General features: G+C 70.2%; 107 protein-coding genes and 1 tRNA gene (1 of these 108 running past the window's edge). 70 read left to right on the top strand and 38 right to left on the bottom strand.

Annotated features, from left to right (window positions below; genetic code table 11):
• From J2S55_RS12875 to J2S55_RS12855, 5 genes are all read left to right on the top strand, one after another.
• On the top strand, nt 1-407 hold the 3' portion of the coding sequence (locus J2S55_RS12875) for a MaoC family dehydratase N-terminal domain-containing protein (protein WP_306860142.1). It extends 40 nt beyond the left edge of the window; only the last 407 of its 447 coding nucleotides appear in the window; its start codon lies off the left edge, out of view; it ends in the stop codon at nt 405-407.
• Between the two features lies 1 nt (nt 408).
• Nucleotides 409-837 (top strand): MaoC family dehydratase, encoded by a 429-nt coding sequence (locus J2S55_RS12870; RefSeq protein WP_306860139.1) that lies wholly within the window; start codon nt 409-411, stop codon nt 835-837.
• A 238-nt stretch (nt 838-1,075) separates the two neighbouring features.
• The gene (locus J2S55_RS12865; protein ID WP_306860137.1) at nt 1,076-2,326 is read left to right on the top strand and encodes a glycosyltransferase family 2 protein; all 1,251 of its coding nucleotides are present in this window, start codon (nt 1,076-1,078) and stop codon (nt 2,324-2,326) included.
• Nucleotides 2,327-2,380: 54 nt separating this feature from the next.
• Nucleotides 2,381-3,418 carry a UDP-N-acetylmuramate dehydrogenase gene (locus J2S55_RS12860; RefSeq protein ID WP_306860135.1) on the top strand — a complete coding sequence of 346 codons (1,038 nt, stop codon included), beginning with the start codon at nt 2,381-2,383 and terminating at the stop codon, nt 3,416-3,418.
• 276 nt (nt 3,419-3,694) lie between these two features.
• Nucleotides 3,695-4,264 (top strand): TMEM165/GDT1 family protein, encoded by a 570-nt coding sequence (locus tag J2S55_RS12855; protein ID WP_306860133.1) that lies wholly within the window; start codon nt 3,695-3,697, stop codon nt 4,262-4,264.
• A gap of 390 nt (nt 4,265-4,654) precedes the next feature.
• Here J2S55_RS12855 and J2S55_RS12850 read toward each other — a convergent pair whose 3' ends face one another.
• Nucleotides 4,655-5,551 carry a LysR family transcriptional regulator gene (locus J2S55_RS12850; protein WP_306860131.1) on the bottom strand — a complete coding sequence of 299 codons (897 nt, stop codon included), beginning with the start codon at nt 5,549-5,551 and terminating at the stop codon, nt 4,655-4,657.
• A 107-nt stretch (nt 5,552-5,658) separates the two neighbouring features.
• Between J2S55_RS12850 and J2S55_RS12845 the strand changes: the two genes are divergently transcribed.
• Nucleotides 5,659-6,168, top strand: a complete 510-nt coding sequence (locus J2S55_RS12845; RefSeq protein ID WP_306860128.1) for a cupin domain-containing protein — start codon at nt 5,659-5,661, stop codon at nt 6,166-6,168.
• Nucleotides 6,169-6,206: 38 nt separating this feature from the next.
• Nucleotides 6,207-7,577, top strand: coding sequence for an MFS transporter (locus J2S55_RS12840; RefSeq protein WP_306860126.1), 1,371 nt, complete (start codon nt 6,207-6,209; stop codon nt 7,575-7,577).
• 137 nt (nt 7,578-7,714) lie between these two features.
• On the opposite strand, the gene J2S55_RS12835 is transcribed toward J2S55_RS12840, so the two are convergent.
• Nucleotides 7,715-7,951, bottom strand: a complete 237-nt coding sequence (locus tag J2S55_RS12835) for a glutaredoxin domain-containing protein (protein ID WP_306860125.1) — start codon at nt 7,949-7,951, stop codon at nt 7,715-7,717.
• A gap of 128 nt (nt 7,952-8,079) precedes the next feature.
• Here J2S55_RS12835 and J2S55_RS12830 point away from each other — a divergent pair, with 128 nt between their 5' ends.
• The 5 genes from J2S55_RS12830 (at nt 8,080) to J2S55_RS12810 (ending at nt 15,682) form a co-directional block, all read left to right on the top strand.
• On the top strand, nt 8,080-9,726 hold the full coding sequence (locus J2S55_RS12830) for an ABC transporter substrate-binding protein (protein ID WP_306860124.1): 1,647 nt from the start codon (nt 8,080-8,082) through the stop codon (nt 9,724-9,726).
• A gap of 104 nt (nt 9,727-9,830) precedes the next feature.
• Entirely contained in the window at nt 9,831-11,906 is a 2,076-nt protein-coding gene (locus J2S55_RS12825; protein ID WP_306860122.1) for a S9 family peptidase, read from the top strand.
• Nucleotides 11,906-12,868, top strand: a complete 963-nt coding sequence (locus tag J2S55_RS12820) for an ABC transporter permease (protein WP_306860120.1) — start codon at nt 11,906-11,908, stop codon at nt 12,866-12,868. The genes J2S55_RS12825 and J2S55_RS12820 overlap by 1 nt, the downstream gene beginning before the upstream one ends.
• Nucleotides 12,865-13,677, top strand: a complete 813-nt coding sequence (locus J2S55_RS12815; protein WP_306860119.1) for an ABC transporter permease — start codon at nt 12,865-12,867, stop codon at nt 13,675-13,677. Before J2S55_RS12820 ends, J2S55_RS12815 begins: the two co-directional genes overlap by 4 nt.
• A gap of 1 nt (nt 13,678) precedes the next feature.
• Nucleotides 13,679-15,682 carry an ABC transporter ATP-binding protein gene (locus J2S55_RS12810; RefSeq protein WP_306860117.1) on the top strand — a complete coding sequence of 668 codons (2,004 nt, stop codon included), beginning with the start codon at nt 13,679-13,681 and terminating at the stop codon, nt 15,680-15,682.
• A gap of 26 nt (nt 15,683-15,708) precedes the next feature.
• On the opposite strand, the gene J2S55_RS12805 is transcribed toward J2S55_RS12810, so the two are convergent.
• From J2S55_RS12805 to J2S55_RS12790, 4 genes are all read right to left on the bottom strand, one after another.
• Nucleotides 15,709-16,281, bottom strand: coding sequence for a YwqG family protein (locus J2S55_RS12805; protein WP_306860115.1), 573 nt, complete (start codon nt 16,279-16,281; stop codon nt 15,709-15,711).
• 194 nt (nt 16,282-16,475) lie between these two features.
• Nucleotides 16,476-17,075: a helix-turn-helix domain-containing protein gene (locus J2S55_RS12800; protein WP_306860113.1), complete on the bottom strand. Its 600-nt coding sequence runs from the start codon at nt 17,073-17,075 to the stop codon at nt 16,476-16,478.
• A 46-nt stretch (nt 17,076-17,121) separates the two neighbouring features.
• Nucleotides 17,122-19,995 (bottom strand): helix-turn-helix transcriptional regulator, encoded by a 2,874-nt coding sequence (locus J2S55_RS12795; RefSeq protein ID WP_306860111.1) that lies wholly within the window; start codon nt 19,993-19,995, stop codon nt 17,122-17,124.
• 108 nt (nt 19,996-20,103) lie between these two features.
• On the bottom strand, nt 20,104-20,265 hold the full coding sequence (locus J2S55_RS12790; RefSeq protein WP_306860108.1) for a hypothetical protein: 162 nt from the start codon (nt 20,263-20,265) through the stop codon (nt 20,104-20,106).
• A 512-nt stretch (nt 20,266-20,777) separates the two neighbouring features.
• On the opposite strand from J2S55_RS12790, the gene deoC reads away from it, so the two are divergent.
• The 3 genes from deoC to J2S55_RS12775 all read left to right on the top strand — a co-directional run bounded on the left by deoC (nt 20,778) and on the right by J2S55_RS12775 (nt 24,208).
• Nucleotides 20,778-21,716: a deoxyribose-phosphate aldolase gene (deoC, locus tag J2S55_RS12785; protein ID WP_306860106.1), complete on the top strand. Its 939-nt coding sequence runs from the start codon at nt 20,778-20,780 to the stop codon at nt 21,714-21,716.
• Between the two features lie 3 nt (nt 21,717-21,719).
• The gene (locus tag J2S55_RS12780) at nt 21,720-23,144 is read left to right on the top strand and encodes an aldehyde dehydrogenase family protein (RefSeq protein ID WP_306860104.1); all 1,425 of its coding nucleotides are present in this window, start codon (nt 21,720-21,722) and stop codon (nt 23,142-23,144) included.
• 182 nt (nt 23,145-23,326) lie between these two features.
• Complete coding sequence (locus tag J2S55_RS12775; RefSeq protein WP_306860102.1) at nt 23,327-24,208, top strand: aldehyde dehydrogenase family protein; 882 nt, start codon at nt 23,327-23,329, stop codon at nt 24,206-24,208.
• A 36-nt stretch (nt 24,209-24,244) separates the two neighbouring features.
• Here J2S55_RS12775 and J2S55_RS12770 read toward each other — a convergent pair whose 3' ends face one another.
• The 3 genes from J2S55_RS12770 to J2S55_RS12760 are packed head-to-tail and all read right to left on the bottom strand — an operon-like array spanning nt 24,245 to nt 26,780.
• Entirely contained in the window at nt 24,245-25,651 is a 1,407-nt protein-coding gene (locus J2S55_RS12770) for an amidase (RefSeq protein ID WP_306860100.1), read from the bottom strand.
• A gap of 47 nt (nt 25,652-25,698) precedes the next feature.
• Complete coding sequence (locus J2S55_RS12765) at nt 25,699-25,926, bottom strand: type II toxin-antitoxin system antitoxin (protein ID WP_306860097.1); 228 nt, start codon at nt 25,924-25,926, stop codon at nt 25,699-25,701.
• 2 nt (nt 25,927-25,928) lie between these two features.
• A complete protein-coding gene (locus J2S55_RS12760; protein WP_306860096.1) occupies nt 25,929-26,780 on the bottom strand; it encodes an SPFH domain-containing protein in 852 nt (283 codons plus the stop codon).
• A gap of 78 nt (nt 26,781-26,858) precedes the next feature.
• On the opposite strand from J2S55_RS12760, the gene J2S55_RS12755 reads away from it, so the two are divergent.
• Nucleotides 26,859-28,052, top strand: coding sequence for a threonine synthase (locus J2S55_RS12755; protein WP_306860094.1), 1,194 nt, complete (start codon nt 26,859-26,861; stop codon nt 28,050-28,052).
• A 129-nt stretch (nt 28,053-28,181) separates the two neighbouring features.
• On the opposite strand, the gene J2S55_RS12750 is transcribed toward J2S55_RS12755, so the two are convergent.
• On the bottom strand, nt 28,182-28,592 hold the full coding sequence (locus J2S55_RS12750) for an RNHCP domain-containing protein (RefSeq protein ID WP_306860092.1): 411 nt from the start codon (nt 28,590-28,592) through the stop codon (nt 28,182-28,184).
• A 30-nt stretch (nt 28,593-28,622) separates the two neighbouring features.
• Nucleotides 28,623-29,000, bottom strand: a complete 378-nt coding sequence (locus tag J2S55_RS12745) for an RNHCP domain-containing protein (protein WP_306860090.1) — start codon at nt 28,998-29,000, stop codon at nt 28,623-28,625.
• A 480-nt stretch (nt 29,001-29,480) separates the two neighbouring features.
• On the opposite strand from J2S55_RS12745, the gene J2S55_RS12740 reads away from it, so the two are divergent.
• Entirely contained in the window at nt 29,481-30,185 is a 705-nt protein-coding gene (locus J2S55_RS12740) for a hypothetical protein (protein WP_306860088.1), read from the top strand.
• A gap of 41 nt (nt 30,186-30,226) precedes the next feature.
• On the opposite strand, the gene hrpB is transcribed toward J2S55_RS12740, so the two are convergent.
• Together hrpB and J2S55_RS12730 are read right to left on the bottom strand one after the other, a co-directional pair.
• A complete protein-coding gene (gene hrpB / locus J2S55_RS12735) occupies nt 30,227-32,770 on the bottom strand; it encodes an ATP-dependent helicase HrpB (RefSeq protein WP_306860086.1) in 2,544 nt (847 codons plus the stop codon).
• 115 nt (nt 32,771-32,885) lie between these two features.
• The gene (locus tag J2S55_RS12730) at nt 32,886-33,716 is read right to left on the bottom strand and encodes an undecaprenyl-diphosphate phosphatase (RefSeq protein WP_306860084.1); all 831 of its coding nucleotides are present in this window, start codon (nt 33,714-33,716) and stop codon (nt 32,886-32,888) included.
• 209 nt (nt 33,717-33,925) lie between these two features.
• Between J2S55_RS12730 and J2S55_RS12725 the strand changes: the two genes are divergently transcribed.
• The gene (locus J2S55_RS12725; RefSeq protein WP_306860081.1) at nt 33,926-34,417 is read left to right on the top strand and encodes a SigE family RNA polymerase sigma factor; all 492 of its coding nucleotides are present in this window, start codon (nt 33,926-33,928) and stop codon (nt 34,415-34,417) included.
• On the top strand, nt 34,414-35,559 hold the full coding sequence (locus J2S55_RS12720; RefSeq protein WP_306860079.1) for a hypothetical protein: 1,146 nt from the start codon (nt 34,414-34,416) through the stop codon (nt 35,557-35,559). Before J2S55_RS12725 ends, J2S55_RS12720 begins: the two co-directional genes overlap by 4 nt.
• Nucleotides 35,560-35,742: 183 nt before the next feature.
• Here the strand turns inward: J2S55_RS12720 and J2S55_RS12715 are convergent, their stop codons facing one another.
• Both J2S55_RS12715 and J2S55_RS12710 read right to left on the bottom strand, forming a co-directional pair.
• On the bottom strand, nt 35,743-37,245 hold the full coding sequence (locus tag J2S55_RS12715; protein WP_306860077.1) for a M28 family peptidase: 1,503 nt from the start codon (nt 37,243-37,245) through the stop codon (nt 35,743-35,745).
• A 148-nt stretch (nt 37,246-37,393) separates the two neighbouring features.
• Complete coding sequence (locus J2S55_RS12710; protein ID WP_306860075.1) at nt 37,394-38,944, bottom strand: M28 family metallopeptidase; 1,551 nt, start codon at nt 38,942-38,944, stop codon at nt 37,394-37,396.
• A 228-nt stretch (nt 38,945-39,172) separates the two neighbouring features.
• Here J2S55_RS12710 and J2S55_RS12705 point away from each other — a divergent pair, with 228 nt between their 5' ends.
• Together J2S55_RS12705 and lipB are read left to right on the top strand one after the other, a co-directional pair.
• Nucleotides 39,173-39,364 carry a PspC domain-containing protein gene (locus J2S55_RS12705; RefSeq protein ID WP_306860073.1) on the top strand — a complete coding sequence of 64 codons (192 nt, stop codon included), beginning with the start codon at nt 39,173-39,175 and terminating at the stop codon, nt 39,362-39,364.
• 9 nt (nt 39,365-39,373) lie between these two features.
• The gene (gene lipB / locus J2S55_RS12700) at nt 39,374-40,012 is read left to right on the top strand and encodes a lipoyl(octanoyl) transferase LipB (RefSeq protein ID WP_306860071.1); all 639 of its coding nucleotides are present in this window, start codon (nt 39,374-39,376) and stop codon (nt 40,010-40,012) included.
• Between the two features lie 19 nt (nt 40,013-40,031).
• Here the strand turns inward: lipB and J2S55_RS12695 are convergent, their stop codons facing one another.
• Together J2S55_RS12695 and J2S55_RS12690 are read right to left on the bottom strand one after the other, a co-directional pair.
• The gene (locus tag J2S55_RS12695) at nt 40,032-41,597 is read right to left on the bottom strand and encodes an amino acid permease (protein ID WP_306860069.1); all 1,566 of its coding nucleotides are present in this window, start codon (nt 41,595-41,597) and stop codon (nt 40,032-40,034) included.
• Nucleotides 41,598-41,646: 49 nt separating this feature from the next.
• Nucleotides 41,647-42,585: a phosphotransferase family protein gene (locus J2S55_RS12690; RefSeq protein WP_306860068.1), complete on the bottom strand. Its 939-nt coding sequence runs from the start codon at nt 42,583-42,585 to the stop codon at nt 41,647-41,649.
• 75 nt (nt 42,586-42,660) lie between these two features.
• On the opposite strand from J2S55_RS12690, the gene J2S55_RS12685 reads away from it, so the two are divergent.
• The 4 genes from J2S55_RS12685 to J2S55_RS12670 all read left to right on the top strand — a co-directional run bounded on the left by J2S55_RS12685 (nt 42,661) and on the right by J2S55_RS12670 (nt 48,311).
• Nucleotides 42,661-45,294, top strand: coding sequence for a GcvT family protein (locus J2S55_RS12685; RefSeq protein WP_306860065.1), 2,634 nt, complete (start codon nt 42,661-42,663; stop codon nt 45,292-45,294).
• 314 nt (nt 45,295-45,608) lie between these two features.
• Nucleotides 45,609-46,142 carry a PH domain-containing protein gene (locus J2S55_RS12680; RefSeq protein ID WP_306860063.1) on the top strand — a complete coding sequence of 178 codons (534 nt, stop codon included), beginning with the start codon at nt 45,609-45,611 and terminating at the stop codon, nt 46,140-46,142.
• Entirely contained in the window at nt 46,139-47,650 is a 1,512-nt protein-coding gene (locus J2S55_RS12675; protein ID WP_306860061.1) for a PH domain-containing protein, read from the top strand. The genes J2S55_RS12680 and J2S55_RS12675 overlap by 4 nt, the downstream gene beginning before the upstream one ends.
• A 25-nt stretch (nt 47,651-47,675) precedes the next feature.
• Nucleotides 47,676-48,311, top strand: coding sequence for a GNAT family N-acetyltransferase (locus J2S55_RS12670; protein ID WP_306860059.1), 636 nt, complete (start codon nt 47,676-47,678; stop codon nt 48,309-48,311).
• Nucleotides 48,312-48,449: 138 nt separating this feature from the next.
• Here the strand turns inward: J2S55_RS12670 and J2S55_RS12665 are convergent, their stop codons facing one another.
• The 3 genes from J2S55_RS12665 to J2S55_RS12655 are packed head-to-tail and all read right to left on the bottom strand — an operon-like array spanning nt 48,450 to nt 50,439.
• Nucleotides 48,450-49,082, bottom strand: coding sequence for an HAD-IA family hydrolase (locus J2S55_RS12665; RefSeq protein WP_306860057.1), 633 nt, complete (start codon nt 49,080-49,082; stop codon nt 48,450-48,452).
• Nucleotides 49,015-49,683, bottom strand: coding sequence for a thymidylate synthase (locus tag J2S55_RS12660; RefSeq protein ID WP_306860055.1), 669 nt, complete (start codon nt 49,681-49,683; stop codon nt 49,015-49,017). Before J2S55_RS12660 ends, J2S55_RS12665 begins: the two co-directional genes overlap by 68 nt.
• 51 nt (nt 49,684-49,734) lie before the next feature.
• Complete coding sequence (locus tag J2S55_RS12655; RefSeq protein WP_306860053.1) at nt 49,735-50,439, bottom strand: hypothetical protein; 705 nt, start codon at nt 50,437-50,439, stop codon at nt 49,735-49,737.
• A 155-nt stretch (nt 50,440-50,594) separates the two neighbouring features.
• On the opposite strand from J2S55_RS12655, the gene J2S55_RS12650 reads away from it, so the two are divergent.
• The 4 genes from J2S55_RS12650 to J2S55_RS12635 all read left to right on the top strand — a co-directional run bounded on the left by J2S55_RS12650 (nt 50,595) and on the right by J2S55_RS12635 (nt 56,792).
• Nucleotides 50,595-54,371 (top strand): serine/threonine-protein kinase, encoded by a 3,777-nt coding sequence (locus J2S55_RS12650; protein WP_306860050.1) that lies wholly within the window; start codon nt 50,595-50,597, stop codon nt 54,369-54,371.
• Nucleotides 54,372-54,535: 164 nt separating this feature from the next.
• Nucleotides 54,536-54,889: a hypothetical protein gene (locus J2S55_RS12645; protein WP_306860047.1), complete on the top strand. Its 354-nt coding sequence runs from the start codon at nt 54,536-54,538 to the stop codon at nt 54,887-54,889.
• A 131-nt stretch (nt 54,890-55,020) separates the two neighbouring features.
• Entirely contained in the window at nt 55,021-55,842 is an 822-nt protein-coding gene (locus tag J2S55_RS12640; protein ID WP_306860045.1) for an MEDS domain-containing protein, read from the top strand.
• Entirely contained in the window at nt 55,839-56,792 is a 954-nt protein-coding gene (locus J2S55_RS12635; RefSeq protein ID WP_306860043.1) for an anti-sigma factor RsbA family regulatory protein, read from the top strand. The genes J2S55_RS12640 and J2S55_RS12635 overlap by 4 nt, the downstream gene beginning before the upstream one ends.
• A gap of 14 nt (nt 56,793-56,806) precedes the next feature.
• Here J2S55_RS12635 and J2S55_RS12630 read toward each other — a convergent pair whose 3' ends face one another.
• Nucleotides 56,807-57,172 (bottom strand): STAS domain-containing protein, encoded by a 366-nt coding sequence (locus J2S55_RS12630; protein WP_306860040.1) that lies wholly within the window; start codon nt 57,170-57,172, stop codon nt 56,807-56,809.
• Between the two features lie 264 nt (nt 57,173-57,436).
• Complete coding sequence (locus J2S55_RS12625; protein WP_306860038.1) at nt 57,437-61,042, bottom strand: galactose-binding domain-containing protein; 3,606 nt, start codon at nt 61,040-61,042, stop codon at nt 57,437-57,439.
• A 431-nt stretch (nt 61,043-61,473) separates the two neighbouring features.
• On the opposite strand from J2S55_RS12625, the gene J2S55_RS12620 reads away from it, so the two are divergent.
• The 3 genes from J2S55_RS12620 (at nt 61,474) to J2S55_RS12610 (ending at nt 63,906) form a co-directional block, all read left to right on the top strand.
• A complete protein-coding gene (locus tag J2S55_RS12620; RefSeq protein WP_306860036.1) occupies nt 61,474-61,710 on the top strand; it encodes a hypothetical protein in 237 nt (78 codons plus the stop codon).
• A gap of 7 nt (nt 61,711-61,717) precedes the next feature.
• Complete coding sequence (locus J2S55_RS12615) at nt 61,718-62,314, top strand: hypothetical protein (RefSeq protein WP_306860034.1); 597 nt, start codon at nt 61,718-61,720, stop codon at nt 62,312-62,314.
• A 398-nt stretch (nt 62,315-62,712) separates the two neighbouring features.
• Nucleotides 62,713-63,906: an FAD-dependent oxidoreductase gene (locus J2S55_RS12610; RefSeq protein ID WP_306860032.1), complete on the top strand. Its 1,194-nt coding sequence runs from the start codon at nt 62,713-62,715 to the stop codon at nt 63,904-63,906.
• A 139-nt stretch (nt 63,907-64,045) separates the two neighbouring features.
• Here J2S55_RS12610 and J2S55_RS12605 read toward each other — a convergent pair whose 3' ends face one another.
• Nucleotides 64,046-65,341 (bottom strand): MFS transporter, encoded by a 1,296-nt coding sequence (locus tag J2S55_RS12605; protein WP_306860030.1) that lies wholly within the window; start codon nt 65,339-65,341, stop codon nt 64,046-64,048.
• Nucleotides 65,342-65,440: 99 nt separating this feature from the next.
• Between J2S55_RS12605 and J2S55_RS12600 the strand changes: the two genes are divergently transcribed.
• From J2S55_RS12600 to J2S55_RS12590, 3 genes are all read left to right on the top strand, one after another.
• Nucleotides 65,441-66,412 (top strand): ArsR/SmtB family transcription factor, encoded by a 972-nt coding sequence (locus J2S55_RS12600; RefSeq protein ID WP_306860028.1) that lies wholly within the window; start codon nt 65,441-65,443, stop codon nt 66,410-66,412.
• A 94-nt stretch (nt 66,413-66,506) separates the two neighbouring features.
• Nucleotides 66,507-66,845, top strand: a complete 339-nt coding sequence (locus tag J2S55_RS12595) for a glyoxalase superfamily protein (RefSeq protein WP_306860026.1) — start codon at nt 66,507-66,509, stop codon at nt 66,843-66,845.
• Nucleotides 66,846-67,109: 264 nt separating this feature from the next.
• The gene (locus J2S55_RS12590; RefSeq protein WP_306860024.1) at nt 67,110-67,901 is read left to right on the top strand and encodes an alpha/beta fold hydrolase; all 792 of its coding nucleotides are present in this window, start codon (nt 67,110-67,112) and stop codon (nt 67,899-67,901) included.
• Nucleotides 67,902-68,186: 285 nt separating this feature from the next.
• On the opposite strand, the gene J2S55_RS12585 is transcribed toward J2S55_RS12590, so the two are convergent.
• Complete coding sequence (locus J2S55_RS12585) at nt 68,187-68,735, bottom strand: GNAT family N-acetyltransferase (protein WP_306860022.1); 549 nt, start codon at nt 68,733-68,735, stop codon at nt 68,187-68,189.
• Nucleotides 68,736-68,998: 263 nt separating this feature from the next.
• Here J2S55_RS12585 and J2S55_RS12580 point away from each other — a divergent pair, with 263 nt between their 5' ends.
• Together J2S55_RS12580 and J2S55_RS12575 are read left to right on the top strand one after the other, a co-directional pair.
• Nucleotides 68,999-69,685 (top strand): hypothetical protein, encoded by a 687-nt coding sequence (locus J2S55_RS12580; protein ID WP_306860020.1) that lies wholly within the window; start codon nt 68,999-69,001, stop codon nt 69,683-69,685.
• An 11-nt stretch (nt 69,686-69,696) separates the two neighbouring features.
• Nucleotides 69,697-70,026, top strand: a complete 330-nt coding sequence (locus J2S55_RS12575) for a hypothetical protein (RefSeq protein ID WP_306860018.1) — start codon at nt 69,697-69,699, stop codon at nt 70,024-70,026.
• A 477-nt stretch (nt 70,027-70,503) separates the two neighbouring features.
• Here the strand turns inward: J2S55_RS12575 and J2S55_RS12570 are convergent, their stop codons facing one another.
• Together J2S55_RS12570 and J2S55_RS12565 are read right to left on the bottom strand one after the other, a co-directional pair.
• The gene (locus tag J2S55_RS12570; RefSeq protein ID WP_306860016.1) at nt 70,504-71,367 is read right to left on the bottom strand and encodes a permease-like cell division protein FtsX; all 864 of its coding nucleotides are present in this window, start codon (nt 71,365-71,367) and stop codon (nt 70,504-70,506) included.
• A 903-nt stretch (nt 71,368-72,270) separates the two neighbouring features.
• Nucleotides 72,271-73,170, bottom strand: a complete 900-nt coding sequence (locus J2S55_RS12565; protein WP_306860014.1) for an Imm10 family immunity protein — start codon at nt 73,168-73,170, stop codon at nt 72,271-72,273.
• 307 nt (nt 73,171-73,477) lie between these two features.
• On the opposite strand from J2S55_RS12565, the gene J2S55_RS12560 reads away from it, so the two are divergent.
• Nucleotides 73,478-73,855, top strand: a complete 378-nt coding sequence (locus J2S55_RS12560; protein WP_306860012.1) for a hypothetical protein — start codon at nt 73,478-73,480, stop codon at nt 73,853-73,855.
• Nucleotides 73,856-74,478: 623 nt separating this feature from the next.
• Nucleotides 74,479-74,802 carry a hypothetical protein gene (locus tag J2S55_RS12555; protein ID WP_306860010.1) on the top strand — a complete coding sequence of 108 codons (324 nt, stop codon included), beginning with the start codon at nt 74,479-74,481 and terminating at the stop codon, nt 74,800-74,802.
• Nucleotides 74,803-74,986: 184 nt separating this feature from the next.
• Here J2S55_RS12555 and J2S55_RS12550 read toward each other — a convergent pair whose 3' ends face one another.
• Nucleotides 74,987-75,466, bottom strand: coding sequence for a GNAT family N-acetyltransferase (locus J2S55_RS12550; RefSeq protein ID WP_306860009.1), 480 nt, complete (start codon nt 75,464-75,466; stop codon nt 74,987-74,989).
• Between the two features lie 723 nt (nt 75,467-76,189).
• Between J2S55_RS12550 and J2S55_RS12540 the strand changes: the two genes are divergently transcribed.
• Nucleotides 76,190-76,489, top strand: a complete 300-nt coding sequence (locus J2S55_RS12540) for a helix-turn-helix domain-containing protein (protein WP_306860008.1) — start codon at nt 76,190-76,192, stop codon at nt 76,487-76,489.
• A 290-nt stretch (nt 76,490-76,779) separates the two neighbouring features.
• Here the strand turns inward: J2S55_RS12540 and J2S55_RS12535 are convergent, their stop codons facing one another.
• A complete protein-coding gene (locus J2S55_RS12535) occupies nt 76,780-77,226 on the bottom strand; it encodes a cytidine deaminase (RefSeq protein ID WP_306860007.1) in 447 nt (148 codons plus the stop codon).
• 523 nt (nt 77,227-77,749) lie between these two features.
• Here J2S55_RS12535 and J2S55_RS12530 point away from each other — a divergent pair.
• Both J2S55_RS12530 and J2S55_RS12525 read left to right on the top strand, forming a co-directional pair.
• Nucleotides 77,750-78,337, top strand: coding sequence for a 3'-5' exonuclease (locus tag J2S55_RS12530; protein ID WP_306860005.1), 588 nt, complete (start codon nt 77,750-77,752; stop codon nt 78,335-78,337).
• Between the two features lie 221 nt (nt 78,338-78,558).
• Nucleotides 78,559-78,696 (top strand): hypothetical protein, encoded by a 138-nt coding sequence (locus J2S55_RS12525; RefSeq protein WP_306860004.1) that lies wholly within the window; start codon nt 78,559-78,561, stop codon nt 78,694-78,696.
• A gap of 1,024 nt (nt 78,697-79,720) precedes the next feature.
• Here J2S55_RS12525 and J2S55_RS12520 read toward each other — a convergent pair.
• The gene (locus tag J2S55_RS12520; protein WP_306860003.1) at nt 79,721-80,500 is read right to left on the bottom strand and encodes a L,D-transpeptidase; all 780 of its coding nucleotides are present in this window, start codon (nt 80,498-80,500) and stop codon (nt 79,721-79,723) included.
• A gap of 218 nt (nt 80,501-80,718) precedes the next feature.
• Here J2S55_RS12520 and J2S55_RS12515 point away from each other — a divergent pair, with 218 nt between their 5' ends.
• Nucleotides 80,719-81,540, top strand: coding sequence for a hypothetical protein (locus J2S55_RS12515; protein ID WP_306860002.1), 822 nt, complete (start codon nt 80,719-80,721; stop codon nt 81,538-81,540).
• Between the two features lie 60 nt (nt 81,541-81,600).
• On the opposite strand, the gene J2S55_RS12510 is transcribed toward J2S55_RS12515, so the two are convergent.
• Nucleotides 81,601-82,023, bottom strand: a complete 423-nt coding sequence (locus J2S55_RS12510; protein WP_306860001.1) for a 2-oxo acid dehydrogenase subunit E2 — start codon at nt 82,021-82,023, stop codon at nt 81,601-81,603.
• 688 nt (nt 82,024-82,711) lie between these two features.
• Here J2S55_RS12510 and J2S55_RS12505 point away from each other — a divergent pair.
• Nucleotides 82,712-83,326 carry a hypothetical protein gene (locus tag J2S55_RS12505; protein ID WP_306860000.1) on the top strand — a complete coding sequence of 205 codons (615 nt, stop codon included), beginning with the start codon at nt 82,712-82,714 and terminating at the stop codon, nt 83,324-83,326.
• Between the two features lie 239 nt (nt 83,327-83,565).
• On the opposite strand, the gene J2S55_RS12500 is transcribed toward J2S55_RS12505, so the two are convergent.
• Together J2S55_RS12500 and J2S55_RS12495 are read right to left on the bottom strand one after the other, a co-directional pair.
• The gene (locus J2S55_RS12500) at nt 83,566-85,293 is read right to left on the bottom strand and encodes an AIPR family protein (protein WP_306859999.1); all 1,728 of its coding nucleotides are present in this window, start codon (nt 85,291-85,293) and stop codon (nt 83,566-83,568) included.
• 172 nt (nt 85,294-85,465) lie between these two features.
• Entirely contained in the window at nt 85,466-86,758 is a 1,293-nt protein-coding gene (locus J2S55_RS12495; RefSeq protein WP_306859998.1) for an NsdA family TPR-like regulatory protein, read from the bottom strand.
• Nucleotides 86,759-87,105: 347 nt separating this feature from the next.
• On the opposite strand from J2S55_RS12495, the gene J2S55_RS12490 reads away from it, so the two are divergent.
• Both J2S55_RS12490 and J2S55_RS12485 read left to right on the top strand, forming a co-directional pair.
• Nucleotides 87,106-87,396 carry a hypothetical protein gene (locus tag J2S55_RS12490; RefSeq protein ID WP_306859997.1) on the top strand — a complete coding sequence of 97 codons (291 nt, stop codon included), beginning with the start codon at nt 87,106-87,108 and terminating at the stop codon, nt 87,394-87,396.
• Between the two features lie 271 nt (nt 87,397-87,667).
• Nucleotides 87,668-88,399, top strand: coding sequence for a GntR family transcriptional regulator (locus tag J2S55_RS12485; protein ID WP_306859996.1), 732 nt, complete (start codon nt 87,668-87,670; stop codon nt 88,397-88,399).
• On the opposite strand, the gene J2S55_RS48285 is transcribed toward J2S55_RS12485, so the two are convergent.
• Nucleotides 88,286-88,888, bottom strand: coding sequence for a GNAT family N-acetyltransferase (locus J2S55_RS48285; protein ID WP_370879776.1), 603 nt, complete (start codon nt 88,886-88,888; stop codon nt 88,286-88,288). The genes J2S55_RS12485 and J2S55_RS48285 overlap by 114 nt on opposite strands.
• A 189-nt stretch (nt 88,889-89,077) precedes the next feature.
• On the opposite strand from J2S55_RS48285, the gene J2S55_RS12480 reads away from it, so the two are divergent.
• From J2S55_RS12480 to J2S55_RS12445, 9 genes are all read left to right on the top strand, one after another.
• Nucleotides 89,078-89,509: a plasmid replication, integration and excision activator gene (locus J2S55_RS12480; RefSeq protein WP_306859995.1), complete on the top strand. Its 432-nt coding sequence runs from the start codon at nt 89,078-89,080 to the stop codon at nt 89,507-89,509.
• A complete protein-coding gene (locus J2S55_RS12475; protein WP_306859994.1) occupies nt 89,509-89,781 on the top strand; it encodes a hypothetical protein in 273 nt (90 codons plus the stop codon). The genes J2S55_RS12480 and J2S55_RS12475 overlap by 1 nt, the downstream gene beginning before the upstream one ends.
• Nucleotides 89,778-90,092, top strand: coding sequence for a hypothetical protein (locus J2S55_RS12470; RefSeq protein WP_306859993.1), 315 nt, complete (start codon nt 89,778-89,780; stop codon nt 90,090-90,092). The genes J2S55_RS12475 and J2S55_RS12470 overlap by 4 nt, the downstream gene beginning before the upstream one ends.
• An 81-nt stretch (nt 90,093-90,173) precedes the next feature.
• Nucleotides 90,174-91,619 (top strand): FtsK/SpoIIIE domain-containing protein, encoded by a 1,446-nt coding sequence (locus tag J2S55_RS12465; protein ID WP_306859992.1) that lies wholly within the window; start codon nt 90,174-90,176, stop codon nt 91,617-91,619.
• Entirely contained in the window at nt 91,619-91,813 is a 195-nt protein-coding gene (locus J2S55_RS12460) for a hypothetical protein (protein WP_306859991.1), read from the top strand. Before J2S55_RS12465 ends, J2S55_RS12460 begins: the two co-directional genes overlap by 1 nt.
• On the top strand, nt 91,810-93,354 hold the full coding sequence (locus J2S55_RS12455; protein WP_370879641.1) for a replication initiator: 1,545 nt from the start codon (nt 91,810-91,812) through the stop codon (nt 93,352-93,354). Before J2S55_RS12460 ends, J2S55_RS12455 begins: the two co-directional genes overlap by 4 nt.
• Nucleotides 93,266-93,559 (top strand): hypothetical protein, encoded by a 294-nt coding sequence (locus J2S55_RS48280; RefSeq protein ID WP_370879775.1) that lies wholly within the window; start codon nt 93,266-93,268, stop codon nt 93,557-93,559. Before J2S55_RS12455 ends, J2S55_RS48280 begins: the two co-directional genes overlap by 89 nt.
• Complete coding sequence (locus tag J2S55_RS12450; protein WP_184755292.1) at nt 93,556-93,810, top strand: excisionase family DNA-binding protein; 255 nt, start codon at nt 93,556-93,558, stop codon at nt 93,808-93,810. Before J2S55_RS48280 ends, J2S55_RS12450 begins: the two co-directional genes overlap by 4 nt.
• A complete protein-coding gene (locus J2S55_RS12445) occupies nt 93,810-95,000 on the top strand; it encodes a tyrosine-type recombinase/integrase (RefSeq protein ID WP_306875308.1) in 1,191 nt (396 codons plus the stop codon). Before J2S55_RS12450 ends, J2S55_RS12445 begins: the two co-directional genes overlap by 1 nt.
• Before the next feature lie 80 nt (nt 95,001-95,080).
• Here J2S55_RS12445 and J2S55_RS12440 read toward each other — a convergent pair.
• Nucleotides 95,081-95,154 (bottom strand) — tRNA-Gly (locus tag J2S55_RS12440).
• A 109-nt stretch (nt 95,155-95,263) separates the two neighbouring features.
• Here J2S55_RS12440 and dcd point away from each other — a divergent pair.
• The 3 genes from dcd to J2S55_RS12425 all read left to right on the top strand — a co-directional run bounded on the left by dcd (nt 95,264) and on the right by J2S55_RS12425 (nt 97,959).
• Nucleotides 95,264-95,839, top strand: a complete 576-nt coding sequence (dcd, locus tag J2S55_RS12435; RefSeq protein WP_306859990.1) for a dCTP deaminase — start codon at nt 95,264-95,266, stop codon at nt 95,837-95,839.
• A 497-nt stretch (nt 95,840-96,336) separates the two neighbouring features.
• The gene (locus J2S55_RS12430; RefSeq protein WP_012887642.1) at nt 96,337-96,954 is read left to right on the top strand and encodes a DUF47 domain-containing protein; all 618 of its coding nucleotides are present in this window, start codon (nt 96,337-96,339) and stop codon (nt 96,952-96,954) included.
• Nucleotides 96,955-97,959: an inorganic phosphate transporter gene (locus J2S55_RS12425; protein ID WP_306859989.1), complete on the top strand. Its 1,005-nt coding sequence runs from the start codon at nt 96,955-96,957 to the stop codon at nt 97,957-97,959.
• A gap of 151 nt (nt 97,960-98,110) precedes the next feature.
• Here J2S55_RS12425 and mshD read toward each other — a convergent pair whose 3' ends face one another.
• On the bottom strand, nt 98,111-99,034 hold the full coding sequence (mshD, locus tag J2S55_RS12420) for a mycothiol synthase (RefSeq protein WP_306859988.1): 924 nt from the start codon (nt 99,032-99,034) through the stop codon (nt 98,111-98,113).
• Between the two features lie 131 nt (nt 99,035-99,165).
• On the opposite strand from mshD, the gene J2S55_RS12415 reads away from it, so the two are divergent.
• The gene (locus J2S55_RS12415) at nt 99,166-100,962 is read left to right on the top strand and encodes a bifunctional metallophosphatase/5'-nucleotidase (protein WP_306859987.1); all 1,797 of its coding nucleotides are present in this window, start codon (nt 99,166-99,168) and stop codon (nt 100,960-100,962) included.
• Between the two features lie 289 nt (nt 100,963-101,251).
• Here the strand turns inward: J2S55_RS12415 and J2S55_RS12410 are convergent, their stop codons facing one another.
• Complete coding sequence (locus J2S55_RS12410; RefSeq protein WP_306859986.1) at nt 101,252-101,965, bottom strand: response regulator transcription factor; 714 nt, start codon at nt 101,963-101,965, stop codon at nt 101,252-101,254.
• A gap of 205 nt (nt 101,966-102,170) precedes the next feature.
• Here J2S55_RS12410 and J2S55_RS12405 point away from each other — a divergent pair, with 205 nt between their 5' ends.
• The 9 genes from J2S55_RS12405 to J2S55_RS12370 all read left to right on the top strand — a co-directional run bounded on the left by J2S55_RS12405 (nt 102,171) and on the right by J2S55_RS12370 (nt 107,153).
• Nucleotides 102,171-102,422 (top strand): MoaD/ThiS family protein, encoded by a 252-nt coding sequence (locus tag J2S55_RS12405; RefSeq protein WP_306859985.1) that lies wholly within the window; start codon nt 102,171-102,173, stop codon nt 102,420-102,422.
• Between the two features lie 256 nt (nt 102,423-102,678).
• The gene (locus J2S55_RS12400; RefSeq protein ID WP_306859983.1) at nt 102,679-103,365 is read left to right on the top strand and encodes an LmeA family phospholipid-binding protein; all 687 of its coding nucleotides are present in this window, start codon (nt 102,679-102,681) and stop codon (nt 103,363-103,365) included.
• Nucleotides 103,366-103,413: 48 nt separating this feature from the next.
• Nucleotides 103,414-103,926, top strand: a complete 513-nt coding sequence (locus J2S55_RS12395) for a sigma-70 family RNA polymerase sigma factor (RefSeq protein ID WP_031166096.1) — start codon at nt 103,414-103,416, stop codon at nt 103,924-103,926.
• A 20-nt stretch (nt 103,927-103,946) separates the two neighbouring features.
• Nucleotides 103,947-104,723 carry an anti-sigma factor family protein gene (locus J2S55_RS12390; RefSeq protein ID WP_306859980.1) on the top strand — a complete coding sequence of 259 codons (777 nt, stop codon included), beginning with the start codon at nt 103,947-103,949 and terminating at the stop codon, nt 104,721-104,723.
• Nucleotides 104,724-104,844: 121 nt separating this feature from the next.
• Nucleotides 104,845-105,261, top strand: a complete 417-nt coding sequence (locus J2S55_RS12385) for a thioredoxin family protein (protein ID WP_370879640.1) — start codon at nt 104,845-104,847, stop codon at nt 105,259-105,261.
• Nucleotides 105,262-105,455: 194 nt separating this feature from the next.
• The gene (locus J2S55_RS48275) at nt 105,456-105,539 is read left to right on the top strand and encodes a putative leader peptide (RefSeq protein WP_362807785.1); all 84 of its coding nucleotides are present in this window, start codon (nt 105,456-105,458) and stop codon (nt 105,537-105,539) included.
• Nucleotides 105,540-105,602: 63 nt separating this feature from the next.
• Nucleotides 105,603-106,001: a DUF4395 domain-containing protein gene (locus J2S55_RS12380; protein WP_306859978.1), complete on the top strand. Its 399-nt coding sequence runs from the start codon at nt 105,603-105,605 to the stop codon at nt 105,999-106,001.
• Nucleotides 106,002-106,014: 13 nt separating this feature from the next.
• Nucleotides 106,015-106,854, top strand: coding sequence for a sulfurtransferase (locus tag J2S55_RS12375; RefSeq protein WP_306859976.1), 840 nt, complete (start codon nt 106,015-106,017; stop codon nt 106,852-106,854).
• A complete protein-coding gene (locus J2S55_RS12370) occupies nt 106,854-107,153 on the top strand; it encodes a DUF1416 domain-containing protein (RefSeq protein WP_306859973.1) in 300 nt (99 codons plus the stop codon). The genes J2S55_RS12375 and J2S55_RS12370 overlap by 1 nt, the downstream gene beginning before the upstream one ends.
• A gap of 168 nt (nt 107,154-107,321) precedes the next feature.
• Here the strand turns inward: J2S55_RS12370 and J2S55_RS12365 are convergent, their stop codons facing one another.
• Complete coding sequence (locus J2S55_RS12365; protein WP_306859971.1) at nt 107,322-108,326, bottom strand: DsbA family oxidoreductase; 1,005 nt, start codon at nt 108,324-108,326, stop codon at nt 107,322-107,324.
• A 60-nt stretch (nt 108,327-108,386) separates the two neighbouring features.
• Between J2S55_RS12365 and J2S55_RS12360 the strand changes: the two genes are divergently transcribed.
• Entirely contained in the window at nt 108,387-108,938 is a 552-nt protein-coding gene (locus J2S55_RS12360) for a TetR/AcrR family transcriptional regulator (protein WP_306859969.1), read from the top strand.
• A 157-nt stretch (nt 108,939-109,095) separates the two neighbouring features.
• Entirely contained in the window at nt 109,096-110,382 is a 1,287-nt protein-coding gene (locus J2S55_RS12355) for a hypothetical protein (protein ID WP_306859967.1), read from the top strand.
• Here the strand turns inward: J2S55_RS12355 and J2S55_RS12350 are convergent.
• Complete coding sequence (locus tag J2S55_RS12350) at nt 110,372-111,178, bottom strand: hypothetical protein (RefSeq protein ID WP_306859965.1); 807 nt, start codon at nt 111,176-111,178, stop codon at nt 110,372-110,374. The two genes, J2S55_RS12355 and J2S55_RS12350, sit on opposite strands and share 11 nt — an antisense overlap.
• Nucleotides 111,179-112,054: the final 876 nt, after the last annotated feature.

The following is a 112,054-nucleotide window of genomic DNA, read 5'->3' as shown; positions in this document are numbered from 1 at the left end:
CTTCCGCGCCCTACGAGGTCAGCCGCGTGAAGATCAAAGAGTTCGCGACGGCGATCGGCGACAACAACCCGGTCTACCGGGACAGGGAGGCCGCCCAGGCCGCCGGACACCCGGACGTGATCGCGCCGCCCACCTTCCCCATCGTGTTCAGCCTGAGCGGCGGGTCGGTCCTGGCGGACCCCGAGCTCGGCCTGAACTTCGCCATGGTCGTCCACGGCGAGCAGCGCTTCGAATACCAGCGGCCGATCCACGCCGGTGACGAGCTCGTCACCGTCTCCACGGTGACCGACATCCGCAGCGTCGGCCGCAACGAGCTCGTCACCGTCAGGAGCGATGTCACCACCGTCGACGGCGAGCCCGTGTGCACGGCCTACAACACCATCGTCGAGCGTGGAGGGGCGGCCTGAGATGGCAGCGACTGTCAAATACGACGAGGTCGAGACGGGCCAGCAGATCCCGCCCGTCGACTACCCGGTCCGCCGCGCCAACCTGGTGATGTACGCCGGCGCCTCCGGCGACTTCAACCCCATCCACTGGAACGAGCGCTTCGCCAAGACCGTCGGCCTGCCCGACGTCATCGCGCACGGCATGTTCACCATGGCCCAGGGCGGAAGGTTCGTCACCGACTGGGCCGGTGACCCGGGCGCGGTCGTCGACTACGGCGTGCGCTTCTCCTCCATGGTGGTCGTCCCGGACGACGAGCAGGGCGCGGTGATCACGGTGAGCGGCGTCATCGAGGAGAAGCTGGAGGACAAGCGCGTGGTGGTCGCGCTGACCGCCAGGTCCGGCGACTCCCGGGTGCTCTCCAAGGCCCGCGCGGTGGTCCAGCTCGGCTGACCGTCCTGGCCACGGAGGTCGAGTAGCCGTCGTGACCACGGAGGTCATCTACAGCCGGCCGTCCTGGCCGCAGGGGTGGAGTACAGTCGGCCGTCCTGATCGCGGAGGTCGAGTAGCCGTCGTGACCACGGAGGTCATCTACAGCCGGCCGTCCTGATCGCGGAGGTCGAGTACGGCTGGTCCGGCTCCCGGGCCGGGGGGGCTGATTCTTCCCCCGGTCCGTGGGTAGCGTCCGGAGATGAGCGAAGTACCACCTCACGTGACGGGGCTCGCCGAGCAGCGGGCCAGGGCGCGGGCCGGCGGCGACCACGCCGGGGCCGACGCGCTCCGCGACAAGATCGAAGCCGAGGGCTGGCTCGTCCGTGACACCGCGGACGGTTTCGAACTGGTCCCCCGACCCCCCTTCGAGGTGTGGCCGACGGTGAGCTCCGTCCCCGAGACGGGGGCGGGCGGCCGGCGGTCCGGACGGGCCGGTCCCGTCGGCTCCGAGCCCGCCGGCCGGGACAGCGCCTCCATGGACGCCGGCCGGGTCGCCGAGGCCGCGGCCCCGGAGGCCAGGCCCGAGCGGCTCGACGACCTGAACGCCGAGCGGGTCGCCGCGGCGGAGGCGGCTCCGGAGCAGAAGCCCGAGGGTTCCGAGCTCGTCGGCCGCGCCGACGAGCACCGGGGTCACCCCGAGTGGGACGACCATGAGGGCCACCCCGAGCGGATGGTCTCCTCCCAACTGCTGTGGGACGGGAGCCTGTCGGTGTCGCGCCTCGACGAGTCGATCACTCCCGCCGAGCACGCGGAGCCCGCCGCGCCGCCCACCGTGACCGTCGGCCTCCTGGTCGACGGCTGGCCCGATGACCTGCGCGAGTGCGTCCGTGCCCTGGTGGCCCGCACCGAGGCCAGGATCATCGGTCTCGACCTGGGCGACGTCGACGGCGCCGGCGCCGTCCTGCACGAGCTGGTCCAGGAGTTCCCCCGCCGGGTCGAGGCGTGGCACGTGGCCGAGGCCCCGCACTGGAGGGGAGGCACGGCCGGGTGGGGCGAGAGCCGTACCAAGCTGCTCAAGCTCGACACCTCCGACGTGCACGTCGTGATGGAGACCTCCACGATCCTGGACGGCGACGCGATCACTCCGCTGGTCCGGACGCTGACCGACGACGTGGCCGCGGCGGGCTGGAAGGGTGTGAACCCCGGGGCCGACGGTCACCACTGGCATGACGCGGAGCCCGGCGAGGTCCGCGGGCTGCTCGGCCACCTGTTCGCGGTCAGGCGCGACGCCGCGCTCGCGGCCGGCGGCTTCCCCGCGGGGGCCCGCTACTACCGCAACGCCGACCTGGAGTTCTCCCTCACGCTTCCCGGCACCCTCGTCGCCCTCGACAAGGACCTGCCGGTCCACCAGGAACGGCACCGCGGCTACCACGACGTCGACCCCGACTACCGCGACAGGGAGTCCCGCCGGACCTACGACCGCGTGCTGAGGCTGCTCCGCGACACCTAGCCGCTCCGTGCCCGTAGGCTGGTCGCGGATTTCGGCCGGGTGGTGGGGAAGCGCATGACTGAGCGGGTTGCAGGGGTACGGCTGGCGCCGTACACGACGTTGGGGCTGGGCGGACCGGCCAGGGCGTTCGTGGCGGCGGGGTCGGCGGAGGAGATCGTCGAGCTGGTGGCCGGGGCGGACCAGGCGGGTGAGCCGGTGCTCGTGCTCGGCGGCGGCAGCAACCTGGTCGTGTCGGACGAGGGGTTCGACGGGCTGGTCGTGCGTGTCGGGTCGCGGGGGATCGAGGTCGACGGGGACCGCTTCACCGTGCAGGCGGGAGAAGACTGGGACGGGCTGGTCGCCCGCGCGGTGGCGGAGGGGCGGTCGGGGATCGAGTGCCTGTCCGGCATCCCGGGGCTGGTCGGCTCCACGCCGATCCAGAATGTCGGGGCCTACGGGCAGGACGTCTCGCAGACGATCACCGGGGTGCGGGTTTACGACCGCAAGGACGGCGAGGTGCGCGACCTGACCGCCGGTGAGTGCGGGTTCGCCTACCGGCACAGCGTGTTCAAGGAGGAGCCCGGGCGGCACGTCGTCCTGGCGGTCACCTACGAGCTGGCCGGGGGAGAGCTGTCCGGCCCGGTCGCCTACAAGGAACTGGCCGGCAGGCTGGGCGTCGCCCTCGGTGAGCGGGTGCCGCCGGCGGAGGCCCGCGCGGCGGTGCTGGAGCTGCGCCGGGGCAAGGGGATGGTGCTCGACGCCGACGACCCCGACAGCCGGAGCGCGGGCTCCTTCTTCACCAACCCCGTCCTCACCGCCGCGGAGGCGGCCGAGCTGGAGCTGCGCGCCCCCGGACACCCCCGGTGGGACATGCCGGACGGCGCGGTCAAGGTCCCGGCGGCCTGGCTGATCGAGAACGCCGGGTTCCCCAAGGGCTACCGCCGCGGCCCGGCGCGCATCTCCACCAAGCACACCCTCGCCATGACGAATCCAGAGATGTCGGCGACGACCGCCGACCTCCTCGACCTGGCCCGCGAGGTCCGGGACGGGGTGCGGGAGAAGTTCGGCGTCACCCTCGTCAACGAGCCCGTGATGGTCGGCACCCACCTCTGACCCGGGCCGGGGAGCGGGAAGGGGCCGTTCCGGGGAATGCGCGGGCGGCCGCGCCTGTTAGGGTCAGATGGAAACACCCGAAGGGGAGTAGTCCCAATCGCGTGATCGACATACTGGCGCCCCGGGCGCCCGGTCGCGCGGGCCTGGCATCCAAGCTGATCCAGGCGGACGAGACCTTCGGCCTGGCAGGCATACACCGATGCTGCCGGGCCGAAGCGTGCCCGTCTCCCGGGTGCCCCCTTCCGGCCCGGCCGCGCGCGCGGAAGGGCAATCCCGTTGGAAGCGTTCTGGATCAGTCTCGCGGTGATCTTCGTCGCCGAGCTCGGCGACAAGAGTCAGCTCATGGCGATGACGTTCGCGACCCGGTTCAAGCCGTGGCCGGTCCTGGCCGGCATCACCCTGGCCACCGCGGTCGTCCACCTGGTCAGCGTCGGCCTGGGCCGGCTGGCTGGTGACCTGATCCCCACCACGGCCATCACGATCATCGCGGGCATCGCGTTCCTCGGCTTCGCCGTGTGGACCCTGCGCGGGGACGAGCTGACCGACGAGGAGTCGCAGAAGGCGCAGCGCACCACCCGGTCGGCGATCATCGCCGTGACCGTCGCCTTCTTCCTCGCCGAGCTCGGCGACAAGACCATGCTCGCCACCATCACGCTGGCCACCCAGCACGGCTGGTTCGGCACCTGGCTCGGCTCGACGGTCGGCATGGTCGCCGCCGACGCGCTGGCCATCGCGGTCGGCCGGATGCTCGGCAAGCACCTGCCCGAGAAGATCATCCGGTACGGCGCCGCCGCCGCCTTCGCGATCTTCGGAGTCGTCCTGCTGGTTGAGCCGCTGCTGGCCTGACGAGGATCCCCCGGCCTCCCCGCGCCGGGGCCCGATCGGCCCTGCCCGGCCGCACCGTGTGGACGCCCCGCGAGCAGGAGAAGGTCCTGCGCGCGGGAGCTCGGCCATCCGCCGCCAGGCGATCATGTAGGTTTCGGCGACGATGTCAGCCGCGTCCTCCGGAGAGGCGCATCGCCTCATGGCGTAGCCGAGAATCTGGTCGTAGGTATCTCGGCATACGTCCTCGAAGCGGACCCTGAACTCTTCATCCACGCGTCATCCTCATCAGTGCTCCCTGGATCGTTTCCTACATGTCCACGGGTGCCGCGAGGATTTCAGGTCCAGCTCAGCCGCGTCGGCGACGGGCGGAGCGCCGGATCCGGCGTGGTTCCCGACAGCCGGCCGGGCCGCTCACCCCGCGTGTCCACCGTCGGCCGGCGCGCCGGCTCCGAACGAGGTGAGCAGGTGCCGCAGGGCGGCGGTGAGCGGCCTGTCGCGGATGGCGAGCGAGGTGACGACGGCCGGTCCGGCCAGCGGCCGGAAGGTCACGTGGTGCGCGAGCGGCAGCCCCGAGACCTCGTAGAAGACCGTCCAGGAGGGCGGCCCCGTCCCGATCTCGGCCAGAGTCTCCTGCAGGCTGGTGAACGGCGGCCCCGGGGGCGGGTCGATCCCGGCCGCGCGGCAGGCACCGGTGATCAGATCGTGGAAGGGCGGGTTCCGCTCCCGGGGGGCCAGCCGCAGCGGCAGGTGCGCGAGCTGCTCCAGGCGGAGCAGGGGCTCGTCCGCCAGCGGATGGGCGGCGGGGAGGGCGACGTACAGCGGGTCGCTCCAGACGCGGATCAGCCGCAGGCCGGGGGCCGAGGTCAGGGCGCGCACGAGCGCGGCGTCCAGCCCGCCGGAGCGCACGGCGGCCAGCCGGTCGGCCAGCGGGGCGTTCCTGAGCCGGACCTGCAGGCCGGGGGCGATGGCGGCCAGCTCGGCCAGGGTGCGGTAGAGCCGGTCCCCCGGGCCGTGCACCGCGCCCAGCCGCAGGATGCCGTCGGCGCCCGCCACGATCTCGGCCGCGACCTGCCGGGTGCGGTCCGCCGCGGCGAGCACGGCCCTGGCCTCGGGCAGCAGGCGCTCCCCGGCGGAGGAGAGCTGGACGTGCCGGGTGGAGCGGTCGAAGAGCGGCAGCCCGAGCTCGCGCTCCAGCCTGCGGATCTGCTGGCTCACCGCGGACTGCACGATGTTCAGGCGCTCGGCGGCCCGGCTGAATCCTCCCTCCTCCGCGACGGCGAGGAAGTACTCCAGCTGCCGGAGCTCCACGGCTCCTCCATTCATCACGATCGGTGATTTCTGCAGGTGACAACTGCTTCTGGTCCGTGAGGTGTTCCCACGCTCGAATGGGAGGCACGCATCTGGAAGGAGTGGGCATGTCATCGAACGACGCGGACACGGGCCGTGCCGTGATCGTCCGCGCGGAGAGCGCCGAGGTGGTGGAGCTGGCGGCGGGCAGCGCGTTCCGGCTGCTGGTCGACGCCAGTGACACCGGGGGCGCGCTCGGCGTCAACCGGCTCACGTTGGGCGTCGGCGCCGACGGAGCCGCCCCGCACCACCACGCGCTGTCCTCGGAGGCGTTCTACGTGCTCGACGGGGTCATGGAGTTCCTCCTCGGCGACCGGCTGGTCACGGTGGCCGGGGGCGACCTCGTGGTGGTGCCGCCGGGGATGCCGCACGCGTTCGGCGCCGCCCCCGATTCGACCGCCGACGTGCTGGTGGTCATGACACCCGGTGTCGAGCGGTTCGGCTACTTCCGGCATCTGGGGCTCGTCGCCCGTGGGCAGGAGCCCCGTGACGGCCTGCCGGCAGTGCAGGCGCGCCACGACGTCCACCCCGTGAGCAGCGCGGCCTGGCAGGCCGCACGGACCCCCGTCACCCGATGAGAACGGACCCCCGTCACTCGATGAAAGAGACGCCGTCGATGTCTTCCACCTCCGCCGTCGGGCGGCCGCCCGCCGTGGCCGCCGGTCCGGCCGCGATCGGGCCGTTCTCGACCGCGGTACGGCTCGGCGCCCTGTTCGGCCCCGCGGTGTTCGGCGTCACCGCGGCGGGTGTCGCGCTGCCCAGTGTCGCGACCGCGCTGCGCGCCGGACCCGCCGCGGTGGTCTGGGTCCTCACCGCGCACGCCCTCGCGCTCGGCGTCGGCACCGCGGTCTTCGGGCGGCTGGCCGACTCCTGGGGGGTGCGGGCCGCGCTCACCGCGGGCTCGCTGCTCCTGGCGGCCGGCGCCGTCTGCTGTCTGGTCGCCCCGGACCTGGGCGTGCTGATCGCCGGGCGACTGGTGCTCGCCGCCGGGTCGGGGGCGATGACCTCCGGCACCTTGGCCCTGCTCGCCGCCACCGATCCGGCCGTCCGGGCCAGGGTGCTGGCCAACTACGGGGGCGTCATGGCGCTGTTCGCGGCCGGCGCCACGCTGGTCGGCGGGGTGGTGACGGCCTGGCTGTCCTGGCGGATCACCCTGGTGCTGCCCGCGCTGTCGCTCCTGGCCGTGCCGTTCTGCCTGGCCCTGGCCACCAGGCCGGGATCGCGCAGGCAGGTGGACGTGGCCGGCGCGGCCCTGCTCACCACCGCGGTCAGCTCACTGCTGCTGCTGATCCAGGCGCGGACGCTGAGCCTGCCGGGCGCGGTCGCGGCGGCGCTCACGGCCGTGCTGGTGCTGTCCTCGGCGGGCCTCGCATGGCGGGTCCGGCGCAGGCCGGACGGTTTCGTGCCGCGCCCGGTGGCCGGCGACTCCGGGTTCTGGACCGCGGCGGCCGTCGGCGTCGGCGTCTACGGCGGCCTGTTCGCCATGATGTACGCGGTGCCCCAGATCCTGGCCAGGTCCCACGGCTGGAGCGTGCTCGCGGTCGGCGCCGCGCTGCTGCCCGGCGCGGTGGTGGGCGCCGTGCTGTCCCGCGTGGCGGGCGGTCTCGGCGCCCGCGCCGGTCGGCGGCTGCTGGCCGGCGCCGCCGCCGTGACGGGCGCCATCGTGGCCGTGGCCGGGGTCGCGGACGGCGGGGCGTGGCCCCTGGTCGCCGGCGCCTCGCTCGCCCTGGCCTCCTTCGCCCTCACCCAGGTGGTGCTCACTGGGGAGATGTCGGCCAGGCTGCCGCTGCCGCTGCGCGGCGCGGGCATGGGGCTGCTCAACCTCGCCTTCTTCGTCGGGGGCGGTGTCGGCTCCGCCGTGGCCGGCGCGCTGGCTCCGTCGATGGGCCTGTCCCGCGTGCTCGTCGTGGTCGCGTGCTTCCCGCTGGCCGCCGCCGTGCTCGCGCTGACGCCGGTGCGCGCCCCGAAGGGCGAGCCGGAGCGCTGACCGGCCGCTCCCCGCGCCGGACGGACCTTCGCCGGCCGTATCCCGCGCCAGCCGCTCCCGGCAGCGGCCGTACCCTTGCCGGTCGGCGCCGGGGGACGCAGGCGCGGGATACGGCCGGCCGTACTCCCGCCGGCCGGTCAGGACAGGCGGCCCTGGATCTCCCGTACGCTGGGGTTGACCAGGGCCGAGCCGTCGGGCAGCACCACGGTCGGGATCAGCCAGGAGCCGCCGCCTAGTTCGGTGATGAGCTCGATCGCCCCCGGCGTCCGGTCGACGTCCACCTCGGTGAAGGGGATGTCCGCCCGGGTGAGCCCCTCCTTCAGCCGGTGGCAGTGACCGCACCAGGGGGCGCTGTAGACGGTGACGGAGGCCATGAATTCCCCATTCAACAGGTGGGTTTGACCGGAATGCTACCTAGCGAATACTCTCCTGTGCCAAGTGGATAGTAATGGTAGACGCAGCAGCTAGGTGACCTGGCTGGCCGCATGAAAGTGGGTCCCCCGTGGCCGATCTCCCCGACGTCGCCCTCACCCGGCGCTCCCTCCTGAGGTCCATCGCCATCGTCGGGGGCCTGGCGGCGGTCCCGGGCCTCGTGACGGCCTGCGGCTCGACCGGCCCGGCGGGTCAGGGGAGCCCGTCCGGAGGGGCGGCGGGCCCCCGCGACGTCCTGAGGGTCGCGCTGCCCTCCTCCATCAGCTCGCTGGACGCGAGCAAGGAGGCGGGCATCATGAACTACGTCGTCGCCCTCCTCTGTCAGGAGGCGCTCGTCGGGGTCGGTCAGGACGGCAGCCTCCAGCCGGCCCTCGCCGAGTCGTGGAGCCGTAAGGACCCGAAGACCTACGTCTACACGATCCGCGGTGGCGTGACCTTCGCGGACGGGACGCCGCTGGCCGCCGACGACGTCGTGGCCAGCCTCGACCTCCATGCCAAGAAGGGCTCCACCTCGGCCTTCGCCTACGCCTACGCCAACGTGGACAAGATCGAGGCCAGTGGGCCGGCCGAGGTCACGATCACGCTGAAGCAGCCCGACGCGTCCTTCGCCTGGACCCCGTCGCCGGGCACCCTGCTCGTGACGGGCCGGAAGTTCATCGAGGCCACCGGCCAGGACATCGGCACCCCCACCGGGAAGATCCTCGGGACCGGGCCGTACAAGGTGACCGAGTTCGCGCCCGACTCGCACGTGACGCTGGAGCGCAACGACGCCTGGTGGGGCGGCAAGGCGCCGTACCGCCAGATCAGGCTGGACTTCATCCCCGAGGAGTCCACCCGGCTGCTCGCCATGCGGGGCGGCTCGGTCGACGTCGCGCTGAACGTGCCCGCCGAGCAGATCGACCAGTGGAAGGCGGTGCCCGGCGTCGAGCTGAAGACGGCCAGCGACCGCTCCCTGGTCACGCTCGCCTTCAACACCGCCAAGAAGCCGTGGAACGACGTCCACGTCCGCCGGGCGGTCGCCCACGCGGTCGACCGGGAGGGCATCGTGCGCAGCGTCCTGCGCGGCCACGGCCAGGTCGCCGCCACCGTCCCCGACCCCGCCCAGTGGGGTGGCGTGCTCGGCGAGGCCGAGGTCAAGAGCCTGTACGAGAGCATCCCGCAGTACGGCTTCGACCTCGCCCAGGCACGTGCCGAGCTGGCCCGGTCGTCGGTCCCGGGCGGCTTCAGCGACGTGCTGACCTATCCCGGCAGCGGGCCGCAGCTCGGCAGGGCCGCGCTCACCCTCGCGCAGAACCTCAAGACCATCGGGATCACCCTGGAGGTCAAGGAGGTCCCGCTGGAGCAGTGGATCGCCGAGCTCGGCAAGCACGCCTCCGGCATCTACCTGGGATGGTACTTCGCGACGACGGGCGACCCGTCGGAATACGTCCAGCAGCTCCTCAACAGCGCCTACGCCGGCGAGAACGGCTCCAACATCGCCGAATACGACAACCCCGAGGTGACCGGCCTGCTCGACCGGGCCAAGGAGGCCGTCGAGGAGGCGGCCCGGGGCAAGCTCCTCGGCGAGGCGCTGGTCAAGGCCGCCGCCGACGTCCCCTACCAGCCGCTGTGGTGGGGGGAGGCGGCGACCGCGTTCGGTCCGGGCGTCGGCACCGGAGAGTTCGGGCCCTACTTCTTCGTCGGCCCCTGGGCCGCCAAGCTCTCCGCCCGCTCATGACCGGGCCGGAGACACCGGCGGCGCCGGAGGCGTACCAGGCGCCGCCGGGTGCGCAGGCGCCCTCGCGAGCGCAGGCGCCGGGAGCACAGGTACCGGGAGCGCGGGTGTCGGAAGCCCAGGCGCCGGAAGTCCGGGCGGCGGAGACGCGGGTGGCGCTGCTGGAGGCGCACGCGGCGCTGGCCGATCTTCGCGTGCCCGAGAGCGTGGCACTGGACCCGGCGGGCGGTCGCGTCGCCTGCGTCCTGCCGCTCGCGGGCGCGGAGCCCGTCGCGCACGTGCTCGACCTCGCGGCCGGAGGGGTGCCGGTCCCGGTGCCCGAGGCGCCGCGGCGGTGGCACGCGCTGACGCGCTGGCTGCCGGACGGGCGGCTGCTGCTCGCCGCCGGAGAGGGGCCGGACCTCGACCACGTCGAGGTCCGGGCCGGAGACGACCTCGCCCCCGCCTGGCGCGTCCGGGCGGACGGGGAGATCGAGGACCTGGTCGCGGACGACGACGGGACCGTCCTGGTGCGGACCGCGGACCCCGGCAGCGAGCGCGACGGCAGCCACCTCGGGCTCCGGGTCCACGACCCCTCCGACCCCTACGTCCGCACCCCGGGCGGGCGGCTGCGCCGGCTGGCCTGGGCCGAGGTCGGCGACCCGTGCCTGCGGCCGATCCCGCTCAAGGGGGTGACCGTGTGGGAGGCCGACTGGCGGGGCGGCGTCGCGCTCGCCGTCACCTCGGACGACGAGACGCCCGCCGGCTACTATCGGCCCAGGCTCGACCTCATCGATCCCGAGACCGGTGGGACCCGGACCCTCCTGCGCACCTCCTGGCAGCTCAGCCGCCCACGGCTGGCACCCGGCGGGCGCGCCGCCGTCGTGGTCGAAGGGCTGTCCATCGTCTCCGGGCGGATCATCCACATCGACCTGGCCACCGGCGAGACGACGAGGCTGGCCGCCGTCGACGACGTCACCGATCTCGGCTGGCTGGACGGGCACACCCTGTGGTTCACCGGCTGGTCGGGCACCGGGACGCACGGCGGCACGCTGACCGCCGACGGCCGCACGCTGACCCGGTGGACGGCCTGGGGGACCCTGGGCGGCCGGGACGGGCAGCCGTCGCTGTCGGTGGACCGCGCCGGCACGCTGGCCGCCGCGGTCTGGGAGACGGCGGAACGGCCCCCGGAGATCGCGGTCGCGGAGGTGACGGGGGGCGGCTGGCGGCGGGTCACCGCCCTCAACGACGCCCTGGCCGGGCTCGCCGTCCACCAGGAGGAGGTGGCGTGGACCGGCCCCGACGGGCTCGCCGTCCACGGCCTCCTGCTGACCCGGCGCAGGCCCGAGACGTACGGCCAGGCTGCCCCGGCCCGCTCCGGCCCGGACGGTTCCACCGGCCCGGACCACCCGGACCACCCAGACCATCCGTACCACCGGGATCGCCCGGACCGCTCCGGTCCGGACGGACCGGACGGGCGTGGAGCGCGGCGGGCGCCGTCGCCGCTCGTCGTCATCGCGCACGGCGGGCCGACCTGGCTGTGGTCCAGCGCCTTCGCGCCGGCCGAGTCCGGGCAGCTCGCGCTGCCGCTCGTGCACGCGGGCGCCGCCGTACTGCTGCCCAATCCCCGGGGCAGCAGCGGGCGCGGCCAGGACTACGCGCGCCGCGTCATCGGGCACGTCGGGGAGCAGGATCTGGACGACGTCCTCGCCGGCGTGGACCACCTCGTCGCGGCGGGCGTGGCCGATCCCGGGCGGATGGCCGTCCTCGGGCTCAGCTACGGCGGCTATCTCAGCGCGTGGGCGGTGACCCGCACCGGCCGGTTCCGGGCGGCGGTGGTGATGTCGGGGGTCGCCGACTGGCTCAGCTTCGCCACCGCCAGCAATCTCGCCGGCGGCTACGACCCGCTGTACCACCGGGGGGCCGACGTCGCCACGTCCGAGGGCAGGGAGTTCCTCGCCGCCCGCTCGCCGGTCTGCCACGCCGCGAAGGTCACCACCCCGACGCTGATCCTGCACGGCGCCGAGGACCGCACGACCCCGGTCGGCCAGGCCGAGCAGCTCTATCGTGCCTGGTCGGCGGCCGGAGTCCGGACCGAGCTGGTCGTCTACCCTCGGGAGGGCCACGAACTGACCGAGCCGGAGCACCGCCGGGACGCGGCGGAGCGCGTGGTCGCCTGGCTGGCGGGGAACGGGGTGCTGTGATGACGGGGCGGAGTTGGGGCGCGTTCCTGCTGCGCAGGCTCGCGGGCACCGCCGTGGTCGTCGCGCTGCTGTCGGTCGGCGTGTTCGGCCTGCTCTACCTCGCCCCGGGGTCGGTCCAGCAGACCCTCCTCGGCACCCGTCCCGCCACGCCGGAGACGATCGCCGCCATCCAGGCCCGCTACCACCTGAACGACCCGCTGCCGGTGCAGTACCTGAGCTGGCTCGGCGGCGCCGTCCGGGGGGACCTCGGCACCTCCATCAGGACCGGGACGCCGGTCGCCGACACGCTCGGGCAGCGGCTCCCGCTCACCCTGGCGCTGACCGGGTACGGCACGCTGCTGGCGGTGCTCGCCGGCATCCCGCTGGGTGTGGTCGGGGCCCTGCGCCGGGGCCGTGCCACGGACCGGCTCGTCGTCACCGCCGGGGTGGTGGGGCTGAGCGCCCCGCCGTTCGCCGTCGGGCTCCTGCTCCTGGTGGTGTTCGCGGCCTGGCTGGGCTGGTTCCCCGTCTACGGCACCGGCGAGGGCTTCGCCGACCAGGTCCTGCACCTCACGCTGCCCGCCGCCGCGCTGGCCGGCGGCGCGGTGGGCATGCTCGTCCGCTTCAGCCGGGCCGCGCTCATCCGGGAGCTGGAGCAGGACTACGTGGTCTTCGCGCGGGCACGCGGCCTCGGCGGCGCCGCCGTCCTCGGCTACGCGCTGCGCAACTCGCTGGTGCCGATCCTCACCGCGGCGGGGCTCATCGTGACCGGCATGCTGGCCGGGACCGTGCTGGTGGAGGTGACCTTCGCGCTGCCGGGTCTCGGCTCCCTGCTCGTCGACTCGGTCACCTTCAAGGACGTACCGGTCGTCCAGGCGCTCGCGCTGCTGCTCACCCTGCTCATCGCCGCCGTCAACCTCCTGGTCGACGTCGGCTACTCGGCCGTGGACCCGCGTGTCCGGCTCGGCGGGAGGGCGTCGTGACCCGTCTGCCGGTGAGCGTGGCCGCCGCGTTCGCCGTCCTCCTCGCGGTCGCGGTCGCGGCCGTGTCCGCCCCCTGGCTGGTGCCCGACGCCACCGGCCAGGACCTGATGCTGGGCATCGCCGGCCCCGGGCCAGGCCACCCGCTGGGCACCGACGACCTCGGCCGCGACGTGCTGCAACTGCTGGTCGCCGGGGCCCGCACCGCCGTGCCGGGGGCGCTGTGCGTCGCCGTGGGGTCGATGCTCATCGGTAACCTCGTGGGGCTGCCCGCCGGATACCTCGGCGGCTGGGTCGACGCGCTGGCCATGCGCTGGGCGGACCTGATGTTCTCCCTGCCGGCCCTGCTCGTGGCGATCGTCGTCGCCGGGGTCCTGGGCGGCGGATACGGCCTGGCGATCGCGGTGCTGGTGGTGCTGTTCGCGCCCACCGACACGCGCGTGGTGCGCGGGGCCGTCCTGGAGCAGCGGCACCGGCCCTACGTGGAGGCGGCGCGGTTGAAGAACCTCTCCGCCTGGCGGATCATGACGAGGCACGTCTGGCCGAACATCGCCCCGGTGGCGCTGGCCAACGCCTTCCTCAACTTCGCCTACGCGCTGGTCTCGCTGGCCTCGCTGTCCTTCCTCGGCCTCGGGGTGCCGGCCGGCTCGCCCGACTGGGGGCGCACGCTGTCGGACAACCGCACCCAGCTCCTCGCCAACCCCTGGGCGGTGATCGCTCCGGGGCTCGCCATCATCGCCACGGCCGCCGCGCTCAACATCGTGGGCGACTGGCTGTACGAACGCGTCGACCGGCGCGGAAGGGCACGCTGACATGGGAGAGCGCGAGTCCGGGGCGGCCGGGCCGTCGCAGGCGGGCGGGCCGGCGGTCCGGAGCGGCGGGCGGCCCAGGGCGGCCGGGTCCGGGAGCCGGGAGGGCGGGCAATCCGGACCCGGTGAGTCCGGGGGCCGGGGCGGCGGACGGTCCGGGGCCGGGATCGCGGTCGAGGGGCTCACCGTGCGCCAGCCCGCCACCGGGCGGACCCTCCTGTCGGAGGTCTCCTTCGAGGTCGCGCCGGGAGAGTCCGTCGCGATCGTGGGGGAGTCCGGCTCGGGCAAGTCGCTCACGGTCCGGGCGGTGCTCGGCCTGCTGCCCCGCGGGCTGGAGGCCGCCGGGAAGGTGCGCATCGCGGGTGAGCGGGTGGACGACGACCCGCGTACCCGGGCGCGGCAGCGCGGTGGCGTGGTCTCCCTCCTCATGCAGGATCCGTTCACCCTGCTCAACCCGTTGCGCAGGGCCGGGCGGCAGATCGCCGACGGGCTGCCGCGCGGGGCCGACGCGGCGGCCGAGGTGCCCCGGCTGCTGGCGGAGGTCGGCCTGCCCGCCGACGTGGCCGGGCGCTACCCCTTCCAGCTCTCCGGCGGCATGCGGCAGCGCGTCGGGCTGGCCGCCGCGCTCGCCGGCGGGCCGCGGGTGCTGCTGGCCGACGAGCCGACGACCGCGCTCGACGCCACCACCCAGCGCGAGGTGCTCGCCCTCGTCCGGCGTGTCCAGCGCGAGCGGGACATGGCGTTCGTGCTCATCACCCACGACCTGCGCCTGGCCTTCTCCACCTGCGACCGGGTCATGGTGATGTACGCGGGCCGGATCATGGAGGTCGGCGGGGCGGCGGCCGTACGGGAGGAACAGCTCCACCCCTACACCCGGGCTCTGCTGGCGGCCGAGCCGCCCGCGGACCGGCGGCTCGCCGTCATCCCCGCCGTCGCCGGCTCCGTCCCGGCCCACGACGCCGTGCGCGGCCGGTGCGCCTTCGCCGACCGGTGCGCCCTTGTGGTGGCCGAGTGCCGCGCCGGCGCGCCCGCGCTGCGCGTCGTAGGGCACGGTCCCTACGCATCCGCCGTACCGGGTGAGGCCGGCCCGTCCGCCGGTCTGCCCGCCGTACCGGGTGAGGCCGGTCTGTCCGCCGTACGGGACGCGCGGCTGTCGGCGTGCCTGCGGGCCGCCGAGCTCCCCGCGCCGCCCGCGCCCGAGCCCGGTGTCGCGCCCCCGCTCCCCGTCACCGCCGACCCGGTGCTGCGGGTGCGCGACCTGCGCAGGACGTTCGCCGGAGCGCGGCGGCCCGCGCTGGCCGGGGTGAGCCTGTCGGTCGCGCCGGGCGAGGTCGTCGGCGTGGTCGGCGAGTCGGGGTCGGGCAAGACCACGCTGGCCCGGTGCGTGGCCGGGCTGGAGCGCCCGGACTCCGGCACGATCCTGCTCGGCGGCGCCGACTGCTCCGACTACGGCCGGATGGGCCGCGGCGCCGTGCGCCAGGCCCGCCGCACGGCTCAGATGATCTTTCAGGACCCTTACTCGACGCTCAATCCCGCCCGGACCGTCGGCGCGGCCCTGGCGGAGGCGCTCCGGGCCGACGGCCGTCCCGCCGCGCCGGGCGACGTCGCCCGGCTGCTGGAATCGGTGGGCCTGGGCCGGGACATGGCCGGGATGCGCCCGGCCGGCCTGTCCGGAGGCGAGCGGCAGCGGGTGGCGATAGCCCGCGCCGTGGCGGGCGAGCCCCGCCTGCTGATCTGCGACGAGCCGGTGTCGGCGCTGGACGTCTCGGTGCAGGCGCAGATCCTCGGCCTCCTGGCCGAGCTGCGGGAGCGGCTGTCCATGGCGATGCTGTTCATCACCCACGACCTCGCCGTGGTTCGGCAGATCGCCGACCGGCTCTACGTGCTGGAGGCCGGTGAGTGCGTGGAGGCCGGCCCGGCGGGACAGGTGCTCGACGCACCCGCCCACCCCTACACACGGGCGCTCCTGGCGAGCGTCCCCGACGGCTCCGGCGGCTGGCTGGCCTGACGGACCCGACGGCTCCCGGCGGCCTCTCAGGCGCACTGCCACAGGAAGCGGCCTTCCTGTCCGTCGCCGCTGATGAACCCGTAACCCACGCCGGCGTCACCGAAGTCCAGAGGGCACCACTCGCTGCATGAGTCCAACTGGAAGAGGAACGACCAGGGGCCACCCGGTGGATACTCCTCACCCTGCAGCCAGGCCGGTGATCCGTACATCCTGGACTCGTAGCCGTCCAGGTCGCCAGGACAGGCAGGTTCCAGGTCGACTGGCACTCCGCCGCCCGGCGACGGATCCCAAGAGGGAACAACCGTCGTGATGAACGACGGGATCCGGCCGGGCTGGATGATCAACGCGTTCTTGCCCACCTCAGGCTCCCACGTCTCTTCGCAGTCGCCGCACATGAACAGGTAGGCCATGTGAAGCTCGTCACCCGGCAGCCGGAACTGCCCGACGAACGCCATCGGGTTGTCCCACCTGGAGCAGAGAGGCCACTGCGCCTCCCCGACCCAGTCGGGACCGCCGCCCATCCTGGTCACGAACTCGTCCACAGGACCGGCGGTGTCCTTGAAGGACATGACATACGAGGGGTCGTCATTCGCGATCACGCGGGCACTTTAACGACCGCCGGCGACATATCTGGAGTATGTCCCCGATCCGGTCGACGGGACGGTCAGGGCCAGTACGGCTGTGCGCGCTCGGCGGCGATGGCCGCAGCTCGGATGCCGTCTCGGAGAACGCGGTCCTCACCCGCCCAGGCCGCTCGCCGTACTCGTCGCGTCGCGTCGAGCGGTACGGGGTGTCAGTCCTCGGAGAAGGAGATCAGCGTCAGGATCCGGCAGGGGGCGGCGCCGGTGGTGTAGACGTGGTCGGACTCGGAGGCGAACCGGAGGGCGTCGCCCGCGGTGAGGGTCACCGACCACTCCTCGGTCTCGACGGTCACCTCGCCCTCGACGACGTAGGCGTGCTCCACCGAGCCCCGGCCGTGCGAGCTCTTCGCGCTGCGGGTGCGCGCCGGGATGTCGCCCTCGGCCAGCTCGAAGCGGCGCCGGTCGGGAGCGGCGAACAGGGTGCGGACGGCGGTGTCGCCGACCGGCAGGGGGACGCTCTCGCTCCTGCGGATCACCTCGGGCCCCACCAGGTGGATCCGGGTCAGCTCGCCGAAGGTCAGCTCTAGGGAGGTCGCCAGCCGGGACAGCACCTCGACCGTCGGGTTGGCGACGCCCCGCTCGACCTGGGAGATGAGGGCTTTGCTCACCCCGGTCAGCTCGGCCAGCTCGCGGACGCTGAGGCCCCGGGCCAGGCGGGTACGGCGCAGGTTGGCGGCGATCGCGCCACGCACTCCCGCCGCCTCGGAAGGGGGCGGGGCCATGCCGACGGTGATGCCGTCCTCGCTGCGCACGCACGTCCCCTCTCGCCGGTCCCGACCGATCCAATGATGCAGCAGGTCAGCCGATCAGGGCGAGGCGGTGGGCGGCCGCGGCGGCCTCACCGCGGGTGGAGACGCCGAGCTTGCCCAGGATGTTGGAGACATGGACGCTCACCGTCTTGGCCGAGATGAACAGCTCGGCGGCGATGTCGCGGTTGGACCGCCCCTGGGCGACCAGCCGGAGCACCTCCTGCTCGCGCGGGGTCAGCAGCGGGTCGGGGTCCGGGACCGCCTCCGGCGTCAACGCCACCCCGACCCGGCGGGCCAGGGACTCGATCTCCGCGACCAGGGGCCGGGCCGACAGCGCGAGGGCGATCGGGTGGGCCGTGCGCAGCCGTACGGCGGCGCCCTCGCGGTCGCCCGTGGCGGCCGCGGCCCGCCCCGCGTGGAGCAGCGACTTGGCACGCGGGAAGGGGCGGCCCAGCCGCTCCCAGGCGGTGGCCGCGGCGTCGTGGTCGCGGTTGAGGCAGAGCCGGTAGGCCTCGGCGACCGGGCTGTCCACGGTCATCGCGGCCCCGGCCTCCTCGATGTGGGCGCGCAGCGCCGCCGCCCGTCCGGGCACGAGCGTCTCGACTGTCTCGCAGACCCCCGACAGCAGGGCGAGCATCCGCCAGCCCAGCATGGGCTTGCTCATGATCCGTGCCGTGCGGACGACCTCCTCGGCCACCTCCAGCGCGGCCAGCGGTTCGCCGCTCAGCAGGTGCAGGCCCATCTTGAGCCGGGCGTTGGCCGACAGCTCCTGGGTGAACTCCTCCTGGAGGGGCGCGGCGGCGTCAACCTCGTTCAGGACGGACCTGATCACGTCCGTCTCGCCCCGCGCGACCGCCACGTCCGCGCGGATCCGGCGCAGGTGGTGGCGGGTGCGCAGGGTCGGGTCCATGGCGATCGCCTGGTCGGCCAGCTGGGCCGCCTCGTCGAAGCGGCCCAGCGCCTCCAGTGCCTCCGCGCGGTTGTTGGCGATGAACGTGCCCTGGACGCGGTAGCGGCCGTACTTCCTGGCCAGCTGCTCGCCTTCGAGCGCCAGCTCCACCGCCTCGGCCGAGCGGCCCATGTTGTTGAGCGCGTCCACGTTGTTGGCGAGGGCGCGCAGGATGATGCGGCCGGAGCCGACGCGCTCGCCGATCGCCTGGGCGGTGGAGTTGACGGCGATTGTGGTGTCGAGACGTCCCGCGATCGAGTGGCTCAGCGAGAGGTTGAGCAGCAGGTCGGCCTCCAGGCACTCGTCCCCGTGCTCGCGGGCGATCCGCAGCGCCTCCTCGGTGAGCGCGGTCCCCTCGGCCACCTCGCCGCTGAAGGCCAGGAAGGAGCCCAGCTTGGACAGCACGTGGGCGCGCTCCAGCACCGGTCCGGGGACGAGCCGCTCGGCGTAGCGGAGGTCGTCGAGCGCCCCCGCCTTCCGCTTGGCCATCTTGAACAGCGCCCGCCGTACGACGAGCTCGGCCACCCGCGCGGGATCGGTCCGCTCGTCGAGCTCCTCCAGCGCGGCCTTGACGAACCTGGTGCCCCGGTCGATCTCGCCGCAGGCGTGGGCGGCCTCCGAGGCGTGTTCCAGGACCGTGGTGTGGTCCACCCCGATCCGCTCGGCGGCGTCGGGGACCTTGCTCCACAGCGTGAGCACCCGCTCCAGCAGCTGCATCTTCTCGTTGTAGGCGAAGGTCTTGGCGGCCTTGGCGGCGGCCTCCCAGGCGGAGATCAGGGCCCACAGGTCGTCGCGGGCGGAGTACCAGTGATGGGCGATCTCGATGGCGGCCCGGCCCGGCGGGACCAGCGTGCGGTCACCGCTGATCTCCTCGGCGAAGCGGGCGTGCATCCGCACGTGCTCGCCGGGCAGGAGCTCCTCGTGTACGGCCTCGCGGATCAGCGCGTGCCGGAAGGCGTAGGCGCGGCCGTCGGCGACCTGCAGCACGTTGGCCGCGATGGCGGGCCGCAGCGCGTCCTCCAGGTCCACGTCGGACAGCCCGCTGACCGCGGCGAGCAGGGCGTGGCCCACCCGGATCCCGCCGGCGGCGGCGATGCGCAGCACCCGCTGGGTCTCGTCGGGGAGCTGCTCGACGGAGCCGATGATCAGGTCGTGCAGGGATTCGGGGAAGGAGCAGTCGCCGCCGCACTCGAGCAGTGCCTCGACGAACAGCGGGATGCCCTCGCTGCGCTGGAAGACCTTGCCGACCTGGGCGAACTCCGGGGTCGTGCCGAGGATGCCGGCCATCTGGGCGGCCACCTCGTCCTGGGTGAGCCGGGGCAGGTCCAGCCGGAGGACCCCCTCCACCCGGCTGAGCTCGGCGAGCACCGGCCGGAGCGGGTGCTGGCGGTGCAGGTCGTCGGAGCGGTAGGTGAGGATCATCAGGACCGGCGCGGTGCGCAGGTTGCGGCTGAGGAAGGCGATCAGGTCGCGGCTGGAGCGGTCGGCCCAGTGGATGTCCTCGATGACCAGGATCACCGGGCGGCGTTCGGCCAGCCGTTCCAGCAGGTTGAGGATCTGCTCGAAGAGCCGCGCGCGGGCGGTCTCGGTCTCCACGTCGCCGCTGGGCTCGCCGAACTCGGGCAGCAGTCGGGCCAGGTCACGCGCCGCGCCGTCAGGCAGCAGGGCCGCGACCTCCTCGGCGCCCTGCTCACGGACGAGCTGGCGGATCGCCGCGGTGAACGGTGCATAGGCGAGACCTTCGGTGGACAGCTCCACGCAGCCGCCGATGAGCACGTGCGCGCCATCGTCCGCGGCCCGTCCGGCGAAGTATCCGATCAGCCGGGTCTTGCCGACTCCCGCCTCGCCACCGAGCAGGACGGCGGCGGCGGCGTTGTTGCGCGCCTGCTCGAAGGCCTCGGCCAGGCCCGCGAGCTCCTCCTCCCGTCCCACGAAGACGGGGCTTACCGCCCGACCCATCATGTCGTCCAGCATGTCACGCCTTATGTGTAACTATCGCCCCATTTATCGTTCAGCGAAAGGGCTACGGAGCCTGAGAGGCCCGGCCGGACGGGAGGATACGGCCGGGCTCTCGTGACGGGGTCATGCCGCGCTGGTCTTGCTGAAGAGGCTCCGCCGGCGCTCGCCCTCGGAGCGGCTCTTCTTGGCGGACAGGAGCTGGCGGGCGCGGCGGTGGTTGGCCGCCTCCTCGCGGAGCTCGGCGGTGCGGTTGATGATCATCTGGTAGTGAAGCTCGGGACCCATTTCGGGTTCCTCCTTGAGTGGTGCCATTCCCTTACACACTCAAGATTCGCGCTAAGGCCCCCACCCCCACATCGGGCGGATGCCTTATCTACCCGCGGCCCACGGCCCAGGACTACCTAGGCCGGGCCGGTCCACCGCCTTAGACGCGCCGGGAGGCATCCCGCGACGCCGGTCCACCCGCCTTAGGCATGCCTCTGAGCTGCCGTGACGTGCCGCGACGTTGAGCTGCTGTGACGTGCCGCGACGTGCCGCACGCGCGCTGCGGCACCCCTCCGGCCGCGGGGCCGTGCCCGGTGCGGGTGCCCGTGGCGGCGGCGGGGCCGTGTCCGGTGCGGGTGCCCGTGGCGGCGGCGGGGCCGTGCCCGGTGCGGGCGCCCATGGCGGCGGCGGGGCGGCACCCCGCCGTACCCACGGCTGAACTCGGCGAATGTTGACGAAAACGAGTGGAGGGACTGGGCAGCGTCCAGTTTGGAACTAATCACACCAGTCGGCATCCTGGAGTGGTGTCAACTATGACTGCTCCGCTCGCCGACGTGGCCGCGTCCAACGTCACGCTGCGGGCCTTCCTGCACGGCCTTCCCGGTGTCGACCGGGTGGGCGCGGACCAGCGGGCCGCGACGCTCGGCACCCGATCCATCAAGACGACGGCCAAGGCGGAGGCCATCGACCTGGCGATACGCATGGTGGACCTGACGACCCTCGAAGGCGCCGACACGCCGGGCAAGGTCCGCGCGATGTGCGCCAAGGCGGTCCGTCCCGACCCGAGTGACCCGGCCGTGCCCAAGGTGGCGGCCGTCTGCGTCTACCCCGACCTGGTCGCCCAGGCCGTCGGCGCGCTCGGCGGCTCCGGCGTGAAGGTGGCCAGCGTCGCGACCGCGTTCCCCAGCGGGCGCTCGTCCCTGGACGTCAAGGTCGCCGACACCGCGTTCGCGGTGGCGGCCGGGGCCGACGAGATCGACATGGTGATCGACCGGGGCGCGTTCCTCGCCGGCGACTACCTGAAGGTCTTCGAGGAGATCGCCGCGATCAAGGCCGCCTGCGGCGACGCGCACCTGAAGGTGATCCTGGAGACCGGCGAGCTGTCGACCTACGACAACGTACGGCGCGCCTCCTGGCTGGCCATGCTGGCCGGAGGCGACTTCATCAAGACCTCCACGGGCAAGGTGCAGCCCGCCGCGACCCTCCCGGTGACGCTGGTCATGCTGGAGGCGGTCCGCGACTTCCTCGCGGCGACCGGCCGCAAGGTCGGGGTGAAGCCCGCGGGCGGCATCCGGACCACCAAGGACGCCATCAAGATGCTCGTCCTGGTCAACGAGACCGTCGGCGAGGGTTGGCTGACCCCCGACTGGTTCCGCCTCGGCGCCTCCACCCTGCTCAACGACCTGCTGATGCAGCGTCAGAAGATGGCCACCGGCCGGTACGCGGGTCCCGACTACTTCACCCTGGACTGATCGATGTTCGAATACGCACCGGCCCCTGAATCCCGCGACGTCGTCGACATCAAGCCGTCCTACGGCCTGTTCATCGGCGGCGAGTTCGCCGACGGGACGGGCACGTCCCTCAAGACGATCAACCCCGCGTCCGAGGAGGTCCTGGCCGAGGTGGCCGTCGCCTCCGAGCAGGACGTGGACCGGGCCGTCCGGGCCGCCCGCGAGGCGTTCGGCACCTGGTCGGCGATGCCCGGCTCCGAGCGGGCGAAATACCTGTTCCGGATCGCCCGCATCATCCAGGAGCGTTCGCGCGAGCTGGCCGTGCTGGAGACCCTGGACAACGGCAAGCCGATCCGCGAGTCCCGCGACGTCGACCTGCCGCTGGTCGCGGCGCACTTCTTCTACTACGCGGGCTGGGCCGACAAGCTCGCCTACGCCGGCTACGGCGCCGACCCGCGGCCGCTCGGCGTCGCCGGTCAGGTCATCCCGTGGAACTTCCCGCTGCTCATGCTCGCGTGGAAGATCGCTCCCGCGCTGGCCGCCGGCAACACGGTCGTCCTCAAGCCGGCCGAGACCACCCCGCTGACCGCGCTGCTGTTCGCCGAGATCTGCCGGCAGGCCGACCTCCCGCCCGGCGTGGTCAACATCGTGACCGGCGCGGGCGAGACCGGCGCGGCCCTGGTGAACCACCCGGACGTGAACAAGGTCGCCTTCACCGGCTCCACCGAGGTCGGCCGCCTGATCGCCCGCTCCGTCGCGGGGTCGGGCAAGAAGGTCACCCTGGAGCTCGGCGGCAAGGCCGCCAACATCGTGTTCGACGACGCCGCGCTCGACCAGGCCGTCGAGGGCATCGTCAACGGGATCTTCTTCAACCAGGGGCACGTCTGCTGCGCGGGCTCCCGCCTGCTGGTCCAGGAGTCGATCGCGCAGGAGCTGCTCGACGCGCTGAAGCGGCGGCTCGGCACGCTCCGCCTGGGCGACCCGCTGGACAAGAACACCGACATCGGCGCGATCAACTCCGCCGCCCAGCTCGCCAAAATCCGCGAGCTGTCGGATCTCGGCGAGGCGGAGGGCGCCGAGCGCTGGTCGCCGGTCTGCCCGCTGCCGGACAAGGGCTTCTGGTTCCCGCCGACGATCTTCACCGGCGTCGCCCAGTCGCACCGGATCGCCCGGGAGGAGGTCTTCGGCCCGGTCCTGTCCGTGCTGACCTTCCGCACCCCGGCCGAGGCCGTCGAGAAGGCGAACAACACCCCGTTCGGCCTGTCGGCGGGCGTGTGGACCGAGAAGGGCTCGCGCATCCTGTGGATGGCGGACCGGCTCCGCGCGGGCGTCGTCTGGGCCAACACCTTCAACCGGTTCGACCCGACCTCCCCGTTCGGCGGCTACAAGGAGTCCGGATACGGCAGAGAGGGCGGACGTCACGGGCTGGAGGCGTATCTCGATGTGTGACCATCACAGGGCCAGGCGCCGCGATCGCCGCGCCCAGAGCACCCGTGGCCACGGCTTCGCCCGCGCCGGCCGTCCGACGCTGCGGGGCTGGTTCGCCCACCGGTGCGGGGTGAGCCGCTGCGGCCAGATCTTCGTACCGGCCCGGCTGGCACAGCAGGAGAGCACATGGAGAGGGCGGGGAGATGAGTAAGGCGGAGCGGTCGAGTGGCCGCGAGCCCGTACGGCTGGCCGTGCGCAAGACATACAAGCTGTACATCGGCGGGGCGTTCCCGCGTTCGGAGAGCGGAAGGTCCTACGTGGTGACCTCCTCCAAGGGCGCCTTCCTGGCCAACGCGTCCAAGGCCTCCCGCAAGGACGCCCGTGACGCGGTCTCCGCCGCCCGCAAGGCGTTCGGCGGCTGGTCCGGCGCGACGCCGTACAACCGGGGGCAGATCCTCTACCGCGTCGCCGAGATGCTGGAGAGCCGCCGGGCGCAGTTCGTCGCCGAGCTGGCCGAGGCGGGGACGGCGAAGGCCGGGACCGTCGTGGACGCGGCCGTCGACCGGCTGGTCTGGTACGCCGGCTGGGCCGACAAGATCGCCGCGGTGGCCGGGTCCACCAACCCGGTCGCCGGACCGTACTTCAACGTCTCCTCGCCGGAGCCGACCGGCGTGGTCGCGGTGGTCGCCCCGGACGAGCCCCTGCTCGGGCTCGTCTCGGTGATCGCCCCGGTGATCGTCACGGGCAACACCTGCGTCGTGATCGCCGGTGAGCGGGCCCCGCTGCCCGCCATCACCCTGGCCGAGGTGCTCGCCACCTCCGACCTGCCCGGCGGTGTGGTCAACATCCTCACCGGGTCGGTCAAGGAGATCGCCCCCTGGCTGGCCGCGCACATGGACGTCAACGCCATCGACCTCACCGGGGTCGCCGACCCGGAGCTGGCGGTCGCGTGCGAGGAGGCGGCGGCGGAGAACCTCAAGCGCGTCCTGCGTCCCGCCACGCCCGACTGGTCGGCCGACCCCGGCACCAGGCGCCTGACGGCCTTCCTGGAGACCAAGACCGTCTGGCACCCCACCGGCGTCTGACCCGTCACGCCGCCGGGGCGGGACCCGCCCCGGCGGTCAGTCGAGCGGGGCGTGGCGGAGCCAGGGGTGGGCGCTCTCCAACTGGATGGCCAGAGCCAGGAGCTGCGCCTCGCCGCCCGGAGCGGCGACGAGCTGGACCCCGATGGGCATGCCGGTGGAGTGCCAGCCGTACGGGACGGTCATGGCGGGCCAGCCGGCCATGTTCCAGGCCCCGGTGGCCGGGGCGTAGGTCAGGTTGGTGCGCATGTTGGCCAGCAGCCCGCGGCGGCCCCAGCGCTCGGCGGCCGGGGGGACGGTGGCGAGCGTCGGGGTGACGAGCACGTCGGCGTTGCCGAACCACTGGTCGGCCCCGTGGGCGCGCCAGCGGTCACGGCCCGCCGAGCCGTCCATCCCGAGCCTCGCGAGCAGCCGGCCTGCCCTGGCCAGTGACCTGGTGCGGCGCTCCAGTCTGCGCGGGTCGAGCCCCTCGGCGTCCGCCGCGGCGCACGCCAGCCAGGTGGCGATCGTGGCCGAGCCCAGCCAGCCCGGCATCCGGGCGCCGTGCTCCACCACGGTGTGCCCGGCGGCGCCGAGCGTGTCGGCCGCCTCGACGGCCGCCGCCTGGAACTCGGCGTCCATCGTGAACCCCGGGGGCAGCGGGGCCGGGGCCACCGCGATCCGCAGCTTCATCGGCTCCGAAGGGGTGAGCCCGCCCGGGTAGTCGTCGATGGCGCTGCCGATTTCGAGGGATTCGCTCTCCCCGGGCGTGGCCAGGGACATGTCGCCCGCCATCACCGCCAGTGCCAGGGCGAGGTCGGTCACGGTCGTGGCCAGCGGGCCGTTCTCCGACAGCCCGTCCCAGCCGTGCCCGGGCGGCGGGACCACCTCCCGGCCCGGCTTGATCGAGACGAGCCCGCAGCAGGCGGCCGGGATGCGCAGCGAACCGAGACCGTCGTTGCCGTGGGCCAGCGGGACCATCCCCGCGGCCACGGCGGCCGCGCTCCCGCTCGACGACCCGCCCGGCGTGCGCTTCAGGTCCCACGGGTTGCGCGTCACGCCGTACACGCTGTCGGAGAACCCCACCAGGCACAGCTCCGGCACGTTGGTGATGCCCACGACCACCGCCCCGGCCGCCCTGAGCCTGGCCACCACCGGGTGGTCCTCGGCCGCGGCGGCGTTCGACGTCGCCGCGGAGCCGTTCCGCGTCGCCTCGCCCCGGACCGCGATGTTGTCCTTGACGGCGACCGGGACCCCGGCGAGCGGCAGCCCGGCCAGATCCTCCCGCTCCTGCACGGTCCGTGCCTCGGCGAGCGCCCGCTCGGCGCGGACCTTGCGGAAGGCCCCGATGCGCCCGTCATACTTGGCGATCATCCGCAGGTGCTCCTCGACGATCGCCGGGGCGGTCGCCTCTCCCCGTCGCACGGCCTCCGCCATCTCCACTGCGGACTTCCCCACCCACGACATGAACTGAGTGTGGTCCGGCGAGTGCGTGAGCGGAAGCTTCTCACATCTCAATCAGATGACTTGTCCGGCTCATCGGTGTTATCCCGCTCCGCGGCGCCCTGCTGAGCCTGCCCCGGCTCGGCCCGCCTGAGCTCGCGGCCCGCCGCCTTGAGGGCCAGGCGCAGCGCGTATTCGAGCTGGGCGTTGACACTCCGCAGGTCGTCGGCCGCCCACTTGGCGATCGCCTCGTAGACGGCCGGATCGAGTCTGAGCAGGACTTTTTTACGCTCGGGCATGCTCAGGCATACAGACTGCCGGCGTTGACCACCGGCTGGGTCGCCCGGTCGCCGCACAGGACCACCAGGAGGTTGGACACCATCTGGGCCTTACGCTCCTCGTCGAGCTCCACGACGCCCTCCTCGGCCAGCCTCGTCAGCGCGAGCTGGACCATGCCCACCGCGCCCGCGACGATCTGGGTGCGCGCCGCGACGACCTGGGTGGCCTGCTGGCGGACCAGCATCGCCTGGGCGATCTCCGGGGCGTAGGCGAGGTGGGTGATCCGGGCCTCCAGCACCTCCACCCCGGCCAGGTGGGTGCGGTCGCTCAGCTCGGCGGTGAGCTCGGCGGCCACCTCGGCGCCGTCGCGCAGGCTGGTGCGGCCCTCCTCGTGGGCGTCGTAGGGGTGGCTGGTGGCCAGGTGCCGGACGGCCGCCTCGGACTGGATCGCCACGTACTCCTCGTAGTCGTCGACGGAGAAGGCGGCCGTGGCGGTGTCGATCACCTTGTAGACGACGACAGCCGCGATCTCCACGGGGTTGCCGTCGGCGTCGTTCACCTTGAGCTTGGCCGTCTCGAAGTTGCGCACCCGGAGTGTGATCCGCCGCTTGGTGGTGAACGGTAGCACCCACAGGAAGCCGGCGTCGCTCACCGACCCGACGTAGCGGCCCAGAAACTGCACGACCTTCGCCTCGTTCGGGTTGACCACCACGAAGCCGCTGGACACGACGGCCGCGACGATCCCCCACAGGATCGCGGCGACGGGCGCCAGTGGCATGCCGACCGCCAGTGCGACCGCGCCCAGGACGCCTCCGAGGGCCACAAGCCCGACCAGCACGGCGAATCCGTTCATCCGGAAAGCACGTCGTTCCATGAAGTCCACCTCTGCTATCGGAGTGATATCACTACGATAGCCCACTGCTGGTGATCGTGGGCAATATGATCCGGTGGCATGCATGGAGATTCGCTGGCGGTGGCGCAGCGGTCGCTGGGAGATCCGTCGATCGCCTACCCGCTCTGGCCGCCGATGACCCGCGGGTGCCCGGCCACGAGCACCCCGGAGATCGCCTATCCGGTCGAGGTCGACTACGCCTACGACAAGGTCCAGGCCGGGTTGTTCGACCGGGAGATCGGCCCCGACCTGGCCCGGTGGGCTCCTCTGCTGCCGCCGCTGCACGCGCCCACCCTGGGCGAGGGCGGCACCCCGCTGGTCGAGATCGAAGGCGTCTTCGTCAAGGACGAGTCCCGCAACCCGACCTGGAGCCACAAGGACCGGCTCAACCGCTGCACGGTCAGCGGGGCGCTCGGCGCGGGGGCACCGGGAATCGTCGCGGCCTCCTCCGGCAACCACGGCGCCTCGGCCGCCGCCTACGCCGCCCGTGCGGGCCTGCCCTGCGTCATCCTCGCCTCGGCGGACTCCCCGCCCGCGATCGGCGACTTCATCCGCTCCTACGGCGCCGTGGTGCTGCCGGTCCCGGCCGCGGAACGCCGGCCGCTGATGCGCCGGATCGTCGACGAGCTGGGCTTCCACCCGGTCAGCAACCTGAGCGTCACACACACCGGACACGGCTTCGGTCCCGAGGGCTACAAGACGATCGCCTACGAGCTCCACCGCCAGGTCGGCGTGCCCGCCGCCGTCTTCGTCCCCACCGGGTACGGCGAGCTGATCTACGGGGTGTGGAAGGGCTTCACCGAGTTACGTCGCCTCGGCATCACCTCCGCCACCCCGCGGATGTTCTCCTGCGAGCCGGCCGCCGGAGGTCCTCTCGCCCGGGCGCTGGCCACCGGTCTGCCCGCCGTGTCGGTGGAGGTTCGCGAGAGCCTGGCCTACGCCATCGACTGCCCGGTCAACGGCTACCGCGGTGTCGTCGCGGTCCGCGACAGCGGCGGCGGCGCCGTGCTGTCGACCGACGAGGAGATGGCCGCAGCCCAGCGCGACCTCGCCCGCCGGGGCCTGTGGCACGAGCTCTCCAGCGCCGCCGCCCTGGCCGGTTACCGCAAGCTCGGCGAGCGTTTCGACGGCCCGGTGGTGTGCGTCTCCACCTCCAGCGGCTTCAAGGACCTGGGCGTCGGCAGCACCCCGACGGTCCCGCTCGACCCGTCCTGGCCCGTCGTCCGCGAGGTGCTCAGAGCCCGCGGCATATGACCTGACCCCCTTCCGGGTCCCGGCCCTCGTGAGGGCCGGGGGCGCGGGAAGAGCCGCCTCGCGTCCCGGAGGGCACCCCCGGGGCGCGAGGCGGCGCGCCTCCCGCGACGTCTCAGGACGTGAGGCGTCTCAGAGGGCGAGCAGCGCCCGCATCGGGATGCGGGCGTCGGACAGCGGCCGCAGGGCCATCCGCAGCAGGACGAGCACGTTGTCGTCCCCGGCGATGCGGTTGGCGCTGAGCTCGCCGCAGGCCAGGCACTGGTGGATGACCATCCACTCCCCGTCCTGTCTCACCGACAGGCTCAGCGGCGCCATGCGCCCGCGGCAGTCCGCGCTCCGGTCTCCCGGCGTCCGCCGGTCGAGGTGGAGGCTGGTCAGGCAGTGCGGACAGTGGTTGCGGTGGGCGGTGCCCGGCGCGACGAGGGGCACGTCGAGCCGGCAGCCGACGCACCGGAACGCGTCGCCCGGTGCGCCGCCCTGCCCGTGCAGCACGTCCTTGCGCCGCTGAGGACGCCTCCGCTCAGGCTTCCGTCGTGGCATGATCGTTTCCGTCCGGTGTCTCAGGCCGTGTCACAGGTCGCCGAAGGCTTCGAGCGGGAACGGCGGCTGCGCCAGCGGACGTACGGCCATGCGCATGAGGATGAGCTGGTTGTCGTCCCCGCAGATCGGATTCGAGGTGAGCTGGTCGCACCGGACACAGCGGTGGATCACCATCCAGTCCCCGTTGCGCAGCACCGCGATGGAGATCGGGGTCATCCGTGACCCGCAGTCGGACGGCCCGCCCTCGACGCGGTCGAGGACATGCCGGGAGTGCAGGCAGCTCGGGCAGTGGTTGCGGCGGCTGCCGTCCGGAGCGAGCTTGGTGACGGTCAGGCCGCACCGGACGCAGGTGAAGGTGTCGACCCTCAGAAAGGAACTGGGGGCGAGATCGGGCTTGTCGGTAGGCACCCGGGATACTCCTTGCCAGAAGACTTTTACAGTTGCGGCAGGAGAGGGCCGAGCGATCCTCGGAAGAGTTCTGGCCGGCGGGCGTCGCGGATCAGGCGGACGCGGTCAGGCCGGCGCACCGGGAGTCCGTCCGGTGCCGGAGAAGATCAGCGGCAGGAGGTCTTCGCGGTACGGCGAGGCGCGCTCGGCGCGGGCCGGGACATAAATCAACTGCTTTCTAGGGCTCGGGAGCCCGGGAGTCACCGACGAGGTCACGGAGACCGTAACAGCGGCGCGCACCAGGACGCCAACGGTTTTTCCGGCTCCGCCGCGGCCGCTCCGCGTAGGGTGTCGGGCCGCTCCGCGTAGGGCGCGGGGCTGCTCCGCATAGGGTGCCGGGCCGCTCCGCGTGTGATGTCCGCCCGCTCCGCTTGGGGCCCGCAAGTCACGCCCCCGCCTGTCCGCAAGTGAGTCCCAAGCACGGCCCAGCAGACTCGGAGCATGTGGTTCCTCGATCGCACGGCCCGCCAGTTGCGCCGTCACCCCGCCCTGCTCACCCACCACCCGGCCGACCCGGACAGGCTGGAGAGCCTGCTCCGCCAGTACGATCCCGGCCTCACGACGTCGGGTGACTGGTATGTCGCCAAGGGCACCAAGGTGCGCCGCGTCGAGATCACGGAGCGACAGGCCGTCCTCGCGGGCGTCCCCGCCGACCGGCGCGGGGCGATCATCGCCCGGGACGGGCTGCGGTCCGTGGCCTGCCTCCTGCTCAACGGCCTCGCCAGCCGTCTCGGCGGTGCGCTGCACCCGCCGCAGGAGCACGACGGCCATGTGGACGTCGAGGTGCGCATCGGCGACCGCCCCCCGCTCGGCTGCGAGCGGGTGGCCGAGCTGCTGCGCCCGTCTCTCGGCGAGCGTACCGTCCGCCACGACCACGAGCTCGGCCTCTGCCAGATCGACGGCAAGCAGGGCGACCCCATCCACGTCACCTACGACTGGCCGCCCCCGGACTGGCCGGTGGCCGAGCCGGACCACTCGGTCGACCTGGAGCTCGACGTCGACGACCCGCACCGGTCCGACATGGAGACCGTCTACCGGGCGGCCCGATCCCTCGCCGCGGCCGTCGGCGGCGTGGTCTACTCGATGGACCTGCCGGTCTCCCGGTTCGAGGACATCGTCCCGACCAGGGACCGCCTGAGCCTCTGAGGCCCCCGGGCCCGGCGGGCGGCGAGGGCCAGCGGCGGGGCTCAGCGGCGGGGGTTGGCGCGGCGGGTCGCGACCGCCGACAGGGGATCCTCGGGCCAGGGGTGCCTGGGGTAGCGGCCGCGCAGTTCGGCGCGGACCGCGCGGTAGCCCTCGCGCCAGAAGGAGGCCAGGTCGGCGGTGACTGCCGCCGGGCGGCCCGCGGGGGAGAGCAGGTGGACGACCAGGGGGACCCCGGCGACGCGCGGGGCCTCGTCCCAGCCGAACAGCTCCTGCAGCTTGGCGGCCAGCACCGGCCGCTCACCCGAGTAGTCGACCTTGATCCGCGATCCGCTGGGCACCTCGATCCGCTCGGGCGCCACATCCGCCAGGCGGGCGCTCCACGGGACCAGACGGTGCAGGGCGGAGGCCACGTCGAGGCGTTCCAGGTCCGCCCGGCGCCGGACGCGGGACAGCTCGGGCTCCAGCCACAGGTCGGCGCCGTCGATCAGGGCGTCGTCGTCCACCGCGCGCCACGGCTCGCCGAGCGTCCGGTGGCAGAAGGCCAGGCGCTCGCGCAGGGCCACGGCCTCGGGGGTCCAGCGCAGGATCGCCAGGCCCTCGGTGCGCAGGCCGTCCAGGACGGCGGGTCTGACGTCGGCGTCGCGGAGCCGGTCCGCGGACAGCTCGACGGCGCCGAGGCGCTCCACCCGGCGCGCCGAGACGTCGCCGCGCCGCTCTCCCGGCGGGACCCGCCACACCACCTCTTCACCGGAGCGGTGGAGGGGCGCGGCGGCGAGCCTGGCGATCTCCTCGTCGATGACGACGGCCTGCCTGATCCGGGCGGAGGCGGCCCCGGCGGGCCGGTCCGCGACCGCGATCGCCAGCCACTCCGCCGCGCCGAGCCGTGACCCCTGGGGCAGCTCGGCGGCCGTCCCGGAGGCCATCAGATACGACCCGCCCCGCCGCCGCGCGACCCGCTCCGGATAGGCCAGCGCCACCACCAGCCCGGCCACGGCGTCGTCACCGGCCCCGGCCGGTACGGAGGTCCGTCCCGGCCCCGGGTCCCGGCCGGGCCGCTCCCGCGGGGGGACGGCCCGGGACAGGCGTCTCACCTCCTGGCGCCAGCGGGCGGAGAAGCCGTCGCCGCCGCGCCGGGCGGCACGCCAGAGCGCGACCAGGTCGTCGCCCGAATCCCTGGGGAGCTGCTCGGACAGCAGCGCCACCACCTCGGCGGCCCGGGGGCCGGCGTCGATCAGCGCCCGGGCCAGGCGGGGGTGGACCCCGGCGCCGGCCATCCGCCGCCCCCGGTCGGTGACCCGGCCGTCGAGGGCGCCCAGAGCGTGCAGGGTCCGCCACGCCGCCTCCATCGCGGCGGGCGGCGGCGGGTCGAGCAGGGCCAGTCCGGCGGCCGTGGGGTCGCCCCAGCAGGCGGCCTGGAGGGCGAAGCCGGTCAGGTCGGCGAGGGCGATCTCGGGCTGGGCGTGGTCGGGGAGCCGGTCGTGCTCGGCCTGCGACCAGCACCGGTACACGACCCCGGGGGTCTCGCGCCCGGCCCGGCCGGCGCGCTGGGCGGCGGCGGCCCTGGACGCGCGGACGGTGGTGAGCGAGCCGAGGCCCCGGGCGTGGTCGGTGCGGGGCTCGCGGGCGAGGCCGGAGTCGACCACGATCCGGACCCCGGGGACGGTCAGGCTCGACTCGGCGACCGAGGTGGCGAGCACGACCCTCCGCTCCCCGCCGGGCGAGAGCACGGCGTCCTGCACGTGCGCCGGGGCCTGGCCGTGGACCTGCAGCACCTCCACGCCGCCGAGCATCGCGGCCACCCTGCCGATCTCGCCGACCCCGGGCAGGAAGCACAGCACGTCCCCGCCGTGCTCACCCAGCGCGCGCCGTACGACGTCGGCGACGTGGGACAGGAACGCGGGGTCCACCCGCAGGCCGCGCGGGGGCGTCACCGGCCGGGTGGGAGGCGCCCAGACGGGTGTGACCGGGTGCATGGATCCGGAGGCGTGCACGATCGGCGCGGCCCGCGGCGGGTCAGACCCGGGCGCGGCGGTTGCCGGGCGGTCGCCGGCCGCGCCGGAGCCGAGCAGCCGGGCCCAGGGCGCGGCGTCGGCGGTGGCGGAGGTGGCGATGAGCCGCAGGTCGGGACGGAGCGTGGCGCGGACGTCGAGGAGGAAGGCCAGGGCGGTGTCGGCGTCCAGGTGGCGTTCGTGGCATTCGTCCAGCAGCACCACGTCCACGCCGTCGAGCTCGGCGTCGCGCTGGAGCCGCTGGAGGAGGACCCCGGTGGTGACGACCTCGACGACCGTCTCCGCGCCCGCCCTGCGCTCGCCGCGTACGGTGAACCCGACCTGTGCGCCCACCTCCGACTCCAGCAGCCATGCCATCCGCCGGGCCGCCGCCCGCACCGCCATCCGGCGGGGCTCGGCCACGATCACCCGTTTCGGGGCCGAGCCGTCGAGGAGCCCGGCCAGCGCGAGCGGGACGAGCGTGGTCTTGCCCGTGCCGGGAGGCGCGGTGAGCACGGCGGTACCGTGCTCGTCCAGGGCGGCGAGCAGCTCGGGCAGGACGTGGCGGACGGGGAGGCCGGACCAGTCGGAACGCACCCGGCCAGTCTCCCCGAACCCGGCACCGGACGTGGCACGGGGGCCGGGCCCGCGTGGTGCGGCCCGGTGGTGCCGGGGTCCGGGCCCGCGTGGTGCGGGCCAGGTGTGCCGGGGCTCAGGCCAGGGGGTTCAGGACGTCGAAGCTCACCAGGGCGATGATGACGATGCCGAGGATGATCCGGTAGATCACGAATCCGGTGAAACGGTGGGTGCTGATGTATTTCAGGAACCACGCCACCGCCGCGTAGCCGACGATGAACGAGATCACGGTGGCCAGGATCGTCGGGCCCCACTGGGGGGCGCCGTCGTCGCCGATCTTGAACAGCTGCAGCACGCCCGCGCCCAGCACGGCCGGGATGGCCAGCAGGAAGGAGTATTTGGCGGCCTCCTCGCGGCGGTAGTCGAGCAGCAGGCCGGCGCTGATCGTGCCGCCGGAGCGGGAGACGCCCGGGATCAGGGCGAGCGACTGGGCGGCGCCGTAGATCAGGGCGTGTGTGAAGCTGAGGTGCCGGTCCAGGGTGAGCTTGTTGCGGGCGGTGCGGTCGGCGAACCAGAGGATCAGGCCGAAGACGATCAGCGTCGTGCCGATCAGGCGCAGGTCGCGGAAGGCGGTGTCGATGGCGTCCTCGAAGGCCAGGCCGAGGACGACGATCGGCAGGGTGCCGACGATGACGTACCAGCCCATCCGGGCGGCGTAGTGCTTGCGGAGGACGGGCGTCCACAGGGCCCGGGTCCAGGTGGAGATGATCTCCCAGATCTCCTTGCGGAAGTAGATCACCACCGCGGCCTCGGTGCCGAGCTGGATCACCGCGGTGAACGCCGCGCCGGGGTCGTCCCAGCCGAAGAACGCCGACACGACTCTGATGTGGGCACTGGAGGAGATCGGCAGAAACTCCGTCAATCCCTGAATGAGTCCGAGGACCACCGCTTCGAACCAGCCGATCAACTTGGGTACCTTCCGTCCCAGCGCGTGCGTAACTTACGCGAGGCTAGCGGAGCGCGGGACCTCGTGTGACCCGGTCATTCGGCTGGGACCCGGCCGAGACGGTACGGCTCCGCCGGGAGATGGAGATCGACGGAGTTTCCTGATTCCCTGTCAACCGAACCCCCCGTCCCGGCGGTAGTCATCCTCGGAACACCGAGGCGGAGGCAGGGATGACTGAGTTCGCGGAGTACGTCGCGCAGCGTCACGAACGGCTGCGAAGAACGGCGTACCTCCTCACCAGGGACTGGGCGATCGCCGAGGACCTGGTGCAGACGGCGCTGGCCAAGGCATGGGTCGCCTGGCGGCGGATCGACGGCAATCCCGATCCGTACGTCTACCGGATCATCGCCAACACGCACGCCTCCTGGTGGCGCCGGCGCTGGCGGGGGGAGATCCCCACCGAGGCCCTGCCGGACCGGGCGGTGGCCGGCGACTTCACGAGCGACGTCGGCGACCGCGACGCCCTGTGGACGGCGATCGGCGCGCTGTCGGGCCGTCAGCGGGCGGTGGTCGTCCTGCACTACTTCGAGGAGATGACCCTCGCCCAGGTGGCCGGCGTGCTGGGGTGCTCCATCGGGGCGGTGAAGAGCCAGCTCGGCAGGGCTCTCACCCGGCTCCGGGTCGATCAGGGGATTCAGACGATGACGGGAGCCAAGCGATGACCCACACCGAGGACGACCTGAGGGAGCTGCTCGCGGCGCACAGCGAGGGCGGTCGCGGGGGCGCCGCCCGGCTTGAGGAGATCGTCACGAAGGGCCGGGGGATCCGGCGGCGGCGCAGGTGGGCGGCCGCCGGGGCACTGGCCGCGGCGCTGGCGGTCGTGGCGGTCCTGACCCCGGTGCTGGTCCCCGGCGGGCAGGGGTCCGACATCGCGACCTCGGTCCGGGAGGACGAGCGGCGGGAGGAGGGAGTACGGCTGGCGGGCGTCCGCTTCGCGAACGTGGGGAAGACGGAGAAGATCTCCTTCACCCCGAGGAGCGGGACGAGCTCCTACCGCGTGAACTGCGCAGGCCCGGTCCAGACCTTCGTGCGCCTCGGCGACCAGGTCGACCACGGCATGTGCGGGAGCGAGCAGGGGCGTGAGTGGTCGGTGCTCGGCAGGCTCGACGGAGCCCGGGAGGGGGTCACCGCCGAGGTCGAGGTGTTCACCATCCAGAACTCGCGGGTCCCGGTGGACGTCACGGCGGAGTCGGAGCTCTCCGGTGCGGACTTCGAACGGGTGCTCGCGCTGGCCGAGCCGGGACCGGGCATCTGGGAGATCGCGATCCACGACGGCGGCGTCTCCAGCCGGTCGTGCTCGCCGGACATCTGCCTGCACAACGGCACGCTGCCGGCGACGAGGGGGGAGCGGAACCTGGCCGGCCTGCCCAACAGCCACACGGTTGAGAGCCGCTCCTTCAAGGAGACCGGCAAGAGGTTCAGGGTGAAGGCGGCGGTGAGCGGCCAGGGCTCGGTGTATGTCCGGTGCGAGGGCGAGGACCTGTACGCGTTCATCTGGCCGGGCGTCGTCGGCGACAAGGTGATGGCCGTGGCCCAGCCCTGCGGGCCGAAGCCGGCGAGGTGGGACTTCCAGGCCACTGACGGTGTCACGGTCGCGGTGGTGCCGCGCGACCAGGTGCCGGCCGGGACGGACTTCCTGTCGGATCTGGAGAAGGGCGCGGACAAGGCCCGTGAGATCCTCGGCGGGCTCACGCCCGCGCCGGGGAACTGGGAGGTCGCCGTCCAGCAGTGGGACGACCCTCCGTCGAAGGTGAGGAGGTCCTGGTCCTCCGACGGGACGGTCACCTTCTCCTACGAGGACTGACAGTCTCCTACGAGCTCCTACGAGGACTGACAGTGATGACGTAGATGAGCGTCTCCCGCTGGAGCCTGATCCCAGGACTGACTGACTCCCCGCGGGCGCAGGACCGTGATCATGCGAGCTCCCGCCCCCGATCGGCCGGGGTGGGGTACGGCCCCGCCTTACTGAGGCGGGGCCGTGTTCCCGCTACCGGGTGATCTTGACGTCGTCGATTCCGGCCTCGACCAAGGAGGCGGTGGAGGCGTCGGCGGCTTCGATGAGGATGCGGACGCTCTGTCCGGCGAAGGCGGAGATGTCGGCCTCGGCGGTGGCCCAGGCGCCGTTGCGGTTGGTGGCGGCGCCGAGCTGCTGGAAGACCTGGGTGGTGGTGGAGCCGACGACCTTCACGCGCAGGTAGTCGGCGCTGGAGGCGTTGGAGCCGTGCGCGAGATACCAGGAGAAGCCCAGCTTGAGGGCGCCGGAGGCGGGCAGGGTGACGGCCGGCGACTGGATGGTGGTGGTGCCGCCGTCGACGTCGTGGTCGCCGGCGGAGGCGCCGGCCAGCCGTCCGGTGACCAGGTCGTTGGTGCCGCTGACGGTGGTGCCGAGCTGCTTGGCGCCGCTGGAGGTGGTGGCCTCGGGGTCGCCGCGCTCCCACCGGCCGAGGGTGGCGGTGTCGGTGCCGCCGGGGTCGGCGGTCCAGCCGGTCGCCGTCTCGAAGGTGTCCTGCCAGACGGTCACGGGCGGGGTGGCCGTCGCGGTCGTCCACACCGCGTAGGCGATCGCGTCGGCGTTGCGGTTCAGCGCGGTGTCGTTGATGTTCGCCGTGGTGTCGCACGCCCGGTGGTAGCAGGAGTCGAACGACTGCCCCGCCGTACCGCCCCAGAGGGTGGCCTGGGCGCTGGACTTGATGCCCTCCGCGCCGGTGAACGTGCCCCCGGCGGGGATGCCGACGCTGATGAACGGGCCGTAGTCGGAGCGGCCGTCGAAGTCGGTGCCCCGGGTGGCCACGCCGATCGAGGTGAAGTAGGCCTGGATCGTCGCCTCCAACTGCGCGGAGCCCGCCGGGCCGGGGCCCGAGCCGACGCCGTCGGAGTTGTCTCCGTCGTAGACGAAGTAACCGGCGTTGGGCGAGCCGACCATGTCGAAGTTCAGATAGCCCTTGACCTTGGCCCGCTCGGTGGCGGGGAGGTTGTTGACGTAGTACTGAGAGCCGCGCAGACCCAGCTCCTCGGCGCCCCACCAGGCGAAGCGGAGGTGTTTGGTCGGGGCCAGGGCCTGGCGGGAGACCTCCAGCGCGGTCTCCAGGATGGCGGCGCTGCCGGAGCCGTTGTCGTTGATGCCCGGTCCCGCGGTCACGCTGTCGAGGTGCGCGCCGACCATGAGGATGTCGTTGGGGTCGCCGCCCGGCCAGTCGGCGATGACGTTGTAGCCGGTCGCGCCGTTGTAGGTGAACGACTGGAGGGTGGTGGTGAACCCGGCGCCGTCGAGCAGGCCCTTGACGTAGTTCGCCGAGGCGAGATAACCGGGGCGGCCGTGCGCGCGGTTGCCGCCGTTGGCGGTGGCGATGGACTGGAGCTGGGTGAGGTGTGCCTTCACGTTGGCCAGCGAGATGTCCGGTGGGACGGCGGCCGACGCGGCCGGCGCGGTGAGCGCCAGGGGGATGGCCAGGATCGCCGCCATCCCGATGGTCCACAGGTTGCGCATCATGCTCCTCGGGTTGGGAGGGTGTGGGGGTCCCCCGAGCGGCGCGCACCTGGCGGGTGCGCGCCGTACAGCGTGGTGGTGCGCTTGGGTGGTGTCCCTCGGATCCTCCGTCGCCTGCGGCGGCCGTCAGGTGAGGTCCGTGGGACACGGGTCAGCGGGCCGCGTCCTCCGGTGCCCGCTTGGCGGCCGTGGCGGACTTCGCCAGGGCGGCGGCGTCACGGTCGGGGATCGTGGACAGGTCGTAGGCGTAGAACGCGGTGGAGTAGCCGATCGCCTTGGAGTTGCGGTCGAGCGCGGCGGCGTTGATGTTGGTGATGGTGTCGCAGACCGCGTGGTAGCAGGGGTCGTACGGGGCGTCCGCCGTACCGCCGAACACGGCGGCCTCCTCGGCGGTCTTGATGCCTTCGGCGCCGGTGAAGATGCCGCCGGCCGGGATGCCCGCCGCCATGAACGCGCCGTAGTCGGAGCGGCCGTCGAAGTCGGTCCCCTTGAAGCTCAGACCGCGCTTGCCGTAGAACTTCTCCAGCAGCTTCTCGATCTCGGCGGAGCCGGCCGGACCGGGACCGGCGCCCTCGGCGTCGGAGTCGTCGCCGTCGTAGAGGAAGGTGACGTCGTTCGGCGAGGCGACCATGTCGAAGTTGAGGTAGAGCCGGATCTTGTCCCGCTCGGCCTGCGACAGGCCCGCGACATACTGGTCGGAGCCGAGCAGGCCCAGCTCCTCGGCGCCCCACCAGGCGAAGCGGAGCTTGTGCTTGGTGGGCAGGTGGGCCAGCTTCAGCGCGGTCTCCAGGATGGCGGCGCTGCCGGAGCCGTTGTCGTTGATGCCGGGCCCTTCGGTGACGCTGTCCAGGTGGGCGCCGGCCATCACGATCTCGCCCTTCTTGCCCCACGGGGAGTCGGCGATGAGGTTCTTGGTCTGGCCGACCGTGGTCTTGGCGTCGACCTTCAGGTGGACGGTCGTACCCGGGGTGTCGGCCAGGTCGAGGCCGACGGCGGTGGAGGCGATCACGATCGGGAAGCCGAAGCGCCACTCACGGATGTCGAACGAGAAGGGGTCGGTACGGCCCGGCTGACCCTCGTTGAAGAAGATCACACCGGCCGCGCCGGCCGCCTTCGCGTTGGTGGCCTTGTCGACGAACGGGCAGGTGCCCCGCTGGATGAGGGCGATCCGGCCCGGCACGAACCCGGCGAAGTCGGCGGCCTCGCAGCCCGCGGTGGAGGTGTTGGGACTCGGCGCCGGCGGGATGACCGCGTCGACCACCTGGACCTGCGCCGTGACGTCCCCGGGACTTGAGGAGACGACGGTGACGAAGTCGGCGGGGTTGGCGTAGGTCTTGGCCTCCGGCGTCACCTGCTGCAGGACCGAGGGGGAGAACTCCTCCCATGAGACCGGGAACTCCACGTCGGTGGTGGAGACCTTGTAGCCGGCCCGGCGCAGCTTGTCCTTGACGTAGGCGAGGGAGGCGTCGTATCCGGGGGTGCCCGCGGCGCGGGTGCCGCCGTTGGCGTCGGCGATCTGCTGGAAGCTGTCGAGGTGTTTCTTGACGTTCTTACCCTTGACCTGGGAGGACAGGGCCTCGGCCAGGACGTCGGGGAGGCCGGTCGCGGCCGCGCTCGCGGGTGGGACGAAGGCGAGCGGAAGAGTGACGGCCGTGACCAGGGTGGCGGTCCGGACCAGCGTGCGTTGCAGGCGCAGGCGCATAAAGCTCCTCGGGGAGTGAAACTGTGGGCCCCAATCCGTGTTAAGGCGGAAGCTACCTTGATCAATGACCTTCGCCTAGGCCCATTGGGGAGGAGATGCGCGAATAGTTACGCGGCCCGCCCGGTCCCCGGGCCGACCCTGACAGGGTTTTCTCAGGGATGTCCCGGGAACGTGGGGGTCTTCGCCCTCCGTTCAGAAGGTGAAGACCAACGATCCGGGGAGACAGAGATGCACCGTTCGAGAAATCACAAAATCATCGCCGGCGTCTGCGGTGGGATCGCGGAGAGCCTCGGCTGGTCGCCCACGGTCGTCCGGGTGCTGTGGCTGCTGCTGTCCCTCATCCCCGGACCGCTGTGGGTCGTCTACGTGCTCATGTGGATCCTCGTCCCCAAGGCTCCCGCGGTCCACTACGGAAAATAAGCTGAGGACATGAGGCAACGCCCCCTGTCCCTTGTCCAGGACGACCTGGTCGACTACGAGAAGGCCATGGAGCAGATGACCGACCTGGTCGGTCAGCGGCAGCGCGACGAGCGCCCCGACACGCTCTGGCTCCTCAGCCACCCGCAGGTCTACACCGTCGGCAGGCGCACGCTGGAGCAGCACCTGCCCGACCCGTCCCACGGCATCCCGGTCGTGAGCACGGGCCGCGGCGGTCAGCTCACCTATCACGGCCCCGGCCAGCTCGTCGGCTATCTCGTCGTCAAGCTCGGCGAGGGGGAGGGGATCGTCGACTACGTCCGCGAGGTCGAGCTCCGGCTCGTCCGCGCCCTCGGCGCGCTGGGCGTCCCGGCCGAGCGCCGGGACACCCCGCCGGGTTCGGAGCTGCTGACGGGCGTGTGGACGGCGGAGACGGGCCGGAAGATCGTCTCGATCGGCATGCGGCAGAGCCGCGGCGTGACCAGCCACGGGTTCGCCCTCAACGTCGACGGCGACCTGGCCCCGTGGGACTGGGCGGTGCCCTGCGGCATGCCGGAGGTCGACATGACCTCGCTGAGCCGGGAGGCCCCGGCCACCGCGGACATGGACCGGGTCCGGGCCGCGGTGGCGGAGGCGTTCGAGGCGGTCTGACCGGGGGACCGCAGCCTGATCAGGCGATCGGCTGGTCCTCCTCGACCTCGACCGTGCGGCGCGGCCCGGTGAACCAGTGCCGGGCCGACAGCGCCCACCACAGGCCCACGGCGAGGACCATCAGCCCGACCACGATCGGCGCGTAGTTGACCGCGGTCCAGGTGAACGTCTCGTCTCCCGGCGTGGCGGGGTCGTCCTTGTTGAACGGCACCCCCGCCGGGGCCAGCGGCATGATGAAGTAGATCGAGACCACGACGATCTCGATGACGGCGATCCAGCACATGACCTTGTACTTCGCGCCCAGCGTCCACGGGCCGGGCTCGAAGCGGTCGCCCATCCTCAGCCGGAGCCAGATCGGGATGGCGAAGGCGATGTAGAGGCCGACGACCGCGACCGAGACCACCGCGTAGAACGCCAGGGGGGTGCCGGTCGGGGCCTTGTAGAGGGCCGGGAGGGTCAGCACGAGCGCCGCGACGCAGCCGAAGACGATCGCGTTGACCGGGGTCCGGTCCTTGTTCACCTTCGACCAGAGTCGCCAGCCGGGGATGCCGCCGTCCCGCGAGAACGCGTAGGTCATCCGGGACATCGAGGTCACGCAGCTCATCCCGCAGAAGAACTGCCCGATCGTGGAGATGCCGAAGATCACCGTGGCCAGGACCGGGGTGAGCGACGAGGTGAAGACGGCCCCCACGAAGCCGAACTCCTTGTTGACCGCGTCCACGTCGGTGGCCGCGAACAGGAACGCCAGCAGCAGGACCCAGCCGCCGATCGCGGAGTAGAAGATCGACTGCCAGAGCCCGCGGGCCGCCGCCCTCGAGGCGCCCTGGGTCTCCTCCGAGACGTGCGCGCAGGCGTCGAAGCCGGTGATCGTGTACTGGGTCAGCAGGAAGCCGAGCGGCAGCACGTAGAACCAGAACGACGTGTCGGGGAAGCCCGAGTTGTTGAAGCGCTCGGTGAAGACGAACGACAGCGACTGGTGCCGGTCCGGGCCGAAGATCAGGATGGCCACCACCACGGCCGCCCCGAACACGTGCCACCACACCGAGACGTTCTGCAGCACGGAGATGAGCCGGTGGCTGAAGATGTTGATCAGCGCGTGCAGCACCAGGATGACCGTGAAGAGGATGAAGGTGTTGCCGAGGGAGATCTCGAAGCCCTCGGCGAACCGGTTGATCGTGATGTTCATGAACGTCGCGCAGCCGTAGTCCACCGAGGCGGTCACCGCGATCAGCCCGACGAGATTGAACCACCCGGTGAACCAGCCGTGGACCGGCCTGCCCAGCTTGGCGGCCCACCAGTAGATGCCGCCGGCGGTCGGGTAGGCCGACACCAGCTCCGACATGCACAGGCCGATGATCAGAATGAAGATCGAGATCAGCGGCCAGCCCCAGGAGATGGCGATCGGCCCGCCGTTGTTCCACGCCTGGCCGAAGGTGGTGAAACACCCGGCCAGGATGGAGATGATCGAGAAGGAGATGGCGAAGTTGGAGAAGCCGCTCCAGGTGCGGGAGAGCTCCTGCTTGTAACCGAGCTCGGCGAGCCGCTGCGCGTCCGTGTCCACAGGTGGCACCACTGGCTTGGTCATGCAAGCCTCCTTGCGTCTTACATGGGGGGTTTACTCCGGGATGAGGGGGTCATCCGGGGGCGGGGGTCCGGGGAGCCGGCGCGCGCCGGCCCCGGACGTCGTCGACGAGCCGTCCGAACCCCGGATCGTCCAGGTCCCGTACGGCCCGCGCGAACTTGTCGGCCGCCTCCGCGTCGTAGTCGAAGTCGGCGGCCGCCGCCTGTTCCCGCAGCAGCCCGTGATGCACGGCGAACCAGAGGGACCAGGTCAGGTTGGACATGATCAGGTTGAGCCTGACCCGCGCGATCAGCCGCGGGTCGGCCTCGCCGAAGTAGGCGTGGGCCAGCCGGCCGGCCAGATCCGGGTCGTAGTCGGCCTCGGCGGCGATGTCGCCCAGCTCGAAGGCCGGGTCGTTGTTCCCGGAGAGCTGGTAGTCCACGATCTTGATCTCCGTGCCGCAGTGGATGAGGTTGCCCGGCAGCAGGTCGTTGTGGCAGGGCACCGCCGGCAGCGGGTGGGCGGCCAGCGCCCGCTCGATCTCCGCCGCCGCCCGCCGCCGGTCCTCGTAGCCGTCGGGTGTCGGTAGCGCGTGGGTATGGCAGAGGGCGAGGAACTCCTCAAGCTTGCGGAAGATGGAGAAGTCGTTGACGAACCGGGGGCCGGCGTGCAGGCGGCGGCAGGCCGCCGCGATCGGTCCGGGGAGCGTCCGCACGCCGTGCGCGTCGAGGGTGGCGCCGTCGAGATACTCCAGCAGCAGCGCGCCGGGCATCCGGTGCAGGACCCGCGGGCCGACCCCGGCCTCGGCCGCGCGGAGCGTGTTGGCGATCTCCTGGTCGAGGGGGATGCCGAGGCCCGCCCCCGAGACGCGTGGATCGAGCACCCGCAGCAGCCAGCGCTGCCCGTCGGCCGCGTCCAGCCGGGCGATCCGGTGGCTGAGCCCACCCTTGATCGGCGTCTCGGTGACGGGCTGTCCGGCCCACTCCCGGACGGCTGCGAGAGCATCTGGCATGCCGCACTCCTTTGGCCTACCTTCAGACCATTGATCCGATTATCCGGACGAGTTGTTACAGAGGGGTTGCCGATCTTGGAACTTCCCAACTCTGCGCGGGCCGTCGTGATCGGCGGCGGGGTGGCCGGGTGCAGCGTGGCCTACCACCTGGCGAAGCTCGGCTGGAGCGAGGTGATCCTGGTGGAGCGGCACGAGCTGACCGAGGGGACCACCTGGCACTCGGCCGGATTCGTGGGCCAGCTCCGCTCGACCGTCACCCAGACCAAGATGATCATGTATTCGGCCGGCCTCTACCCCGAACTGGCCGAGCTGACCGGGATGGACCCCGGCTGGCGCGGGGTGGGCGGGCTCCGCCTGGCGACCACGCCCGAGCGGGTGGAGGAGTCGCTGCGGCTGGCCGGGGCCGGGGAGACCTACGGCCTGGGGCTGTCCGTCCTGTCCGGGGCCGAGGCGGGGGAGATGCTGCCGCTGCTCGACGTGCGTGACGTGCGGGCCGCGCTCTGGCTGCCCGGGGACGGCTGGCTCGACCCGGCGCTGCTGGCCAGGGCGCTGGCGGCCGGGGCGGAGAAGCTGGGCGTGCGGATCTTCACCGGCACCCGCGTGACGGGGCTGGAGGTGGCCGGCGGCGCGGTTGGCGGGGTCCGCCTCGCGCTCGGCTCCGAGGAGTGGTCGGTCCGGGCCGACACCGTGGTCATCGCGGCGGGGGCGGCCAGCGGCCGGGTCGGGCGGCTGGCCGGGGTGGACATCCCGATCGTGCCGATCAAACACCAGTATGTCGTCACCGAACCTTTCGAGGTCCCCTCGTCTATGCCCACGGTCCGGGACCCGGACAACATCGTCTACTTCCGCGAGGAGGGCGGCGGCATACTCGTCGGGGGATATATCCGGACTCCGGAGATCTGGGAGACCGGGCAGCCGCTGGAGGAGCCCCGGACGCTGTTCGCGCCCGATATGCCGAAATTTCAGGAATCGTGGGAGTCGGCGGTACGGCGGGTCCCCGCGCTGGGCCGTACCGAGATCACGAAGGTCGTCCACGGTCCCGAGGCGTTCACCCCCGACGGGGAGTTCCTGCTCGGCGAGACGGCGGTCCGCGGCCTGTGGGCGGCGGCCGGGTTCTGCGTCCACGGCCTGGCCGCCGCCGGCGGCGTGGGCAAGGTCATGGCCGAGTGGATCGTGGACGGCTCGCCGGAGTACGACGTGTTCGGCATGGATCTGCGCCGGTTCGGCGGCCACGCCCGGTCCGCCCCGTGGGCCCGGGCCAGGGCGCTCGACTCCTACTCGAAGTACTACGACATCGTCTACCCGGGCGAGGAGCGCACCGCCGCCCGGCCGCTGCGCCGCTCCCCGGCGTGGGTACGGCAGGCGGAGCTGGGGGCGGCGTTCGGCGAGAAGTCGGGCTGGGAGCGGGTCAACTGGTTCGACTCCAACGCCGACGTCCCGGTGCCGGAGGAAGACTCCAACGTCGACGTCCCGGTGCCGGAGGAAGACTCCAACGTCGACGTCCCGGTGCGGGAGGAAGGCCCCAACGCCGACGCCCCGGCGCGGGAGGAGGGAGACGGGCGGGGAACACGGGAGTCGCCGGAGGTCCGCCCGGCCGGCTGGGCGGGCCGGATCTGGTCCCCGGCGATCCGGCGGGAGTGCCTGGCCACGCGGGACGCGGCGGGACTGTTCGACCAGACCTCGTTCGCGAAGCTCGAAGTCTCAGGGCACCAGGCTCTGATGAGGCTGCAGCGGGCGTGCGCCGGGCAGCTCGACCGGCCCCCCGGCTCGATCGTCTACACCCAGCTGCTGAACGAGCGCGGCGGCATCGAGGCCGACCTGACCGTCACCCGCCTGGCCGAGGACCGCTTCCGTCTGGTCACCGGCACCGCCTTCGGCGTCCACGACGCGGCCTGGCTCCGCGGCCACGGCCTCGACGTCCGGGACGTCACCTCGGCCCACGCCTGCTACTGCCTGTGGGGCCCGCGCGCGCTCGACATCCTCGGCACGGTCTGCGACGACGACCTGACCTTCGGATACATGCAGGCCAGAGAGATCAGCGTCGGGAACGTCCCGGTGCTGGCCCAGCGGGTGACGTTCGTGGGCGAGTTCGGCTGGGAGCTGTACTGCCCGTCGGAGTACGGGCTGACCCTGTGGGACACGCTCATGGAGGCGGGCACGCCGTACGGCATGCGCCCGGCCGGCTACCGGGCGATCGACTCGATGCGCCTGGAGAAGGGCTACCGGGTCTGGGGCCTGGACATCACCCCGGAGACCACCCCGGTCGAGGCCGGCCTGGGTTTCGCGGTGGCCATGGACAAGGACTTCCTCGGCCGGTCCGCGCTTGAGGCGGCGGCTCGGCGGGACCGGCCCGGCCGGCGCGGCGGCGCGGACGGGTCCGCTCCGGGCGCGCCCGCCGGAGCGCCGGACGGCCGTCGGGGGACGGAGGCTCCTGGCCCGCGCCTGCGCTGCCTCGTCCTGGACGACTCCCGCCAGGTCTGCCTCGGCGGCGAGCCGGTCCGCGTCGGCGGCGCGCCGGCCTCCCGGGTGACCAGCGGCGGGTACGGCCACCGGGTGGAGCGCTCGATCGCCTACGCCTACCTGCCCGCCGGGACCGCCCCCGGCGACCGGGTCGAGATCGGCGTCACCGGCCTCTGGACCGGCGCCACCGTCACCGCCGAGCCCCTCTACGACCCGGCCTCCGAGCGGATCAGGCGCCTGCCCGGCTGATCCTCCGCCGGTCCTCGGCTGATCCTCGGCCGGTCCTCGGCCGGTTCTCGGTTGGTCCTCCACCGGCCTTCGCCGGTCCTCGACAGGTCCTCCGCCGGAGAGCGCGCTCCCGCGTCCGCGCTCTCCGGCGGAGGACCTCCCGCGACAGGCGGTGCCCGGGCGGCGTGTCAGGGCCCGACGGGCTCATGAGGGCCGGTGAGCCGGCCGTGCAGGCGCCGGGCCCGTCGGCGGTCTTCTGTCCCTCGACTCCCTTCTGTCCCCCGACTCCGCGGGCATGGGATTGCGTGTCTGTCCGCATGTGTTAAATTTTGGCCATGCGGTCAAAAAATGAGACGAGCGGTCAGGAGGGCGGGGCCGATGGAGGGCTCAGGCTCCGGCCGCCCCGGAATCCGGTGGACAGCCGGGCGGTCCGGTGGTGGACGGGCCAGGCGGCCGTGCTCGTGGCCCCGCCGGTCCTGGTGCTGGTCCTGCTCGCTCTCCTGATCCCGCCGGCCCGGTTCTGGCTGCTGCTCCCGGCGCTCGTCATCGCGGTCCCGGGGGCCGCCTACGTGGCGGTGATGCCACGGTGGCGGTTCCGGGTGCACCGCTGGGAGACCACCGACGACGCGGTCTACGCGGCCTCCGGCTGGATCTGGCAGAAGTGGCGGGTCGCGCCGATGTCGCGGATCCAGACCGTCGACACGGTCCGGGGCCCGCTCCAGCAGATCTTCGGCCTGGCGGGCGTGACCGTCACCACGGCCTCGGCGGCGGGCGCGATAAAGATCAACGGCCTGGACCACGTCCTCGCGGCCGACCTCGTCGAGCGGCTCACCGCCCGGACCCAGGACACCCCCGGTGACGCCACGTGAGCCGCGATCGAGACACGGCCGGCGACCGCCGGTATGACGGGGCGGAGCGGGTCGGCGGCGGGGCGGGCGGCCTGGAGTGGACGCGGCTCGACCCGTGGATGCCGTGGCTGAGCCTGAGCTGGGTGATCGGCCCGCTGGCGCCTGTCGCGGCCACCGCCCTGGTCGCCGGCGACCGGCTGAACCCGCAGACCGTCATCACCCTCGGCTCGATCCTGGCGGCGGCCGCCGTGATCACCTCGATCGGCCTGATCCGCTACGCCACCACCCGCTACCGGGTCACCGGCGAACGCGTCGAGCTCCACTCCGGCCTGGTCTTCCGCAGGCGGCGGTCGGTCCCGCGTGACCGGGTGCGCAGCGTCGAGGTGACGGCCGGTCCGATGTACCGGATCTTCGGTCTGGCCGACGTCAAGATCGGCACCGGCCAGAACGACGCGGACAAGGGGCTCTCCCTCGACGGGATCTCCCGGACCGACGCCCTGCTCCTGCGGCGGGGCCTGCTCGGCCGTACGGCCCGCTCCGACTCCGTCATCGCCGAGCTGCGCCCGGCCTGGATCCGCTACGCGCTGCTGAGCAGTTGGTCGCCGGTCATCGGCCTGGCCCCCTTCGGCCTGTTCTTCCGCGTGCTGGACATGTTCGGGATCAGCCCTACGGAGGTCGGCTTCCTCGGCGAGCTGTGGGCCGCCGTCACCGCGACCCACCCGGCCGTGGTTCTCGCCGTGGCCACCGGCGTCGTCCTGGCGATCGGGCTGACGGGGACCCTGCTGCTCTACGTGGAGTCCTGGTGGGACTTCCGCCTGACCCGCGGGCCCGGCCGCGCCCTCCTTGTCCGGCGGGGCCTGCTGACCACCCGGTCCATGTCGCTGGAGGAGCGGCGGCTGCGCGGGGTCGAGGTGGCCGAGCCGCTGCCGCTGCGCTGGGGCCGGGGGGCCCGGCTGAACGCCGTGGCCACCGGGCTCGGCGAGGACGACTCGACGGCCCTGCTGCCGCCGGCCCCGCGCGCCGAGGCCCACCGCGCCGCCGCCGCCGTACTGGGCGAGGACGTCTCACCGACCCTCGCGCCGCTGCGCCCCCACCCCCGGGTGGCGCTGCGCCGCAGGGCCGTCCACGCCGTCTGGCCGCCGCTCGTCCTCGCGCCGCTGCTCGCGGGGCTCGCCGCGTGGTTGAGCTGGGTCCCCGCCCCGCTCTGGGCGGCCGGTGCGGCGCTGCTCCCCGCCGGGCTGCTCCTGGCCCGCGACGCCTACCGCAACCTGGGGCACGGACTCCACGGCCCCTACCTCGTCACCCGGTACGGCACGGCCCGGCGCAGGACGGTGGCGCTCCGCCGTGAGGCGATCATCGGCTGGACCGTCGGCCGCTCGCCCTTCCAGCGGAGAGCGGGCCTGCTCACCCTGGCCGCGACCACGGCCGCGGGCAAGGGCTCCTACAAGGTCAGAGACGTCTCCGTCACGCAGGGGCTGGCCTTCGCCGAGGAGGCGGTGCCCGGTCTGCTGGCGCCCTTCATCCGCTGACGTACCGGAGGTAAGATCACCTGCGATGGAGACGGGTGGAGCGGACACGCTGGCGGACTTGCTCGCCGAGGCGTCGAGGGGACGCTTCCCCGCGCCGGACACGGGGCCGACGATCCTGCCCCAGCCGTCGCCGCGTGACGCGGGTGTCATCGCCTTCACCGCGCACAACGTGATATTCGCCGACGTCGAAGCGTCGTGGATCCACCGGCGCCTCCCCGACGGAGACCTGTCCGCGCCGCTCGGCCCCCGCTTCCTCGGCGCCCTGGAGGGACGGCTGGGGCGCCGGCTCGACAACATCGACATGCTCGCCCTCGCCGGGCCGCTTCCCGGCCGGCCGCAGATCGCGCTGACCGAGGTGTCCGCGACCGGCCACCCGAGAGCCGGACGCGCCCGCCTCTACCGTGACGACGTCCGGACGTGGACCTGCCCGGGCGGCCTCCTCGTCATCGGGCGCGGGGTGGCGGGCCGGTGGGAGGTCGCGGTCGAGATCGATCCCGAGCACCGGGGCCGGGGCCTGGGAAGGGCCCTGGCCTGCGCGGCCCGTCAGCTCACCCCGCACCCGCTGTGGGCCCAGATCGCCCCCGGCAACGCGGCCAGCGTCCGGACCTTCCTGGCCGCTGGATACGTCCCGGTGGGCGCCGAAGCGCTGTTCTCCCCGTAGGCCGGCCTTCCCGCGGTCGGCTCCTCCGCCTCCCCGGGGGGCCTTCACCTCCCTGCCGCTCCTTTCACCTCCCTGCGGTCGGCTCCTCCGCCTTTCCACGGCTCCCACGGCCTGGTCCCCGCTCTCCGGTGGAAGGCGCTAGACGGTGCCGAGGCAGGTGACGGTCCGGTGGACGGGGATGCCGGGGGTGGGCGGCGCCTGGGTGCGGTTCACCCAGCAGAAGTCCACCCCGGCGGCCTGCGCGCAGCCGCCGTCGCTCGCCGGCGAGTCGCCGACCATGAGCGCGTCACCGGCCTTGGCCTCCAGCAGGTCCAGGGTGTGGTGGAGCAGCTCTCCGTCGGGCTTGCGCAGGCCCACCTCGGGGGCGATCACCACGTGCTCGAAGAACCCGCCGATCCGGGTGCGGCGGAGCTTGGCCCGCTGGACATGGGCGATGCCGTCGGTCACCAGGGCCAGCCTGAACCGCCGGGACAGCCGCCGCAGAGCGGCTCTGGCCTCCGGGAACAGGGTCACGTTCCGGCCGAGCGCGTCTTCGAACGCGGCCGCGACCGAGGGGAGGGCGCCCATCCTGGCCCAGCGTTCCAGCCGCAGCTCGGCCAGGGTGATCCGGTGCTCGCGGTAGGCCGCCCAGAGCGGCTCGTTGGCGGCGTGGAAGCGCGCCAGGAACTCGGCGCGGCCCATCTGGAAGAAGCGGTGGTGCACCTCATGAAGCGCGCCGCGCTCCGTTTGGGCGTAGTCGACCACAGTCCCGTCCAAGTCGACCAGCAGCACCTGGTGTCGACTCTCCCTCGCCGAGCCCATCGCGCTCCGACAGCCGGAGGATCTCCCCGACCGTCGCCGCGTCCGCGGCGTAGATGTGCGGAACGTCGACGAAGACCCTCATTGACCCACAGTCCACCCCGAGATCGCCGGCGACCTCGTTCTGAATACTACGCAGCGGCACATAGTTCAGGTAGGAGGTGAACACGTTCTGCGACCGGAAGGCGGCGGTCATCACCAGCCGCCCGTCGCGGAGCCGGAAGGCCAGGCTGGTCAGGCAGGGCACCGCGTCGGGAGACTCGCCCGGGACGGTGAGGGAGATCCAGCCGCTCTTGGTGTACGGCTTGGCGCGCAGCACGTCGGCGACCCAGCGGAGCTGGTCGACGCCGAGGAGCTGGCGGAGCCGGCCGCCGTAGCTGTATTTGAAGGGCGGCAGGACCGCGCACTCGCTGAACTTGCCGGCGTACAGCGGGATCTTCCCCGAGTCGCCGTAGGACTCCAGGATCGGATCGTCCCAGCCGAGCCTGGCGATCTCGAACAGCACCGCCTGGGCTTCGATGATCGGGCCCCGGTCGTCCTCGGCGGGCCTGCCGCTGTCCTGCACGTGTCGCATCAGCCAGATCCACGTCTCCCCACAAGACGCGAATCTGAGGAGGTCGGGCATTCAGGTCTCCACGTTGGGGAAATGGAAGGGGTTGTGTGGGAGTCTGCGCTGCCGGGAGACGTTGGCGCGGACGTAGTAGACGAAATAGTGCAGCAGGGAGAGCAGCCCGATGACCACCAGGAGCAGGGCCGCGTTGGGTTCGATCCTGACCAGGCCGAGCACACCGACGGCGATGTAGGAGCTGTTGACCAGGGCCAGCATCATCACGTTGATCCCCGGCCAGGCGAGCGGCGCGTAGGTCTCGGGGTAGCGGGGGTCCACCGGCAGGTTGGGGGTCCAGCCGAGGGCCGAGAAGTGGTCCTTGAGCTGGACCACGTAGAGCAGGCGGAAGTTGTTGAGCGCCCGCGCGGTCCGCATGTGCGCGTTCACCGCCTCGATCAGCCGCAGGAACGGCAGGATGTTGAGCAGTCCGAACGCGGCGATCGTCGCGAACAGATACCACGGCACGCCGCCCCAGGAGGTCAGCGCCCCCGGATTGACCACCTTCGCGCTCGCCAGCGCGATGGCGGCGGCGAACGGGGCGGCGAGCAGGCTCATGGAGAGCCTGGTCATCTTGAGCCGTTCGTCCTTGGCCGCGAGATAGACGTGGTAGGTCCCGCTGAAGTCCACGGCCACGAGCTGGAGGAAGTCCTTCGGTTCCACGGGCAGGTCGTCGAGCCTCTCGGGCAGCGACTCCGCGGTCATGCGCGGCAACATCTTCCGCATCGGGACCCACTCTCGGGGGCTGGCGGACTTGCGCGGTAAGAAGATTTTGACGCACTTGTCAGTCGGGCGCGCGCCATTCGGCACATCTTCCACAACTTCTCCGAGCTCTCCGGCGTCTAATGGATGACGTTGCCGGGCACGGGGGTTCGCACAGCATGGGATTGACGCCGCTCGCACCTGGTGACCCTCTGCGGCTGGGCGGATACCGCCCGGCCGGACGGCTGGGCGCGGGGGGTCAGGGGATCGTCTACGAGGCATATGACGCCGAGGGCGGCCGGGTCGCGATCAAGGTGCTGCACGGGGACGTGGCGGCCGACTCGGGGCTGCGGACGAGGTTCGCGAAGGAGGCGGAGGCGGCCCGCCGGGTGGCGTCGTTCTGCACCGCCCGGATTCTCGCGGTGGACTCCGACGCGGCCAGGCCGTACATCGTCAGCGAGTTCGTCGCCGGGCCCGACCTGCGGGCGGCGGTCCGCGAGGCCGGCCCCTACGCCGGCGACGCCCTGCACCGGCTGGCCACCGCGCTGGCCACCGCGCTGACCGCGATCCACCGCGCGGGGGTGGTCCACCGCGACCTCAAGCCGGAGAACGTGCTGCTCGGCCCGGACGGGCCCCGAGTGATCGATTTCGGCGTGGCCAGGACCGACGAGATGTCGCTGACCACGACGGGCATCGTCGCGGGGACGCCGACGTACATGGCGCCCGAGGTGTTCGTCGGGCAGCGGGCGGGCCCCCCGGCGGACGTGTTCGCCTGGGGCGGGGTGCTGCTGTACGCGGCCACCGGCAAGGACCCGTTCCAGGCCGAGAGCCTGGGCGGCGTGATGCACCGGGTGCTCACCGTCGACCCCGACCTCGGCGACATCCCCGAGCCGCTGCGCTCGCTGATGGCCGCCGCGCTGGCCAAGGCGGCGGCCGACCGCCCAACCGCGCACGCGCTGCTGATGGGCCTGCTGGGCGGCGAGGACCGGACGGCCGGCACGGCCGCGCCCGGGGCGGGGACGGCCACGCCCGGAGTGGGGACGGCGGCGCCCGGGGTAGGGACGGCCGGCGGGCCCGCGTCCGAGACCTCGCCGGCTCCGGCGGCCGAGGAGCGAGAGGCTGAGGAACGGGAGGCCGAGGCGCGGGAGGCTGAGGAACGGGAGGCCGAGGACCTCAGGGCGGGGGTGCGGGCCGCACGGGAGGTCCTGCCGCCCGGATCCGATCCTCCCGCGCTCGGTGTGATCGCCGAGGAGGCGTTCAGCGCGCTGACGCCCCAGCAGCAGGCCGACGCGCCCGGGGTGCTGCTCCGCATGATCGGTGACGGTTCGGTCCAGCGCGTCGAGTGCGGGCCGGAGGACGAGCCGGTGATCGCCCGTTTCGCCGGGGCGGGGCTGCTGATCAGGGAGGGCACCACGGCCGTTCCGGCCGGGGCCGCCCTGCCGTGGGCCTGGCCCCGGCTGCGGGAGTGGCTGGCGGCCGAGCGCGACGGGCTGCCGGTGCACCGGCGGCTGGCCGAGGCGGCCCGGGTCTGGGAGGAGCACGGGCGGCCCCCGGGAGATCTTTACCAGGGGGAGGCGCTCCGGGAGGCGCTGCAGTGGGCCGCGACCGAGCGGCGCTATCTCGGGATCAACCTCAGGGAGCGGCGGTTCCTCGACGCCGCCTCGGCCGTGGAGCGGCGGCGCCGGAACAGGCGGCGGCTGGTCACCGCGGGGATGGCCGTGCTGCTCGCCTTCTCGTTGGGCGTGACCGCGATCGCCCTGCGGCAGGGCCGGACTCTCGCCGCTCAGACCGAGGATCTGCAGCGGCAGCGGGACGAGTCGGCGGCCCGGGCCGCCGCCGCGCGCGCCGACGACCTGCGCGACTCCGACCCCCGTACGGCCATGCGGCTCAGCGTGGCCGCCTGGCGGATCGCCCAGGTACCGGAGGCGCGTTCCGCGCTGCAGGCCGCGCTGGCCCAGGTGAAGGTCGACGTGTTCACCGACCCCGACGCCACCTCCAGGGCCTCCTACGTCCTCACGCCCGACGCGCGGACGCTCGTGCGGGCCCACGGCGGCGAGGTCCGCATGTACGACGTGGTCACCCACCGGCCGGTCCGGACGTTCGAGGGGGTGGGGAAGCTCGCCGCCGTGACCGCGGCGAGCCCCGACGGCTCGACCCTCCAGGTCGGCGGACGGCTCTGGGACAGCGCCACGGGCCGGGCCTTCGGCCCGGCGATCCCCGAGGGGGCGCGGGCGGAGCTGGAGCCGGAGCGGCGGCTGATCTCGGCCGTCGGCCCCGGCACGCTGGTGATGCGCCCGCTGGACGGGGGCGGGCCGCTGGTCTCGGCGACCGGGTTCGAGCCGGAGGGGACCGTCTCGCCGGACGGCCGGTGGGCGGCCGTGGCCGGGCGTCAGGGCAGCGTCGAGGTCTGGGACCTGACCAGGGGAAGGCGGGTGTTCGCCCGGAAGGTCGACGGCCCCGTCAGCTCCCGGGGGGAGCGGGGGGCGCCGCAGCTCGCCTTCAGCCCGGACGGCTCGACCCTCGCGGTCGGCGGCGACACCTCGATCACGTTGCTCGACCCCGCCGACGGGAGCCGTCGGGGGGAGGACTTCGCGAGCACCGGCGGCGGCGCGCTCACCTTCAGCCCGGACGGCCGCTTCCTCGCCGAGCAGGCGGAGGAGGCCCTCTTCCTCTGGAAGGTGGCCGACCGCACCATATCCGCGCGGTTCCCCCTGACGGCCGTCGGGAACGCGCGGTTCACCGCCGACAGCCGGACACTGCGCTATCCGACCGGATACGGCTCGGTCGTCTCGATCGACGTCAGCGCCGTCACCCACACCGACACCCTGAACGTGCCGCAGGAGCGCAGCGGCTGGGAGAGCGCGGTCTTCGCCCCTGGGGGCCGGGTGCTCGCCTACGCCAACCTGGGCGTGGTCCGGCTCTGGGACCCCACCCGGCTGGCCCCGATCGGCGGCCCGCTGAGCGTCGACGCGGGTTCGGCCGGGGCGTTCAGCCAGGACGGCAGGACGCTCGCCGTCCCCCGCCGGGACGGCTCGGCGGTGACCCTGTGGGACGTCGCCACCCGCAGGAGCCTGGCCACCCTGAACACCGGGGCCGGGGCCGGGGCGGTCACCGCCCTGGCGTTCGGCGGAGACGGCCGGACGCTCGCGGCGGGTGTGAGCGACGCGGACGGCACGGGTGAGGGGAGGGTGCGGATCTGGGACGTGCGCGCGGGCCGGATCACCGCGACTGTGAACGTGCCGTCCGTCCAGAGCCTGGCCTTCCGTCCGGGCGGAAGTCCGGTCGGGGGCTCCTCGGACGTCGGAAACTCCTCGGACGTCGGAGGCTCCTCGGGCGAGAGCCGGGGCGGGGATCCGGGGGCGGGGCCGGGTGGAAGTCCGGGGGGAAGTCCGGGAGCGGGCCAGGGGCAGGGCCGGGACGGGGGCGCCGGGAGGGGGGTGCTCTCGGCGGGGGCCGAGCTGGTCGCGCTCCCCGGTGGCCGGACGCTCCGCGGTCCCGCCGGGGTCGGTGGCCCGGACGTCCGGGCCGCAGCCTTCAGCCCGGACGGCCGCGTCCTGGCCCTCGGGCTCGCCGACCAGCGTGTGCTGCTGTGGGACGTCGAGCGCGGCGCGCGGCTGGGCGTCCTGGGGGTCAGGGGGTCCCAGCAGCTCCTGCGCTTCTCCCCCGACGGCCGGGTGCTCGTCACGGCGGGAGACGGAGACGGGGTGCGTCTGTGGGATCTGGCCGCCCAGCGGGAGATCGGCTCCCTCCCGGCCGGTGCGACAGCCCTCGACCTGGCCTTCAGCCCGGACGGCCGCGTCCTCAACGCGGTGGCCCGCGACGGCTCGGTCAGCCGCCTGCCGGTGGACCCCTCCCTGGTCGCCGAGTCGGTCTGCGCCCGGACCGGCACGGGCCTGCGGGCGGCGGAGTGGGAGCGGCTCATCCCCGGCGTCCCCTACCGCGAGACCTGCGGCTGATGGGCTTACCGCGAGGTCTGTGACCGATGGGCCTACCATGAGGTCTGCGGCTGATGGGGCGGGGCGGCGAGCGGGCGGCGCGGACGGGCGCGGCCCGCCCGGACCGGCCACGGCACATGGACGGTTCGGAAGTCGCGGACGGCGGCGCTGCGTAGGCTCGTGCCGTGGATGAGAGCCAGGAATACACCAGGTATCGCCAGGACTCGGCGGTGCTCGCCGAGATCGGACGCTTCCTCGACCCCCAGGTCGCACGCCTCACCGTACGGCTGTCCGGCGACCTGGCGCGGGCCGCGGTCGCCGCGTGGGACCGCGACGAGGAGGCGGAGGTGGGCGAGGAGACCGTCGAGCAGGCCCGGGTCCGGGACCGCGCGGCGTCCCTGGCGCTGATCGGCCTCGCGGTGTCGGACCGCGGCGTCGCCTCGGGCGCCGAGGTCGTCGTGGAGCTGGACGTGACGGAGGTCGCGGCCGCCCTCCTGGCCGCCTACGACGAGGACGTCATCCCGCTGGAGTCCCTCTGACCCCGTGACGGCGGCCCCCGGGCCGCCCGGCGGTCGCCCCGGACTCCCGCCGGCCGGCGCACGACCTGTGGTGCCGTACGGACGCAATAAACTGGCGCTGGGTGTCACAGCGAAGGCGAGGTGATTTCGCGGTGCGCAAGTCAGGGGCCATGCCGACACTTGATCCGGTGGATGTCGGCGAGCACGTGTGCTGGGTCGTCGATCCGGCTCAGGGATACACGGCCGCCACCTCGACGTTCCTGGCCGACGGTGAGCTCTTCGGTGACAAGGTGGTCATCGTCGGGTCGTCGCTGGACCCCGCTCCGTCGGCCGGTATCCTGCGGGACGCGATGGTGGTCGACCCGCGGCTGGTCCGTGGCGTGGATCCGGTGCCGGACATGAGTTCGATGCTGGGCCTGGTGCGGCGCGAGGCGGCCAGGGCGGGGCGCCAGGGCTACCGCGCGCTCCGCGTGCTCGCCGTGATGGACGAGCTCGTGCCGCCGGACGCGGGCCTGGACATGCTGATCGACCACGAGCTGCGCCTCGACGAGTTCGTGGCCGACAGCGCGGCCATCATGGTGTGCGCCTACGGCCGTGACCGCTTCGGCGCCGCCACGCTGGACCACGTGGCCTGTGTTCACCCTCGCGAGCTGGGCAGCGGCTGGGCGGGGCCGTCGTTCCGGATGTTCAACTCGGGTCCCGGCCGCTGGAGCGTGTGCGGGGTGGTCGACTCCGACGGCGCCGCGGCCTTCAGCGCCGCACTGGCCGCCGCCGCGGTGCTCTCTCCGGTGCTGCGGCTCCGTTTCGACGAGCTGGAGCTGATGGACGCCGCGGGGATGCGCGCACTCGTGGAGGCCGCCGCCCGTGCCCCCGTCAGCAGCATCACGGTCGAGGGCGCGAACCCGACAGTGCGGTCGTGCTGGGAGATGCTCGGCTACAGCACCTACGAGGCTCCCGTGGAGCTGACGCCATGACCACCCAAGTCACCGGTGCGGAGGGGACAGCGGGCCTCCGCCACGAGCTCTACTCCTACTCGGGGGAGGCGCAGTTCCTCGACGGGGCGCTGTCCTTCATCGAAGACGCGCTGGCCGCCGACGAGGTCGTCCTGGTGTCGGTGCCCGAGAGCAGGGAGCAGATCCTGCGCGCCGAGCCGGCCGGCTCCGACCCCCGGGTGGTGTTCCTGGACGTCTCCCAGCTGGGCCGCAACCCCGCCCGGCTCATCCCCGCCTGGCAGCGGTGGATCAGCGAGCGGACGGAGCAGGGGCGTCCGGTGCGGGGGATCGGCGAGACCGACTGGAGCGGGCGCGGCGCCGCGGAGATCGAGGAGCTGCGCTACCACGAGTGGCTGCTGAACCTGGCCTTCACCGGCTCGCCGGCGTGGTGGCTGCTGTGCCCCTACGACACCGACACGGTCGACCCCGGGATCATCCGGGCGGTCAGCCGGTGCCACCCGTTCGCCCTGGAGCAGGGCGTCCACCGGGAACACCCGGACTACGTCCAGGCGCCCTTCGCCTGGGAGGAGCTGGAGTCGGCCTGCGACCCCTCGGAGGAGTTCCGCTACGGCAGGGGAGACCTCGCGGCCGTCCGGGACAAGGTCTCCGCCTGCGCCATGCCGCACGGCCTGCGGGGGGAGCGACTGCGGGAGGCCCTCGTGGCGGTCACCGAGGTGGCCGGCAACAGCATCGCCCACGGGGGCGGGTACGGGACCCTCCGCACCTGGGTGCGGGAGGGCACGCTCGTCTGCGAGTTCCACGACGACGGGGTGATGACCGATCCCCTGGTCGGCCGTATGGTCCCGGCCCCCGGTCCGCTGAGCGGCCGGGGCATGTGGCTCGTCCAGCAGCTGTGCGACCTGGTCCAGGTCCGGTCCGCCCCGGAGAGCGGCACGACCGTCCGCCTGCACATCGTCATCCCCCCGCTCTGAGCCCGGCGGCGACGTCACCGGTCCCGCAGGGCCTCCTCCACGGAGGCGAAGATCGTGAAATAGGGCAGGAGCCCGGTGGTGGTCAGCATGTGGCGCAGGGTGCGGCTCACCCCGGCCAGGGACAGGTCGGTCTTGGTCTCCTGGCTCCTGCGCAGGATCCACAGCAGCTCGGCGAGCCCGGTGGAGTCGCAGAAGGTGAGCCCGGTGAGGTCGAGGACGAGCGTCGGTGTCGCGCCGGGGTCGCCGCTCCATACTTGGGCGAGTTCCCGCCGGAACATCGGCGCGTAGTCGTAGTCCAGCTCGCCGACCGCGCGGACGACGGTGGCGTCTCCGTGTGAGCCGGACGAGATGAGGAGCGTGGCCGCGCCTTCGGATGACATCGAGAACTCCTTAGACCCGCAGTTCACAGGGCGGGCGTTCCCCCTGTCCTACCAGGTATGCGGCTCCGTCGATCCATGATGACTGAGAATCGTAGGAGATTGACCTGTTCCGGGATGAATCGGAGTAGGGCGGGCGGGGAGTCCGGGCCGGGGCGGCCCTGCCGTCGGGCGGGGCGGGAGTGCCGCCGGGGGCGGCCCCGGCGGCACTCCTGTCCCTTCTCACATGTGGTCACATGTGACCGTCCGTTCCGCCGGCCTGCCGGCCTACGGGTTGGTGGTGATGGTGAACGTCGACGTCGTGTTCTTCACGTTCGTGGCGTTGTTGCTCAGCCTCAGGTTGTTGAAGGTCACCGAGCCGACCGCCGGCCCCTGGCCGGCCTCCGGCATCTCGTTGGCCCAGATGCCGAACCCGGACTTGGCGTCGTAGGCGTCCCCGCTCTTCTGGGCACCCGAGATCGAGATGTCCGTGAAGACGGTGTCCTTGATCGGGAACTGCGGCTGTCCTCCCACGTAGTTCGTCTGGAACATGATGCCGCTGTAGGTCGGGTCCACGATGTCCACATCGCTCACGCGGATCCCCTGGAACACCTTCGAGGCGGAGAAGATCCAGATCCCCGGGAAGGTCTGCCCGTTCCAGAAGTGGCCGCCGGCCCGGACGATCGAGATGTTCTCGAACCTCGTCGGCGGGTCGGCGCCGAAGCCGTTCATCGGGTAGCCGAAGTCGAGCGAGCTGATCGTGATGCCGGAGTAGACCAGCGTGTCGGCGATGTAGATGTTCCTGAAGACGTTGTCGTATCCGCCGTAGACCGCGACGCCGGCCGCGCGCCAGGTCAGGATGGACGTCAGGTTCTCGTAGACGTTGCCCTTCATGTCGGAGCCGCCCGCGTCGATGGCCGAGAACAGCGCGAAGCTGTCGTCACCCGTCGCCCGGGCCTCGTTGTTGGTGACGAGGTTGTCCGTGCTGCCGTTGGTCATGTTGATGCCGTCGGCGAACATGTTGCGGATCCGGGAGTTCTTGATCGTCACCCGGTCGGTGTTCGCGCCCCAGTACAGGCAGACCATGTGCTCGTTCCAGATGTTGTCGATCACCACGTCGGAGACGTTGGAGAAGTCGAACACCTTGCCCGGACCGTCGATGCGCGAGGTGTAGTTGCCGAAGTAGGCGAAGTTGGCGAACGTGGACCCCTTCGCCGTCCCGTCCGCGCGGAATCCGACGTCGGTGTTGTCCTGGGTCGACGGCGCGCGGAACTGCGTGTACCAGGGGCCGGCGCCGATCACCTTGACGGCCTTGCCGTACACCTGGAACTTGCTAGCCGTCTGGTAGGTGCCCGGCGGCAGGTAGACACCGACGAGGGTGCCCGTGGCGTCCATCCGGACCTTGTCGAGCGCGTTCTGCACGTCCTGGTGCGCGAAGCCCGCCGGCACCGTGTACTTGGCGGGGTCGGGGTTGGCGATCGGCGACACCTGCTCGAGGTTGATGAAGTCGATCGCGTACGTCGTCGTGTTGGCCGGGTCCTTCTGCAGCCTGATCTTGCTGCCGGCCAGGACGGTCGTCCCGAGCATGACGTTGGCCTCGTCGTAGATGTGACGCGGCCCGCCCGCCCCCGGCGAGTTGCCGGGCGCCGTCTCGTTCCCGTACAGCCAGGCGTACTTGGAGGTCAGGTTGATGGGCTTGAGGAAGGTGCCGTTGACGTAGACGTTGAGCGTCGAGTCGATCCCGCCGCCGCCCGGCGCGTCCGGGATGGAGAAGCGTGTGACGAGGGTGTTGGTGTCCGCCTTGGCGGTGAACTCGACGTAGCTGCCCGTCGAGTTCAGCGTCACCGCCCTGCGGCCGGACGCCTCGCCCGCCAGGTCGCCCACGGTCCGGTTCGGGCCGATGACAGCCGCCCCGCCGCCGACGACGGCCTCCTCGGCCTCGTACATGTCGTAGGGCATGTTCGCGCCGCGCCCGACGAAGAACGGGTGCGTGCTGGTGTTGTTCTGCCGCTTCACCGGCAGCTCGTTGGCGTCGTCGGCCAGCACCACCTTGACGCTGTACTTGCCGTTGGCGGCCGTCCAGGTGCCGAGGTTGACGGGGTTGGTGGTGGCGCCGGCGGCGATCGGGCCGGTGTGGGAGCCGGTCAGCGTGCGCACGACGGCGCCGGTCGCCGTGTCGGTGACCGTCAGCGTGATGCCGTGGGCGCCGCCCGCGGAGGCCACGGTGCCCTGGTTCTTGATCGCGACGGAGAAGGTCACGACGTTGCCGTTCGCCGGGTTGCTCGGCGTCCAGTTGACGGGGGAGACGACCAGGTCGGAGCTGTCGACGGGCCTGACGACGACCGGGGAGGGGCTGGTGAAGGCGTTGTCCGTCTCGTTCTGCTCGATGACGTCGCCGCCCTCGTCGACCTTGGCGCTCAGCGGGTAGCTGCCCGCGTCACGGGGACCGGCGTCGGCCGAGACGGTGCTGGAGGCGCCGGCGGCCAGCGCGCCGACCGAGGCGGTGCCGACCTTGGTGGTGCCCAGGTAGAAGTTGACGTCCGTCGCGCCGGAGGCCGCCGTCCCGGTGTTCTTGACCGTGGCCGACAGCGTGACGGAGTCGGTCTCGACCGGAGCCGCGGGAGCCGACGACATGCCCGTGATCGTCAGGTCCGGGTTCGGGGCCGGGGTGCCGATGACCTGGAACTCGGCGACCTGCCCGGCGGGCGCGCCGGAGTTCGTGGTGATCTTGAGCTGGACGTCTGCGACCCTGCCGGTGACCGGGATTGTCACGGTGTTGCCGGAGGCGGGGTTGAAGGTGTGGACCGCCGCGGAGGACAGGTTGGCGAAGGAGGAGGAGCTCTGCCCGCGCCCGAGGACCTGGATGGTCTGCGTGCGCGTCCCCCACACGCTGTCGGGGTTGAGCTTCAGCACGACCGAGTTGACGTCGGCGTCCGCGCCCAACCGCACCGTGAGCGTGTTGGGGTAGCTGCCGCCGTTGCCCTCCCAGTAGGTGGTCACATTGTTGTCGTTGGCGTTGGTGGCCACGAAGGTGAAGACCGAGGACGAGGCGGTGATCGGCTTGCCGACGGCCAGGTTCGAGCCGCCGCCCCCGCTGCCGCTGCGGGTGACGGTGTTGCTGGCGGCGGACTGGTTGCCCGCGACGTCCTTCGCCTTGACATGATAGGAGACCGTCGCGGTGTCGGGCTGGCTGTCGGTGTAGGTCAGGACGTTGCCCGCCACGCTGCCGCGCAGGACGTTGTTGGCGTAGACGTCGTAGCCGGTCACGCCGACGTTGTCGGTGGAGGCGCTCCAGGTCAGCTTGATCTGGCCGGAGGCGGGCTGGGTGTAGGCCAGGTCGGCCGGCGCGGTGGGCGCCTGCGGGTCGCCGGTGGCGGGGCCGTACACCTCGAACTCCGACAGCTGCCCGGCCGGCCAGCCCGTGTTCGCCGTGATGTTCAACCGTATGTACCGGGTGGTGACGGCGGCGAAGCTGATCGTCACCGTGTTGCCCGTGGCCGGGTTGAAGGTGTAGCCCGCGGACGGGACGACGGTGGTGAAGGGCGGGCCGAGCGTGCTCGTCTGCACGTTCAGGGTCTGGGTCCTGGTGGCCCAGTCCGCCGCCGGCGGCAGTTTCAGGACGACCTTGTTGACGCCGGCCGAGGCGCCGAGGTCCACCTGGACCCACTGCGGGAAGGCGTTGTTGGCGCTCTCCCAGTAGGTGGCCTGGTTGCCGTCGGTGATGTTGGCGGCCGTGTAAGGATTGTTGGAGCTGCCGGCCGAGGCCGCCTTCCCCGCCGCCAGGTTCGGGTCGGCCGCCGCCGCGGCGGGGGAGAGGGGCCCGAACAGGGCGAGCAGGCTGGTCGCGACCACCGCCGCGATCAGCCGTAATGACGTTACGTGCTTGTTTCTCATGGCGTTCCTCTATCTCTCGTCTGGAACGACGGGCGCGGTGAGGAGGCGGTGACCTCCGCCGCGGGACGCACTCGGCCGCTGGAGGGAATGACCGGCGGGACCGGCGGGACCGGCGAGGGGGTGAACGTCGGGACTACGTGGGACCTGGGCGGGGTCCGCGACCGTGGTCGTCGGGTGGCGATCGGACGCGCAATGCCGGAGCCGACATCACTGGGTCCTCTCCGTGGGGCGGAGCGGGCGCACGGACACTGCGTGTCCTGGCAAAAGTTGCGAGGAACAGCTAGAAAGTAACAGTAGTTTGCAAAAATCTTGCATCGTGCTGGCCAAATGTTAACTACGTGCTACAGTCGCGTCAACGGCTAGAAAAGGGTGGTTTTCTACGGCATATCGACTTGCTGCTGAGCTGATGGAGATTCCGCCGGGGTGGGCCGGTGAAGGCGATGGCGGTGGTGGCGACGGCGGCGGCGATGGCGATGGTGGTGGTCGCGGTCACGGTGGCGACGGAGGTGCCGGTCACGGTGGCGACGGAGGTGCCGGTTGCGATTGCGGCTGTGACGGCGATTGCGGTCGCGGTTGCGGTTGCGGTGGCGACGGCGGTGTCGGTTGCGGTGGCGGTGGCGCGGCCGGATCCGCCTGTTCCGCCTGCGGGGGGTATGGGGCGAGCGTGACCGCGACATGGGTTTGCTTTTCACCCAAGTCGCGAATGATCTGCGCATGACTCATGAAATAAATGACGGCTGGCGTCGCGGGATACGCCGGACCGCCTGTGGCCTGGCATTCATGTTGGCATGCGGCCTCTGCCCGGCCGTTCCGGCGGCCGCCGCGGCCGTCACCCTGAATACGCCGCCGGTCCCGGCCACGCCCGCCGTCTTCACACTGGGGTCGCTCAAAAGCTCGACCTACGTCATTCACCGCGGGCGCAAGACATGGGCGCAGTTCACCATGGACGTAAGGGTGCACAGCCAGAACGAGATCCCGGTGACCATCACCGGGATCGGCCGGAGCGGGGCCGGACTGAAACTGCTCTCTCCCGAGAAGCGGGACCCCTATGTCCTGGAGCCCGGGCAGAGCGTGAGGTTCTCCCTCAAATATGAGATCACCAGCTGCAATGCCGTCCAGCAGGGAGATTGGCCGATACCGATCCGGGTGCGGACGGACGACGGGGAGAGCATCGCCTACGCCTCCCTGCTGCTGTCCAAAATCGCGCCGAAATACCGGGTCAACGCGCCCTGGCAGGCCGCCCTGGCCGAACAGGCGTGCACCGCTCGCTGACGGGATCGCCCCTCCCTGGCGAGATCGGGACAGCTCCAGCGAGATCGGGACAGCTCCAGCGGGACCGGAGCGGGCCCCGGTAGGCATCAGCCCGTCCGGACCGCCGGCTCCCGGACCGCCGGCTCCCGGAGCGCCCAGCGTCCCACCACCGGATACTCCACGAACGCGGTGCACCACATCCGCCACGCGTTCGGCGGCATCCGGCGGTGCCACGGCCACGGGTGACCCATGCCGTTGCGACATGGGTCATGTCTGTGACATGGGTCATGTCGCGGCGTGTCACGTCCACCGTGACGGCATCCGTCTCATGCGGTGAGCCCGATGGGCGCTCGGGACCGGCGGTGACCGACCGCGGCGGCCGGGCGACAGGCCGAGCGGCGGGCCGGAAGGAGACGAGGATGTCCAGCGAGATCACAGTCATCGGCGGGGGACTGGCGGGTCTGGTGGCGGCCGTCGCGAGCGCGGAGGCGGGGGCGGCGGTGACCCTGCACGAGGCCCACGCCTCCCTCGGCGGTCGCGGGCGCGGCACGCCCGCCCCGTACGTCGCCCACGAGGGAGCGCATGTCTTCTACGCCGACGGTCCGCACTGGACATGGCTGGCCGAGCGGGGGCTGACCGGGAAGCTGGGCAGGCCGCCGCTGCGCGAGACGCGGGCGGGTTTCCTGTGGGAGGGGCGGCTGCGCCGCCGCCCGCCGGCCGGGTTCCTCCGCATGGTCACGCTGGGCCGGGGCCGCAAGGCGCCCGTCGACCGCGACTTCCTCGGCTGGGCGGCCGAGAGCTACGGGGAGGAGACCGCCCGCCAGGCCGCCAACGCCATCAGCGTGGTGACCTACGACGCCGACACCGGGAGGCTGTCGGCGGCCTTCGTGTGGGAACTGCTGCGCCGGGTGTTCGCGCCCAAGCCCCCGGCGGTGCGGTGGGTGGTCGGCGGATGGCAGGCGGTGATCGACCGGCTGGCGGCCCGTGCGCGGGAGCTCGGTGTGCGCGTCGAGCTGAACTCCAGGCTCACCGAGCTGCCCGGTCACCCCACGATCGTGGCGACCGAGCTGTCCTCGGCGCGCGCGCTGCTCGGGGACGCCTCGCTGCGCTGGGAGAGCGGCCACTGTGTCATGCTCGACCTCGCGGTGTCCCGGGGCGGCGGCGACCTGTTCATCTGCTGGGACCTCGACGGGGGCGGCTTCCACGAGAGCTACTCGATGCAGGATCCGACGGTGGCGCCGCCCGGTGAGTCCCTGTTCCAGATCGACATGCCGGTGCGCTCCGGGGAGAGCCGGGCGGACGCCCGGCTACGCCTTGAGGCCCTCACCGACCTGGCCGTGCCCGGTTGGCGCGAGCGGGTGACCTGGCAACGGTCCGCCACGGCCCGGGGCCGCACCGGAGCCCTGGACCTCCCCGGACACACCTGGCGCGACCGCCCCGCGATCGACCGGGGTGACGGGGTGTTCCTCGCCGGCGACATGGTGGCCGCCCCGGGCATGCGCGGGGAGATCTCCATCAACAGCGCGATCCGCGCAGCGGCGGGCGCGGTACGGGCGGCCGCCGCACGGCCGCACCACGGCCGCGCCGACTCCGCGCCGAAGCTTCCGGCGTAGACGTCGGCGGCCACGCCGCGTGCCCGGCGAGCGTACGGTGAACGTCCCCTCGGGCGAACGTACGGCGGACGGCGTCTGGCGCGCGGTCGTGACGGACGGGCGAACGGGACGGGCGAACGGGAGAGCCGCCTTCACCGTCCTAGCGGGCGGTGGTGGGCTCGGGGGTGGTGGCGGGCGGAGCGGTGGCGGGCTCGGAACCGGTCACGGGCTCGGAACTGGTCACGGCCTCGGGGGTGGTCACGGCCTCGGAGGCGGTGGCGGCCATGCGGCGGACGATCGTCGGGGCCAGAGCTCCGACTCCGAGAGCGGCGGCGATGCCCGCGACGGCGCTGAACCACCAGACCGCGGCGGGGCCGACGGAGGCGTAGACGGTGGTGCCCAGACCCAGGGCGACGAATCGGGCGATGCCCCAGGTCCACTGGTAGCTGCCCTGGTAGCGGCCGCGGGCGTCCGCCGGGGCGAGGCCCGCGATGATCGCTCCGGGGATGCCGCCGACCATCGCCTCGCCGATCGACCAGAGCACGACGGTCCCGGCGTACGACCAGGCGTCGTGCGCCACCCCGGTCAGCGCGATGCCTGTCGCGGCGAGCGCGCTGGCTCCCACATAGACCGGGATCTGCGGGAGCCGGGCCAGGACGTTCGTGGCGACCGGCTGCAGCACCACCACCAGGACCGCGTTGAGCGTGGCCATCAGGCCGAGCGTGGTGGCGGGCAGGCCCCGGTCGCGGATCGCCAGCGGCAGGCAGACCTCGGTGAGGGAGTAGACCACCAGGCCGGTGCCGAGCAGCGGGAGCAGCGCCCGCATCAGGGGATCCCGGTACACCACCCCGTAGCCCGTCCCGCTCCCGGAGCCGGTGACCCGGGCGGCGCCGCCGCGTCCACCGGGCAGCAGCGCGACCACGATGAGCGCGTGCGCCAGCGAGGTCACCGCGTCCAGCGCGAACAGCAGCCAGTAGCCGTGCGACGCCAGGAATCCGCCGAGAATCCCCGCCGCGGCGGTGCCGAGGTTGACCGCCCAGTGGAACAGGGAGAAGGCGGCGCGCCGCTGTTCGGCCGTCACCGCGTCGGTCAGCATCGCGCCGGAGGCCGGGCCGACCATGGAGCCTGCCGCGCTGAGGAACATGGCCGCGAGGGCCAGCGTGACCACGTTCGGAGCGGCGAACAGCAGGCCCTGCGCGACAGCCGTCCCGATCAGCCCGGCCAGCATCGTGGGGCGTCGGCCCAGCCGGTCGGCGAGCAGACCGCCGACCACCGGGCCGATCAGGTTGCCCGCGCCCAGCGCGCCCAGGACGTACGGGGTCTGCTCGGTGGGGATGCCGCGGCTCCCGAGATAGAAGACCAGGAAGGGCGTGACCACGTAACCGAGCCGGTTGACCACCGTACCGGCGAAGACGATCCAAGCGGTCCGGGGCAGCCCGCTGAAGGTGGAGAGCATGACGGGAATCCTGCGTCCCCCGTAGACTCACCACCAATGATTAAGCTCACGCTTAATCTACGGAGCCGATTGAGCACACACTGAATCCATGGAGTAGCCATGCTGGCCGAACTGGCCTTCTCCGCCGACGATCTGGCCCTGACCCGGTTCACGGTCTCGCCGATGTGGGAGGTCGTCACCAGTTTCCGGCTGCTGGCAGCGGGCCCCGCGCATCCGGTGCACCGCGCCTGGATCGATCAGGTACGGCCACGGGTGGCCGCGGCCGGGCTTGACTCGGGCTGGCTGGCCGAGCTGATCCCGCCCACCGGGTATCTCCCCGACTTCCTCACCCCGCCCTCCCGCGAGCCGGCTCCCGCCCTCGACGCCGAACTCGCCGCCATCCGGGCCACCCCGGCCGACCAGGTGCTGAGCGACCTCGACTACCTCGGCCGCACCGGACCCCGCTGCCAGGCCCTGCGCGCGGACCCGGAGACGCGGCTGGTCCGGATCTCGGAGGAGATCGAGACGTACTGGGAACTGGCACTCGCCCCCTACTGGGCGAAGATCCGCGTGGTGCTGAACGCGGACATCTTCCACCGTGTGCGCCAGGTCGCCGAGTACGGCGTGGGCCGCCTTTTCAACGACCTGCATTCCACGTTGAGCTGGGACGACAACACCCTCCGGATGGTCCGCAGGCACTGCGGCATCACCCGGGAGGCCACTGGGCCGGGGCTGCTGCTGGTCCCCTCCGCCTTCGCCGTACACACGCTCACCTGGTCGCGTCCGCCGGGACCGCCCCAGCTCGCCTACCCCGCCCGGGGCGCCGGCACGCTGTGGGAGCACCGCCCGGTGAAGCGCACCGAGGCGATCGCCGCGGTCCTCGGCCGCTCCCGGACCATCCTGCTGACCGAGCTGGAGGCCCCGGCCTCCACGACCGAGCTCGCCCACCGCACCGGCATCTCCACAGCCGGGGTCTCCCAGCACCTCACCGCTCTGCGCGACGCGGGTATGGTCAGCGCCCACCGTGCCGGACGCTCGGTCCTCTACGCCCGTACGGCGGTCGCGGAATCCCTTCTCGCCGCGACCGCCTGAACCGGACGGCCCCGGCCGGAGCACGGTGGTCACCGGCGGCCCGACCACGTCCACCGCGCAGGTGAACGGCCTCGGGCGATGGAAAGATGACCCCATGGATGAAGAGATCGTCCCCATCCTTCACGTCAAGGACGCCGGGGCAGCGGTCGACTGGTATGAGCGCCTGGGCTTCGTCAAACAGTGGGAACACCGCTTCCAGCTTGATTTCCCGGCGTTCGTCGAAGTCGCGCGGGGCCGTGTCCGGATCTTCCTGTCGGAGCACGAGGGCGACGCTCGCCCCAATACGTTGATCTACCTCTGGGTCCGTGATGTCGATGCCGTCGCGGTCGAGTTCGGCGTCCAGGTACGGGAGGCTCCGTGGGCACGCGAGATCGAGCTGCAGGACCCCGACGGCAACCGGCTCCGTGTGGGGACGCCCAGCGGCGCTGACTGACAGCGCCGGTGGCCGTCTACGAGAAGCTCGGGTGAGCTCCAGCCCGGCGGGGTGGCAGCAGCGCGGGAACGCCACGCGAGGACCGTTTCCGGCGCGCACCCGGCACGGGAGCCATGGTGTGACGTCCTCGGCATGCCGCGAAGACGGCGCGGCCCGGTTGGAAAAGCTGTGGCGACTGCTGCGCCGAGCTGTTACGAAAGGCGGCGGACAAGGGCGCGGGACAGGGGCGCGGGACAAGGGTGCGGGCGGAAGGCGGCGGGCGACGTGGGGGCGATCAGGAAACTCGTGATCAGCGATGTGCCGGTCGTGGCGGAAGACCATGGTGGGCACGGCAGGGATGTGCTTCTCCTGCATGGTGGCGGGCGGACCCGTAGGGATTGGGACGTCTTCGCGGAGCTTCTCGTGGACAGGGGGTTCCGGCCGGTGTCCATGGATCTACGTGGCCATGGCGAGTCGGGCGCGGCGCCCTGGTCGTGGCGGGAAGTGCTGGTGGATGTCGCTGCCGTCGTGGAGGAGTTCGGACTCCGCCGGCCGGTGATCGTTGGGCACTCCCTGGGAGGCATGGTCGCCACGCTCTGGGCCGGTGAGCATCCGGAGTGCCCGCTCGCGGTCAACCTCGACGGTCACGGCAATCCGACACGACCTGGGCAGTTCCACGGTCTGGACGAGGTCTCGGCGGCGCGCGCGTGTCAGGAGATGACCTCCTTCCTGGGTGAGATGGGGCAAGGGCTCCCGGAGTCATTCCTTCAGATCATGCGAGAGATAGACGCTCTCGACCTCTTCGCCGCCTATCGCGCTGCGCGCTGTCCGTTACTTGTCGTCAGCGGTGATGCGATGGCCTTCGCGGGCGTGTTCCCCGAACCTCTCGTCCCTGCCTGGAAGGCGTACTGCGCGTGGGTGGAACACGAGCTGGAGGCCGTCGTGCGAGAGACGTCGTCGGTGCGCGCAGTCTCCTTGCCCACCGGGCACGACCCACATCGTGAGGACCCGGAGGGGTTGGCGCGTCTCCTGGTCGGAGACCTCGCCCGGTGTGATGGGGGATCCTGGAGCGGGTGACGGGAATCGGACCCGCACTGTCAGCGCGGGGATCATCTGCTGACCTTGCTGTCCTGAGCTGGGAAAGCCGTCCTGAGCCGGGAAAGCAGGTGCGCAGGTCAGGGCGGGCCGTGTGACCGTGGTTCCCTGCGGTTCCCCGTGAGTCCCCGTGGTTCTCCGTGTGTCCCGCCTGTTCTGGCAGGCAGCTGGCACGCGGTCACGGCGGATGCTCTGCTGGGTTCAGGATCATCCGGGCGCTCTGTGACCGGCAGACTCTTCGAGAGGGCGGTCAGGACCTGGGGCCGATCATTCGTCTGGGCTTACGAGTTCGTCCTCCCAGTCCGGGGGGGTAACCGTCCCGGAAAGCCAGTCGCGCCGGAGGATCGCGTAGCCGATCGAGTCATGGCGGATGCCGTCCGGACCTGGCCACGCCTCTCGGTAGTGCGACTCCTTCGCGTAGCCGCTCTTGCGGAAGACTGCCCGCATCGCGTGGTTGTCCTGGCGAGTCGTGCCCTCGATCCTCATGATGTCGGGCAATTCGGTGAAGAGGTGGTCGGTCAGCCAGGCCACCGCCTCCGTGCCGATGCCCCGCCCCCGCCAAGCCTGCCGTACCCGCAGGTCGAACATGGGGGTGTCGTCGGCGAGGTCCTGTAGCTTGACCAACCCCGCGCGCTCGCCGTTTACCAGCACCCAGAACGTTCTTGTTTCCTCGTTGTCATAAAGGCCTTCGACGGCCCGGCGCTTGACCGTCTCCCGGTCCTGCGTCCCCGCATGGAATGGCCATTCTTCTTCGGTCAGGAAATTGACGAGTGGTTCTACGTCATCGGGCGAGAATCTCAGGAACTCGATATGCACTCCTTGATCCTCTCCACCGGCCATGCATTGGTCAAATGCGTTCCTGTCCCGTCCGGGAGTGGCCAGAGACCGCAGGCCAGGCCCCATGCCCAGACGGACACTCTTGGAGGCAACGGCAGCAGGATCAAGAGCTCTGGAGGATTGTGGGCAATGACAGACCGCTTGTCACGGCCCTCCGTCGATCTCTCGACGGGAGCATGCGTACCGGGTGTCCTCGCTATCGTTCATGAGACAGGCGCGGAGCCGGGTCGAGGAGCGGATCAATGAACAGGGCGCCGGCCACTGACCTGACGGCCCTGCGAAACGCTGTGAATGACGAGCCGGCGAGTACGGCGGGAGCGTGGGCCGCTGGGCCTGCTGCCGTGGAGGGGTTCCTCCGGAGGATTGTCGACGATCTCAACCGGTTGCCGTCGTTGATCGTCCATCACGCGGAGTTCGGGCATTACGGCTCGGGATATGCGTCCTACGTCGATGTCCTCCTGACCAAGCGCGAAGGGTCGATGCGCCGCTCGGCGGACGGCTGGACAGAGGTCGAGGGATTACCTCTGACGCTGTGCCGGCTCGCTCCATTGGCGGCGCGCTTCGCACTCGACGTCCGGTCGTCCGGACCCGGTGGTAGTGGCGCCCGCGGCCTGCCCAGGCTGTCGGAAGTCACGGACACGGCCCCACCGGGGTGGGAGCAGGAGTGCCACCAGGTCGACCAGGTGCTCGACCGGCACAGGATCACCTTGCTCGGCTTGTCCGGGTCGACGGCAGAAGGGATGATCAGGTCCCTACCCCAGCCGCCGACAGACCGATTGACGGTGAACACACCGTTAGCGATCATCTCGGAGCCGGAGCGCCCCCGCCGGAGGCTGCCGTCTGGCCTTCAGACTGCGGGGCTGAGTGATGTGAGGTGGACGTGTCTGCTCGTGATCGCAGATTGGCCCGGGGCGCTTCTTGGTCTCTGACCAGGTCGGATTTGAATGAAGGGCTCGGTGAAAGCTTTGAGCACGTTCGTGAGCTGAACTTCTGGGGTGAAGTGCCGCACTACTGGGTGTTGCAGGCCTACTGGCGTCCTGGACAGGCGGGCGGCCTCCATCCAGAGGTCTATGGGATTGCGGTGAGCGTCTATCCCATTCGTTCGGTGGATCGTGCTGAGGTCCGGCGGGAGCTGTGTGAGACCGCCCTGCCGGCGCTGCGGGACTGGATAGCTCATGCGGTGGCGGCTTCTGAGACGTGGAAGGCCGTACAGCATGCGCGTTCGTGGCGTTGGACCGAGGATGGGGTGTTGGAGTCGCAGGAGTCCTGAGAACTTGGTGGCGGGCCGGTGGTCTGCGAGGGCGTTTGGTTCGGCAGGCGCGTGGTGCGGCGGAGGCCCGGGGCACCGCCGGCCAGGACCGGCGCCCACACCGCATGTCTGGACGGCAGGCAGCGGAGGGCCGGGTACGGCGGCGCGGCACACCACCGCCTCGATACCCATAAGAACAATTCGACAAAGCTCGTGGTATGCATTTAGGCCAGTCGGCGACTCATCAAATGATCAGACTGATGTCAGCCGGGGCGCCTGATCTCTGCCTTGATGCCACGACTGTAGGTTCTCAAGCTTCTTGATACCCCGAGTTTCACTGACCTGAGAGGACTCGATTGGTTCTCACCAAGTTGGCATCCAGTTGTTCTCACGCTGGGGGCATTTCCCTGCTCGACTTGAGGAACAGCTCAGGGAGGCGCTTCTCCGAGCGGTGACCGAATCGCCTACACGCGGCAAAGCTCCCCACGCCCCCGTCCGTCATTCCTTCGACAAGACCGGCCACACCGCCAGGACGCCGGGCATCGGCCCGATGGCGGGGGCAATCGCGCGGGCGAGAGCCGGGTCGGAGAACTTGACGAAGAAGGAACCCGGGTAGGTCCCATCCGACTCGGACTTCGGATCGGAGAGCTTCGCGAGTTTCAGGGCGTGACCGGGGTCTTGGAAGTAAATCGTCTCCACTCCGGGCAGGTCCCGCAGTCGAGCGACGATCGCCGCCTTCTCCCGCTCGGTGACCATCCCCGCCGCTCCCGCACGCCGGGTCTGCCGGCACTCGGATGCGGCCTGGGAGATGACGTCCTTCCCACATAGAGAGATCTGAGCCTCAGCCCTGCCTGCCCAGAAATTCACCCCCGACCGCGACACGGTGGAGACCCTCGGCGCCGACCTCATCTTTTCCACCACGGCAGGGAAGTCCTCAGCGCGACGGAGCGTGCCATGCAGGACATCGCCGGAGAGACCCGAACTCTGCGCTCGCCTGACGTCACCGATCCGTTTGAAGCTTCTGCGCCACTGATCGGACAGATCCTGGCCGCTCCGCATCTCGACCGACGTCACCTGGGGCAATGCCCGGAGCATGGCCTCGGTTTCCTGCCGTTGCTCAACGGTCGCCGCGGTCAGGCCAGGGCATCCGCACATGACCACCTCGAACTCCAAGGACGGGGACAGTGCGATATCCGGCGGAGGCTGGGGCAGCCAGGACCGCTCGTACAGATACCAGCCGCCGGCCCCGGCCAGGCCGATCACCACCAGTGCTACGGCGCAGATGGCCAGCAGCTTGGTATGCGCCGCCACCCAGGGGCCGAGTCCTGGCTCGTGGTCAGGGTCGTCACCGCCGAAGGCCAACTCCTCATATTCCATTCGTCCGACTATGTCGACCTTTTTGGGTTCTGGTCAAGGCGTATCGGAGGGGTGCCATGGTCACGTCCCGGCCTCTGGTGTTGGTAAGGCCGTTTATGCAGATGGTGTTTCTTCCTGGAAGACCTGCCTGATCGTTATTTCTCATAGATTTCAGGGGTGTAGCATTTTCGCATTCTGACTGCCTCGCCAGTGAGCCACAACTTGCGGCCTAGCGTCGATATTTCGGGCAGTCTTGGCGACTATTCATTTCACTACTACGGAGACCCGATGCACGAACACGTTGAAGTCCGTGTCACTGCCAGCAGCCGTGAGGAGGCGGGTCGAAGTGGACATGAGGCGACGAGGCGGCGGCACGTCGCTGAGGTCGGTGAGTGCATCGGTTACGGCGGGTGCGTGGTGCGGGTACGGTCCGGGGCACCGCCGGCCAGGACCGGCGCCCGCACCGCATGTCTGGACGGCAGGCGGCGGAGGGCCGGGTACGGCGGCGCGGCGCACCACCGCTGGACCACGCGAGCGGCGCTGATCTATCTGCACATGGCTGACCTGTCTGCACATGGAGGAGAAGCGGGACAAGATGATCGTTGACAGCATGGGCAGACTCGCCGAAGAGACCATGCGGAACAACGAAGATCAAGATGGGTTGGGTACGTAACGGGCGCGGAAGATCGAAAGAGCTCAGGAAAGATCAAAAGCCGGATCGAGAATCCATCCCTGACCTGGGCCTTTGAGTGGAGCGGTGACGGGAACCGGACTCGCACTGTCGGCTTGGGGAGTGTATGGATCATGCCTCATAGGGCGGCTGACCTGCGGGTGGGGCTGGGGCTGGTCGTGAGTGATCGTGGTTGAGCCCTTGTCACCCTGTCCAATGGCGCGCTGATGGCATGACGATCAGAGCTGCATGCGGTAGGGGTGCTGGTCGTGACAGCCGGACAGCAAGATCTTTCGTAGGCTACTTCGGAGGAGTTCGACACTCTCGTCACCGATCTGGAGATCGGCCCTGAGGACCGGCTCCACGTGCAACTCCTTCGCAGCCTCCTCGGTGAAGTGAAGTGTCAGACGGCCGGAGGCGATCTCGCAGTGAGTCACGCCGCCGTAGGTGGTGCCCGCCTGGTCTTCTCGGACGATGCAGTACGTGTCCATGTCCGCCTCGGCCTCCTGCTTGTCCGGTTCCTCCGTAGACACCATGAAGATCAAGGCATTCCCGGTGCCGTCCTCGTGCTCGGCCATCCCAAGAACGATCAGCTCCGGGCCGTCGTCTCGACCGACGGTTCGCACGACCATGGTCCCAAGGGGAGGCTCGGCCAGGCCAAGTTCTCTGTCTGCCGGCGAGGTCGGGGTGGAGCTGGGTTCTGGCAGGAGCACATCTTCGGGCCACGCCGCGATCATCCATGGCGGTATGAGAGCCGACTTGCGCGGGAACATGGTCAGTTCCTCCACGTAGGCCGGAGCGGGCACCTCGATGCCCTGGGCGAAGGGCGACTCCCCGTCGAAGGTGGACATCATGGAGTTGTACGACTTACCGCGCGGGCTGTAGCCGAGCCGGCAGACGGACCAGGTCCCCTCACCTGGCTTGTACTCGGCCACCTTCAACTGGTGGAAAAGGTCGTCGATGCCCTCGGCGGGTCGGATCTGCTGTGATCCGTCCGCCATCTGGTAGGTGACCACGGTTGTGCTGAAGGTGCCGAGCTGGCAGCGATGGACATCGACCTCCTGCCATCCGTCCGGGGCACCAGCCTTCACGGCCCGCCCGATCTCGATGCAGAGTTCATGCGCGTGGTCGAACGACATACTCACCGTGCCTTTTCCATCGGGCGAACGAGAACAGGAGCTTGTGGGGCGTCCTACCGGGTGGCTACGTCCGATTATGGACGCACTCCAAGCACATGCTTCGCCCGCCTGACGCTCCTATGTGCAAGGGGTTGAACGCTGTTGCCCTAATCCCTTGTTGCTGTGGCTGTTGTGGTCCTCGACGAGGGCACGGTAGATCACGTCTGAGAGGTGTCGTTTCAGGACGCGGAGACTGTCCTGGCCGGTATCCCTGGAGGTTTCCTGGCGTCGTCTTGCCTGGCCGGTCTGGCCGTGGTGGGCTCTCGTCGTGAGCCATGATCGCTACCCCGGCCGGCTATGCCTTCCCGTGAGCTTTCCAGATCGCCGATTCCGCATCTGGAGCTACGTGCCTTCGCATAGCGAGCTCGTTTTGCGGACGGAGTTCGAGCCGGATGCGCCGCACATCGAACTTCTCTTCAAGCCGGTCTACCAAATCAACCTTCCCGTGGCGATGTCGGGTGGACTCGTGGTTGATATCGACGATCGGGTGCAAGGTGAAGCGGAGACTGTGACTTTCGTTGTCAGCAATGATCGCTTCCGCGGGCACATCCTCGCCGACTATCTTTTCCTTGGCCAAGAGCAGCGATCACGATATAGCCCGTTCTCGCTCTTCCATGGCTTCCTCCGGAGCGAGTTCACGCGTTAGCGACACCCGCCGCGCCCCGCCTGTCTGATCATCCCGTCTGCTGTCGACCCGCCCGCAGGGAAACGGTCACGAGCCAGAGGCTCCCGTCGGAGGCGCCTCTTCGGACCTATGGTGGCACCGTGGCGGAGCGGAAGGGCGGCAACCTCAATCGCCGTCTCAACGACCGACTGTGGGACGACGCGGGCCGGGAGTGGGCGCGGGTTGTCGGGCGTACCTATGGCATCAGCGCCCAACGCGCAGCCGAGTTGTTCGCTGACCCCTCAGTACGTGTGGGCTCCTGGCGAATGTCGGGGCCGGTTATGTGGGCGGACTCTTCTGCGGAGCGAGGGCGTCAGCGGCGTCGCTACAGCCACGCCGGGAGTGATCCCAGCGTGGTCATCGAGGTGACGGAGTGGGCGCGGTCGAGCGGTGAGCGTCTGGTGCTCGTCGAAGACCACTGCTGAGCTTCAGGGGTTGGTGGCTTCCGCGAAACGCGGCCGAGTGCGCCCCAGCCGTGACCGGCCCCCAGGCCGCATGCACGGCCGGGGTCCGCGACGCTGGGCCGTGCGGCGGCGCGCCGCGCCGCCGCCTTGACCCCTACAAGAACAATTCGGCAACCTCTTTTCAGAGGACGGTTTTTCTGAATGGCGAAGGAGCTGATCTGGATGGATCTCAGGGTGACGCAGGTAGCTCTTTTGGGGGTCTCATGCCTGATTGCTGCGCTTGGCGTCTACACCTTGGTGACCAATCGGGTGCCTCGCCTGCGCTTCCTTCCCCGTGACCCCCGTAAGCCTCGACGCTATGGGTGGGGAGTGATTCTGATAGCGCTCTTCGGCTTCACGGGAGCGCTGGGTCAAGACGTGATGGAGCCGGGATCTGGGCCGGACCTGGCGTTGCTCGTACTGTCGTATGTGTTTTTCGTGCCGGGAATAGTGCTGGTGATGCTTTCGGGGAAGCGGTCTCAGTAGTCTCTGTGCTTCCCGGCAAAGCATCGGACGACTTCACCGGATAAGCGTTGGTCGAGTAGCTCGGGGGGTGCGCCAAGCGCTCTGCGGGCTGTGCGGCACCGTCCGTGGAACTCCTCGGCCAGAGCCTCGCGACAACAGCGCTGGCGTAGGCCCTCAGCCGTCACGGCGGGAGGTCCCCACGGGCTCAGTCGTCGGCGGACAGGCGGAGTTCCAGGATCTCCTCCTCGCCGAAGCTCTGCCCGGTGGGGGCGAATCCGGCAGAGGTGTAGAGAGCCTTGGCCACGACGTTGTCGGCGCGTACGCCCAGCCGCAGTACCGGCGCGCCGAGCCCGTCCCGCACATGCGCGACGATCTGCCGGAGGGCGGCCCGGCCCAGGCCCTTGCCCTGGTGAGACTTGTCGATCATCAAGCGGTACAGCCACACTTGGCCGTCGTCGGGATCAGGGCCATACATCGCGAAGCCCACGGCGCACTCGCCGTGCATCACCGCCTGGGTCACGAAGCCCGGCAGAAAGCGGCTTTCGGCGATCGAGTACAGGTTTGATGCGATGAGGTCGGACTGGTCGTCGGCCACCGTCAGGTCGGCCACGTCTTCCCAGGTCTCCCGGCACAGGTCCTCTAGGCGCACATGAATCAGCATGAGGTATCCATAGTCGATCTTCACGTGGGTCGTCATGTGAATTATTCGTACAACCGCCTGAGATCCGTCCGCGCGGCCTCGTGCGGGCGCGGATCACGGGCCACCATCCAGGACGGACCGGCGGATCCGGCACGTGATCAACGCCGTTTGGGAGGACTGGGAGGAGCATGCATGGGGACATGGCACACCCGCGCATGTGCCCGCATGCTTGATGGCCTCGTCCGTCATCGATTCTTCCTGTTGGGAGGACTGGGAGGAGCATGCATGGGGACATGGCACACCCGCGCATGTGCCCGCATGCTTGATGGCCTCGTCCGTCATCGATTCTTCCTGCCGGAGAGAGCCGAGCATTTTCGGGACGTGATACCTGCCATCGCCATAACGTCCACGTTATGAACTGGGGAGAGGCGAAACTGGGGCCAGAGGTCGATGAGTGGTCCGACATGCTTGATCAGTAGGACCAGGAGACGGCGGCGTTCTACGTCGACCTGCCGGCCGAACATGGCGTCCTGCTGGATGAGCCCTACCTCGTCCCTCGTCAGCTCCGTGGCAAGCCGCGTGAGCTACGTTTCCACCTCGACCGGGAGGCGGTACGGATCACTTACTGGATCGCACCAGGTCGACGGATCATCATGTTGATGGTGTCCCACAAACAGCGGATGCGTGAGTTCGCCGAGATGAGCGGGCGTGGCGGGCCATGCAGTGGTGTATCGCCGATGCGCACACGGCAGACGAGGAGTGATCGGCATGGGCGAGCGCAAGAGCTGGGGCGCCAAGCGGGCTGAGGTCATGAGCCGCCCGAGCGCCGGAGCGGCATACGAGGCGGCCAGGATCCGCTTCGAGCTGGGTGAGGCGGTAAGGCTACGCCATGAGCAGCTCGGCTTGACCCAGAGCGAGCTGGCCGAACGTGCAGGATTGAAGCAGCCGGCGGTGGCACGATTCGAGGCGGGCGGGACGACGCCGACCATCCCAATGCTGGAGCGGCTCGCGGAGGCTCTGGAGATGCGACTGAGCGTTCAGTTCCAGCCACTGCGCGAGGCGAGCTGATCTTCTGAGATGTTTCCAGAGCTGTAGATCACCGAAGTTCGAACAGTCGAGTCGGAAAACACTGAAAACAAGGCCCAGATCGGGAAATCATCCCTGATTTGGGCCCTTCTGGCTTGGAGCGGGTGACGGGAATCGAACGCGCGCTGTCAGCTCGGGAAGTCCTCTGAAACGGCGAATATCGGCCCATGGCTGTGTGTTGTCGACGGGCCGTACGCATCTGGTCCACGTGACCATCCCGTCTGTTGTTTGCCCACTCAAAGGGGAAATGGGCCAGGGCCTTGTCGTGTCTGTCAGGAGGAGTGGACTTCCGGGGCAGGCCATGCGCCATCTTCGGTGAACTGCGATCCCCAGTAGAACGGGTTCACGTCGCGAAGGGTGCGAACGCCCCATCCCGTCACGTTGGAGTCGTCGGGCACACCGACTTGTACGTCAGGGCCCCACAAGGCCAAGCGCTCCTGGCAGATGCCGCACGGAGGAAGGACGAGGACGCCGTCACGTTCGGAGGCCCGATAAACGCACACGGAGGCAGTGACCTTCTTGTTGAGCGTGTAGGCCTGGCAGATGGCGCCAGTCTCATGACACAGGGACACTCCGCCATTGAGATTGTCCAGGCCGACGCTGGTGAGGATCTGCCCATCCTCCAGGTAGACGGCCGCGGCACCACCCGACTCATCAGCCGGCCACCGCCGATTCATCTGTGCGATGGCTGCGTCGACAAGGGCTTGATCAAGCTGCATGCAGGCATCGTGCCACATCAAGGCGGTCAGATCCTTGCCACCCAGGGCTCGGAACCATCCCTGACCTGGGCCTTTCTGGCTTGGAGCGGGTGACGGGAATCGGACCCGCGCTGTCAGCTTGGGAATCGGCTGCTGGCGTTGGTGGTCTGAGTTGGAAAAACAGGGGTGCAGGTAGATGGGGCGCGGTTCCCCGTGATTTCCGGTGGATGACCGGGGGTCCCCGCCTGTTCTGGCACGGATCTGGCACGTGACCAAGGTGCTGGTCTCGCGTCTTGCTACGGCGTGGTGCTCAGCTGCTCGGTGGGCCGGGGCTGAGGGACGAAGTCCCGGACCGTCGATCGCCCCCAACCCTGTACGGCGATCATCCACCGCAAGGCGATCGTAGAGGGTACCGCTCCAGGGCACGTTCCTAGTTCAGATCAAGGCATGAGGTCTAGCTCGAAGAGGTTGCGTTGGCGGTGACGGTGTGGGCATGTGGAAATTGAGGTGTCAGAACCGGGCGCGCATCCTTACCCTCGGCCCCATGCGCCACGAATCTGCCCTGCTGAACGTCATCGATGTGGAAGCCACCTGCTGGGACGGACAGCCGCCGCCCGGCTCTGTGAACGAGATCATCGAGATTGGTCTCACCGTCGTGGACATGTCGGCACGGCGCCGCGTGTCCCGGCACCGTGTCTTGGTTCGCCCTGTCCGGTCGGCGGTGAGTAACTTCTGCACTGAACTGACCGGCCTGACGCAAGCCGAGGTGGAACGGGGCGTCACCTTCGCCGAGGCATGCCGGATCCTCGTCGAGGAGCACGAGGCCGGGAGGCGTCCCTGGGCGAGCTGGGGCGAGTACGACCGTCGGCAATTTGCTCGACAGAGTCAGGCTGACGGGGTGGCCTACCCGTTCGGCTATCCAACGGAACGCACCCACACCAACGCCAAGGCCGTATTCGCCGCGGCTTATGGGCTGCGCAAGAAACCCGGCATGGATCACGCTCTACAGATCGCCGGGCTGCCGCTCGAGGGACGCCATCACCGTGGCGAGGACGACGCGTGGAACATTGCGGCACTCGTTCTCGATCTGTTGGGCCGCGGGGCATGGCCAGTCACGGCCACAGTCGTCTAGAGAAGTGCCTCGACCTGGAAGCGGGACGGTGCAGGTCGTGGCCTCCACCACCGAGCTCAAGGACGGATCGGTGACCATCGGGCCGCCAAGTCCGCCGCCGGGACGCGTACGGTGGCCCTGCCCGAGGTGGTGATCTTCGGAGCTTCGCGCTCACCTGGACGCCTACGTCGGAGACGGCGACGAGGCGTTCGTCTTCCTCGTTCCGAGAGCTGATGAACCATATGGGCCACTCGACCACGCGGGCCGCGCTCATCTACCTGCACACCGAGGGGGACCGGGATCGGAGGGTCCCCGACGGGATGGGGAGGCTCGCCGAGAAGGCCCTCAACAAAGGAAGCCAGGAGGGATCGGGCACGTAACGGGCACGGAAGGCCGGAATGGAGTCTGGAAAGATCGAAAGCCAGGTCGGGAAGATGTCCCTGACCTGGTTTTTCATAGTGAGAGCGGGTGACGGGAATCGAACCCGCGCTGTCAGCATGGGAATTGCAGCGATCACCGGCTCTGGACCTCGGGTTGCCTGGTCAGCGGCACTCTCGGGCCGATCGCGAGTGACCGTGGCCACCCCCTCGTTACCGGGCTTAATGGCACGCTAATGGCACGGTGATCAAGCCCTGACGTGTGTCTCTACCACTCCTTACCCTCCGCCAAGCGCTGTTCCTTCATCGCGCCGATGGAGCTGCTGATAACTCGCAGCACAGTACGCACATAGTCACGCTCGACACCAATGCGGGTATGGAAGTCCCACTCATCGAGGTGGATGCCGTTGCAGACCTCATTGAGAGCATTGTTGATGGCGAGAGCGTCATCCGGGCCGAGGTTTTACGGTGATCACGTCAGCGTTTACTCGGGTGACTTCCACATAGGACATTGTCTAGATAGAGGTGCACCGCGCGCACCCACCCTGTCTGATCATCCCGTCTGCCGTCGACCGACCCGAAGGGGAAGCGGGCCAGGGCCAGGGGTTCAGGTGGAGCGCCCCGCTGGACGAATGATCTGGCACCCATGCCCCTGGTCTGCTCGGCTTGTTCCGGATCGATGGCGGGCGGGATGACCAGGCTCCATCTCAGCCCCGAACAACTCGCGTCGATTGCGCCGCTCTTTCGAGGCATCCCGGAGCCGGAACGCTCTCCACGAGGGGGCCTGCCTCCGGTCACATGTGCCTTGGCTGTGTCGGAGGGGGACTTCAACCAAATCCCCATGGTCTTTGACCACCGAGTTCCTCGCCGGAACCGTTGGAGCGTGACATGCGCTCCGACCGCTGGATCCGGCACACCACGACCGCGAGCGTCCTGCTCGTCGCTGACGCCGCTGTCGTCTCTTTCCGGCACATGCACGAGCTCGCGTTGGTGCATGGCAAGGACCCGTCGGCCGCCGCTCTCGTCCTCAGGGGGCGATCAGAACCGGAGTCCCCAGAGGCAGTCCTGCCAGCACCTTGAGCGCGCGAGCAGGCACCCTGACGCAGCCGTGCGTGACCGCCTTGCCGAACACCTTCAGGTCCGGCCAGCCGTGGAAGGCGACCGTGCCGGGACCGCCGCCGAAGGTGTCGAGCGTCGGCGAGTGCGTGCCGAGCGGCAGGATCAGCGGGCTGTAGGCCTTCTCCTTCGGAGACATCAGAGCCAGCATGAAGGTCCTGCCGACCGGGGTGGGTGTCTCGGAACCGCCGACGGCCACCGTCCAGGTGCCGACCTTCTTGCTCGCGTTCATCACGGTCAGCTGCCTGGTGCCCAGCTTTACGATGGCGCGATAGCGGCTGCGCGCCTTCTTCAGGCCCTTGGCCTTGATCCAGCCGGTCACGTGGTTGGGCTTGCTGGGCAGGAGCACGCGGTACCAGCCCTTGCGCGCCTCCACCACCGGCACCCAGGTCTGGCTGCCGAGCTGCTTCGCCGGGAGGGTGGCCGCGGGCTTGCCGCCGGGCAGGGCGTAGACGGCCACCGTGCGTGCGGGGTGGACCACGACGCCGCTCAGCTTGCCGTACGTGTCGGTGTCCTGCGGGAGGCCGCTCAACTCCGTGAACGTGGTGGCCTGGGGGAGTGCGGTCGCCGTGACCGAGGCGCCGACGGCGAGGGTGACGGGCGACGCGGCGACGCTGGCGGGGGTCGAGGCGACGAGGCTCATGGCGACGAGCGCGGCGCCGATGAGGCGGCGGGAGGCATCGAGCGGCACGATCGGCTCCTGGGGTTCTATGACACATACGACACGAACGCGTAACCATCTGACTCGGCTAGATAACGGTTTGGAACGTTTGAAGGGCCTTGGTCAGTGGGTGTGACATTTTTACACAGAGGAGCCCCATGAGGCTCCAGCTCTCTCATACACCCCGAGGTGCGGTCGTGACACCCCCCAGACTCTCTCCAGTCCGTCGCTGGATCGCAGCGGCACTCATGCTCGCAGTGGCAGCGCTCGCGGTGCTCGCCATCTCCAATACAGCCTCAGCGGGAACGGTCCAGGGGAAACCGAAACCGCCCGGCGACAACGGCGACGTCAAGATCCACAAGTGGACGACGCCGGAGGACGATCAGCGCAATGAGCCGCACGTCTGTGTGTTCTACCTGGTCGGGTTCAACTTCGACGCGGCCGAGCAGGTGAGCTGGAATATCAAGTCCTGGCCGCCCACGGGCGACAAGACCACGGTGAAGAGCGGCACCCTCGTGCTCGACGAGGACGGGCATGGCCGTACGGTCGACATGACACTGCCGAACGGGCACTACAAGCTGTTCTGGACCTTCGCGGGGAAGCACGGCGCGCCCAAGCACAAGGTGTTCTGGGTCAAGTGTGAGCCCACGCCCACGCCCACCCCGACGCCCACCCCCACGCCGACGCCCACGCCGACGGTGACGCCCACCCCCACGCCGACGGTGACGCCCACCCCGACGCCCACCCCCACCCCCACCCCCACCCCCACCCCCACCCCCACCCCCACCCCCACCCCCACCCCCACCCCCACGCCGACGGTGACGCCCACGGTCACTTCGACTCCGACCCCGACTTCCACACCCACTGCGACGCCCACTCCCACGCGGACGCCCACCTCGACGCCGACGCCGAGCAGCACGCCGACCCCCACCCACTCCGATAAGGGTGATCGCGGGACGGTGATCCACGACTGGACCGAGTGGGACGAGAACGTCACGCAGACGCAGGACGAGCCCAAGCCCGCGCCCACCCCGACGCCGGTGAAGACCGACATCCCGGTCACTGGCTGACAGGCGACACCGAGCGACGGAGGGCCCGGATCAACGCGATCCGGGCCCTCCGTCGTCTTCTCAGCTCCAAACGAGCATGCGCAGCGGATCCACGAGCATCGCCCCCACGTCGCGGAGGAACAGCGAACCGAGCTCGCTGCCGATGATCCGGTGATCGAACGACAATGCCAGCGTGGTCACCTTCCGTACGGCGAGCTGACCGTCGACGACCCACGGCAAGTCCTTGATCTGGCCGAACGCCAGGATCGTCGACTCGCCCGGGTTGATGATCGTGATCGTGCCGCCCGACATCTCGGCCGGCTGCGTCTTGCCCGACCGCGCGGTCCCGGTCAGCTCACCGAGCGCCCTGGCGAGTACGCCTTGCGCGGCTGCATGTTCCGCGGAGTCTGCACTCGCCGGATGGAAGGCAACTGGGCGAACCAGTTGCCTCATCACCGCTGTCGCTATCCGCAGGAGTGCGGTATAGCCAACAAGATCGACCATCCCCGCAGCGTCAGCGCGAGGGAGGACGCGGTCCTGCCCCACCTGGACCGCTGGCTCGCGGGGTCACGTCCTCCGGCAGGACGGCACTCCCGTCGACCTGGAGACCTACGACTACGTCCGGGCGGCCCCCTCCGGCGCAGTGGCTTCAACACCCGCACGCGCTGGGTCATCGAACAGGCGCCAGAAATGATCAAGGCCCGGGTCGGGAATCTATCCCTGACCTGGGCCTTTGGAGTGGAGCGGGTGACGGGAATCGAACCCGCGCTGTCAGCTTGGGAAGTCTCTATCGCGCCTGGTCGCTGAACTGGGAAGACGCTGACCTGTGGGGGAGCGGGTCGAGTACCCATGATTCCCCGCGAGTCCCCCTTGATCACCCTCCTGACGGGCACGTAACGGGCACGGGGACCGTCTGCGCCTTCGTCGTCCTGGTGCTCGGTGGGCCGGGGTTGAGGAACGAAACCCCGGACCGTCGATCGCCCCCGACCATGTACGGAGATCAACTACCGCAAGGCGATCGTCAGGGCTGCGGGAGACGAGCGTAAGTTGTGAACGTGGACCACGGCGGCAGGTCCGGGGAAGCGCGTGGGGCGCACCTGGCGTTCGCAGACATCAACGCGAGCTGTAACAGTCGGGCGCCGATAAGATCACGGGCCTATGGGGTAAAGCCGATGCTTCTTACCCTACGAATATGGGGCGATGGCTGAAAATCACACTGGCAGTCGTAGTCATCATGGGCGCCACGGCCTGCACGCCGCCCATAGCCGGGTCGACCGGGGTCAGCGTCGATGCGGCGGGCCATCCGATCATTGTTTTAGCGTGGTGCGATGGCGCCACACCAGAGGATGTGATCGTTTCCCACGACGAACCGTACTCCGGTGTATTGGGGGCCGACACCTTGGGTGATCATTCGAATCTTCCGAGTATCACCGCATCCACTCACTCGGTCGAGGACGCGGAGTTCAGTGCGCCAGACCTGGACGGGCAGAGTGCATCGGTACGCCTTGACGCCCCGACCGGCGGTTGGACAGCGGAACCGAAGCCGCTTGTCCTAAAACCGGGGGTCACCTATAACGCATTCGGCGGCAAGGGGAGAGGCAACAGTAGGATCAACACCTCCTGGGTCAGCTTCACGGCCGAGAGCGTGGCAAGACTCAAGCCGGGCCAAGTCCTTGTTCAGGGCGTGAAGGAGATTCCCCTGAAGACCCCAATCGACGGGGTCGACACAGAGTTCATCTCGATAGACACGGTAATCTCCCAGGAGAAGTTTGACCGCGAGGGACAAGACCCGACCAACTGCCAATGATGAGGCCGACGGTCCCAATGATCAGGAGGCGGCGGTGCGTCGCTCAGGTCGGTGGGTGCATCGGTTGCGGCGGGTGCGCAGTGTGGCTACGGCCCGGGCGCCGCCGGCCGGGACCGGCGCCCACGCCGCACGCCCGGACGGCGGGCGGTAGAGGGCCGGGTACGGCGGCGCGGCGCGCCGCCGCTTGATACCTACAAGAACAATTCGGCAAGATGCGAGCGGAAGACGCTGTGCAGCAATCAACTAGCTCGCAACTGATTTACTTTCTTGGCAATTAGGTCTGTAAAGGTTTGCGTACGGACTGTATCGCGATCCAGGATCCCGTCGGCTTCGGTCTCTGTGACTGCCTCGTCTACCAGAGGAAGTAGCTGAGCGACAAGATTTAGCCCTTCCGTTGGGTCCCATAAAACATCCGTGATTCGCTCACAATATTTTTCCAGATCCCTTTTCTTTGTGGGGGCTTTTGTGGAGCCGTGAATGAGATGCCTAATTGCCATTAGGAGTTGATATCTTGCGGGCTTATACTTCGTTGGAACATAAGGGTTTCGAAAGAAGTAATCTAGCCTGTAATATGCCACGGCTGCGGCGTAGTACGGGTACGGATTATCCCCTTCTGCAAAAATCTCGTCTTTTCTTATTTTCTGGAGCTCTCGGTAGTACCTTCCTGCGCGCCATGGCTCATCTAGGAACATCGCTGCGTAGGCCCTAACTAGCTGTGGGCGCGTGATAATCCGAGTCTTCTCAAGACCGCTTACGCTGGCGTACTGCTTCGAGCGACGCTCATAGTAGAGCTTGTGCTCAACAGGATGAGCAACAAAGAAGTCTTCCAATTCCTTCTGGAAGTTCTCCAGGGCTTGAAGATCTTCGTCGCTTACTTGTGTCTGCTTATTTGTAGCTGCTGTAATAGTGCTAGCTACATCTTCGTCACGTGTTACGATGACCTTAATCGACAGATAGACACTATCTCCGAGATTGTCGCGTTCGTCGAACACGACATGACTCGTTTGGCATCCGTTGACTATCTGATAGTCACGGAGCGTGAACGTGTTTCTCGTTGTCTGTATTTCTCGCGCTACGATTGTGATTCCATTATTTAGAACCACAAACCTATCGCGCTTCTCTGGACTTGCAAGAGTTTCCCTGATCCCGCGATTAACTTCGTTGTAGTCCTGGAAGTCTCGAACGTTGTCGTAGAATAGCGACCTTCTGATATTCCCTGCGCTATCAGTTATAAGCTTCAAATATTCTGATGATTTGACGATTCCGATGTGAGCCCCTTCCACGCCTTCTATGTCAGGTAGAACGATAGAGTTGGGGAAATCAAACGACGCCTCTACACTATTCTCTGACTGGCGATAGAGTGCCTGTATTTCCTTCGCGCCGAAACATGAGAAGCTAACTTCTTCGAAGAGGTTTAGTGATTTTAAACGTTTAATGGCGCCGTTCAACTTCGCGCGCAGATGTGGGTCTTCGTCCCATGTTCCAGTGGTAACGTACCGAATTACGAGATCCGGTGCGCCGCGACGGAATGATGTGCTGTGCTTATAAAGTTCATCAATTAGTTGCTTGAATGCTAAAACATCGGCATTCATTGGGAGTGTGGGGGTCTCTGCAAAGAAATCACATATATTGTCCGCTAGATCGGTGATAGTAGTTCCAGTGAACCCACTTGTGGTGCGTGCCTGAACTATTATTATGCGTGCCTGAAGGTAATTGTTGCGATCTTTTAGATCTCTAATTTCTTCAACGTCTTCAACGAGGTCCCCGTTTACAATCAGGGCGACTGCATCGAATCCGAGATCGTTCCCGCCGCCGGTTCGTAGGTCTTCTGGCTCGAACGCATCGTCGTATTCGGCGGAAACGACGCAGTGAGCCGCAAATGCTTCAAACTGCTCAGATTGCGAAAGTTTTTTTAGTTGCCGCGTTTCAATAAATTCGCCGAGCTGGCTGGCTGTGATTTTGTCCATACTTATACTCCTTGGTGGGGATTATTTGGCTTCTAGTGCGAGATGGCATGTACTGTAGCACTTGTAAGTTGTTGGATCCATGCCACTTAAGGCGAATCACATTCAGGCTAGATAGTCATCTAATCTACCGATTGTGAATTATTTCGTATATTGTCCCAATTTGCCCTGTTTCCTAATCAAGCAGATCGAGTTGGCGCGTGCTGAGTGCGCGGCGGGCGATAACGAAGCGCTCGTGGAATTCGCTTGCGAGGGCTTCCCTGCGGTAGCGCTGCCTAATAACCCGATCGAGGTCTGCGGCGCGGTTGACGAGGTCCGTGAGGGATCGGCGATCGATTTCGAACGCGGCTATACCCTGTTCCACGGCCGCGTCGAGGTCGCCGCGTCGGGCGTGGACGATACCGAGGTCGATGTGAGCATCAGCGACGCGCATGGGGGCATTGGAGGTGCCGTCGGGTCGGGTGTGCATCTGGATTGTTTCGAGGGCGTGTTCTTCGGCGCGGTCGTTGTCCTCAAGCCAGGTGTAGGCGGTGGCAGCGTAGAAGACCCACTTGGCGTGGTCGAACACGAAGTGATGGTCGGGGTTTCCGGGGATCGGGAGTGTGGCGAGGATGTCGGCTCCACGAGTGAGGGCTCTGTCGGCTTCGCGGCGGTCGCCGATGCGGGCCAAGCCGCGGGCCTCTTGCAGGGTGAGTTGGACCATGGCACTGGACTGGCCGGCGGCGGCCTGGCCCATGCGGGAGGAGGTCACCACATCCTCGTAGCGGCCTTCGACTAGGGCGAACCACGCAGACATCTCGTAAGCCCAGCCCATGAGTTCGCCGTGCCCGACCTGGCGACCCATCTCGTAGGCGGCACGGCGGGCGGTCTCGGCCTCCTCCCGCTCGCCCAGGTCGTAATGAACGCATCCCAGTAGCGCGGTCAGCCATCCTGTGATGACCAGGAGCTCACGGTGCTGGTCGAGGGTGATCCGGCCGGACAACAGTCGGGTGACCTGAGCGAGGCGCTTCTGTGTCCGGTCGCGCAATGTGGCGGCGGAAACGACCGGATAGGCCCGGCACAGCAGATCGACGGCCTCGGAGAGCGCTTCAAGTGTGCCGTTCCCGACATCGGAAGCCTGGAGTTGCTGGGCGAGTTCCATCGTTCCGTACAGGTCGGCCTCGGCCCGGAGCGCATCCACGGGAGGCATCACGGTGGCCTCGATCAGGCGACTCTGACCGCGCCGGTTCTGACGGAATCCCAGAGCTCCGGGCTGCAGTCCGGTCAGTTGTGTGAGGGCGAGCCGGTAGGAGGTGTGCGGCCATGAGACCTCCCCGGCCTCCCATCGCCTGATCCGCTCCTCATCGCAATTCAGATGTTCGGCGATACCGGCCGGAGTGGCGTTAATTCGGTCGGCCATATCAGCGCGAGTGAGCTGGTGCTCATTACGCCACGCTCGGAGTTGGACATTCGGGATGTTGTCTGGCATCTCGGGTCTTCCTCGCGGCTGGGGGCTCAAGAGGGGGAAAGAAGGGGGGCTTTTCGGGGGTCCTGCCATTCGTGAATTGCCGGTGGACTTGCCATCAAGCAACCACGGTACGTCAGCCCGCCTTCCGCCGCAGGGAGCGCGGATCAAAACGAGGAGATGGCGACGGTGACCCGGCCAGACGAGACCAGCGAGACACGCCCCTGCCCCGCGTGCCGGGGACGTGGAACCAAGCTGCGCAGCTCGCGCCGTGCCCTTCTCCTCGGCGAGAGCAGCGATGACCACGAGACACACGGAGAACAGCAATGTCTCGACTGCCTCGCAAGCGGCCGGGCCGAAAGGAACGCCAGATGAATCCGATCATGCAGACCGCCGCGGCCTACCTGTCCGAACAGCAGCAGCAGAGTGAGGCCCTTCTCCTCACGCTCCTGCGCGATGCGTTGCTCCCGCTCGGGGTCCGGGCGGAGCTGCGCGACAACGACACCGCGCTGATGATCCCCCGTCCACAGGTGGGGCTGCCGGTGTGGGTGTTCGTCGGCTACGGCGGCGCTTACTTCTCCTGGCAGTCCGCCGAAAAGCGCCATCCGGTGAGCGACGTGCCGGGCGCGGCCCAAGTTTTGGCCGACTACATCGGTCTATAGGCGGGCGCGGCGGGGCGGTGAGCTCCCCGGTCAGGAGGGGTCCGGGGAGCGTTGCCCCTGCCCCGTCGCGCCTTTCATCTCCCGGCAGGCAGACAGGCCGGTGCGTGCAGTCCGCCCCCGTACCGCACGTCTTTCCCCCGCTGTCTGCCTGCCGGGCTCGTGTCTTGGCTGTCTTCTCTGGCCTCCCTGTCTGCCGGTCGCGTGACAGGTGAGGAAAGCCAAGTTACGCTCTAACTTGGTAAAACAACCTGTCGGGTGATGGACGGTCGTAATGTCGCTAGAGTCCGTACCGCCGAAGTACGCACAGCTCGTGCAGGCGCTTCAACGGCGCATCGAGTCGGGGGACTACCCGCCGGGCTCGCTGCTGCCCAGTGAGAACCAGCTCATCAACGAGTTCGGCGTCTCCCGGCCCACCGTCGTCGCCGCCCTCCGGGTGCTGCGCGAGCAGGGATGGATCGACTCCCAGCAGGGCAAGGGCCGGTTCGTGCGCGGCCGTCCGGCGATGGCCTCGGCGGAACAGCCCCGCCCCGGACAGGCGTACCTGACCGCCCCGGAGACCGCGTCGGCCGGTGAGGTGATCGAAGCGGCGGCGGTAGCCGTACCTAACCGCATTGCGGCCCTGCTCGGACTCGCCCCGAAGACCAAGGCGTTCCTGCGCCGGCGCTTGGTCAGCCGGGACGGCGAACCCACTGAGGTCGTCTCGGTGTGGGTGCCGCTGGAGCTGTCCGAGGGCACCGACCTGACCAGTGCCGACCCGCTCCCGCAGGGACTTCGCGAGCACCTCCAGTCCCGTAAGGGCGTGCGGTTCGATCACATCGTGGAACAGATCACCGCCCGCATGCCCGCCACGGATGAGGCCAAGCGACTCGGCATGCCGAAGAACACGCCGCTACTGGCGGTCTACGGAGCGGTTCGGGATGCCTCGGGTACGGCTCTGGCCGTGGTGGAGGTGCTGCTCCCCGCTGACCGCCACGAGTTGGAGGATGCATACCCGCTGAGTTAGGCCGGTTCGGGCCGGGCCAACGCGAAGCCGAGCATTGGCCACACCATGCCCTTTGACCTCTTGGCGACCGTCGCGCTGTGGATCACGCCGATAGCCTGCGCGTAGGGCGACTTTCTGTGATGCCACGTTGTCTTGATGCGCCCGCAGGCGGAGTTCGGTCAACGTGGTGTTCTTGAAGATCCACGCAGTGAACAAGACCAGAGCCCGGGTCGCTGCTCCCTGCCCCCGGGCCTCGGGCGCCAGCCAGTAAGACACCTCTCCTGCCTGCCCGTTATGGGCTAAAGCGATGTTGCCCAGAGGCGCGCCAGACGCCGCGTCACGGATGAGAAAGCCCTCTTCGTTGTCGGCGCTGCGCAGGCGATTGATGGCAGCTTGAACCTGTGCGGCGTCCAGAGTCGGCGAGTCGGTAGTGAAGCGCTGAATCTCTGGGTCGCGCACAGTCTCCGCATACCAGGCCGCGTCCTCATCGCCCCATGGCTCCAAGCGCACAACCCCGTCGTCCACGGCTCCAGTTTTCCAGCGCGACGTCCGGGGCGGAAGGCTCTTGATGTACCTGTCGCAATGGTTAGAAGGATGTCCCCTGCTCCTAGGCACTTGACCTAGCAAGTTTCGCAGCTCTACTCTCAGAGCATCACTTGACAGATTAAGTGTCTATCACTCGGCAAGAGGAGTGCCATCATGGCTCTGCAAGGACCCATCCCCGTCGGCTTCGACATGGTCTTCCCGCACGGCTGCTACGTCGTCGGAGAGGTTGAGCCGGTCAAGGACTTCGACGCCTCCACCAACGGCCGCTTCGTCCAGTCCCGCGACAAGCAGTCCGGAGAACTGGTGTGGCAGGTCGCGGTCATGGACGCCGACCCCACCGTCAAGCCCGGACAGAAGACCGTGGCCGTCAAGATCCTCGCCCCCGTCCAGCCCGTCCCCCCGGCCCCCATGCCGGGCCTGCCCTTCACCCCGGTCGAGTTCGACCACGTCACCGTCACCCCCTACGTCAACGGCACCGGACGCCTCGCCTACTCGATCAAGGTCCGCGCGATGCGCGCTCCCCGTTCCGCTGCCACTCCCGCTCCCACCAAGAACACCGCCACCACCGCAAAGGACGCCGCCTGATGACCCGCCGCAGAACCCACCGCGTCAGCATCATCACCCTCAACACCGGTCGCGGTGCCCGCGCGACCAGCCACCCCTACCCGGCCCGCACGCCGGTCCTGACGCTCGACTTCGGCGCCCTGTCGGTCCTGGTCACCACCACGGCCGGCGACCAGGTCACCGGCGCCGACGTCGCCTTCGCCCGCCAGCTCGCCCACGAGGCCGACCGGTTCGCCCGCTCGGTCGAGCGCTCCTTCCACGGCCTGGCCAACGGACGGGGCGTGGCGGCGTGAGCGAGCGCAAGCCCTACACCTACCTGACCGCGTCGATCGACGAGGGAGTAACCCGGCTCAACGTCGCCTTCTACACCGCCGACCTACAGGTCATGGTGCTGGGCGTCGGAGAGGGACGGCCGACCTTGGACTTCTACAGCGCCGAGGGCGAGCTGAAGATCTCCACCACCGGAGCGGGGCCGGTCACCGCCGCCGATGTCGCCCTGGCCCGGAAGATCACCGACGCCGCCGCGTGCTACCTGGCCGAATGCCAGCGCCTGCACACCCAGCAGCAGGACAACCCCGACCGGGCCGGCGAGAGCGCGGCCTGACATGAGGCGGGGCCGCTGGAACTGGTCCTTCCGGCGGCCCCTCATCTCCCCGGATGCGAATCAAGAGAGGGCTCAAGCCTAATGTTCAAAAAACTGCCTGGAGACGAGGCGCAACACCTCGTCTCCACCACCCCCGACACCGCCGTGGTCTTCCGCCCGGCGGTGGTTCAGACCCCGGCCATCGTCACCCTCGTCATCTTCGCCTGGCGGCTGCTGGTCGGCGCCGTACGCCTGCTCTGGCGGCACCCGATCGCCTCGGCCGTCGTCGCCGTCCCCGGCGTTATCTGGACCATGTACGACTGGCGTGCCGCCTTGATCGCGGTCACTGCCCCGGTCTCGGTCCTCATCCCCTGGGCGTTCTTCGAGCGGACCTCGTTCAACCGCTGGATCGGCTGGCGGCTGCTGGCCTGGTGGCGGCTGGTCTGGGTCTATCGGCGGCACTGGCAACCGGTAATGATCGTCTCCGGTCTCGGCCGGCACGTGCGCGGCCGTGACTACCTGCCCCGGCTCATCCGTATCCGCTGCACCTTCTGGGCCGACGTGCTCACGGTGAAAATGATCAGCGGGCAGTCGGTCAAGGACTGGGCCGACCGTATCGACCACCTCGCTCACGGCTTCGGCGCGACCTCGTGCCGGGTCACCGTGGAGCGGTCGGGTCGTCTGCGGCTGACCTTCCCCCGGTGTGACCCGCTGGCCGTCCCGCTGCCGGCTGTCGCCATCCCCGCGGAAGCTTCGGTCGGGCCGATCGAGATCGGCAAGCAGGAGGACGGCTCCCCCTACCGGCTCAAGGTCCACGGCACACATGTCCTCATCGCCGGGGCGACCGGGGCAGGCAAGGGCTCGTTCCTGTGGTCGGCCATCCGGGGTCTCCTCCCTGCGATGCGGGCCGGCCTGGTCCAGGTATGGGCGCTGGATCCCAAGCTCATGGAACTGTCCTTCGGCCGTGCGATCTTCGGTGACCACTACGCCGCCGACCCGGCCGCGTGCGCCGACCTGCTGGAAGCAGCGGTCAAGATCATGCAGGAGAGGGCGGGCCGGTTCGCCGGAGTCCAGCGCAACCACATTCCCACCACTGAAGACCCGTTCCTCCTGGTGCTCGTCGACGAGGTCGCGTTCCTGACCGCCTACCAGTCCGACAAGGGCCTCAAGGTCCGCATCTCCGCCGCATTGGCCACGCTCACCACCCAAGGGCGGGCGGTCGGCGTCGGCGTCATGGCCGCCCTCCAAGACCCGCGCAAGGAGGTCATGAACATCCGCAACCTGTTCCCCGACAAGATCGCGCTTCGGCTGGACGAGTCCGAACAGGTGGACATGGTCCTCGGTGACGGCGCTCGGGACCGGGGCGCCCTGGCCGACCTGATCTCCCCTCGCCCGGAGCAGGGCGCGGGCGTCGCCTACGTCCGACTCGAATCCTCACCCGACCCGATCCGGGTCCGCGCGGCCTACGTCTCCGATACCGACATCAGGGACATGGCGGCTCTGTTCACCGGCGACACCACGCCGATCGAGATGGGAGACGCGGCCTGATGAGGATCACCATTCACGGCACCCCGGCCGAGATCGACGGTCTGCCGTTCCGGCGCCTGCGGACCTTCGACGGCTGCGACCTCGCCGAGGTGACGCTGATCGTCGATCTCGACACCGCCCGACTCCGCAAAGACCCCTATGGCGACGCCTACCGGCTCTGCGCTGACCTGATCGGCCGAGAGGAGACCATGTGACCGACCCCCTCACAGGCTCCTCCACCGCTTCGGCCGATACCCCGGTGGACGCCTCGGACCGCACGCTTCCCCGGCTGGTCCGACAGACCCTCCCCCTGGCCCTGGACGTCGCCGTGGAGGTCGCCAAGAACAACGGCGTCTGCATCCGGCCCATCGAACTGCGACGGCTCGACACTCACACCGGCATGACCGAACCTTTCGACCTCCCCTGTGGTGCCACCCAAGAGGCCAAGTGCCCGCCGTGCGCCAAGCGCAACAGACAACTCCGGATGGCTCAGTGTCGCGAGGGCTGGCACCTGGAGGCCGAGCCGGTCGCCGAACCCAACCCCTCCACCGAAGAACAGCGATGGCTGATCGAATTCCGCGCCGACGTGCAGGCCAAGCGCGACCAGGCCGACCGCGACGGCGAGGACACCGGCGACTGGGACGAGGCCATCGCCGGAATCGACGCAGAGATCAACGCCGCCGGGATGCGGGGCAACGTCCTGGGCGGCCGGACAGCTCCCAAGCGCTCCCGCTCCACTCGCAGGCGGCAGGATGCTCCGGACCTGCCCAAGCGGGCCAGGACAGACACCACCCTCGGCCGGACCTTCACCGGCTCCGATGGCAGGGTCTACCGGCCGTCGTTATTCGTCACCCTCACCCTGCCCTCCTACGGCAAGATCCGGGCCGGTCAGGGCGTGCCGGTCGATCCCACCAGCTACGACTACGCCCGTGCGGCTCGTGATGCGCTGCACTTCTCCAAGCTCGTCGACCGGTTCGTGCAGAACCTCCGCCGGGTGGCCGGCTATGACGTCCAGTACTTCGCCACCGTCGAACCGCAGAAGCGGCTTGCTCCACATCTTCATATGGCGATCCGCGGCACCCTGCCCCGCGCGGAGATCAAGGCCATCGCCGCCGCGACCTATCACCAGGTGTGGTGGCCGTCGGTGGATGAGGTCCGCTTCGACGGTGACCATCTGCCGGTATGGGCTGCGCGAGATGAACTCGCTGAGCCGAACTCGGACGGGCAGGCGGGGGACTACCTCGACCCTGCCACGGGGGAACTGCTGCCCACCTGGGACGAGGCGCTCGACAAGCTCGACCAGGACGACGAGGCGGAACCGCTGCACGTGCTCCGCTTCGGTGATCAGGTCGATGTTCAGGGCATCGTCGCCGGGTCGCCGGACGCTCACAAGCGCATCGGCTATCTGACGAAGTACCTGACCAAGAGCCTGGGGGAGACCCTCGACCCCGATGACATCGGCTACCACGCGCGGCGTGATCACGCTGCTCGGATGGTCGAGGCGCTGCGCTACGAACCGTGCTCGCCGACGTGTGCGAACTGGCTGCGGTACGGCGTGCAGCCCAAGGGCGCCAAGGCGGGCATGGTGCCGGGCCGGTGCCGCAGCAAGGCGGTGCCGCAGCAAGGCTCACAAGCCCGAACACCTCGGCTACGCCGGTCGTCGGGTCCTGGTCTCGCGCAAGTGGTCGAACAAGACCCTGCGCGAACACAAGCAGGATCGCCGGGCCTGGGTGCTCGATGCGCTCGGCCTGCCTGACGAGACGCCTACCGACCCGCACCGCTACGTCTGGCGGCCGGTCTCCACCAAGGACCCGACCCGCACTCCGCTGGCCAAGCGCCTCCTCCGGGGCGTCGCCAATCGGCACCGCACCCGAAGACGCCTCCTCGAACTCCAAGCCAGAGCGGACGGACGACCCATCGAAGACCTTTCGGCAACTTCACCGCCGGGGGTGGCCGCATGACCAGGAAGATCAACGAAGAGCCCGTCTCGCTCCTGCCCGAACTGGCGCAGGGCCGGTTGCTCACCGTCGAAGAGGCCGCCGAACGGCTCAACACCTCGGTCCGCTTCCCCCGTCGCCTGATCGAGGAACGCCGGATCACCTTCATTCATGTCGGACGCAACGTCCGTATCCCCGAAGCGGCGCTTGAGGCGTTCATCGCGGCGGGACTGGTCGAACCGATCACCACCACACGACGCAGGAGGGCCGCGTGATGGCCAAGTCCGCTGTTTCCACCCCCGGGGAAGAGTCCCGGCGTTCGGCTGGAAGGAAGACGGCCAAGAGGCGTTTCGGACGCGTTCGGCAACTCCCGTCCGGCCGGTTCCAGGCTCGCTACAAGGGGCCGGATGACATCGACCGGGCGGCCCCCGAGACCTTCGCGACCAAGCGCGACGCCGAGATCTGGCTGACCAAGAAGGAGGCCGAGATCCTCGCCGAGGACTGGAGCAATCCGGACCTCGGGAAGGTGTCCTTCAAGGAGTACGGCGCCGACTGGGTGGACGAGCGCCCCGGCCTGCGGCCCAAGACGGTCCAGCTCTATGAGGGCTTGCTCCGCCTGCACCTGGTCCCGACTTTCGGCAACCTGGCCGTGAGCGAGATCAAGGCGACTCACGTGCGCAAGTGGCGCAAGACGCTCCTGGACGGGGGAGTCGGGCCGGTCACCGTCGCCAAGGCGTACCGGCTGCTCAAGGCGATCATGAACACGGCGGTGGAGGACAAGATGATCAAGTCCAACCCGTGCCAGATCAAGAGCGGCGGCAAGGAGGAGTCGCCCGAGCGGCCGACGCTGACCATGGAACAGCTCTTCACCCTGGCCGGCGCGATCGAACCACGGTTCCGGGCGCTGGTGCTCCTGGCCACTTTCGGCAGTCTGCGATGGGGCGAGCTGGCGGCACTCCAGCGCAAGAACCTCGACCTGGACGCCCGGACGGTCAAGATCACAAGGTCCACCACCGAGCTTAAGGACGGATCGGTGACCGTCGGCCCACCCAAGTCCGCGGCGGGCAGGCGCACCGTGGCCCTGCCCGAAGTGGTGATCTCCGAACTCCGCGTGCACCTGGACAGGTACACCGATGATCACGAGGAGGCGTATGTCTTCCTGGGCGCGAAGGGGGCCATGCTGCGGCGGCCGGCCTTCACCCGGATCTGGGCCAAGGCACTCAAGGAGGCGAAGATCTCGGGTGTCCACTTCCACGATCTCCGCCACACGGGCAACACGTTCGCCTCCCGGTCGGGCGCGACGCTCCGAGAGCTCATGAACCGGATGGGGCACTCGACAACGCGGGCGGCGCTGATCTATCTGCACACGGAGGAGGAGCGGGACAAGATGATCGCCGACAGCATGGGCAGGCTCGCCGAGGAGGCCCTACGGAAGAACGAAGATCAAAGGGGATCGGGCACGTAACGGGCACGGAAGATCGAAATGAGGCTCGGAAAGTACGGAAGCCAGGTCGGGAAACAATCCCTGACCTGGCTTTTCTTGCTTGGAGCGGGTGACGGGAATCGAACCCGCGCTGTCAGCTTGGGAAGCTGATGTTCTGCCATTGAACTACACCCGCAGCGGTCTGCCGCGTCCCCCACTGTAGCGGAAACTCGCGCAACTCTCGCAGTCCGTGGGGCAGAGTTTCTCGGTCTACCCGGGGGCGTGGCGTTGGTAGGTTGCCTCACGTGCTGCTTTCCGATCGTGACATCGCCGCCGAGATCGAGTCCGGCAGGGTCAAGCTAGACCCCTTCCAGCCGGAGATGATCCAGCCGTCCAGCGTCGACGTGCGTCTGGACCGTTACTTCAGGGTCTTCGAGAACCACCGGTATCCGCACATCGACCCGGCGATCGAGCAGCCCGACCTCACGCGGATGGTCGAGCCCGATGGCGACGAGCCGTTCATCCTGCATCCCGGCGAGTTCGTGCTGGCCAGCACCTACGAGGTGATCACCCTTCCGGACGACATCGCCTCGCGGCTGGAGGGCAAGAGTTCGCTGGGGAGGCTCGGCCTGCTCACCCATTCCACCGCGGGCTTCATCGACCCCGGGTTCAGCGGGCACGTGACGCTCGAACTCTCCAATGTCGCGACACTGCCGATCAAGCTCTGGCCCGGCATGAAGATCGGCCAGCTGTGCATGTTCCGGCTCAGCTCGCCCGCGGAGCACCCCTACGGCTCGCAGAAGTACGGCTCGCGGTATCAGGGGCAGCGCGGCCCGACACCGAGCCGTTCCTACCTGAACTTCCACCGGACCGACATCTGAGGCTTTCACCGGATCCGCGTCCGGAGTTCCGGCGGCCCCGCCTCTGAGGCCCTTGCCTGAGCCCCTGCCGGTCCCGTCTCTGAGGGCCTTTGCCCGAGCCCCTGCCGGCCCCGCCTCTGAGGCCTTGCGGGTCCCGCTTCCGAGGCCCTGGCCGGCCGGGCGCGGCCGAGGGGCGGCGGGGGCCGTAGGGCGCCGTGGGGCGCCGTGACGGAAATCACTCTGACCGTCCCCGGGGGCAGGTGGGGCAGGGGTGGCGACACGCCGGTTTCCGGACAGGGGGCGGCGCCCCATACTGGGTCAGCTTCGGCATAACATGGCCAAAACCAGCAAAACGGTCATCGGAAAGATGCCGCCAAGGCTCCCTCAAGCCGAGTGTCGCCAGGTATATGCCGGGTAGCGACAACTGGAAGAGTAGGCGTCTAGCGGGTGAAGTTCGTATTTCCGCTGGTAACCCGTACCCTTCTCTGCGGACCATCCCCGCACATCTGGAGAACGACGTGCGCCTGCGTCTCACACCTAGTGAGGACAGCTACTACGACTTGTTCGCCGACTCGGCGAACAACCTCGTCACAGCGTCCCGTCTGTTGGTAGAGATCATCAGCGACGGATCGGACAGGGAAGCCCTGGCCGAAAAGATGCGCGCCTGTGAGCACGCCGGTGACGAACGCACCCACGCGATCATGAACCGGCTCAATGAGAGCTTCATCACGCCCTTCGACCGCGAGGACATCTACCGTCTCGCGTCCAATCTCGACGACGTGATGGACTACATGGAGGCCGCCGCAGACCTCATCGTCCTGTACCAGATCGACCACCTTCCCAAGGAGGTCGTCCGTCAGGTCGAGGTCCTGGAGCGCGCCGCCGAGCTGACCGCCGAGGCCATGCCCCGGCTGCGCTCGATGAGGAACCTGAACGAGTACTGGATCGAGATCAACCGGCTGGAGAACCAGGCTGACCAGGTTTACCGCCGCCTTCTCGCCAAGCTCTTCGGCGGGGAGTACGACGCGTTGACCGTCCTCAAGATGAAGGAGGTCATCGATCAGCTGGAGATGGCCGCCGACGCCTTCGAGCACGTGGCCAACACGATCGAGTCGATCGCGGTCAAGGAAAGCTAAGTGGACCTCACGCTCGCACTCGTCATCGGCGTGGTGGTCGTGGCGTTGGCGTTCGACTACACCAACGGCTTCCACGACGCCGCCAACGCGATCGCGACCTCTGTCTCGACGCGTGCGCTGACGCCGAGGGCCGCTCTGTTCATGGCCGCCGCCATGAACTTCCTGGGCGCCCATCTCGGCACGCAGGTGGCGGCGACCGTCGGCAAGGGCATCATCGACGCTCCGAACGGCAGCCACGGGCTGGTGATCGTGGGCTCCGGCCTGATCGGCGCGATCGTCTGGAACCTCATCACCTGGTACTTCGGGCTGCCCTCCTCAAGCAGCCACGCGCTGATCGGCGGCCTGGTCGGTTCGGCGCTGGCCTCGTCGAGCGCCGTCCACTGGGACGGCGTGGTGGAGAAGGTCGTCATTCCGATGATCCTCTCCCCGGTGATCGGCTTCACCCTGGCCGCGATCATCATGATCGCCATCCTGTGGGGCTTCCGTCACTCCCAGCCCGCGAAGACCAACCGGGGCTTCCGCCACGCGCAGACGGTCTCGGCCGCGGCCATGGCCCTCGGCCACGGTCTGCAGGACGCTCAGAAGACCATGGGTGTGATCTTCCTGGCGCTCGTCGTCGGAGGGTTCCAGAAGGACGGCGACCCGATCCCGCAGTGGGTCATCCTCGCCGCCGCGACGGCCATCTCCCTGGGAACCTACGCCGGTGGGTGGCGGATCATGCGGACGCTCGGCCGCCGGATCATCGCGCTCACCCCGCCGCAGGGTTTCGCGGCGGAGGCCGCCGCGGCGACCGTTCTCTACACCGCGGCCATCGGCTTCGGCGCCCCCATCTCCACCACGCACACGATCACCAGCGCGATCATGGGCGTCGGTGCCACCAAGCGGCTGTCGGCCGTGCGCTGGGGCGTCGCGGGCAACATCGTGACCGCCTGGGTCCTCACGATCCCGGCCGCCGCGCTCGTCGCGGCGCTGTCCTACTACGCGCTCCACTGGATGGTCGAATAACCACCGCCGGATGGTCGGACGACCACCGCGGCAGGACGCCGGTCGGGGCTTCCCGGCCGGCGTCCCGCCGTTTCCGGGGGTTCGGCGTCCCGCCGTTTCCGGGGGGACGCCACCTTCCAGGGCGCGGCCGCCGCCTTCAGAGCCGCAGGCGTCACTTCCGGTACATGACGTCGACGTCCCACTGGGTGAACCCCAGCTTCTCGTAGAGGCGGATCGCCGCCGTGTTGCTCTCGTCGGCGTACAGCATGACCTGGGCCAGGCCCCGTGACCGCAGGTGGGACAGGCCCGCGAGGGTGAGCGACCTGCCCAGCCCGCCGCCCTGCTCGGCCGGGTCGACCCCGACCACGTAGACCTCGCCGATCGGCTCGTGCCCGTGGCCACCGTCGCCGTGCACCTTGGTCCAGTGGAAGCCGACCAGCCGGCCGTCGCCGGCGGACCCGGCCGGGCGCTCGGCCAGGAAGAAGCCCGCCGGGTCGAACCACGGCTCCCGCTCGCGCCGCTTCAGGTCCTCCAGCGTCCACGTCCCCTGCTCGGGGTGGTGGGCGAAGGCCCTGGCGTTGAGCGCCACCCAGGCCTCCTCATCGGAGGAACCGGGCTGGAAGGTGCGCAGCCGTACCCCGTCGGGCAGTTCGAAGGCGGGGAGCGCCGCGAACAGCGAGCGGCGCATCTGCCACAGCGATCTGATCCTGGCGAATCCGGTCGACAGGGCGAGGGCCTCGGCCCCCGGATGCCCGCCGTGCGCCCACAGCCGCAGCCGTCCCCCGGTCTGCTCCAGTACGGCCTGCAGCAGCCGCCGACCGTGGCCCTTCTCCCGGAAGGCGGGGTGAATCACCAGCTCCCCGCTGGGGCCCTCGACCGGGTCGGTGGGGTCGAGGTGCGCGTAGCCGGCCAGGTCGTCCCCGACGTACAGCAGCACGGCCCTCGCCCGCTCGTCGCCGCCGTAGCGCAGGTGCAGCATCACGTGTTCGTTGAGCGGTCTGACCCCGTCCGTCTCCGTGGCGGCCTCGACCACCGTGAGCACGGCGGCCACCTCTCGCTCGTCAAGTCGTCCCCGGTGTTCCACACGCACGTTCATGTTCTGGACTCTAGGCGGACCCGGACTTCATCGGATCGCCGGGTACTGGCAAAAAGCGCCATCTTCTAGTCAGGCGAATCGTTACCTCTTAGACATTCCATGCATGGGTTGCCGCCTTAATGTCGTGGTCCATGATGTCTCGCTCCTTCCTGCGATTAGCCACCGCCGGTGTTCTCGCCGGAGCCGGTCTCGTGCTCGCGATAGGGCCGGCCGAGGCGGGCAACAGGGCCGCCAAGACGGTCCCCGTCCGCCTGCTGTCCCTCAACGACTTCCACGGCAACCTGGAGCCGCCGACCGGCTCCTCCGGCCGCATGGTCGACGAGAACGGCGCCACGGTGGATGCGGGCGGCGCCGCCTACGTCGCCACCCACCTCAAGCAGTTGTCGGACAAGAACACGCTGAAGGTCGCCCAGGGGGACCTGATCGGCGCCACCCCGCTGATCTCCGCGGCCTACCACGACGAACCGTCGGTCGAGTTCCTCGGCAAGGTCGGCGTCACCGCCTCGGCCGTGGGCAACCACGAGTTCGACGAGGGCTACGGCGAGCTCAGGCGCATCATGCGCGGCGGCTGCCACCCGGTGGACGGCTGTTCGCCCGCCGGTGAGTGGAAGGGCGCGGACTACACCTATCTCGGCGCCAACGTGATCTTCAAGCGGCCGGACGCGGCCGCCGAGAAGGAGGCGCTCGCCGCGCTCGGCGGTCAGAGCACGGACTCGCTGCGCGGGCTGCTGAAGGAGTACGGCATCCCGGCGCTGCCGCCGGTCACGGTCCGCTGGATGAACGGCGTGCCGGTCGGCTTCATCGGCCTGGTCACCAAGACCACCCCGAACATCGTCACCTCCGAGGGCATCAAGGACCTGGAGTTCATCGACGAGGTCAAGGCGGCCAACGTCGCCTCCAAGCTGCTCAAGCTGGTCGGCGTCAAGGCTCAGGTCGTGCTGGTGCACGAGGGTGACCAGGTCACCCCGGGCCAGTCGCCCGACGCCTGCAGCGCCCAGCCGGGCGCCGGCAACCGGATCGCCACCCAGGTGGACGCCGAGATCGACATGATCCTCAGCGGCCACTCCCACCAGGCCTACCTGTGCACGGTGACCGACCCCGCCGGCGGCGCCCGCCTGTACAGCCAGGGCGGCTCGTTCGGCCGGGTGATCACCAAGGTCGACTTCCAGGTGGACGTCCGGACCCGCGACGTCGTGCGCTCCTCGGTCGTGGCCGACAACCAGGTCGTGACCCGGACCGTCACCCCCGACCCGGAGATCTCCGCGTTCGTCCAGACGTGGAAGGACAACGTCGCGCCGGTGGCCAACAAGCCGCTCGGCAGGATCACCGCTGACATCACCAACACCGCGTCCCCGTCCGGCGAGTCCTCCTTGGGCAACCTCATCGCCGACGGCCAGCTCGCCGCCGCCAAGATCGGCGGCAACGCCCAGATCGCCCTGATGAACCCGGGCGGTGTCCGCGCCGGCCTCACCTACTTGGGCTCTCCCGCCGGCGAGGGCAACGGCGTGGTGACCTACGGCGAGGCCTTCACCGTCCAGCCGTTCAACAACCTCGTGCAGGTGATCACGCTCACCGGTGCGCAGCTCAAGACCATTCTTGAGCAGCAGTTCACCGGCGGGCCCAACAATCAGGCCTTCACCAAGATCCTGCAGCCGTCGTCGAACTTCACCTACACCTACAGCACGGGTGCGGCGTGGGGTTCGAAGGTCTCCAACCTGAAGATCGACGGCGTCGCCGTGACGGACACCCAGACCATCCGCGTCGCCGCCAACAACTTCCTCGTCGGCGGCGGTGACGCCTTCCTGGGCTTCAAGGACGGCACGGACCTGTGGAGCGGCCCGCTCGACATCGACGCCTTCGCCGCCTACTTCGCCGCGAACCCGTCGATCACGCCCCCGGTCCCCAACCACATCACCGTCACCCCCTGATCACCGCCCCGGCCGGCCGGGCCGCCTGACCTCGTCGGGGCCGGCGGCCCGGCCAATCGGAAAGGCCAATCGGAAAGGCCCAGCGGAAAGGTCCACCGGACGGGTGTCCGGCGGACCTTTCCTCCGGTCTGCGTCAGGGACAGGGCCGATGGCGGGCAGCCCGTATCAGGGGTACGGCCGGCATCGGGTGGTCCGTGTCAGGGGTAGGGCCGATGGCAGGTGGTCCGTGTCAGGCGGCTGGTCCGTGTAGGGGTACGGCCGGCGGTGGGTGGTCCGTGACCGGGTGTGGCTAGTGGCGGGCGGGCTCGCGCTCCTCGGCGGCCTCGTTGCCCCGCTCGGGCACGAACCGGTAGCCGACGTTGCGCACGGTGCCGATCAGCGATTCGTACTCGGCGCCGAGCTTGGCGCGCAGCCGCCGGACGTGGACGTCGACGGTCCGGGTGCCGCCGAAGTAGTCGTAGCCCCACACCTCCTGCAGGAGCTGGGCGCGGGTGAAGACCCGGCCGGGGTGCTGCGCCAGGTATTTCAGGAGCTCGAACTCCTTGAAGGTCAGGTCCAGCGCGCGGCCGCGGAGCCGGGCGGTGTAGGTGGCCTCGTCGATCGACAGGTCGCCGCTGCGGATCTCGTCGGGGGCCTCCTCGGCGGCCGACAGGTTCAGCCGGCCCACGGCCATCCGGAGCCTGGCCTCGACCTCGGCGGGGCCGGAGCTGTCGAGGATCACGTCGTCGGCGCCCCACTCCGCGGTCATCGCGGCCAGGCCGCCCTCGGTGACGATCACCAGGAGGGGGCAGTCGATGCCCGTGGTCCGCAGCAGCCTGCACAGGCTCTTGGCGTGGACGAGTTCGCGGCGCGCATCGACCAGGACGGCGTCGGCCGGTGGCGCGTCGATCAACGCTGACGCCTCCGCAGGCGCGACCCGGACCGAGTGCAACAGCAGCCCCAGCGCCGGGAGCACCTCAGTCGAGGGCTCAAGGGCGTTGGTGAGCAGCAGGAGATTGCTCACTATGCCTCCTTCCCGCGTCATGCCGGCAATAGCCGTACAAACACGTAAGGACCCGGGGGCTACGTCGCCCAGGTCCCGTAGTAGGTGAGGATAGCCCACAGGGATGAAGCGTCCACTTGACGTCCACCTGATGAACACTCGTTTCTCCGGTGGATTCATCGTAATGGCGTGGTGACCGTGCGTATGCAGGAGGGGTGGTTCACAGATGGCCAGGGGCACGATCCGTTATTGGGCGGCGGCGAAGGACGCCGCGGGCGTCGCCGAAGAACCCTTCGAGGCGGCGACGCTGGCCGAGCTGATGGCGGACGTCACAGCGGGCCGCGACAGCCTGGCCCAGGTGGTCCGGCGGTCGTCCTTCCTGGTGGACGGCGACCCGGTGGGCAGACGGGCGCACGAGACGATCATGCTCGCCGACGGGGCGACGGTCGAGGTGCTCCCTCCCTTCGCGGGGGGCTGACCGGCGCTGGGAGGCTGACTGCTATCGGGGGGCCGGTACCGGGAGGTTGACCGCTATCGGGAAGCCGGCCGGATTCGGTGGGAGGCCGGCCGGCGCCGTGGACGGGCCCGTGGGTGGGCGGCGGACGGCTCGGGTGGGGAGAGCCGTCCGGCGGGCCCCGGCGATGTGATCGTTGACGCGGCGTTTTGGACAAGATTGCCAGGGGATGTGCTGCGATGGCACGCTGGCCGGATCGGGCGAATGGACAGGGGATCGGATGCGTAAGCTGGTCGCTTTTCTGATTTTGCTGCTCGTTCTCCTCGCGGTCCTGGACCGGGTCGCGGTCTCGGGGGTGCAGCGGGAGATCGCCACCCGGGCGACGGCCAAATACGACCTCGCGACCCCGCCCGAGGTGACCATCGTCGGCATCCCGTTCCTCACCCAGGCGGTCGCCGGGCGGTATGACGAGGTCAAGGTCGCCGCGGGCGCGATGAGCCTGGCCGGGGTCCGGCTGTCCAGCGTGGACTTCACCCTCCACGGGGTCACCGCGCCGCTGGACGACCTGGTGCTCCGCGCCGACCAGGTGGACATACGCGCCGAGCGCGTCGCGGGCACCGTGGTGCTCTCCCTGGATACGCTCAACCAGCGGGCTCCGCGTGGGATCAAGGTCGAGGTCGACGGAGACGGCGACGGCCTCAACGTCAACGGAGAGATCACCGTGCTGGGCCAGAAGGTGCCGGCGAAGGCCAAGATGAAGATCGAGCTGGTCGAGGGCGGGGTGAAGTTCGTCCCCGAGCAGGTCACGCTCGGCGGCGGCATCCCGGTGCCCCGGCCCGAGCGGTTCATCAGCTACCAGATCCCGATCAAGAACCTGCCGTTCAACCTCAAGGTGACCGATGTGAAGACCGTGCCGGAAGGGCTCCAGATCTCCGGTGAGGCGTCCGACGTCCCCCTCCGGAGCTGACCCGTCCCCGTGTCCGAACCGATCCGCCCCGCCGTACGTCGTGAGGATGTGAGTCAAGCCGGAACCGCCGACGAGCAGCTCGTCAGAGCGCTCTTCGACGAGCACGGCGGGCCACTCTACGGCTACGTACTGCGGCTGACGGGTGACCCGGGGAGAGCGGAGGACGTCGTGCAGGAAACGCTGTTGCGGGCCTGGCGGCATCCCGACGCTCTCAGCGGGCGGCCCATCCGCGCGTGGCTGTTCACAGTGGCCCGCAACCTCGTCGTCGACCAGCACCGGGCGCGCAAGTCGCGTCCCCCGGAGACGGGCGCCGAGGCGCTCGCCGTGCTGCCCGCCGACGACGAGCTTGAGCGGGCCGTGGAGTCCTGGGCGGTGGCCGAGGCTCTGGCCACGCTGCGGCCCGAGCACCGCGAGGTGCTCGCCGAGGTCTACTACCAGGGGAAGTCGGTCAAGGAGGCCGCTGAGGCGCTCGGCATCCCTGCGGGAACGGTGAAGTCGCGCACCTATTACGCGCTTCGCGCGCTGAAGCTGGCGCTGGAGGAGCGGGGGCTCGCGCCATGATGATGACGACCTGTGAAGAAGTGCGGATTTCCCTCGGGGCGTACGTGCTCGGGGCTCTGGAGCCCGAGGAGTGCGTGCTCGTCGAGGCGCATCTGGCCGAGTGCGCCGGCTGCCAGGCCGAGTTCGAGGAGCTGACCGGGGTGGCCACGTTCCTCGGACGGGTGTCCGAGGCGGACGTGGCGCAGGTGAGCAGCCCGCCCCAGGCGGTGCTCGACCGGCTGCTCAGCGCCAAGGTCAAACGGCGCCGCCGGCTGACCCGGGCGCTGCTCTCGCTGGCCGCCTCGGTCGTGCTGGTGGGGGTCGGCGGGACCCTGTGGTCGACCACCCAGACCGCCCAGAACGCCACGACGGCGTCCGCGCCCCAGTCCTCCGGCGCCGCCGAGAGCACCGCGCCCTTCTCGGCGAAGGACGACGGCGGCCACTCGGCGAAGGAGCGGGCCGCTCCCTCGCAGTCGGCCGTGACCGAGGGCGACGCGCGGCTCATGCTGGACACCGGCGAGCGGAAGGCCACGGACCGCAACGGCTCCGTCCGTGCCACGGTGACCGCGTCGCCGGGGGAGAAGGCGACGACGGTCAAGGTCGTGCTCACCGGGGTCGCCAAGGGCACCCGCTGCCGGCTGGACGTGGTCGGCGTCGGCGGGGTCCGGGAGACGGCCGGCAACTGGATCGTCGACAGGGCCGCCTACGACGCCTCGGGCGCCTTCACCGGCACCACCACGATCCCTCCCGCGAACATCACGAAGTTCGAGATCCTCACCGCCGAAGGCCGGATGCTGGTCAGCGTCGCGCTGCCTTGAGCGCCGCGCTGCTCTGAGTGTCGCGCCGGGCTCGTTTCCCGGGCGCCGGCCGGCTCGGGAGCGGGGCGCCGGCGCTCCGGCCGGGGGAATGGCGCGGCACGGCCGCGTGTTGTCGTGCTCCGTGACCGGGTTGACGGTGGTGCTCGTCACGCTGGCCGTCGCCACGCTGGTGGGCGTGGTGGTGCGCCGGCGCAGCGGCGTGCCACGCGAGGTGGGGGGCGACGTGGAGCGGCTGACATCCGGCGACCTCGGAACGGGGCTGGGAGAGCGGGCCACGCTCGTGCAGTTCTCCAGCGCCTTCTGCCAGCCCTGCCGGGCGACCCGCCGGATCCTCGCCGAGGTGACGGAGCTGGTGCCGGGGGTGGCGCACGTGGAGATCGACGCGGAGTCCCGTCTCGACCTGGTCCGGTCGCTGAACGTCCTGCGCACCCCTACCGTGCTGGTCCTCGACGCGTCGGGGAAGGTCGTCAAGCGCGCCTCCGGGCAGCCGCGGAAGGCCGACGTGATCGGGGCCCTGGGGCTGGCCGTCGACGAGTGACCGGCGGGTCGCCGATGAGCGGCCGGCGGTCCGGTGGATGGGCGGTCCGGCGGTCCGGTGGATGGGCGGTCTGGCGGCCGGACTGTGGGCATGCGGTGGGCGGATGGCGGACCCTACCGCCCGTTGAGCAATCTTGTCTCAGGAATTGGACAGGGATGTGACAGATCCCGGAACGTCGGGGTAGTGTCATCGGCATGAACCCCACGACAGAGCTGCTGACGAAGCGGCGCGCGGTTGATTTCTGCCGCGTGACCACCGCGCTCTGTCGCGTTTCCTAAGGGCGATCTCAAGCGGCCGTTGAGCCGCACCGATCTGCACAACCCTTCAGGGAGCATCAAGCGATGCAGGCTGATCCCCGGGCTCTCCGCTCCGCCGCGGCTGTGACGACCATCGTCCTCGCGCTCGTCCTGATCACAGGGAGCGCATGGCTGCTGGCCGCACAGGCCCTGGTGTTCGCGCTGGGCATCTTCGGCGCCTCGCCGTACGGGATGGTTTTCAAAGGGATAGTGAAGAGCCCTCCCAGGGAGCTGGAGGACGCCGCCCCGCCGCGCTTCGCGCAGGGGGTCGGACTCGCCTTCGCCCTGGTGGGCTTGGTCGGATACATCACGCAGATCACGCCGTTGGCCCTCGGCGCCGTCGCCGCGGCTCTCTTCGCCGCCTTCCTCAACGCAGCTTTCGGCTTCTGCCTCGGCTGCGAGATGTTTCTCATCATTCGCCGTTTACTGCCCGCCGCAAGATAATCCCGGAGGATTCATGAGCCGCTCCGCCGCCCTGGTGGACGCTGACTGGGTCGAGGCCAACCTCGACACCGACGGCATCGTCCTCGTCGAGGTCGACGAGGACACCAGTGCCTACGACAAGGGCCACATCCGTGGCGCCGTGAAGATCGACTGGAAGCAGGACCTCCAGGACCCGGTCCGCCGTGACTTCGTCGACCGCGAGGGCTTCCAGACGCTTCTGTCCTCCCGGGGCATCGGCAACGACGACACCGTGGTCCTGTACGGCGGCAACAACAACTGGTTCGCCGCCTACGCCTACTGGTACTTCAAGCTCTACGGCCACCGCGACGTCAAGCTTCTCGACGGCGGCCGCAAGAAGTGGGAGCTCGACTCCCGCGAGCTGGTCAAGGACGTCCCCGTGCGCCCCGCCACCGACTACCGGGCCACCGAGCAGGACCACTCGCTGCGCGCCTTCCGCGACGACGTGCTCGCCGCGATCGGCAAGCTCAACCTGGTCGACGTGCGCTCGCCGGACGAGTTCACCGGCAAGCTGCTGGCCCCCGCGCACGTCCCGCAGGAGGCGGCCCAGCGCGGCGGCCACGTGCCGACCGCCCGCAACATCCCGTGGTCGAAGGCGGCCAACGACGACGGCACCTTCAAGTCCGACGAGGACCTCAGGGCCCTGTACGCCGGCGAGGGCGTCGACTTCGCCAAGGACACCATCGCCTACTGCCGTATCGGCGAGCGCTCGGCGCACACGTGGTTCGTGCTGCACGAGATCCTCGACCAGGCGAGTGTGAAGAACTACGACGGCTCATGGACCGAGTACGGCTCGCTGGTGGGCGTGCCGATCGAACTGGGAGAGGCTCGATAATGACGACTCAGGGTTGCGCTGCTCCGGAGCAGACGATCGCTCTTCCGGCCGGGATCGACCTGTCGACCCAGGCGGTCATCCAGGGGGTGGTGTCGGGTGCGGGCACGGCCTATGCCCGGCTGCTGGACCACTCCGGTGAGTTCACCGGGGAGGTCGTGGTGTCGGAGGAGGGCGTCTTCCGCTTCTTCGCCGCTCCGGGTGAGTGGACCGTCCGCATCATCGCGGGCGGCGGTGTCACCAAGGACATCAAGGCCCAGGCCCGCCTGGGCGAGGTCACCCAGCTCGCGGTAGCTGTCTGACCTCATCCGACACAGCCGAGGGCCGGCATCCCACACGGGGTGCCGGCCCTCGGCCGTTCCGGGCCCGGGCCTTCAGCCGTTCCGGGCCCAGGCTCTCAGCCGTTCCGGGCCCCGGCGGGCGCCGCCCCGGCGCCGGGGCGGTGCCGGGGCGGGCGGTGCCGTCCGCCGTCACGGGACCTGGCTCTCGACGCGGTGGAGCGCGTCGGTGTAGCCGGGCTCCGGGGACATGGCCGCCGCCAGGCGGAGGTGCGGCAGCGCCTCGGCGTGGCGGTTGGCCCGCTCCAGGGTCCTGCCGAGCAGGAACCTGGCGTAGTGGTCGCCGGGCGAGCGCTCCAGCAGCGACTCCAGGGTCTCCTTCGCCCGGTTGAGCTGGGCCGAGCCGAAGTAGGCGCGGGCGGCCAGCAGGCGGACGGCGGGGTCGTCGCCGTGGCCGGCCAGCAGCGGCTCCAGGGTCTGCAGCGCGCCGAGGGGGTCCCGGACCTCAAGCAGGGACTCGGCCTGGCGCAGGAGCCTGACCTCGTCGGGGAGCTCCCGCTCCGGGACGGCCCGCCGCAGGAGATCCTCCAGGACCTCCGGCGGCTGCGCGCCCGCGACCGCCGTACCGCCCACCACGAAGGTCGGCGAGGTGGCCACGCCGACGGCCTTGCCGCGCAGGAGCTGGGAGCGGACCTCGGCGGTCCCCTCCCCGGCGTCGAGCGCCTCCGCCATGCCCTCCAGGCCGGCCTCCGTGGCGAGCGCCACCAGGGTGGCCCGGTCGCCGATGTCGGCGGCCTCGGCGAAGTGGGCGCGCATGATCCGCTCGACGACGGCGTCCTGCAGGGCGACCCCGCCCCGCTCGAGGGCGAGGGCGACCACCCGGTGGGCGTCGAAGGTGTTCGAGCGCCAGGCGGCGCCCCAGCGCGGACCGAGCCCCTCCCCGGCGGCGACGCGCGAGACGCGGGCCCGGTTCTCCGCCGGAGTCAGGTCGGGGTTGCAGGCCCGCAGGGCGCCCTCGGCGACCGGGTCGCGCAGCGCCTCCTCCAGCGGCTCGGCCGTGGCCGGAGCCATGGGGTCGATCTGGAAGGGACGCCAGACGATCTCCACGTCCTCGCCGAATCCGGCCTTCTCCAGGCGTCGCTTGCCGATGTAGGCCCAGGCGCAGACCATGTCGGCCCAGACTTCGATGCGCTTCATGGCCGGTGTAACAAACGACGGCTGTCGTTTATTCGACATATGTCGTTTAATCTTGGCCGCATGACTGAAGATGACCCGCGGGTCCGCCGGACCCGCGCCCGCCTGCGCGCCGCGGTCCTGGAGCTCTCCGCCGAGCGCGACCCCGATTCGGTCACGGTCGCCGAGATCGCCCAGCGGGCCGAGGTCAACCGGGCCACCGTCTACGTCCACTACCGCGACCGCGACGATCTCGTGCTGGACGCCATGGAGGCGGCCGTCGGCGAGCTGGCCGCCGAGGCCGCGCGCTGTCCCTACGGGGAGGCCGGGCCGGTCCCGGCGTCACTGGTGGCGCTGTTCGAGCATGTCGGTCTCCGGGCCCCGCTCTACCGGCGGATGCTCGGGCCGTACGGCAGCGCCCGCTTCTGCGCCCGCCTGCGCGAGGCGCTGGTCGCGGAGCTGCGCGGTCCGTTCGCGGCGGGCTCCCGCCCGCCGGGCCACGGCGACGTGCCGCCGGAGATCCACGCCCACTACCTGGCGGGCGCGCTCATCGGGGTCCTCACCGGCTGGCTGGAGGAGCACCCGCCCCGCCCCGCCGAGGAGATCGCCGGACTGACGTGGAGCCTGATCCGCTGAACCGGGGCCGGGGCCGGGACCTGACCGGGACCTGGCGTGCTCGGCGCCGGCCGGGCCGTCCGCTCCGCCGGGTCCGGTCGGGCGGATCGGGCGGGCGTTTCGCTGTGGCCGGTCACGGCGGGTCGCTACGATTCATCGAGTGTCCGGAACGTCTGTTATGCCCACGCCGTCATCCCCGCCGCGAGCCGCCGGCCGGGCGCAGGCCACGCTCACGGCGTACTCCCTGCCCCTGCACACGCTCAGGATCCTCGGCGCCTGCGCGCTCTCACTGGTGATCTGGTTCTCGGCGGGGCGGGCGGTCCGCGCCGCCCTGCTGTGGACGGGGACCGAGGTCGCCCACGGCGACTACCAGCAACTGCGGTTCGCCATCACGATGCTGATCTTCACACTGATCGTGCTGAACGAGCTCGTGGTCATGGTCGGCATGCTGCACGCGGTGCGCGGCGCGCTCCGGGAGATCCGGGCGCGGCGGGAGGGCGGCGAGGCCGACGAGAGCATGTTCGGCGCGCTCAACCGGGCCACGCTCGTCTTCGCCACGATCTACATGGCCTGGAACTTCCAGGGGGAGGACGCGCGCGAGTTCGCCACGCTCGACCTGGTGAACCAGGCCGACCAGGACCTCAAGGGAGCCTTCGCCGGGGTCCAGGGCCAGGGGGGCACCGCCCTCATCGGGCTGGACGTGCGGCTGTCCATCGCCATCGCCGTGGTGGCGTACCTGCTCAAGACGCTGTTCGGCTGGTGGCACGCCAACGACAAGGTCAAGGGCAGCGGCCTCCTCACCACGTTCTTCGAGCTGGCTTTCGCCTTCTACAGCATCAACGCGATGTTCACCTTCACCGGCGCGCGGGCCGACTGGCTGTCGCACCGCTCCGTCATAGCCGCGGTCAGCGGCTGGATCGAGGACGCCGAGAAGAGCATTCCGTGGTGGAAGGCGTTCTGGGACGGGGTCGGCGAGGTCTGGCCGCACATCGTGGACGGGCTGATCGTGCCACTGACCTGGCTCACGGTCGCCTCGCTGGTCTACGGCGCCTTCGCCGAGGACACCCGGGCGGTCGTGCGGGGGACCCGGCTGGACGCCGTGGCCGACCGGATGGAACAGACGCACACCCTGACCCGCAACACCATGACCCGGGCCACGACCGGGTTCCAGGAGCGCTGGGTCCCGCCCGCGAACGCCTTCCGGCTCGCCGCCCGCGGTGGCGCCGCGCTGTTCGGCATGTTCTGCCTGTGCTACGTCGCGCTCCGGGTGGGAGGCGACTACGCCCACCGCGGGCTGCGGACGCTGATCGGCAGCGAGGAGCCCTACCTCTGGCTGATCACCGGCCCGCCCCTCGACTTCGTCGAGGACCTGGTCGTGGCGGTGCTGACGACCTGCCTGCTGGCGGCCACGTTCGACATCGCCGCCACCCGCAGCCGCGAGGCGGGGGAGACGCTCACCGCCTGAACAGCAGCACCTGGTCCTGCGGGTCGTTCTTCTCCGTCCCCACCCGCTTGAACATGTCCTCCACGGACTCCTCCTCCAGCGGCACCCGGATCGTGCTCGGCAGGACCTCGACCTCGACCTTGCCGGCCACGCTCTGGGGCACCAGGCTGACCAGGTTGTAGTCGTAGCCGGTGCCGATCTTGTGGTCCTTGACCTCCACGGGCAGGGTGTTGCCGACGGTCTCGGTCTGCCACGCGCGGCCGTCGGGGTGCTTGACCTTCACCGTGGGGTCGCCCCGCCGGATCACGCCCTCGGTGTTCAGCGACGTCCTGGTCACCGTGATCTTCAGCCACCGCTGGTCGGCCTTGATCGGACGCGCGCCCGGAAGGTTGTCGGCCTGCTCCACCTTGACCTTCCAGGCCACGTTCATGAGCGTCCCGGTGCCTCCGGCGGCCACGGTGTGGATCTGGTAGGCGGGATTGCCGCTCCGGTAGAAGACGTACCCGTTCCAGGTGGGGATCCCCATGCCCAGCGCCACGGCGAGCACCGCGCCGCCGATCCGCAGCGCCGTACGGCGTCGCGGCGGGACGGGGTCGGCGGCCGGGGCGGCCTCCTCCGGCACGGCCGGAGTCCCGGCCGCGGCTCCGGTCCCGGTCCCGGCTGTGGGTCCGGGGACGGTCGCCCCGGCCGCGGGAACGGGTGCGGCTCCCGGTACGGTCGCCCCGGCTCCGGGCGCGGCCGGGGGAGCGGGCCTGGGCAGCGGGGTGCTCGGGACGGCGGGGAACGGCTGGGTCGAGGGGTCCGAGGGCTCGCTCACGGGCCTCGGTACGGGTGGCCAGACCTGCTCGTCGGAGAAGGCCCGCCGGGGGCCGGGCGTCCAGTTGGCGTCAATCGGAAGCCCTGGGAGCGGGGTCCCGCCGGAACGGCCCCGGGGAGCCTCCGGACGCCCAGACGGGTTCGGGGGACCGCCGGGCTCGCGGCGGCCGGGACCCGGGGGGCGGCCCCCGGGGCTGGGCGGTGGGGTATGGCCGCCAGGGCTCGAGCCGGGCAGAGGGCGCATCTCCGGCGCGAGCGGCGGTACGGCATGGCCGCCGGGGACGGGCGCACCGGGGCCAGGGGGCGCCTGCGGCGTGGCGTGGGCCCCGGCGGGTGGGGCCACGGGGTGGGTTTCGGGTGTGGGCGAGCCGGGGTGACCGCCGGGGCCAGGAGGCGGTGCCTGCGGGGCGGCGTGGGCACCGTGGTGTGGGGCCGTGGCGTGGGCCCCGGATGCAGGCGCGCCGGGGTGGCCGGCGGGCGTGGGGTATGGCTGTGGCGCAGCGTGGGCGCCGGGGCCAGGGGACGTCTGCGGGGCGGCGTGGGCGCCGGCGGCGGACGCGGGCGCGGACGCGCCGGGGCCAGGGGGTGGGGCCATGGGGTGGGTCCCGGGCGTGGGCGTGCCTGGGTGGGCGCCGGGGCCAGGGGATGTCTGCGGTGCGGCCTGGGCGCCGGGGGCCGGAGGCGTGGGCCAGGCACCGCTGGACCAGGAGGCATCCTGGTGGGACTCCCGTGAGGGGGTGGCGGGGCGGTCGTCCCCCAGCGGTCGGGTCTCCGGGGGGAAACCACCTTCGAGGGGTGACCGGGTCTCCGGGGGGAAACCCGTCTCCAGAGGTGACCAGGTCTCCGGGGGGAAACCCTCTTCCAGGGGTGACCGGGT

It is taken from the genome of Streptosporangium brasiliense (genome assembly GCF_030811595.1).
Taxonomy (GTDB): Bacteria; Actinomycetota; Actinomycetes; order Streptosporangiales; family Streptosporangiaceae; genus Streptosporangium; species Streptosporangium brasiliense.
Note: the sequence above shows the minus strand (reverse complement) of the source record. Positions and strands in the feature narration are given on the sequence as shown.

Coding starts and splice junctions, on each gene's coding strand:
- J2S55_RS12695 (WP_306860069.1), bottom strand. CDS start 41,597: ATGACCAAGCCAGTGGTGCCACCTGTGGACACGGACGCGCAGCGGCTC.
- J2S55_RS12465 (WP_306859992.1), top strand. CDS start 90,174: ATGTTCAAAAAACTGCCTGGAGACGAGGCGCAACACCTCGTCTCCACC.
- J2S55_RS12380 (WP_306859978.1), top strand. CDS start 105,603: ATGCAGGCTGATCCCCGGGCTCTCCGCTCCGCCGCGGCTGTGACGACC.
- J2S55_RS12450 (WP_184755292.1), top strand. CDS start 93,556: ATGACCAGGAAGATCAACGAAGAGCCCGTCTCGCTCCTGCCCGAACTG.
- J2S55_RS12655 (WP_306860053.1), bottom strand. CDS start 50,439: ATGCGGAAGATGTTGCCGCGCATGACCGCGGAGTCGCTGCCCGAGAGG.
- lipB (WP_306860071.1), top strand. CDS start 39,374: ATGAGGCAACGCCCCCTGTCCCTTGTCCAGGACGACCTGGTCGACTAC.
- J2S55_RS12555 (WP_306860010.1), top strand. CDS start 74,479: ATGGCGAAGGAGCTGATCTGGATGGATCTCAGGGTGACGCAGGTAGCT.
- J2S55_RS12615 (WP_306860034.1), top strand. CDS start 61,718: ATGGGTTTGCTTTTCACCCAAGTCGCGAATGATCTGCGCATGACTCAT.
- J2S55_RS12355 (WP_306859967.1), top strand. CDS start 109,096: ATGCCCACGCCGTCATCCCCGCCGCGAGCCGCCGGCCGGGCGCAGGCC.
- J2S55_RS12505 (WP_306860000.1), top strand. CDS start 82,712: ATGGGGCGATGGCTGAAAATCACACTGGCAGTCGTAGTCATCATGGGC.
- J2S55_RS12565 (WP_306860014.1), bottom strand. CDS start 73,170: ATGTCGTTCGACCACGCGCATGAACTCTGCATCGAGATCGGGCGGGCC.
- J2S55_RS12370 (WP_306859973.1), top strand. CDS start 106,854: ATGACGACTCAGGGTTGCGCTGCTCCGGAGCAGACGATCGCTCTTCCG.
- J2S55_RS12780 (WP_306860104.1), top strand. CDS start 21,720: ATGTTCGAATACGCACCGGCCCCTGAATCCCGCGACGTCGTCGACATC.
- J2S55_RS12795 (WP_306860111.1), bottom strand. CDS start 19,995: ATGCTGGACGACATGATGGGTCGGGCGGTAAGCCCCGTCTTCGTGGGA.
- J2S55_RS12810 (WP_306860117.1), top strand. CDS start 13,679: ATGGGAGAGCGCGAGTCCGGGGCGGCCGGGCCGTCGCAGGCGGGCGGG.
- J2S55_RS12490 (WP_306859997.1), top strand. CDS start 87,106: ATGAATCCGATCATGCAGACCGCCGCGGCCTACCTGTCCGAACAGCAG.
- J2S55_RS12400 (WP_306859983.1), top strand. CDS start 102,679: ATGCGTAAGCTGGTCGCTTTTCTGATTTTGCTGCTCGTTCTCCTCGCG.
- J2S55_RS12515 (WP_306860002.1), top strand. CDS start 80,719: ATGCTCGCAGTGGCAGCGCTCGCGGTGCTCGCCATCTCCAATACAGCC.
- J2S55_RS12460 (WP_306859991.1), top strand. CDS start 91,619: ATGAGGATCACCATTCACGGCACCCCGGCCGAGATCGACGGTCTGCCG.
- J2S55_RS12485 (WP_306859996.1), top strand. CDS start 87,668: ATGTCGCTAGAGTCCGTACCGCCGAAGTACGCACAGCTCGTGCAGGCG.
- J2S55_RS12750 (WP_306860092.1), bottom strand. CDS start 28,592: ATGCCACGACGGAAGCCTGAGCGGAGGCGTCCTCAGCGGCGCAAGGAC.
- J2S55_RS12865 (WP_306860137.1), top strand. CDS start 1,076: ATGAGCGAAGTACCACCTCACGTGACGGGGCTCGCCGAGCAGCGGGCC.
- J2S55_RS12840 (WP_306860126.1), top strand. CDS start 6,207: ATGTCTTCCACCTCCGCCGTCGGGCGGCCGCCCGCCGTGGCCGCCGGT.
- J2S55_RS12720 (WP_306860079.1), top strand. CDS start 34,414: ATGACCCACACCGAGGACGACCTGAGGGAGCTGCTCGCGGCGCACAGC.
- J2S55_RS12835 (WP_306860125.1), bottom strand. CDS start 7,951: ATGGCCTCCGTCACCGTCTACAGCGCCCCCTGGTGCGGTCACTGCCAC.
- J2S55_RS12510 (WP_306860001.1), bottom strand. CDS start 82,023: ATGGTCGATCTTGTTGGCTATACCGCACTCCTGCGGATAGCGACAGCG.
- J2S55_RS12755 (WP_306860094.1), top strand. CDS start 26,859: ATGCATGGAGATTCGCTGGCGGTGGCGCAGCGGTCGCTGGGAGATCCG.
- J2S55_RS12600 (WP_306860028.1), top strand. CDS start 65,441: ATGCTGGCCGAACTGGCCTTCTCCGCCGACGATCTGGCCCTGACCCGG.
- J2S55_RS12660 (WP_306860055.1), bottom strand. CDS start 49,683: ATGCGACACGTGCAGGACAGCGGCAGGCCCGCCGAGGACGACCGGGGC.
- J2S55_RS12765 (WP_306860097.1), bottom strand. CDS start 25,926: ATGCCCGAGCGTAAAAAAGTCCTGCTCAGACTCGATCCGGCCGTCTAC.
- J2S55_RS12680 (WP_306860063.1), top strand. CDS start 45,609: ATGCGGTCAAAAAATGAGACGAGCGGTCAGGAGGGCGGGGCCGATGGA.
- J2S55_RS12770 (WP_306860100.1), bottom strand. CDS start 25,651: ATGTCGTGGGTGGGGAAGTCCGCAGTGGAGATGGCGGAGGCCGTGCGA.
- J2S55_RS12525 (WP_306860004.1), top strand. CDS start 78,559: ATGGGCCACTCGACCACGCGGGCCGCGCTCATCTACCTGCACACCGAG.
- J2S55_RS12860 (WP_306860135.1), top strand. CDS start 2,381: ATGACTGAGCGGGTTGCAGGGGTACGGCTGGCGCCGTACACGACGTTG.
- J2S55_RS12670 (WP_306860059.1), top strand. CDS start 47,676: ATGGAGACGGGTGGAGCGGACACGCTGGCGGACTTGCTCGCCGAGGCG.
- J2S55_RS12580 (WP_306860020.1), top strand. CDS start 68,999: ATGAACAGGGCGCCGGCCACTGACCTGACGGCCCTGCGAAACGCTGTG.
- J2S55_RS12500 (WP_306859999.1), bottom strand. CDS start 85,293: ATGGACAAAATCACAGCCAGCCAGCTCGGCGAATTTATTGAAACGCGG.
- J2S55_RS12540 (WP_306860008.1), top strand. CDS start 76,190: ATGGGCGAGCGCAAGAGCTGGGGCGCCAAGCGGGCTGAGGTCATGAGC.
- J2S55_RS12535 (WP_306860007.1), bottom strand. CDS start 77,226: ATGCAGCTTGATCAAGCCCTTGTCGACGCAGCCATCGCACAGATGAAT.
- J2S55_RS12445 (WP_306875308.1), top strand. CDS start 93,810: ATGGCCAAGTCCGCTGTTTCCACCCCCGGGGAAGAGTCCCGGCGTTCG.
- J2S55_RS12360 (WP_306859969.1), top strand. CDS start 108,387: ATGACTGAAGATGACCCGCGGGTCCGCCGGACCCGCGCCCGCCTGCGC.
- J2S55_RS12870 (WP_306860139.1), top strand. CDS start 409: ATGGCAGCGACTGTCAAATACGACGAGGTCGAGACGGGCCAGCAGATC.
- J2S55_RS12625 (WP_306860038.1), bottom strand. CDS start 61,042: ATGAGAAACAAGCACGTAACGTCATTACGGCTGATCGCGGCGGTGGTC.
- J2S55_RS12375 (WP_306859976.1), top strand. CDS start 106,015: ATGAGCCGCTCCGCCGCCCTGGTGGACGCTGACTGGGTCGAGGCCAAC.
- J2S55_RS12630 (WP_306860040.1), bottom strand. CDS start 57,172: ATGTCATCCGAAGGCGCGGCCACGCTCCTCATCTCGTCCGGCTCACAC.
- J2S55_RS12705 (WP_306860073.1), top strand. CDS start 39,173: ATGCACCGTTCGAGAAATCACAAAATCATCGCCGGCGTCTGCGGTGGG.
- J2S55_RS12740 (WP_306860088.1), top strand. CDS start 29,481: ATGTGGTTCCTCGATCGCACGGCCCGCCAGTTGCGCCGTCACCCCGCC.
- J2S55_RS12715 (WP_306860077.1), bottom strand. CDS start 37,245: ATGATGCGCAACCTGTGGACCATCGGGATGGCGGCGATCCTGGCCATC.
- deoC (WP_306860106.1), top strand. CDS start 20,778: ATGACTGCTCCGCTCGCCGACGTGGCCGCGTCCAACGTCACGCTGCGG.
- J2S55_RS12480 (WP_306859995.1), top strand. CDS start 89,078: ATGGCTCTGCAAGGACCCATCCCCGTCGGCTTCGACATGGTCTTCCCG.
- J2S55_RS12775 (WP_306860102.1), top strand. CDS start 23,327: ATGAGTAAGGCGGAGCGGTCGAGTGGCCGCGAGCCCGTACGGCTGGCC.
- J2S55_RS12635 (WP_306860043.1), top strand. CDS start 55,839: ATGACCACCCAAGTCACCGGTGCGGAGGGGACAGCGGGCCTCCGCCAC.
- J2S55_RS12595 (WP_306860026.1), top strand. CDS start 66,507: ATGGATGAAGAGATCGTCCCCATCCTTCACGTCAAGGACGCCGGGGCA.
- J2S55_RS12475 (WP_306859994.1), top strand. CDS start 89,509: ATGACCCGCCGCAGAACCCACCGCGTCAGCATCATCACCCTCAACACC.
- J2S55_RS12495 (WP_306859998.1), bottom strand. CDS start 86,758: ATGCCAGACAACATCCCGAATGTCCAACTCCGAGCGTGGCGTAATGAG.
- J2S55_RS12710 (WP_306860075.1), bottom strand. CDS start 38,944: ATGCGCCTGCGCCTGCAACGCACGCTGGTCCGGACCGCCACCCTGGTC.
- J2S55_RS12415 (WP_306859987.1), top strand. CDS start 99,166: ATGATGTCTCGCTCCTTCCTGCGATTAGCCACCGCCGGTGTTCTCGCC.
- J2S55_RS12690 (WP_306860068.1), bottom strand. CDS start 42,585: ATGCCAGATGCTCTCGCAGCCGTCCGGGAGTGGGCCGGACAGCCCGTC.
- J2S55_RS12530 (WP_306860005.1), top strand. CDS start 77,750: ATGCGCCACGAATCTGCCCTGCTGAACGTCATCGATGTGGAAGCCACC.
- J2S55_RS12725 (WP_306860081.1), top strand. CDS start 33,926: ATGACTGAGTTCGCGGAGTACGTCGCGCAGCGTCACGAACGGCTGCGA.
- mshD (WP_306859988.1), bottom strand. CDS start 99,034: ATGAACGTGCGTGTGGAACACCGGGGACGACTTGACGAGCGAGAGGTG.
- J2S55_RS48275 (WP_362807785.1), top strand. CDS start 105,456: ATGAACCCCACGACAGAGCTGCTGACGAAGCGGCGCGCGGTTGATTTC.
- J2S55_RS12790 (WP_306860108.1), bottom strand. CDS start 20,265: ATGGGTCCCGAGCTTCACTACCAGATGATCATCAACCGCACCGCCGAG.
- J2S55_RS12820 (WP_306860120.1), top strand. CDS start 11,906: ATGACGGGGCGGAGTTGGGGCGCGTTCCTGCTGCGCAGGCTCGCGGGC.
- J2S55_RS12405 (WP_306859985.1), top strand. CDS start 102,171: ATGGCCAGGGGCACGATCCGTTATTGGGCGGCGGCGAAGGACGCCGCG.
- J2S55_RS12605 (WP_306860030.1), bottom strand. CDS start 65,341: ATGCTCTCCACCTTCAGCGGGCTGCCCCGGACCGCTTGGATCGTCTTC.
- J2S55_RS12845 (WP_306860128.1), top strand. CDS start 5,659: ATGTCATCGAACGACGCGGACACGGGCCGTGCCGTGATCGTCCGCGCG.
- J2S55_RS12365 (WP_306859971.1), bottom strand. CDS start 108,326: ATGAAGCGCATCGAAGTCTGGGCCGACATGGTCTGCGCCTGGGCCTAC.
- J2S55_RS12760 (WP_306860096.1), bottom strand. CDS start 26,780: ATGGAACGACGTGCTTTCCGGATGAACGGATTCGCCGTGCTGGTCGGG.
- J2S55_RS12610 (WP_306860032.1), top strand. CDS start 62,713: ATGTCCAGCGAGATCACAGTCATCGGCGGGGGACTGGCGGGTCTGGTG.
- J2S55_RS12650 (WP_306860050.1), top strand. CDS start 50,595: ATGGGATTGACGCCGCTCGCACCTGGTGACCCTCTGCGGCTGGGCGGA.